Source organism: Chitinophaga varians, assembly GCF_014529945.1.
In the GTDB taxonomy this organism is placed as follows: Bacteria; Bacteroidota; Bacteroidia; order Chitinophagales; family Chitinophagaceae; genus Chitinophaga; species Chitinophaga varians.
Genome location: NZ_JACVFB010000010.1, coordinates 115,344 through 230,686, shown reverse-complemented (window position 1 = coordinate 230,686; position 115,343 = coordinate 115,344). Strand labels below are relative to the sequence as shown.

Annotated in this window: 44 protein-coding genes and 1 tRNA gene (2 of these 45 cut by a window edge); 12 read left to right on the top strand and 33 right to left on the bottom strand. The window is 49.2% G+C overall.

Going from position 1 to position 115,343, the window contains the following annotated elements:
* The 19 genes from ICL55_RS34750 to ICL55_RS34660 form a co-directional block, all read right to left on the bottom strand.
* On the bottom strand, positions 1 to 5,662 hold the beginning of the coding sequence (locus ICL55_RS34750; RefSeq protein WP_188106644.1) for an SDR family NAD(P)-dependent oxidoreductase. It extends 14,243 nt beyond the left edge of the window; 5,662 of the gene's 19,905 nt are visible here — the first part of the coding sequence; the start codon lies at positions 5,660 to 5,662; its stop codon lies off the left edge, out of view.
* Between the two features lie 97 nt (positions 5,663 to 5,759).
* Positions 5,760 to 6,578 (bottom strand): SRPBCC family protein, encoded by an 819-nt coding sequence (locus ICL55_RS34745; RefSeq protein WP_188106642.1) that lies wholly within the window; start codon positions 6,576 to 6,578, stop codon positions 5,760 to 5,762.
* Between the two features lie 64 nt (positions 6,579 to 6,642).
* Entirely contained in the window at positions 6,643 to 7,899 is a 1,257-nt protein-coding gene (locus ICL55_RS34740; protein WP_188106640.1) for an FAD-dependent oxidoreductase, read from the bottom strand.
* A 73-nt stretch (positions 7,900 to 7,972) separates the two neighbouring features.
* Positions 7,973 to 8,860, bottom strand: a complete 888-nt coding sequence (locus ICL55_RS34735) for an outer membrane lipoprotein-sorting protein (RefSeq protein ID WP_188106638.1) — start codon at positions 8,858 to 8,860, stop codon at positions 7,973 to 7,975.
* Positions 8,861 to 8,918: 58 nt separating this feature from the next.
* A complete protein-coding gene (locus ICL55_RS34730) occupies positions 8,919 to 9,647 on the bottom strand; it encodes a DUF4386 domain-containing protein (RefSeq protein ID WP_188106636.1) in 729 nt (242 codons plus the stop codon).
* Positions 9,648 to 9,698: 51 nt separating this feature from the next.
* The gene (locus ICL55_RS34725; protein ID WP_188106634.1) at positions 9,699 to 12,158 is read right to left on the bottom strand and encodes an efflux RND transporter permease subunit; all 2,460 of its coding nucleotides are present in this window, start codon (positions 12,156 to 12,158) and stop codon (positions 9,699 to 9,701) included.
* A 189-nt stretch (positions 12,159 to 12,347) separates the two neighbouring features.
* Complete coding sequence (locus ICL55_RS34720; protein WP_188106632.1) at positions 12,348 to 16,055, bottom strand: beta-ketoacyl synthase N-terminal-like domain-containing protein; 3,708 nt, start codon at positions 16,053 to 16,055, stop codon at positions 12,348 to 12,350.
* Positions 16,052 to 17,815, bottom strand: coding sequence for an aminotransferase class III-fold pyridoxal phosphate-dependent enzyme (locus ICL55_RS34715; protein WP_188106630.1), 1,764 nt, complete (start codon positions 17,813 to 17,815; stop codon positions 16,052 to 16,054). The genes ICL55_RS34720 and ICL55_RS34715 overlap by 4 nt, the downstream gene beginning before the upstream one ends.
* Positions 17,816 to 17,825: 10 nt before the next feature.
* Positions 17,826 to 28,238 carry an SDR family NAD(P)-dependent oxidoreductase gene (locus ICL55_RS34710; protein ID WP_188106627.1) on the bottom strand — a complete coding sequence of 3,471 codons (10,413 nt, stop codon included), beginning with the start codon at positions 28,236 to 28,238 and terminating at the stop codon, positions 17,826 to 17,828.
* A 188-nt stretch (positions 28,239 to 28,426) separates the two neighbouring features.
* Positions 28,427 to 29,023 carry a UpxY family transcription antiterminator gene (locus ICL55_RS34705; protein ID WP_188106625.1) on the bottom strand — a complete coding sequence of 199 codons (597 nt, stop codon included), beginning with the start codon at positions 29,021 to 29,023 and terminating at the stop codon, positions 28,427 to 28,429.
* 1,350 nt (positions 29,024 to 30,373) lie between these two features.
* Positions 30,374 to 31,405, bottom strand: coding sequence for a TauD/TfdA family dioxygenase (locus tag ICL55_RS34700; RefSeq protein WP_188106623.1), 1,032 nt, complete (start codon positions 31,403 to 31,405; stop codon positions 30,374 to 30,376).
* Between the two features lie 41 nt (positions 31,406 to 31,446).
* A complete protein-coding gene (locus ICL55_RS34695; protein ID WP_188106621.1) occupies positions 31,447 to 45,222 on the bottom strand; it encodes a non-ribosomal peptide synthetase in 13,776 nt (4,591 codons plus the stop codon).
* 36 nt (positions 45,223 to 45,258) lie between these two features.
* A complete protein-coding gene (locus ICL55_RS34690) occupies positions 45,259 to 48,711 on the bottom strand; it encodes a non-ribosomal peptide synthetase (RefSeq protein ID WP_188106619.1) in 3,453 nt (1,150 codons plus the stop codon).
* Between the two features lie 30 nt (positions 48,712 to 48,741).
* Positions 48,742 to 78,342: a non-ribosomal peptide synthase/polyketide synthase gene (locus ICL55_RS34685; protein WP_188106617.1), complete on the bottom strand. Its 29,601-nt coding sequence runs from the start codon at positions 78,340 to 78,342 to the stop codon at positions 48,742 to 48,744.
* A gap of 17 nt (positions 78,343 to 78,359) precedes the next feature.
* Positions 78,360 to 79,139 (bottom strand): phenylalanine-4-hydroxylase, encoded by a 780-nt coding sequence (locus tag ICL55_RS34680; protein ID WP_188106614.1) that lies wholly within the window; start codon positions 79,137 to 79,139, stop codon positions 78,360 to 78,362.
* A 165-nt stretch (positions 79,140 to 79,304) separates the two neighbouring features.
* Positions 79,305 to 80,930, bottom strand: coding sequence for an MBL fold metallo-hydrolase (locus ICL55_RS34675; RefSeq protein ID WP_188106612.1), 1,626 nt, complete (start codon positions 80,928 to 80,930; stop codon positions 79,305 to 79,307).
* 609 nt (positions 80,931 to 81,539) lie between these two features.
* The gene (locus ICL55_RS34670; protein WP_188106610.1) at positions 81,540 to 82,847 is read right to left on the bottom strand and encodes an SAM-dependent methyltransferase; all 1,308 of its coding nucleotides are present in this window, start codon (positions 82,845 to 82,847) and stop codon (positions 81,540 to 81,542) included.
* Positions 82,848 to 83,626: 779 nt separating this feature from the next.
* Positions 83,627 to 84,769, bottom strand: coding sequence for a hypothetical protein (locus ICL55_RS34665; protein ID WP_188106608.1), 1,143 nt, complete (start codon positions 84,767 to 84,769; stop codon positions 83,627 to 83,629).
* Between the two features lie 208 nt (positions 84,770 to 84,977).
* Positions 84,978 to 85,871, bottom strand: a complete 894-nt coding sequence (locus ICL55_RS34660; RefSeq protein WP_188106605.1) for a helix-turn-helix domain-containing protein — start codon at positions 85,869 to 85,871, stop codon at positions 84,978 to 84,980.
* Positions 85,872 to 86,193: 322 nt separating this feature from the next.
* Between ICL55_RS34660 and ICL55_RS34655 the strand changes: the two genes are divergently transcribed.
* Both ICL55_RS34655 and ICL55_RS34650 read left to right on the top strand, forming a co-directional pair.
* Complete coding sequence (locus tag ICL55_RS34655; protein ID WP_188106603.1) at positions 86,194 to 87,510, top strand: serine hydrolase domain-containing protein; 1,317 nt, start codon at positions 86,194 to 86,196, stop codon at positions 87,508 to 87,510.
* Positions 87,511 to 87,762: 252 nt separating this feature from the next.
* On the top strand, positions 87,763 to 90,144 hold the full coding sequence (locus ICL55_RS34650) for an ABC transporter permease (RefSeq protein ID WP_188106602.1): 2,382 nt from the start codon (positions 87,763 to 87,765) through the stop codon (positions 90,142 to 90,144).
* 389 nt (positions 90,145 to 90,533) lie between these two features.
* Here the strand turns inward: ICL55_RS34650 and ICL55_RS34645 are convergent.
* Positions 90,534 to 90,617 (bottom strand) — tRNA-Leu (locus ICL55_RS34645).
* A gap of 159 nt (positions 90,618 to 90,776) precedes the next feature.
* Here ICL55_RS34645 and ICL55_RS34640 point away from each other — a divergent pair.
* Positions 90,777 to 92,048, top strand: coding sequence for a hemolysin family protein (locus ICL55_RS34640; RefSeq protein ID WP_188106600.1), 1,272 nt, complete (start codon positions 90,777 to 90,779; stop codon positions 92,046 to 92,048).
* On the opposite strand, the gene ICL55_RS34635 is transcribed toward ICL55_RS34640, so the two are convergent.
* From ICL55_RS34635 to ICL55_RS34610, 6 genes are all read right to left on the bottom strand, one after another.
* Positions 92,035 to 92,778, bottom strand: coding sequence for an ABC transporter permease (locus ICL55_RS34635; protein WP_188106598.1), 744 nt, complete (start codon positions 92,776 to 92,778; stop codon positions 92,035 to 92,037). The two genes, ICL55_RS34640 and ICL55_RS34635, sit on opposite strands and share 14 nt — an antisense overlap.
* Positions 92,779 to 92,793: 15 nt before the next feature.
* On the bottom strand, positions 92,794 to 93,573 hold the full coding sequence (locus ICL55_RS34630; RefSeq protein ID WP_188106596.1) for an ABC transporter ATP-binding protein: 780 nt from the start codon (positions 93,571 to 93,573) through the stop codon (positions 92,794 to 92,796).
* A gap of 129 nt (positions 93,574 to 93,702) precedes the next feature.
* Entirely contained in the window at positions 93,703 to 94,338 is a 636-nt protein-coding gene (locus ICL55_RS34625; RefSeq protein ID WP_188106594.1) for a response regulator transcription factor, read from the bottom strand.
* Positions 94,335 to 95,126: a sensor histidine kinase gene (locus ICL55_RS34620; RefSeq protein WP_188106592.1), complete on the bottom strand. Its 792-nt coding sequence runs from the start codon at positions 95,124 to 95,126 to the stop codon at positions 94,335 to 94,337. Before ICL55_RS34620 ends, ICL55_RS34625 begins: the two co-directional genes overlap by 4 nt.
* Complete coding sequence (locus ICL55_RS34615) at positions 95,096 to 95,734, bottom strand: hypothetical protein (protein ID WP_188106590.1); 639 nt, start codon at positions 95,732 to 95,734, stop codon at positions 95,096 to 95,098. The genes ICL55_RS34620 and ICL55_RS34615 overlap by 31 nt, the downstream gene beginning before the upstream one ends.
* A 19-nt stretch (positions 95,735 to 95,753) precedes the next feature.
* The gene (locus ICL55_RS34610; RefSeq protein ID WP_188106588.1) at positions 95,754 to 96,302 is read right to left on the bottom strand and encodes a hypothetical protein; all 549 of its coding nucleotides are present in this window, start codon (positions 96,300 to 96,302) and stop codon (positions 95,754 to 95,756) included.
* Between the two features lie 164 nt (positions 96,303 to 96,466).
* Between ICL55_RS34610 and ICL55_RS34605 the strand changes: the two genes are divergently transcribed.
* Positions 96,467 to 96,880: a VOC family protein gene (locus ICL55_RS34605; protein WP_188106586.1), complete on the top strand. Its 414-nt coding sequence runs from the start codon at positions 96,467 to 96,469 to the stop codon at positions 96,878 to 96,880.
* 33 nt (positions 96,881 to 96,913) lie between these two features.
* Positions 96,914 to 97,528: a YdeI/OmpD-associated family protein gene (locus ICL55_RS34600; RefSeq protein ID WP_188106583.1), complete on the top strand. Its 615-nt coding sequence runs from the start codon at positions 96,914 to 96,916 to the stop codon at positions 97,526 to 97,528.
* A 146-nt stretch (positions 97,529 to 97,674) separates the two neighbouring features.
* On the opposite strand, the gene ICL55_RS34595 is transcribed toward ICL55_RS34600, so the two are convergent.
* The 4 genes from ICL55_RS34595 to ICL55_RS34580 form a co-directional block, all read right to left on the bottom strand.
* Complete coding sequence (locus tag ICL55_RS34595; protein WP_188106581.1) at positions 97,675 to 98,253, bottom strand: YdeI/OmpD-associated family protein; 579 nt, start codon at positions 98,251 to 98,253, stop codon at positions 97,675 to 97,677.
* 94 nt (positions 98,254 to 98,347) lie between these two features.
* Positions 98,348 to 98,740, bottom strand: coding sequence for a RidA family protein (locus ICL55_RS34590; RefSeq protein ID WP_188106579.1), 393 nt, complete (start codon positions 98,738 to 98,740; stop codon positions 98,348 to 98,350).
* Positions 98,741 to 98,820: 80 nt separating this feature from the next.
* Positions 98,821 to 99,510, bottom strand: coding sequence for a helix-turn-helix transcriptional regulator (locus tag ICL55_RS34585; RefSeq protein WP_188106658.1), 690 nt, complete (start codon positions 99,508 to 99,510; stop codon positions 98,821 to 98,823).
* A gap of 308 nt (positions 99,511 to 99,818) precedes the next feature.
* Entirely contained in the window at positions 99,819 to 102,071 is a 2,253-nt protein-coding gene (locus tag ICL55_RS34580) for a toxin-antitoxin system YwqK family antitoxin (protein ID WP_188106577.1), read from the bottom strand.
* Positions 102,072 to 102,329: 258 nt separating this feature from the next.
* On the opposite strand from ICL55_RS34580, the gene ICL55_RS34575 reads away from it, so the two are divergent.
* Complete coding sequence (locus tag ICL55_RS34575; protein WP_188106575.1) at positions 102,330 to 103,265, top strand: FimB/Mfa2 family fimbrial subunit; 936 nt, start codon at positions 102,330 to 102,332, stop codon at positions 103,263 to 103,265.
* 141 nt (positions 103,266 to 103,406) lie between these two features.
* Here ICL55_RS34575 and ICL55_RS34570 read toward each other — a convergent pair whose 3' ends face one another.
* A complete protein-coding gene (locus tag ICL55_RS34570; protein ID WP_188106573.1) occupies positions 103,407 to 105,608 on the bottom strand; it encodes a B12-binding domain-containing radical SAM protein in 2,202 nt (733 codons plus the stop codon).
* 641 nt (positions 105,609 to 106,249) lie between these two features.
* Between ICL55_RS34570 and ICL55_RS34565 the strand changes: the two genes are divergently transcribed.
* From ICL55_RS34565 to ICL55_RS34540, 6 genes are all read left to right on the top strand, one after another.
* Positions 106,250 to 107,503, top strand: a complete 1,254-nt coding sequence (locus ICL55_RS34565) for a peroxiredoxin family protein (protein WP_188106571.1) — start codon at positions 106,250 to 106,252, stop codon at positions 107,501 to 107,503.
* Between the two features lie 82 nt (positions 107,504 to 107,585).
* On the top strand, positions 107,586 to 108,230 hold the full coding sequence (locus ICL55_RS34560) for a YceI family protein (RefSeq protein WP_246496858.1): 645 nt from the start codon (positions 107,586 to 107,588) through the stop codon (positions 108,228 to 108,230).
* A gap of 217 nt (positions 108,231 to 108,447) precedes the next feature.
* The gene (locus ICL55_RS34555; RefSeq protein ID WP_188106567.1) at positions 108,448 to 109,095 is read left to right on the top strand and encodes a YceI family protein; all 648 of its coding nucleotides are present in this window, start codon (positions 108,448 to 108,450) and stop codon (positions 109,093 to 109,095) included.
* A 308-nt stretch (positions 109,096 to 109,403) separates the two neighbouring features.
* The gene (locus ICL55_RS34550) at positions 109,404 to 110,336 is read left to right on the top strand and encodes a cytochrome-c peroxidase (protein ID WP_246496856.1); all 933 of its coding nucleotides are present in this window, start codon (positions 109,404 to 109,406) and stop codon (positions 110,334 to 110,336) included.
* A 17-nt stretch (positions 110,337 to 110,353) separates the two neighbouring features.
* A complete protein-coding gene (locus ICL55_RS34545; RefSeq protein ID WP_188106562.1) occupies positions 110,354 to 112,903 on the top strand; it encodes a TonB-dependent receptor plug domain-containing protein in 2,550 nt (849 codons plus the stop codon).
* Positions 112,904 to 112,926: 23 nt separating this feature from the next.
* A complete protein-coding gene (locus ICL55_RS34540) occupies positions 112,927 to 113,694 on the top strand; it encodes a DUF4397 domain-containing protein (protein ID WP_188106560.1) in 768 nt (255 codons plus the stop codon).
* A gap of 6 nt (positions 113,695 to 113,700) precedes the next feature.
* Here the strand turns inward: ICL55_RS34540 and ICL55_RS34535 are convergent, their stop codons facing one another.
* On the bottom strand, positions 113,701 to 114,276 hold the full coding sequence (locus ICL55_RS34535) for an ester cyclase (RefSeq protein ID WP_188106558.1): 576 nt from the start codon (positions 114,274 to 114,276) through the stop codon (positions 113,701 to 113,703).
* A gap of 90 nt (positions 114,277 to 114,366) precedes the next feature.
* Positions 114,367 to 115,343, bottom strand: the 3' portion of a protein-coding gene (locus ICL55_RS34530; protein WP_188106556.1) for a TonB-dependent receptor plug domain-containing protein. 910 nt of this gene lie beyond the right edge of the window; 977 of the gene's 1,887 nt are visible here — the last part of the coding sequence; its start codon lies off the right edge, out of view; its stop codon occupies positions 114,367 to 114,369.

The following is a 115,343-nucleotide window of genomic DNA, read 5'->3' as shown; positions in this document are numbered from 1 at the left end:
CTGCGAGGGCCTTAGCTTTGGCCAGCACGTCCCCTTTTCCGGCGATGGCCGCCGCGGGTGCCAGCTGCTGCAATTCTCTACCGGTGTAAGTTTTACCGGTCATTAATATTTCCTGGCTGGTATAACGCCCCAGTGTATACGAAAATATGGCCGCAGCCGATTGCGCCAGCTGTGGAATTTGCAATAAACCGGATAAAGTATAGACAGCGGTTTCGTTGTAGATGCAGGCATCGCTGTACTGGCTGATCAGCCAGCCGATACCGCCGGCGCCGGCTTCCAGTGCGGTCACCACCGGAACGGCGGAGGAGAGCAACAAGTCCGTCAGCGCCCGTACTTCTGCCGCAGTAGTCGCCGTGGCGGATACCGGTATAAATTCAGCCTCGTTGCTGTAAAGCACGATCGCTTTGCAGGATGTTCCCTGGTTCACTTGTGTGATCACCTCTTTCAGGCCGGCAACAAGGTTTTTCAGGGTAAATTTCTTCGTGTTGAAATGTAGGTCAATGGTCAGTATGCCTGCCGGAGCACTGCTGAGCTTCAGCAGATGGGAGCCGGAAGTAATAGGGTCAATGCTGCCTGTCGGCGCGCTTTCGTTTTTCCATGCTTCAACGATCGTCAGTTTTTCTGTCAACGCAGCGATATGACGGCCCAGGTGTTTTTTCAGCAAATGCAGCGACGCTGCCGGCCTGGATGCCAGATCTGACGCTAACTGGTGTGCACAGGAGATCACCTCCGCTGCCGGCACCATGGGACAGCTCCAGCCTTTACGCTGCAGTTCCTTCCCTGTGGATGCAGTGGCATGGTATAAAAAATCACCCGCCGCCGCCTGCCCGAAACGTTCCCTGAACAGTAACTCCTCCTGTATGGTAGGGAACAGTCCCCCTGCGGTATCTGTATAGCTGTATGTCCCTTCCAGGCTGCATATCATAAAATCGCACAGCGCCCCTGCCAGGAAGCCTGCACCCGCAGCGTCTCCCTCCATGGCGGCAATAACGGGGTGCGGGAAAGCCACGATGGCCTGATACAGCTGTTGTTTGACAGCTTCATTACAGGAACCTCTTCCTCCCTGCAGGAAGCTGTTGCGGCCTCCCTGCAGCATCAGCACTTTCACGGCCGGGAGCTGTTGCACAAAAGTAAGCGCATGGCGCAATTGTGCTACCAGTTCTCCGGACAGCACAGGACCGGAGATACTGATCACATAGACACCGTTACCATGATCAAACAGTTGTATGGCCGTAGTATCTTCTTCCGGAGTACCGGTTGCCAGGGCCGTATCAGGAAGGATAACTGCTACCCTGTTCCCGGAGCGCTGCTGCATGGCTGCGATATTCAGCGCTCCGGGCGTCATCAAAGATATTTTGGTTGGTTTTTGAATTTCCGGTAGCTGAAAGACGAATCCGGCGCCAACGGCGTCGGGTATACGTACTTGTTTAGGGGTGGCCGGTCCCTTGTCAGTGGCTGGCAGCAGCGAAGATGCCACTGTCGCAACGGCTGTTGGCGCTTTGGGGGCAACAGGTATCCAGTGCCGTTCTTTGGAAAAGGGATAAACAGGCAGACTGATTAAGCGGGGAATACCTGTTGTATACAGTTCAGACCAGGCAACCTCATGACCGGTCACCCACTGTAGGGCCATCTTCGCAAGGGGGCTGCCGGAGAGCGGCAGCGTATCTGCTGCCGGTTGACCTGCGGTGCCGGTCCATATGTCTATGGCAGGAGCGCCAGTCAGCCATTGCTGCAGCTGCTGTTGCAAATCCTGCCAGTCACTCACCCTGATGGCCAAACGATGTTTCATAGCTGTACGGCCGGTCTGCCAGCTATAGAGCGCAGCGGTAAAGTCCGTACTGCCGGCGCCGTTAGCCATCCATTCCAACACCTTCGCAGCGTAATCCTGTAGCCTTTCCTTGCTGAAGGCCGACAGGACAAATAAGTTCTCCCGCAGGGAAATATTTTCGGGTGCTGCTTCCAGCAATTCCTGCACCACCACATGCGCGTTGGCGCCACCGGAGCCAAAACTACTCACCCCGGCCAGCAGCGGATAGGGTGTCTTCCATGGTGCCGGTTGGTGCTGTATATGAAAACCGGTATCCTGAAGATGGATTTTCGGATTCAGTGTCTGATAGTTGATAGACGCAGGCAACTGCCGATGCTGCATGGCCAGTACCACTTTCAGCAGGCCGGTGATGCCTGCGGCAGATTCCAGGTGCCCTAAGTTGCTTTTAACAGAACCTATGGCGCAGGCGCCAGCCCAATCTGCGGGCACAGATTTATAGTAGGCTGTTTTGATGCCCTGTATTTCAATGGGGTCTCCCAGCGAAGTGCCGGTGCCGTGGGCTTCTATGTAGCTGAGCTGCTGCGGCCGGATACCCGCATTTTTCCAGGCAGCTGTATAGAGTTCACTTTGTTTTTGCGGGTTGGGGACCGTTAACCCACCACCAAGGCCGCCATGGTTAACGGCACTGCCTTTAATGACAGCGTGGATATGATTCCCGTCTGCCATCGCCTGCCGCAAAGGTTTCAGCAATAACATCACGGCGCCTTCGGCCCTTACGTACCCGTTGGCCGTGGCATCAAACACTTTGCAACGGGCGTCCGGTGCTAACATGCCCGCCTGTTGATAGGCGATGGACAGTTCGGGATGGCAGATGAAGTTCACCCCGCCAACCAATGCGGTGCTACATTCCGCGGCGTGCAGTGACCTGAGCGCCGTATGCAGTGCTACCAGAGAGGCAGAGCAAGCGGTGTCGATCGTCAGACTGGGACCATTAAAATCAAAGAAGTAAGAAAGCCTGTTGGCCAGTACCGCCAGCGAGCCGCCAATGGCGTGATGCGCCTGCGGCGCCATGCCGGCAGCCTGCATTAAACGGGAATAGTCGCAGTTGCTGGCGCCGATAAATACGCCCGTATCCGTACCTTTCAACGTGGCAGGCACGATAGCAGCATCCTCGAGGCATCCCCAGGCCAGCTGCAGTAACATACGTTGCTGCGGATCGGTGATCTGCGCTTCTTTGGGAGACATCCGGAAAAAAGCGGCATCAAAGGCATCCGCGTGATGCAGGAAACCGCCCTGCCCTATCCCGGGATAGTCGGCCTCGGCAGGCCATTCCCCTCTTTCCTGCGGATAGCGGCTGATCATGCATTCGCCGGAGGCCAGTACACGCCACAGGTCATCTGCCGACTCAATGCCGCCGGGCAACTTACAGGAGATTCCTATAATGGCAATATCTGTATCGGGTATATCATCAGCGGTGGCAGCAGCTGCCGGCAGGCGATCTGTTACAGCATCTCCGGCAGCGGTATCATTGGCGGCTGCCAGCTCAGCAGACAGATAAGCCATCACCTTGTCCAGGTTATTATACTCAAAGAAAAAACCCGGCTGCAATTCCAGCTGGTATTTTCTTTCTATCTGTTTCTGCAACGCCATCAGGTCAACGGAGTTCAGTCCCATCTCCATCACCGGCCGGTCAAACTCCGCACTGACATCGATATCCAGCAAGGCAGCAACCTTCTCCTGCAAAAACTGCCGGAGATCAGCCTGGCTGAACATCGTCTTTTCTTTGGCAGGGGGCGTTACGGTGTGGCTTCTCCCGCTCTGTCCCACCCTGTTGAGGATATCATACATGACCAGTACGCCATACCCCTGATTCGCATAATCGAGCGGACGGTAATTGGCCATCGGTTTAACGATGCTGGCGCCATGTGCATCATGGAAAGCCAGGATGGGGTCCTGCCGGTTGTCTTTCAGGCGGATGTACTGTTCCATGGACAATCCTGCGGCAGCGTCGTATTTCTTACACAGACTTACCGCCACCACACGAACGATGCCCGGCACCAGGCTGCATCGTTGCAGCATAAACTCCAGCAGCTGATCACCGTAACCAAACTGTTGTGAATCCGGATGGATGTTTACCGCGATCAGCTGTATGATCGCCCCGCCGGGGTCGTGCAATTCATGCACGTTGCCGGCGTGATAGTTTTCCAGTGCCGCGTCGTTGGCGATGCGCTGGCTGTAGATCACACCCAGCACCTGTCCTTCTTTTTCCAGTACAAACTGCCCCTGCGGATACTGTTGCACACGGGCCAGCAACTGTGCACGTGACGTTCTTAGCTGCTCCGCCCAACATAATGATTCCAGTTGTATCAGACTCTCCACATCATGTTCCGTGGCAAAACGTATCTGGTAATCGCGCTTTGCCAGGTGATGCAGGCTCTCCACACAAAAGGCTGACAGTCGCGGATAGCGCTTCACCTGGTATTGATTGAACAGTCCTGCGTTGGCTGCCAGTATCAGAAAAGCTTCTGCGCTGATCAGCTGTTGCTGCGTCAGGCCACGGATGGTATCGAGATAAAAACTTTCCGATCTGTCGAGATACTCCCCTGCTTTATGTACCGGCAGCGGATGTGATGCCAGTATCAGCAGCGGCGATTTGCCAATGCTGCCGGCCCAGTTCTGCAGGTGCTGCCGCCAGTAACTAAGTACCGTCCGGGCATGCAGTAGTTGACTATCGCGGCCAATATAATATTCCGGCTGACCTGCCACCAGCGGGGTTACCGCTTCATTCACCTCCTGTTTCACGTCAACCCCTACACGTCGATGGGAAAAAGCATGTATATAACATACGTCTCCGTCAGCGGCCAGTCCATAAGCATTCAGCGCTTCCCTGATCTCATGAGGTTGATGAATATCAGCAGATATCGTATGATAGTTCATACCATCCGGCAATGTGGTTGCATTGTCTCCATTGATGCAGATCAGCATCAACGGATGTGTGTTCAGTTGGCGGCCGCGCCATGTATCCAGATGAATAATATCAGCGATAACTGCCGGCGACACGCCATCCATTACGATAGCGCGTGGTTGTTTTTCTATCGGAAGCTGATTAAAAACAGTTGTTATCTCATGCCGGAAGTCAGGCAGCACGCCTTCTTCAGTCTTATCGGTATCAGCTTTGATGTCTCTGTTTATAAACTCAACAGCCTCTTTCAGCCCGGGAATCGGACTGCCGTCGCCAAACAGCATACCGCTCATATGGCGCAGCATTGTGTGGCATGCAGCGAGGCGCTCCCATGGCCCGGCTTGCAGCATATACCGCCCTTCGGGCGTCAGGCGGCTTTTATCCGGTGTAACCCAGCGTTCCTGTGTAAACAGTTTTCCCAGGGCCGTTACAAGCTTCTTATCTAACCCGCCGATCAGGGCAGCGAAACTATCTTCTTCTCCTTCCGGTGTATCCCTATATAGCAAAGCTGCCATCAACAGCGCTACCAGCGCGCCTTGCTGCAGTTCCTCCGTCATGGTGGGCGCGTCCTGTTTTTTTAACAGCAGCTTTTCAATTTTCTCCGCCAGCTGCCTGGCATACGGCTGCTGTTGCAGTAACGCCTTCGGCGGCACGGCATAGAAGGCTGTCAGGTCCTGATCAGACAGGTTTTTACCCACCCGGCTGGTGAGCCGGTAGGCATCCTTGTCATTTTTCTCCAGCCAGCCTAACGACTCCAGCGCCTGAAGCGCTACCGAAAAGTAACCTTCCTGTGCGTGCAGTTCCTTCATCAGCGCGGTACGCCTCGAGAATTTATTTTCATCTAACAGGGCAAACAGTCCTTGCTTAGCACAAGCTTCTATGATAGGTACAGCCACATAGCCATGACAGCAAAACTTCAGTAGTTTCAACATCTGATAATCCGAATAGTGTTAAAGAGAAGATGAGTTCATCCGGGAACTGAAAACCATTCGCCGGCGGGAGCATGTGATGACAGTCGGGGTGTTGACGTTAGGCTTCTACTCGTTGTGCGATTGCCTCTTCGGGCAGGTCAACTTCCTGAATATAATCTACGCTGGCATTCAGGTATTTTTCTTTGTACAGGATTTTGGGCATCTTGGTAAATGCCATGGGCAACATCGCGGGAATGAGCCAGTTGGCCAGTGCATAAGGGAAATTCCCTCCCGGATCTACCGCGTCGTAAATGAATTCATATTCCACCCCTCCGCTTTCCAGTGGCGTATAGCGCCATCTGTTATGCATTTTGGTGATACGGAAAACTTTTTTGTTGAGCGGCAGTTTATCCGGCGCCGCCACAAAGTTAAACCGCATCTCCCGGGTATCAGGGTCCTGGCTGAATTCAGATTTCACCACAAACTCCCGGTGTTTAAAAGGCGGAAAAAGTTTCTGCTTGAAGGTGTAATACACCAGCCTGGGATCTGATCCGTCTAAGTAATAAGAATCAAACATGCCTACGTCCTCTGCGGCGTCCGGGTTACGCATCAGGGTGAGGATGCTGGCCAGTCTGGCCCAGAGCTTACCGGTCACTTTGATCTTTAACCAGGTTTCACCGGGCACCTTTAAGGTATGTACCGTTATCCCCTTCTTGCTGGAATGGAGTTTCCATTCGCCGGTGCCGGAATGTTTCCAGAGCACATGGCTTACGCTGAGAATGACTGTCACTAAAAATACTTCTGCCACTATCAGGTACCATGTGGGACCTTCCATAAATCTACCCCAGACAAAAGGCATGGCAACAGCCGCTACAAGGCATAGCAGTCTGATAGCTACCAAAAAACCATTGGGTTTGTTTTTACCTGCTTTTTCCATTTTTTTTGGATTTCATTTATAAAAAATCAAAACAGTTGATATCAAAATCGTTGTGAGGTGAGTACTATAGCGCTGCAGACAGGTGCCTGGCCAGACATACCAGCGTGAGCGTAGGTGTAACGCGGTCGGTATCGGGCAACACAGAGCCATCGCACACGTAGAGGTTATGATACTCGGTCTCCAGTTTTTCATCTACATGCTGCCGGATTTTTATAGTGCCCAGGGCACCACCGGATATGAGGCTGGTTTTAAAAATCCTTTTGGCGCCGGCATTTTTTAAAATTTCGTTGGCAGCAGCCACGCCTTTGTTCAACTTCTGAAAATCAGCATCCGTCAGCTTTTTATGAAAACGTCCCCTTTCGGTGAGTTCGCCGCCCACGGGCTCCTTCACTTTTACCGTAATGCCGATATGTTTCGGATAAGACGCTATGCGTAACGGTTTGGCAGAAACCAGCATGCCTACGTTAAAGAGGAAACGATGGAAATTGGCATCCATCAGCTCTATATCATCATCCATTTTAGCGCCCATGCAACCACAGAAATTCTCCGCCGAAGAAAGTCCGGACACAGCGCCCAACAGGCCGATACTGGGATTGATATAGAACCCGTTGTTCATCACATTCCTGATACCGCTGTCCCGCAGGATCAGCGGTGTCACCAGAGAACCGGCAGCCAGGATAATCTTGTCGCCATAGGCTTTCTGTATATCTTTTTTCTTACCGATAGTGTATTCCACGCCAATGGCCTTTTTGCTTTCATGGATTACCTTTGACACAACAGCGCGGTTCACCAGGGTTACTCCGTTGGCTAATGCCTCTTCCACAAAGGTCCTCGCCTTCCATTTCACTTCGTAGTAGTTCTTACTGTTGAACTTAGACTGGTCTACCAGCATCAGCTTTTTCTTCCAGTCGTACCCCAGTTGCCGGGCACTTTCTCCCAGCTTCTTCGCCTGCGCTCCGATGAACTCATCTGCTATTTCGGTAATGGGCAATTCTTCGCGGACCTGTTCAAAAGCATGGGTAAGATCGATGCCTAACTTCCGGAAAGCTTCAATAGGCGGCAGGTCGGCCACTGCGAGGTACATGGCCGTGGTGCCGCCGGTGGTGAAGGCGCGCAGGTCTTTCAGCTTATCGGTGACATGTACTTCGTTGGAAACTTTGGCATATCCTAAAAGAGATTCTTTCAGGGGTGCGTTCTCACCCCGTTCCAGCAGCAGCACCTTCCTGCCCTTTCTGCTTAGTTCCCGGGCAATGGTGGCGCCGCAGGTCCCGGAACCAACGATGATAGCATCATAATGCGCCCCTGTGTCAGAGTATTTCATAGATGTTACGCTTTAAAGTTTTCTATAGGTTTGTGATGAAACGGTTGATAAACAGGCCGGCGGCCTGTATGGCCTATTTCAGGCTACTACGGAATCGGGTCAGGTTCTTTTCCCGGAAAGAGAAATCTTCCAGCGACCGGGTGGTTAAAAATTCGTCGGGCACCTCCTTATCAAATGCTACGGACACAATGCTCATACTGCTCATGCGATGCGTAGTCATATTGTTGATCGTCAGTTTACGGGCCAGCCATACGTTATCTACCTTCTCTATATTGGACACTGCCACCTGTTTGTAGAGTTTCCCCTGGCTGTACAGGTTTTTCTTCAGGCTGATAAACCTCTCTTTATCTACCCAGGAAGTGGTTTTACTGTACTTCGATTTCTTTGCGCGCTCAGCATTGGGTGTGTATTCTATTACCCATACATCGCGGCCCTTATAATTTTCTTCCCCGGTGATCTGAAAGGTATACTCGTTGATCTTCAGGTCTTCCATGTCTTCCAGGGAGAATTCTGACCCGAAAAAGCTGCCGCTCTCGTCGTTGCTGTCACCGCCTGACGCCAGCCGCTTTACCTTACCCAGGGCGGGCAGGAACATCCAGCTGTCGTTATCTTTCCCTGCTTTACCGTATTCATACGTGAGCAGCCCTACCCCTTCTTCTTTCTTGGGTTCTATAATGATGGACACCGCACGGCTGTCCTGGCGGTCGTTTCCATAATTCTTGACAATGCTTTCCAGCACTTTGTTTCTGGGTTCATCGCTGCATACCATCTTATTATCTGCCACCGAGTATTTACAGGTAGACAGCTTAATACGCTGAATAGAAGAGGTAAATGATTCTTTGGTCGCCTTCTGCACTTTAATCATAATGTCTTTTGCTGAGAGAGCCGATTGCGCCTGGATGGTAAAGGGTATCCATAAAACACACAACGTGATGATGATAGCAACCTGATTTTTTCTCATGATGTACTTATTTAGATTAAAACAATGGGTTTGTGATGCGATTCCATGCAGACGGCCATCAGGCCATTTCCACCTTCACGCGCGAGGAGTACTTTACCCCCCTGAAGAGGAGCCAGAAAGCGAAAGACAGTTCACCCAAAGAGGAAAACAGCAGGAAAACGGAAGTCACGGTGGCAAGCATCGTGTTTTCCGGCAGTAGAAAATGATTGAAGCTTTCCAGCAGATGCCCCAGGCTACCGACCATCATCAGGATGCCCGGAATGCGTGGAAAGATGCCGGATTTAAAAATCAGGTATCCCAGCACCAGCAAATGCAACGCAAAGAATATGCTCCAGATATACTCCCCGTACTTGTGCGCCTTGATAAAGAGCATCACCAGCCCATTCACCTGTTCGGTGGTGAATGCAGCCAGATAGGCGCCGCCGCTCAGCAGCATCAGCACGATCAGATAGTTCAGGAGATTAATGCTCATAATAAATGTCATCGTAAACCGGTAAGCCGATGCTACCATGGCAAGTTTCCGGTTAACATGCCGGAGCAGTTGGTACAGGAGCACTGACAACACGACTTCGCACAGGAGGACCACCACATCACAGAAGAGGCTAAGACGGAACACACCGCCATAGGTCGTGATATTGCTGACAGTGGTGGCGGCATTACCATCCACAAAAAGCCGGGACGGCATATACAGGATACTGTAAATACCGCCGATAACGATAGCCAGATACAGGAGTCCTGCTGTTCTGGTCGTGGAGCGGCCGGGTAACTGATCAGAATGATTCTTCATTGAATTTTGCTGTTTATTGTATTGTAATAGGATTAGCCGGAAACAAATGATCTAGTTCTGCATAGCCATTTCGCTGTGCGGTTTGGATTTGTTTTTCTTCTGGAATTTGGGTTTAAATACCAGTATCAGGGCGGGCAATAAAAACAGGTCGCATAACAGGCCGGCGAAAATGGCGATGGAGCCTAATTTGCCTACCGTAGCCGTTCCTTCCATGGCGGAAAAAGACAGGATACCGAAGCCCAGCCCCAGGATCAGACTGGTGAACGTGGCTGCCTGTCCGGCTTCCTTGATGGTATGCAGCAAGGCGCCTTTGATATCTCCGTCTACCTTCACCCGGTCGCGGTAATGACTGATAAAGTGTACGGTATCATCTACCGATATACCCACCACTACCGGCAGCAGCAGGAGAATATCCACGTCTACCGACTTCCCCGTCAGCCCCAGCAGGCCCAGTGTCAGCATCGAAGGGATCAGGTTGGGAATGATCGCGATCATTCCTCCCTGCAGGGAACCGAACACGAAAATCAGTACAATCGTTACCGTTATCATCACCATGATGATGTCCTGCAATCCGCTACTGGCTACCACCTGCACAAAGCGCATATTCATGGGCAGTGCGCCGGTAATAGACACTTTCGTATCCGGGTATTGCTGCTTCAGCGCATTGACTGTTCCGGTAATATCTTTCTGCATCGCCTCATATACGTCCAGGTATTTGCTGGAACCAACGTTGTAGAGCTGCACAGAGATATGGGATTTACTATAATCGTCCGAAACCTGTTTCCTTCGATCTTCCGGGCTGGCCTGATTAAAGAGGAAGAGCGTCTGCGCTAAAGCCTGCGGATCAGCGGGAATACTGTACATCTCGTCCCGGTCTTCATTCAGTACTTTATTCGCTTTCTTCGCCACTTCCACCAGGGAAGCTGTTCTCACCACCACATCACGGTAATCGGTTTCGAACTTGCGTTGCAGCGCATCGATTTTATTCAGCACAAAAGGATTTTCAAAAGCACCTTCTTTGCCGAGGTCCAGGTAGATCTCCATATTCAGGCTTCCCATCATTTTTTTATCGATCACCTCTGCGGATTCCCTGTACGGGTTGCCTTCCACAAACTGGTTGGCGATATTGGTATCTACCCGGAGCATCGTGACACCGTAGATAGTAGCGCCCAGGACCAGCAGGAAGAAACAAATGATAAAGGCGGGACTTTTCTGTACAATGGATAATATGCCATCTAATCTGCGTTGCAGGAAAAGGGAGAAGTCGGGAATTAATTTCTTTACGGAGAAACCTTTCTTCTGCTGTCTCGCTTCCATACGCATGCCCGGTGCCCATGCATCGAGCATCAGGGGCAGCAGGAAAACCGTCATGATACAGGCGAAAGCCACACCGGCGGCCGACATGACGCCGAACACCTGAATACGGGGAATAGGAATAAAAAAGCAGGCCAACATACCGATGATGTTGGTGATGGCCGTCAGTACGATCGCTTTGTTAGTGGTCTGAAACACTTTCAGCACGGCAGCCTTGCGTTCATAGCCTTCATTGCGGAAAAACAGAAAGCCCGAAAGTATATGCGCCGCATCACAGACGCCGACGGTCAGCGTCAGCATAATGGTGAGCATCAGGAACACCGTCACTTCCACGCCCAGCCAGCCGGCCAGGCCCACCGTCCAGGCCGAGCTTACGATCACGATGATGAGCGGCCACACCACGGCGCTGAAGGAGCGGATAAAGAACCATAACAAGGCAGAAATAATCAGCAGCAGCCCCAGGTATATCGGTGCGGCCTCTTTTTCAATAACGGTCTGCTGTTCATAAGCCAGTGGCGCGTTGCCTACCGCATAGTATTGCAGGTGCGCTTTATACTCCGGCTTATTCAGAATGGCGTTGATGTCTTTCATCAAAGGAACCAGTTCACTTAAATCAGCCCTTTTGAAACGTACCCTTTCTTTCACCGCTTTGGTTTTGCCAAAGTTCTCCATGCTGTTTTCGTCCATCTCGAGCGGTTCATCTGGTGTTGCTGATGTAGCAGTATCCGCTGTGGCAGCCGATGCAGGTGTGGTTTCGTCCAGGCGTTCTGTCCCGAAATCCGTTTCAATGAGCATACCGCCATATTGCATATCCTTAGAGAAGAAAAGCAACGGAAACGATTGCTGGGTCTGCGCCAGCCGCCGGAGCTGTTCCGTTTCTGCGGGCGTGGCAGGCATGTTCGCGCCTACCAGCTTTTTAGATACCAGCACATCGCCTTCCGCAAATAAAACCGTGGCTTTCACAATGGTATTTACTTTGACGATATGCTTCATGGCGGAAGAATCGCTATGCTGCTTAGCGTTCAGCAGATCCTCCTGTATCTGTTTGATTACCTGTAAAGACTTAGTGGAAAACACATCTCCGTCGGCCGGTTTGTAAGCAATATATACGCCCTCGTTGCTGCCAAACTGGGCTTTAAACTCGTCGATCGCCACCAATACCGGATCGTCTTCCGGGAACCACCCTTCGATGGTCATATCAAATTTTGTTTTGGGTATTCCCAAAAGCGCAAATACGGTGATAGCCAGAAAGATTAGCCAGACGAACGGTCTTCTTTTCCGGACCATGGTCGTGACATTTTCAAGAAACGTTGCAATGGAGTTGGAGTGTTTGCCCATCTTTAAGTGTTATTTCGGGTTCTGATAAACAGTAACGTGGTGTTGTTATTAGGAGGAAGTTTTGCTGAAGAAGGTATTTATCTTCTTAGCCAGCTTTTTACTATTGTCTTTATCGATGAGGGTAAAGTGATTCGCTTCTATGGCGACGATCTGCGCCGGTTTTGGCAGCAGTTCATTCCATCCGTAGTCGGCGGAAGCCTGCTGATAAGCTGCTATATAGCTTTCGGTAGCTTTAAAGAGCAGTACCTCGATGCCGGCAGGTAATTTCTCCGGTTTATAGGCGCGGCAATATTTTTCATTGGCGATGGTGGTATTGATACTGGTCGCCAGTTGCGCTTTCGGGAAATTAAAGCCCAGCGATTTAATATTGTCGTATAGGTAATCAGCGATTTCATTTTCCGGTACCTGCTTCAGTTGTTCCGCATCCAGCGCTATCTGACGACCGGAAGAGCTGATAAAGATGGCTTTTATGGCGGCCACCAGATCGTCGATCATAGCGCCACCGGGCGTGGCGGGCGACATACAGTCCACCAGTATGAGCGACTCCACTTTTTCCTGCTGCTCCAGCAGTAGCCGCGCCATTTCATAGGCGATCGTGCCTCCGTTGGAGAAGCCCAGCAGCCGGTAAGGGCCTGTGGCCTGTATTTCCCTGATGGCGTCGATATTTGCCTGAGCAATAGCGGTGACGCTGTTCAGCGGCATATCATCTCCTACCAGGCCAACGGATTCAAGACCATAAAAGGGTTGTTTGGTACCCAGCGCGGTAATAAGATGTTGCAACGTGATGGCGTTGCCATCAGCGCCGGGAACTGCGAAGACGGCACGTTTATCACCCTTCACCTGCATCGGGCACAGGATACGGGCAGCTACCGGCGTGGCCGTTGTTTCCTGCTGTCCACGCGCTTTGTCGGCCTCCGTTTTATCGCTGGTCACCATAACGTTTTTAACTTTATCCGCATAGTGCTCCAGCAAATAATCCTGCAGCGTTTTAATCTCCGGACAATTAAACAGTATAGCTGGTGAGATATTTATCTGTAACAACTCGTTGATACGCGCAATCAGGGCAATGAGGCCGATGGAATTCATTCCCAGTTCAGGGAAATTAACATCGGTGGGAATATCTTCCAGCGGACGGTCCAGCTGCAAGGCTATCTCCTGCTTCAGGAACAGTTCCAGCACTGCGGCGGGTAATGTGGAAATATTATCCGACGTTGCCGACATAAAAAAGAACCAGACGGCCTGTGCTCCGGTATCTTTCTTTGCCTGCTGCGCTATCGGCACAGCGGCCGCTATGGCAGGCATTTCCGCGTCGGCAATCTCTACCCAGTGTCTTTCTCTGGCAAACGGATAAGCGGGCAATGTCAGGGGTTTTACCGTCTTGTTTTTCCAGATGATGGCCCAGTCTACCGGCAAACCGGTAATCCACAGCTGGGCAATTTGTTGCCACTGCTGCGCCTGCAGGCTTTGTCTCACCATCATGCTGATCATGTCCTTTGTCAGGATATCGGCAATAGGGTTTCCTTTGCTGAGGTTTATATTTCCATGGAAGATGCCTTTCTTTTCCATACCGGCGCCTGTTCCTGCCTGCGCCACCATGGTCAGCTTCTCCAGCAGCTCCGCGCGCGAAGCGGCGATAATGGCCAGTCTTTCTTCCATTGCATCACGCCCTGTCTGTAACGTATAGATCAGGTCATGGAAAGACTGTTCCATAGGGGTATCGGATAAATAGGCCGTATAAATACGGACGTATTCCTGCAGGCGTTCACTATCTTTCGCAGAGAGCACAAACAGCTGCGGTATAGCCACAGCTGCCGTTTCCGGCGAGGGTACCTCATGAAGATATTCTTCCAGCACGATGTGCAGGTTAACCCCACTGTCGGCAAAGGAGTTGAGCCCGGCCCTGACAGGCATATCGTTCCTGCGCAAGGTATCGAAAGACAGCTCCTTACCAGCGATATACAGCGGATGCGAACGGCTGTCGATATCCAGGAAGGAGTTAATAGTTTTTCCGGAGATAGTAGCCGGAAACTTCTTATGATACAGTGACAACGACAGCTTGATAAAACTGGCCAGGCCACTGACAGATTCCAGGTTTCCGATATTTCCTTTTACACTGCCCAACGCACAGGTCTTCTCTTTGGAAGACTTTCCTTTGAAAACATTTTTCACTCCTTCGAACTCGAAAGAATCCCCCCATTTGGTGGCATATCCATCTACCTCAATATAACTGATGGAAGACAGGTCTATGTCCGCTTTTTCATAACAGTCGGTGATCACACCGGTAATAGATTCATGTTTAACTTCTGACAGGAACCTGGCATTCCCCCTGTTACGCTGATGGCTTGCCTTGATCACCCCATAGATCCTGTTATGATCTCTTTCTGCGTCTTCCAGTCTTTTTAGTACGACGGCCGCTACGCCCTCTCCTCTTGTAAAACCGTTGGCGTTGTCATCAAACACGCCACAGGTACCGTCAGGCGACAACATACCGTATTGTGACAGGGAAATATAATCGTCGGCAAACAGGTTAAGGGACACGCCACCCACTACCGCGAGGCTACTTTCCTGGTTCAGCAGCGCGTAATAAGCCCTGTGCAGCGCCACCGCAGAACCAGCGCAATTCACATTGATGGATTCGCTGGGACCATAAAAATCCAGCAGGAAAGACAGGCGGTTGGCCAGGTAATAAGTAGGACTGGAAGAAGTAAAGACAGGTCCGTACCTGCCGACAGGGATCTTACCGATATTTCTTCTCAGGTAATTTTCATATTCCGCATACTCATAGGCAACGTATACCCCGGTATCTGATCCTGCCAGACTGCCCGGCGCAATGCCGGCGTCCTGAAAGGCTTTGTATACTTCCTGTATCAGTAACCGCTCCTGTGGGTCCATCAGTCGCGCTTCTTCCGGGTCAACCTTAAAGAAGCCTGCATCAAAACAGTCTACGCTATTTAACAACGCGCCCCATTTGGAAATAGTTCCGCCCGGCGTGGGCGTGGTGACGTAGTAGTCTTCCGGCTTCCACCGGGTAGCGGGTATCTCGCGGATGCTGTTTTTTTCCTTCAGCAGATTATCCCAGAAGGTAGCCGCATCAGGCGCATCCGGGAAATTACAACTGATGCCTACAATTGCCATATCGCCGGTAGCGCGCGCTGCCGGAACTTCCGTAGCAGCCATGTGCTCCGCATTGCCGTTCATACCGTTTTCCTCCTGCAGCTGGCGGTCTTCATAGTAGTACATCAGATCGTCCGCGTAGTCTGTCAGCAGCGTATCCACAATTTCATCCACTGAGCTGAACGAGTGATGGGAAAGGTCGATATCGTACTTATTGCTGATGTAGCGCAACAATCCCTGGTAGGCATCGCTGGCCGGTCTCCTTTCGGGCCTGCGACTGGCAGGCACTTTCACGGGAGCGGCACGTTTCACGCCGGCAGGTCTTTCTTCCGGCTTGTTTTTAACAGGTGCTGCTGTTTTTATTTCCGCAGGAAGCGTTTCTTCTTCCTTGTTTTCGTTGATGATTTCCTCCAACAGGTCCGCCAGTTCCCTGATGTTCTTCACATTCACAAACTTCGAAGGCGGGAGTGTGATGTTGTATTTTTTAGATATTTTATTGATCAGCTCCATGGAGATGATCGAGTCAATCCCGAAGTCTTCGAAATTGGCGTGTACATCGAGTTTCCCGGCAGAAAGCCGCAAGGTGGTTTCAAAGATCGCGGTTATCTCCTGTAACACGCTCTGTGTAGCAGCTATTGTCATAGGGTACCTCCTTTTTCCTGGAAGCGTTTCAGATCAGCTACCAGTAAATTTCTAAGTTTTTCCATCTGATCGTTTTTCGTGGGTGCGTGACCGGTATTGCACTGCATGGTAACGCCCGCAGATATTTCCACAGTGGTGGTTACCTCCTCTTCCTCCTGTTCATCTGACTCATAGAAGAAGTTCTCCTGCAACAATGTTTCCACGCTCTTCTTCATTGTCTGTATTATAGTGGCGATATCTTCCGAGGAGTGTGCCAGCGTAAGGAAACAGTTGCCTGAAGGGCTGGTTTCCACGCCGTTCATTCTCATCAGCACCAACAGCAGTTCTTTTACGACGCCATTCGGGTCGTCCAGGAATCTGATTCTGAAAAGAGAGCTGAAATATTCAATGACGATGGGCACGTTTTTCATGGCGAAGAACGTATTCAGTTCATCGCACATGTGCCTGGTGGCGGTGTTTAACGCTTGCAGGAAGCAGGAAGAGGAATCGCATTTGTCATTTCCGGCAGCGAGGCATCTGTTCCTGAACTCTGTGAGCACGGCCAATGTGGCGGCCAGTTTGATGGGATTACGTGTATGTGTGCCTGCCATCAGTGCTTTCTTCACGCTGGGCATGGTATTATCATCATAGCGGAAGGCGCCGCCGTCCACGAAATTCATGTATTTGGCCAATCCGGCGATCATACCGGAAGGCATGCCTCCTGCCGGTATTTTGCCATAAGTGGCCAGGTCTCCTTTGATATTCCAGAGCCCCTGTATACCGTTGCAGCCCACTCTGAAGCCGGTGATCATCTCATCCATGATCAGCAGGATATCTTTCTCCAGGGTAAGTTTACGTACTTCGCGCAGGAACTCCACCGGCTGCAAAGACGGGTGCCTGGATTGTACCGGTTCTACCAGCACACCGGCAATTTCATCTGCTCTTGCTTCAATAATATCCAGGTGGTCCATATTGCCATAGTCCAGTACGATCAGCTCGTCGGCGAACTCCTGCAACATACCCAGGCCCATGGCGATGCTGTTGCCGAACTGGTCTTTCGCCGCCAGTACGGTATCAGAGAGGCCATGGAAAGCGCCGTCGAAGATGACTATTTTCTTTTTCTGGGTAGCGGCGCGGGCTATCCTGACGGCCCACATGACGGCTTCTGTGCCGGATTGTGTGAGCAACACCCGCTCGTGACCGGTCAGTTCACTGAAGAGCTGCGTCACCTGTGTCAGTTCTTCGGTATACCCTACCAATGGATAGCCTTTGTGTAAACGTTTGATGATGGCGTCTTTGACAAACTCCGGCTGATGTCCGAACAGGTTAACGCCGTTATCGCTGGCGATATCCACGTATTTGTTACCATCGATATCGTACAGGTAAGCGCCCTCGCCCCTGTCGTACGTCAGATGAAACTGCAGCGGCTTCAGGCTCTTTTTCAGACCGCCGGTTTTTCGCTGGTCCACGAAGTGCGTCTGATGCTTAGAGGCATTTTCTTTGGAAACAGGCGCCATCTTTTCCAGTTCCACAGCCAGTGTGCTGATAAACTGTTTGTGTTCATCCGTCAGCTGCAGCTCCGTTACGGCTTTGAGCGTACTGTTTCTTTTTTCGGAAGCATTGTTTCCAGCTGCATTAGCGCCGTTAGACAGGTGCAGCTTCAGTTTGGAAAGCATATATTTCTTTTCATTCTCCGGTAACTGTTCAAAGAGTTGCAGGGCTTCCGTCCTCTCCATCCTCTTTGAAACAATTTTTTCGAGCATGTTGTCAATAGCTATCATGGTATTAATTTTAGTATAGGTCCTGAAGTAATTTGTCGAAACTAGCCTCCGCATTATCCGCTTTGGCGTATGGTGTTCCGTTGGTATCATGTTCCTGTACAACATTCAGCAACATCTCAAAATCCTTGTCTGTGGTCATATCCGTCTGGCGATGCAGGCTATTGTCAAATGCCAGTCCTTTTATTTTCACACCTACTTTACCTGTGATGTCCGTCAGGTCTATGTCCACCCTGATGGTGCTGTCACCGGGTTTGCTGCCACGGGCATATCTCACCCAGGCATACATTTCCGCGTCGCAGCGGGCGAAGCGCTTCAGTGATGCTACTTCGAACGGCTGCAGCGGTGGCCCGGCCAGCGGCTGCATGGCTGTCAGGAGACCGACTACGGCCTGCATGGCGCCTTCCATCATTGCCGGATGAAGCGTATAGGCGTCATGGTTATCATCCTGTGATGGTGGTAACCTTAACCGCACCAGCAGCTGTTCATCTCCGCGGTAAACGGCTTGTATACTTCTGAGGGAAGGACCGTAGGCCATACCCATCTGGTCCAGGCACTGGTAGAGACTTTCAGGGCCCTGCGGTGTTTCTTCAAAATGCATTTTCAACTGCGCGATATCCAGTTTTGCCGAAGCGGGATGACCATAGGGCCATACGCGGCCGGAGCAATACATGATATCTTCTCCACCTGCCGGGCCATATATTTCAAAGTCTATTTCGCCCTGATCTGCTTCCAGGAGCGCTATGCTGAGTGGCTGGCTGTCTGCCACCACCAGGGGTTCTCTCCACGTGGTATTCCGCATTTCCAGGATGGTGGTCCCGTTGTAATCCGGCAGTGCATTTTCTACCGCCGCACATACCATTTCCAGGTAGGCAGTCAGTGGCAACACAGGCTGCGCGGCTATCTGATGGTCCGCGATGAAACACTCCTTACCGGTAAAGACAGAATGGTAAGACTGCTGCCCGATGACTGAAGCGTTAACATGCAACAGCGGATGCAGCTTCTCAAATTCTCCGGCAGCACCGGTTTTCTCTACCCCTTCTTCGCTGAACCAGTAACGTTCCCGTGCAAAGGGATAGGTCGGCAAACTGATACGTCTGGGATCCGCATTCCGATACAGTTCCTCCCAACCGATGCTGATACCGCTAACCCACGCTTCGGCGAGGCCGGTGTAATTTCCATCCGCCAGCCACGTGGCGGCAAGTGCCTCCGGTGACGCCGCATTCCCTGCTTTATTCAGGAAGGTGGTTTTGCTTTCCTGCGTCACTTTTCCGGAGAAGATGTCTTTTGACTGTTTTTCACCGGAGAGATAACGGGCCAGTTTCTCCTGCAGCTCTTCTCCGGAACCGGCCAGCAGTGCCAGGCGGAAGGTCATTTCATCGCGGCCCATTTGCAGCGTGAAAGCCAGGTCGGTCATATCTTCCTCCTGTTTTCCAACATGATCGTATAACAGTTGCGCATAAGCGTTGAGCCTTTCTTCATTTTTGGCAGACAGCACGATGATATGCGGAGCTGACGAGGATACAGCAGCGCGTTCTTTCGGTATGTATTCTTCCAGGATAACGTGCGCATTAGCGCCGCCAAAGCCGAAGGAGCTAACGCCGGCCCTTCTGGGGAGAGGGTTTCCCTGCTGATCTTTTACGGCCTGCCATGCCGTTGTTTTATCCACGATGTACAGCGGACTTCCCTTGAGGTTGATGTAAGGGTTCAGTTCATGGAAGTGCAACGTCGCCGGGATTTTTTTATACTTCAGGGACAGCAGTACCTTAAGCACCCCGGCAATACCGGCGGCGGTTTCCAGGTGACCGATGTTGGTTTTCACGGACGACAGCCCGCAATGCGGCGTGGCGGCCGCCACTTTATGGTGCTTTTTATATAGTTCGGAGAATGTTTTATTCAACGCCTGGACTTCAATCGGGTCACCCAGACTGGTACCCGTGCCGTGGCATTCGATATATCCCACGGTAGCCGGATCGATCTGCGCTTTCTCATAGGCTTCCACCAGCAGGTCCGTTTGTGCGACAGGGTTAGGGGCGGTCAGCATGGTTACGCGGCCGCCATGGTTCTCGGTGGTGGCCCTGATCACCGCATAGATATGGTTTTTATCAGCGATGGCCTTGTCGAGCGGCTTCAGGAGGATCGCGCCTGAGCCTTCCCCTCTAACGTATCCGTTAGCGCTCTTATCGAATGTTTTGCATTTGCCGTCGCCGCTCAGCATACCGGCCATCCCGAAGGAAATGTAAGCTGCCGGTGTGAGCATGAGCTGCACGCCTCCTACGATCGCCATATCGCTGCTGCCGGTATGAATAGATTCTATGGCGCGGTGAATAGCAATCAGCGAGCTGGAACAGGCAGTGTCCAGCGGGGCACTTGGACCGCGCAGGTTGAGCAGGAAAGATACCCGGTTGACCAGCACAGAATGTGAGTTACCGGAGGCGGAATAGCCATCCAGGGGAATCTTTTTATCTGCGAGTATATCTGCATAGTCTCTGGTGGCTACGCCCACAAACAGCCCTGTTTTGGTTCCGGAGAGATCGGACACTTTATGTCCCGCATCTTCGATGGTTTTCCAGACTGTTTCCAGGAAGATCCTTTGCTGCGGGTCCATCATCTCAGCTTCTCTCGGAGAGATACCGAAAAACAGGGGATCGAATTTATCCACGTCACCCATAAAACCGCCCCATTTGGAGTTAGTCTTATTCTTTTCCTTAAAGGGATCTCCGTCGTAGTCTTCCCAGCGCCAGCGATCAGGTGGAATAACGGTGATCAGGTTTTTCTCCTGCTCCAGGTGGTGCCAGAATTCTTCCAGATCTTTTGATCCCGGCATAACGCCGCTCATACCTACAATCGCGATCGGCTGATCAATAAAGCGGCTGCCTGTAGAAAGTGAACGGACAGCGGGTGTTGACGCCACGCTGGCCTGTACACCGGGCTCCCAGCCTTTGTTGATGCTGACGGTGAACGCGCTGTTGTCGGCAAGCGGCTCTTTTGCGGCCTGAGTCGACGGTGGTGCCACCACCGCGGCGGAAGCACCGGCTGTGCGGTGAACAGCCAGTATTTCATTTTTTTGTTCCTTCACCAGGTAGGATGCAATCTCCCTGATGGAGGGGTATTCGAAAAACAGTACCGGTGTTACTTCCAGCCGATATTTTTCGTTGATCCTGTTGGCATAGGTAGTTAAACCAATAGAGTCAAAACCCAGGTCCAGCAGGATCTTGTCGAAGGACATATCTTCTGCCTCCAGTTTCAGCAGTTCCATGACGATGTCTGACAAGGCATCCTGCACCATGCCGAACAGCTGCGTGTCTGCCTGCCCGTCTGCCGGAATGTTCCCGGTTGCGGCAACCGGCGCCGGCGCCGGCATTTCCTTTTCTTTAATCCCCCATGTTCGCTCTATTTTTTCCTGTACGCCCTCTACTACCACGAACTGCGTTTTACCGGCATGTAAGCCCTTTTCAAAGGCTTGTAGTCCTGTTTCCGTGTCCAGCGGTTTTATACCCAGGTTCTTTTTGAAGAAGAGTGTTGTTTGTTCATCCGGCCTCATGCCGCCCTCCGCCCACAGCGACCAGTTCAGGCTCACGGTGACGCCCGTACGTTCTCCCTGCTGCCGCAGGTATTCACGCCGGCCGGCAAAAGCGTCCATGAAGTGATTGGCAAAAGCATAATCGGACTGTCCCACATTACCGCCCACAGCGGCCAGCGAGGAGAAGGTCACAAAGAAGTCAAGCTGATCATCTTTGGTAGCTTCGTCCAGATGCCTGGTGCCGTATACCTTCGGCGCAAACACGGCCTCCATTTCTTCACGTGTCTTGTTCCGGATGTAGGCGTCCCGTATAACACCGGCGCTGTGAATAATACCATTAATTTCACCGAAAGCTTCCCGCGTGGTTTTCAGCAGTGCTTCCACCTCGCTGTACCGGGAAACATCTGCAGCGATATACATAACTTCCGCACCAGCTGCTCTCAGCTCTTCCAGCTCCGCTTTGCGCGCATCGGACAATGCCGAACGACCCGTCAGTACCAGCCTGGCCTTGTATTGCTCAGCGAGCCGCCGCGCGAAAATAAGTCCCAGGCCCCCTACGCCGCCGGTAATGATGTATACCCCTTTCTCCTTCAGGCCGGGCTGTCCGGCATGCGCTTCTGCCGCTGCCTGCAAGGCAAATGCTTTTACTTTCCTGACAGCACGTTTGCCATCATCATACCTGACGGTCATCGCCTGTTGCGCATCGGGATGATACTCCGCCATGAGCGCATCCAGTATTTTATCATAGGATACTGTGGACTGCCGTATCTCCAGGATCTTGCATTGCAGCTTAGGCTGTTCCAGCAGCAGCGTCTTTACGAATCCGTTAATAGCCTCATGATGCGGTTGTGTTATTCCCTTTTGTCCTGTATAGAGATAAAGCAACTGCACTTTATCCAGCTTATGTTCTATGAGCGACTGACAAAGTGTAAGGAACGCATACACCCCGTTATTCAGTGAATCGCTTAAAAATGTTTCGTCGTATGGCTGCTCCGCTTGCAGCGAAGCCGCTGCCGGCCATGCAAAACAGATGCGGCCAATATTCCGCTGCGCTTTATTCAGTGCGGTAAACAGCTGCCTGAAATCTTCCGGTTGCTGCGGATGAATCCTGTAGACATTGTCCATTGATTCATACGCTTCTCCGGGCAATACCAGGATTATTTCACCGGTATTCTTAAAACGTTCTTTATACAGCCGGTACAGCTGCTCGTCTGCCGCAAACAGCAGCAGCGGGCCATCAGCAGGAGGTGCAGCCTGTACTGTCAACGGCGCTTCCTGCCATTCATGCGCATAGTGCAACTGTTGATAGGTTTCTTCGTCCTTCGCCTGGTCTGGTTTTTCGTGTACGCTTACCAGTGGTACCCCTACCGACTCCCTGATCTTTACGAGCACCTTTCCGCTTTCATCCACAATGAAAACATTCACCCTGGATACTTTGGCGTTAGGTTCATTTACTTTTCTCACATAGCTGAAACACTTCTGCGTCAGCGGTTGCAGCACCTCCACCTCACCGATAGAGTAAGGCACAAACATCTCACCGGTACTGGCACCCAGCTGGGCCGCCATACCTGCCTGGAAGGAACCGTCCACCAATGAGGGATGGAGCAGGTAATCATGAAAATCACCCTGGCGGATGTCCGGGATACTGAGCGCTCCCAGTATTTCATCGTCATTCCGGAAGATATCCTGTAACACCTGGAAGCTGGGGCCTAAGGCCAGACCCAACGATTTAAACAACGGATAGGCCTCTTTCCCGTCCGTTACCTTCCGGCTTCTTTCGCGGATCTCATTGATATCAATATACTCGGGCGCTGCTGACAGCTCCTGATTGGTGGCGTATATCAGTTTTCCCTGGGAATATACCTGTTTACGGCCATCTGCTTCTTCACTGAACACTTCAAAGTTGACCGCCTCTCCGTTGGGCTTTAGTTCAATCAGCACTTCCCGGGGAACGGAGTTGACCACTGTCAGCGGACTTAACCAGATAATATTCCGGATCTTCTGTACTTTCCTGCCCGCGGCAAGTTCACCGGCTTTGCGTGCAAAGTCGAGATAGGCGACGCCGGGCAATGTGGGTATATCGGAAACAAGGTGATCGTAAATAAAGAAATCGCCTTCGTGGAACGTTTTTTTGAAGAGCTGTTGTCCAAAAGTAGATTCATTGGAATCTATCAGCGGATGTATGGCGCTCTTTCCCGATTGTATCACGGCAGCGCCGTGCTGTTTTCCGGATATCCAGTGGCGTTTATCCGCAAAGGGATATGTTGGCAAAGACACTTTCCTGCCGGATTCCGGCACGCCCATCCCCTGCCACCCTGAGAGCAGGCCTTCTATCCAGAGCTGCGCCAGTTTACGCAGGTCGCCGCTTCTGGCCAGTATTTTAATAAACTCCTCTTTCTCTTGCCGGCTTAACAGTTTGGTGATGCTCTCCCCGCCTTTTACCTGACCCATGAAAATGTTGTCATCACTCTTAGCATCGATATATGCAGCCAGTTTCTCCACCAGCTCGGCTTTTGTGCCGGCAATAATGGCGAGACGGTGATCAAAAGATTTTCTTCCCGTCTGCAACGTATGTGCGATGTCGTTGAGCGGCAGCTGCAGGAACGGTGTATCGCAGGCCATATCCTCCCGGATACACGTCATCAGGCGGATAGCGGCGGCACGCAGCTGTTCTTCATTTCTCGCGGAAAGCGGGAAGATGTGATCCGTCGTTGCTGTGGCGCCATTATGTTCCGGCATGGTGGCAGCGCAATATTGTTCAATGATAACATGCGCATTGGAGCCGCCGGCACCGAATGAGCTGATACCGCCGTACAGCGGCAGCTGCCTGCCATCCACCACTTTGGGCGTCCACGCTTCCACTGTCTGTCCTACATAGAAAGGAGAGTTCTCAAAATCGATAAACGGATTCAACTCAGCAGAATGCAGCGATGGTACCAGTGTACAGTGTTTCATCTGCAGCAGTACCTTCTGTAGTCCGACGATGCCCGCCGCAGCTTCCAGGTGGCCGATGTTCGTTTTAATAGTACCGACAGCGCAATTCTGCTTTCCTACCTGATATTGCTGAAACGCGGTGGTCAGGCCGCTGATTTCAACGGGGTCGCCCAATTCCGTTCCTGTGCCGTGTGCTTCGATGTAGGTAACATGGCTGGCATCTACTTTTGCATTCTCCAGCGCGGCCATCACCACCCTGGCCTGCGCATTGGGGCTGGGCACCATGAAGCCGCTTGTTTTCCCGCCATGATTTACGGCGGTCCCTCTGATAACGCCATAGATGTGATCTCCGTCGGCCACTGCGCGGGCCAGTGGTTTGAGGTAAACGGCGCCTACGCCTTCTCCGGCCACATAGCCGTTCGCCCCTTTGCCGAAAGCACGGCCTACGCCGTCGGGGGAGAGTGCGCCCCCGCTTCTGTTGATATCTATTTTACCCTGATGTACATCGAGATTAACACCGCCAACAATAGCACCGGAACACTCGCCTTTACAAATAGCCTCGCAGGCCAGGTGTATCGCCGTGAGACTGGAAGAACAGGCGGTGTCAACAGACATGCTCGGTCCGGACAAATTAAATGCATACGATACCCGGTTGGCAATCCCCCACAGGTGAGAGCTGGGATTCAGGTTATTTCCTTTTAGCTTCTCCTCTAGTCCCAGCACCTGATATAAAGTCCATACAGCGCCCACATACACGCCGATATTCCGGGACTCGCCCTCCCGTACCAACGTTTCCGGATAATAGCCCGCATCTTCAATCGTTTCCCAGGCCACTTCCAGGAACAAGCGCTCCTGGGGGTCCAGGTGTTCTGCTTCCCTTGGGGAAATATTAAAAAAGAGGGAATCAAATTTGTCGATGCTATCCAGGAAGCCACCGCGGTACTTTTGCGAAAATTTATTCTGCAGGCGTTGCTCGAAACGTTCATGCGGGATGGTTTCGATACAATCCATTCCCTGTACCAGATTTTTCCAGAGCTCTCCCACATTCTTTGCTTTCGGGTACCGGCCTGCCATGCCTACAATGGCTACCGCTGTGGCAGCGGTGTCGTTATGGCCATCATGCCGGGGCGTGGTGGCGATGTGCGGAACATTATCTTTCTCCGTTCCATGCTTACCTGCCGGCATAACAGGCGCAGTCACTTTCTCCCGGACCGTATTGCCGGTAACGTTATGATAAGTCAGTAATTTAAAGGCGCTGTGTATATCGCCGAAAGATGCCGTCAGTTCTCCTTCCGGCAGCAGTTCGGGAATATTATGCCTGCTTTCAAACTGGTGGATTAATTTCTCTGCGATAGCGGCGGCATCCTTTCTGTTGGTGCCCACGGGTATGGCCAGCCGTACCACGTGGCTGAAGGGTGTCTCTTTACGCATGCCCGCGCTATGTGCGCCGGCACGGATGCCGGTGTTCAGGAACATCCAGGCAATAAACGATGCCACCGGATATTTAAACGTACTGAAAGCCGGGATTTGTTTTACATCGATCAGGATGCAATGTCCGCCGGGCATTTGCAGTACCGGCACTCCCGCTTGTTGCAAGGCTTTGCCTATCAGCTGTACGGACTCCATCCGTTGTATGATCTGCGCCTCTATTTTATCACGGTGCTGTAGCGATAGCGCCAGTATTTTTTTATCTACCACGTCCAGGCCCGTTCCTTCCTCCCGGATGAGGTCCTGCACCCTATCCAGCAGCGCGGTATCGTTGGTGGCAATCATGCCGCCGTGACTTACGCAGAAATCCTTTGTTAAGCCGGCTATCACAGCATCGGCATAAGAAAGCATCTCTCGGACAACGTCCCAGGTATGGCTGCCGGCAAATTCTTTTTCGTTGGCGATAATAAAGCGGGCATTCTCCAGCATCCTGGTACCATCGAATACCAGCGGGATATGATGTGCAGAGAGCAATGCTTTTACCTCCCGAAGATGTTGCATGGAAACAGGCGCGCCACCGGCTGCATTATCTCCTATTTCTATCAGTACCATGGCGATGGAACCGGCGTCTTTCACGATGCGCTGCTGCAGCGCGTCGTAGTTAAGGTTCCCTCTGTATAATTCCCGGGAGTGCAGCTGGAATACTTCCGGATGCGGCCACTCTTCCGGCGTGAAACCGTTGTCAATCTGATTAAAGATAGTAGTCGGGAAAAGCAGGTTTTGGATAACGACACCTTTCTCTTTCCATGATTTAAAAAAGGTATGTTCCGCTGTACGTCCTGAAGTGGTGAACGCAAAACAGGAAAACGGGAAGATACTTCTCAGGCATTCTTCCAGGTTGGCCGGTTGTTGCAGCTGCGAATGCAGGAACCTCACCTGGTTGCGGATGGCAGGTGTGTCCAGCTGTGCCCAGGAATCGGTTTTCAGGTCTGTATCGATATGTTCGTCGGGTATATTAAACGGGTTATAACCGTGTGCGGCCAATATATCTGCCCGCTCCACCCCTGCTAATGTCAGTACCGGGGGGTCCTGCGGCTCCCGCGTACTTTCAGGCGATGTAACGGTAACGGCTATACTATCTGTTGGCGCGCCGGTCGTCTGCATTTTATCAGGGTCAGCGATCATCATGATGATGTCGGTTACATTATCCGGATTGCTGCCTACCGCGCGGCAAAGGAAGACAGGCGTATGATCCGGCCTGAATTTATTTTTGAATTGCAGGTTACCTTCATCATTAAATATTTTATTCTCCCGCAGGAAGTCCAGCATTTTATCCAATGCGGGGTCAGCATCGGGAGAGGCTTCCAGCTTGCAGCCATAGGTGCCGCCCAGACTCAACACGTCACACCCTTCTGCCGCCAGTATCCCCATCATATGCACGATAGCATATTCCAGTCCCCCGAGCGGCATTTCCTGCGGATAGAATTCCAGGTCCATCAGATAGCCGTTCTGCTCTCCGGAGAGTTTTGAGATCAGGATCACGTTTAACAGCACATCATCGAGATAGGTAAGGAAGAGCCGGTGTTCGGGGCTCAGGCGTCCTGCCAGGATTTCTTCCTTCACCGCAAAAATCAGCGGGTTCACCATGGTCCTGGGGGCGCACCATTTATCGATGATGGCGGCGATGCCGGCATCGGTGGCATTATCGGAGCCGTTCCTGTATTCTACTGTCCTGCATTGGCCTTCTTTGGCAAATTTGGTGACCTGGTAGCGTAAGCGGCGCATACTGCCTCCTTCCAGCGAAAACTCCCTGATATTGGATATCCGGGACAATACGCCGAAAGGTGTTGCTGTAAAGGGGGTATTTCCGATAGCTTTTATCTGTTCCGCCGAAAAGAGATTGAGTTCAAGCTGATGGCGGGTACAATGCTGATAGATTTCTGCTGACAAGGTTTCGTAGTAGTCCATCGGCCCGGTGTAGGCGTAGACCAGCACAATCTGTTTATACCGGCTATAGTTGAAATATCCTTTCTTTTCACTGCCGATAAAGAGATGGGGCGCTATATTCCGGGTGCCTCTGGATGCGGAACCTTCATTTTTGTAACGGGTAAAGAGATCCGCCACCAATGTGCTCCATTCGGGATGAGCGAGCGCTTCCTGCTCAGAAATCAGTATGGGAGCAGCCGAAGGCGCTTTCTGTGCCGGTATGGGAGTAACAGCGATGCTTTCCGGTTGTGGCGACGCTTTTACATGTTGGGATGTATGTTTCTCCAGCGCAAACTTCGCGGAGATCGTTTGTTCATGGTGCTTAACAAAATAATGGCTCAGGTCACCGATGTTGAAATTTTCAAAAAGCAGTGTTTTAGGTAAGGTGCCAAACTCTTCCTCCAGCTTTTTGATAATCTGTAAGACACGAAAGGAATCAATCCCTAATTCCTGGAACGGAAGGGATGTATCACTGTCTCCGATAGATATCTGAGCAACCTTGGATATCAGGGATCTTAGATAACCCTCTGTCGGCTCTAATAATAGTTCTTTCATTTCCTTATTGTGAATTGGTGAAGAAGCACTTTGTCCGGACAATAATGGCAACAAGGGTCTCATCTGAAATCAGCAGACTTCAGACAAGGGGTGCAATCAACGCGTAAATTGTCGGCAAATAAGAGAGAGCGGGATAACCAGACGTATGTTGTATGCGGTCTGGTTTTATGAGTTGGAATTAGGTTTTCTCAATTTAAAGTGGCAATTACATTTTCAACACAGGGCAGGAAGAACAGATAATACCACGAAGAGCACCGCTGGACAAGGCTCCAGGACACATCGATGGAAATCATCTGTTTGATTTCTTTCAACTGAATACCGAATCGCGTTTTGGAGTGTTGTTTCAGGAGCACGCCTTCGTGCCCTGCCAGCGGGCCGCTGATGATCCGTACGTTCTCACCTTCACTGAAACCGGGTTCAATAAAAACTTCCTGGTCCAAATTCAACATGCTTTTAATGCCCTCAATGCATTTGTAGTTGATTTTAGAGGGTTTGCCACCACAGTTAATGAACATGACGACTTTCGGGACCTGACAGATTTTATGCAGGCTGCTTTCTTCGGTATTGACAAATATATAGCTTGGAAACAGCACCTGTTCGACAATCTTTTTCTGGCGGTTATTCCAGAAGCGGAGTGTTTTTGTAAGGGGCAGGAAAACTTCATACCCTCTGTTGGACAGCTCCTTTTGTACGACTTTTTCAGCTCTTGGCGCAGTGTAAAATACATACCAGTTGGGTTCCGATCCCACATCCGGCTGGGACCGATCGTTGAATGGTTTCGACATTAGAGGAAATTTACAGGTTCGATGGAAAATTACAGGGTTCGGTATCTAACAATTTCGCTTGGTTATTTGAGTTAATCAACTTCAACTGATACGGGTCCATAGTATCGCAAAGCCTTTCTGGTTAGGAACCGGCCCGCAATGGCGGATTACATGCAATCGTTGTAGGTTTCGTTTTACTGTAAAGTTCATCCGGTAAACCCGTAAGTTTACCTGAGTCAGGGTGTCCTGCTGTTGTAGGTTTTGCTATCCGGTAAAATGATGCTATCAGCACAGTGACTTTACAGGTAACAGTAGTAAAAAGCAGCTTCAACTATGGTTAGTCGTCCTGCATGGCTTCGCTTGGTCAATTAGCATTGCTGCCTTGACTAAAGGTTCTTCAATATATGCTGTAACATTCAATCGGTACAGCTTCATGCAACAGGGAAAACACCTGTGGTGATCCGGAAACCGCAACCATTTATGTGCACCATTCTACCTGATGTAACGGGGAGTCTGTGACAGTAGAATAGCCGGCCCAGCGCCTAGCCTTTCGGCATCAGTGATCTCCAATGTTTAATCGTTCTGGCATGAAGAACTTTTTATGCTACACTACCACACTGGATGATCCAATCGATACTGAAGTTACTTATTTAATAAAGATATAAAAAAAATTCTATTGCCAAAAAATTTATCAGGAAAGATTTAAGAGTTAATAATTGCTTTACATAAAAGCCAATACTGTAGCGGTTTTCAGACCGCACTAATTATAACGCACAACATCTATTTTTAACAGATACATTTTCTCTATGCAGACAATAATAATAAACGTTTAACCACACAATACCCTGAAATGCTCACCCACAAATCATTTCAGCATCCATACACTTTTACTGTTACAAAGTGAGGAAACATGACTATCCGCTACACACCGATATTACCACTACTTCAACACACGTCAAAAAATGTCGGAAAGCATCCATAGCAAGGCTATTCACGCACCTTAGCAGACAACATAAAACGGCAACATAAACAAACTCACTGAAAAATAAGTTCAGAGATACATATATTTTGAAATTGTAAATAAAATAGTATCATCAAAAAGAGCAATAACAGGGATTATTTCATCATCTTCTTTTTTAATAACATTCGGCAGAGAACGATCCCATCAGCCAATACCGGTATAACTGTAAAGAATACACGTTTTATTTACCTCCCTGCTAAAAGAGATAAAAAATAAAAACGGCTTGTAGCTTCCTGCTTACAAGCCGTTTTACCAAAAACTAATTATCAATATTTTATATTCGAACTATATCCACTCCCGGCCCGATTGAACGGACCCTTATATTCATGCGCTATTCGCACTTTTTTGCCTTAGATATTCCGGATATTATCACTATCGTAGGCCGCCTCGATGATGGCCGTAGCAATGGTACGCTCTCCTTTGTAGGGATAACGGCCATGCGCAGTCAGCATGTTATCGAGAAAAATGATATCCCCTTTCTCATAGGGGAATGCGATGATATTCTTCTGATAGGCCTGCCTGATCTCCTTGTAGGCCGCAGAAGAAATTTCACTGCCATCTCCGAAAAACGTTTCCGAAGTGAGGAATTCGGCAGGAAAAAATTCATGATGTGGCAACCCCAGTTCTTCATAGCGGGAAAAACGATGAAAGAAAAAAACGTGGTTGAACCATGTTTCCTCCCCGGTAACCGGGTGTCTGCAAATGGCATCCTTTACCCATTCAATAATCAGGTGATCTTTTCCCACAAATTCATAATCGATGTTATACTTTTGGCAGGTAGCTTCCATTACCTTCACATCATTGGTCTGAAATACCTCCTGCCATGGCATGCCCAGATCGGGCAACAAATTCCGCCGGTATTTGACACCTTTTGCCCTGAATTCAGCTGTCAGGGCCGGGTCAATGTCTTTCAACACGCGCCTGGAATCTGCAATGGGCGTCTGTCCCCCTTCTGCCGCAGGCGTAATACAACAGAAAACAATCTTACGGCCCCATATCCGGCTGTAAGAAGTTTCATTATGCATATTGATGGTACGTTCACTCGGGTAAATAGTGGAAGTGTAAATATTTTTGAGATGATCATCCAATTCCTTCCGGGGAGACGACCTGAACATATATGGCAGTGGCGTTGTATTAAAACACTCCATAAAAGCATTGAAATCCTTTACAGCATCAACATTGAATCCACGCAATAAAATACCGCCATAATGCATCAAATCCCGCTCAAATTCTTCACGGTGGGCATTCATCCAGGAGATCAGATCCCCCCCGCTGTGAGCAGGAGTGATCAGTAGTGGTAAAACCTGGTCGCTGTTCTTATTAAAAGGTGTTTTCACAACGGTATGATCATTTACTATAGTGGAGGAGACTGTATTTTCCATATTACTGATGTATTGGTTTAGTGGTTTAATTGATGTGCCGGTTATGGTATCAGCGCCTTTAATTGTTGTTGTAACTGCCGGGATAATATTTCCGCATTTTCGTTTTCCAGCATCGAACCATGATCTCCCTCAATGGTGACCAGCTTTATCTCCGCCGCATGTTCGCTCCAGCCCAGCGCGTCATCATTCTCCTCCCTTATATTTTCTGTGGCCCTCACTACTGTCAAGGTGGCATTTACTTTACCGGTAATAGTTGTATAATGCATAAACATGTTGTTCAGCCGCAATTCAAACAATCTGAACATGGAGGCAACATGTTTCTTTTCTATCTTATCTTTTATAAAATCAAGGATAAAATGTAATACACCTTTCAATGCTATTGATTCATTAGCTTTTAGCTGTTCCGCCATGGCCCTTAGCTCAGCCACCCATTCGGGGTGCGGTTGCGGGATGATATTATAATGCCCGAGTATCCCCAGTACATATTCCAGCACCTCAATACCTTCTATATCCCTTTGCATGGACCTGATAGCTTCATCCACATCTTCTATCGCAGCACTGGAATCGAGCAACACCACCAAATCGGCCACTTCTCCCCTTGCTTCGAGCAGCTTTACCATTTCATATACCACCCGCACGCCAAAGGAATGCCCTATTAAGCGGTAAGGTCCCTGCGGCTGCACCTGTTTCATCCAGGTGATGTTCTGATCTGCCACCGCTTCCAGGTTGTCCAGCGGCTTTTCTCCTTCCAGCACGCCCTGCATTAATAGTCCATACACCGCACCGGTGTCGTTTAAAGCGGCAGCCAGTTCCTCATAAGCATCCACTACGCCTACTGCTCCCGGCACCAGGAATATCGATGTTTCTTTGGCGCCCTTGTTCAACAGCCGTACGTGCCCGTTTTCCTGTTGTGCCGCAGCTTCAGCATCGCTGTCTTTTTGTGCTGCAAGTTCCGCCATCCGCTGCCGGAGTACCACGGACAATGATGCAATGGTGGGATAATTGAATATATCTTTAAATGATATTTCCATCGTCAGTCCTATCCTGATATCCGATACCAGTCGCATCACCAGCAATGAATGACCGCCCAGTGTAAAGAAATTATCGGACACGCCTATACGTTCCACCCCCAGCAGTACCTGCCAGATATCCGCCAGCAGTTGCTCTGTTTCATTACGGGGCGGTATATACTCATGGATTAATCCGGTAATATCCGGCTCGGGCAACTTCTTTCTGTCTACTTTTCCATTACTGGTGAGCGGCAGCGCGTCCAGTGCTACGATCAGAGAGGGGACCATATATTCCGGCAGTCTCGCATGCAGGAACTCCGATATAGCCTGCTGGTCAAACGCCTGCTCCATTACCACATAACCTATCAAACGTTTATGACCATTTGCATCTTCCCTGGCCACTAATGCGCACTGCGTCACACCTGCGACTGTTGACATCGCAGCTGCTATTTCGCCTAACTCTATGCGATATCCGCGTATCTTCACCTGGTCATCCAGGCGGCCCAGATATTCCAGATTTCCATCCGGTAACCATCTGGCGAGATCACCCGTTTTATATAGCCTTGCACCAACGTTCCCGCTGAAAGGGTCTGCAATGAATCTGTCCTTTGTTAATTGCTCCCTGTTCAGGTATCCGCGGGACAACCCGGCCCCTCCTACATACAACTCTCCTGCTATTCCCGCCGGCAGCAGGTTTCCGTGCGCGTCCAATATATAGCAGCTAAGTGTGGGTATAGGCTTACCAATATTGCTGGCCTCACCATTCAGGGTATCCGCGCCCATTTCCTTATACGTTACGTGGACGGTTGTTTCCGTAATACCATACATGTTGATCAGCTTACCGTCAGGGTATGTTTCTTTCCAGACTTTGAGTTTGCCGGGTATCAATGCTTCTCCCCCAAATATTACATACCTTATTTGCAAAGGCATGGCTGAACGGAGCAAACTTTCCTGTAACGTATAGAAGGCACCGGGCGTCTGATTTAAAACGGTCACTTTTTCCTTTAGAAGTATAGCGCCAAAGGCCACCGGGTCTCTGGCCACTTCCTTACTGATCACAACAAGCTTCCCCCCATACAATAAAGCACCATACATTTCCCATACTGAGAAGTCAAAGCAAAATGAATGGAACATGGTCCAGACATCGTTATTGTTAAAGTCGTATAACGGCGTGTCTGTTTCAAACAACCTCACCACATTATAATGCTCAATAAGTACGCCTTTCGGTTTTCCGGTAGAACCGGAAGTATAGATCACATAAGCAAGATGGCGGGGAAGAATCACATGGGAAGGATTATCTCCGGAAAACTGACTGATCTCCGGCCAGTCTTCATCCAGCAATATCAGCTCCGCTGATCCCACATTATCCAGCACGTGTGCACATTCCCGGGAGCTGACGGTCCATTTGGCAGCGGTATCTTCCAGCATAAAGCTGATGCGCTCCGCAGGATAATCAGGATCTATGGGGACGTAGGCCCCACCCGCTTTCAGGATACCGAGTATGCCCACTATCATTTCAACGGACCGTTCTATACATATCGGCACCAGGGTATCTGCCTGCACGCCTTGGCTCCTTAAATAATGCGCCAGCTGATTGGCACGTGTATTCAGCTCCCGATAGGTCAGTGAATCCTCACCGGCCACCACTGCGGTCGCTTCGGGCGTAAGTGCCACCTGCGCCGCAAAAAAGTCTGTAATGGTTTTATCTTTTGGATAGCCTGCTGAAGTATTATTAAACTCCACCAGCAACTGATGTTCTTCTGCGGATGTTAGCATAGGCAATGCTCCGATGTGTGATGCCGGCGATTTCACCACTGCCCGCAGCAATTGCTCAAAATGCGCTATCATACGATCTATGGTGGCCGCGCTGAAAAGATCCGCACAATAGATCATGTTTCCGCTTAAACCTGCTGCACTTTCTTCCATGGAAACAGTGAGATCAAATTGTGCCGTAACATGCCCGGTATTCAACGGCGATAATTGTAAGTTCCCCAGCTCAAGCTCCTGTTCATCGGGCGTGTTCTGCATCACAAACATTACCTGAAACAAAGGACTCCGGCTCAGGTCCCGCTCCTTCACTACTGCTTCCACTACTTTCTCAAAAGGTACTTCCTGATGTTCATAAGCGCTCAAAGTCGTGCGTTTCACCTGCTGCAACAGCGATACAAAAGACGGCTGGTCCCCAAGGTCAGTACGCAAAGCCAACGTATTGATAAAGAACCCGATCAGTTCCTCCAGTTCCTGTTGCGTTCTGCCTGCTGCAGGGGTGCCGATACAGATATCTTCCTGGCCACTGTACCGGTATAATAACACGTTGAAGGCAGCCAGCAACGTCATAAAAATGGTAACATCCTGTTGACGGGAGAGCGCCTGCAACTGTGCAGACAACTCCTTATCCAGCCGGAACCTTCTGGAAGCGCCGCGGGTGCTCTGCGTTGCCGGGCGCGCATAGTCTGCGGGCAATTGCAGCTGCGCCACGCCTGTCAGCTTGTCTTTCCAATATTGCAATTTTTTATCCAGCAGGTCGCCTGTCAAATATTCCCGCTGCCACATGGCATAATCAACATACTGGATATGCAGCGGCGCCAGCGGGACTGTGCGGCCTTCTTCATAAGCGAGGTATAGCGCTTTCAGCTCATTCACCATCATACCATTTGACCACCCATCGGAAGCGATATGATGCAACGTTACCAACAGTACATATTCCTCATCATCTGCCGAAAGCCGGATCAGATGGGCCCGCAGCATATGGTCGGCCCTCAGGTTAAAAGGAGCGGCCACCAGCGACTGCATATAAGATTGCAGGGTGGCCTCATCTTTAAACACAATACCTTCTATTACTGTCAGCTGCCAGCTATCTTTATCCATTACCTGCTGCCAGGGCATGCCATCCCGCTCCATCACCACCGTCCTCAGCACTTCATGGCGATTAACGATCGTCTGTAAGGCAAAAGAAAGCGCGTCCCTGTTCAGCTTCCCTTTCAGCTTCAATGCCACCGGTACGTGATATTGTATGCTGCCTTCCAGCTGATCTATAAACCACAATCTCTCCTGGCTGTAGGACAAAGGAATCAGTTCCGGCCGGTTACGGGTGATGATAGCCGGCACAACAGCAACGTCGCTGCGGTTTTCCAGCTGCGCCGACAGGAATGCGATCGTAGGATAATCAAATACGTCCCCGATAGACACTTCTACCTTCAGTTCTTTTCTGATCGCTGATACCAGGCGTATTGCCAGCAAAGAATGACCTCCCAATTCAAAAAAATCATCGTGTATGCCTACCCGTTCCACTTCCAGCAACCTGGACCAGATAGCTGCCAGCAGACATTCTGTTGCGCTGACCGGCGCCGTATACCCCACTGAAGCAAGGCCTTCCGGGTCCGGCAATGCTTTCTTGTCTATCTTCCCATTCGGCAGCATTGGAAATGCCTCCATCGCAACAAATACCGACGGTATCATATATTCCGGCAAATGCGCTTTCAGATAAGCAACGATGCTTTCGCTGTCAGGCACACTATTACCTATAACATACGCGGCTAAACGTTTATTGCCGTTATTATCTTCCACCGCCACCACCACGCACTGGTCCACCTGCTCATACTGCTGCAATACCCGTTCTACTTCTCCCGGCTCAACCCGGTAACCGCGGATCTTTACCTGGTCATCTGCCCGTCCTATAAACAGGATATTTCCATCCGGCAGCCATTTTACCATATCTCCCGTGCGGTATATGCTTGCGGCGGTTGCCGGCAAAAACGGGTCCGGTATAAAGCGGCTATCTGTTAACCCCGGATTATTCAGATATCCCAACGCCACACCGTCTCCCCCGATAAATAACTCACCGGGCACCCCTATCGGACATAATTGGCCAAGCGGGTCCAACACATAAATGCGGGTATTGGAAAATGGTTTCCCGACCGGTATGACCTGCCCGTATGCCCCATTATCCTGTACCTGGTGCAGCAGTTTTCCGATAGTCGTTTCCGTAGGGCCATAGTGATTGGCCACTATACAAGAGGAACCGGATGCCCGGATACTATTCACGACCTCCGTTGATAATGACTCGCCTCCAAAAATGAGTAGCTGTTGCGGTAGCAATAAGCTGCCGGATGCTGACAATGCTTTCCAGTGTGAAGGCACCACCTTGATACAGTCTATGGGATGAAGGGTGAAATATTCCTGTAATTTTTCACTATCGCTGGCTGTTTCCTTCGAAAACAGGTGGAGCGTCTTACCCATTGCCAAAGCGCCGTACAACACAGTATTCCCCAGATCAGTGGCTATACTTGACAACAAAGCGAATGATTGGCAGGCTGCCAGCGGAAGCGCTGCATATAAGCCATATAAGTAATCGGTAAGGTTCCTGTGAGTAACCATCACACCTTTGGGCATGCCTGTGCTGCCGGATGTATAAATCACGTACACCAGGTCGCCCGGAGCGGGAGTAATAGCCACCACCGGGACAGGTGCATGGCTGATCATTTCCCAATCAGCATCCAATGCCACTACTTTCATGCCTTCATTGACAGGCAAACCGGAGCGGCAGGCACGGCTACTTACCATCACCGTTGCCCTTGTATCTTCCAGCATGTAACGAACGCGGTCTCCTGACGAGAGATAATCCGGATCAATTGGTACATACGCCGCTCCCGCCTTCAGTATGCCCAATATCCCAATCATCATTTCCAGGGAGCGTTCCATGCAGAGCGGCACCAGCGCACCAGCGGTAACTCCCTGCTGTTGCAGGTAATGCGCCAGTTGATCAGAGCGCTCATCCAGCGTGGCATAAGTCATTTCCTTATCTTCCATCACCAGGGCAATAGCGGCGGGGGCAGCCACCACTTTCTCCCGGAATAGGTCTATGATAGTCTGGTGATGCGGATAGGCTATCTCACACATATTAAATCCTTCCTGTAACTGCTGTTGTTCTGCCGGGGTAAGTATAGACAAGGTCCCTACCGGCTTCTCCAAATCAGCCACAACGGCCGCCAGCAATTGTTGGTAGTGCTCACCCATTCTCAGCATGGTATCTTCCCGGAACAAATCAGTGCGATACACCACGTTTATACGCAGTTCATTATTTTCCTCAACAACAAAGAAAGTAATATCAAACTTGGCACTGACAGCATTCAATGATTCTCCGGATAATACTACCTCGCCTAAACGAAGTTCCGGTGCTTCAGGAGCCTGCTGCATGACAAACATTGCCTGGAACAGCGGGCTTCTGCCGGCATCTCTGTCCTTTACCACTGCCTCCACCACTTTCTCAAAAGGTACGTCCTGGTGCTCATAGGCGCCCAGTGTCGTCTCTTTCACCTGTTGTAAGAAAGATAAAAAAGAAGGGTTACCACTCAGGTCACTACGTAGCGCCAGTGTATTTACAAAGAAGCCAACCAGCCCTTCCACCTCCTGCTGCTGGCGCGCTGCCGTAGAACTGCCCACGCATATGTCCGTCTGATTACTGTAACGGTAAAGCAATACTTTAAAGGCCGCCAGCAATGTCATGAACAAGGTTGTACCCTGTTCCTGTGACAACTTCCTTACCTGCGCTGATACATCCGGGCGAAGGCTAAACGAAACACTTCCGCCCTGCATACTTTGCACAGCAGGCCGCACATAATCGGCAGGCAACCGGAGCGTTTCCGTTCCGGACAATTTATTTTTCCAGTAATCCAGTTTTTCTTCCAATACCGCCCCGGATAAATAGGTACGCTGCCAGATGGCATAGTCAGCATATTGAACCGGTAGCGCCGCCAACGGGGCAATAACGTTATCCGTATAAGCATTATATAATGCGATGAGCTCTTTCACAATAATACCGGCAGACCACTCGTCAGATGCGATATGATGCAAGGTAGCCACCAGTATGTGCTCGTCTGCCGACAGACGGACCAGCCGGGCACGCAGCATATGATCTGCCGACAAATCAAAGGGCGCTGCGATCAGTGAGCTGATGTAAGCCTGTAGTCCGGCCTCCTCCTCTTTATAAACCGGTGCTTCGGTAACTTCCAGCTGCCACTGGTCTTTATCCATTATCCACTGATAAGTAATCCCTCCTTCATCGTCTGACTGACGGATCACCGTACGCAACACTTCATGACGATTGACAATCGTCCTTAGCGCATATGCCAGGCCTTCCTCGCTTAACGCCCCCTTCATTCTTAATACCGCCGGTATATGATACTGCACACTGCCTTCCAGTTGATCGATGAACCATAAACGCTCCTGGCTGAATGATAACGGAATATAGACAGGCCGCGTAGCTGCTTCGATAGCAGGCAACTGCAACCCATCGGGTGTCCCCCTGAGATAGCCTGCCAATGAGGCAATGACAGGATGCAGGAATAATGATCTTATGGATACGGTTTCCTGTAGTTGCTGACGCATGGCAGCCAATAAACGCATCGCCAGCAGGGAATGCCCACCCAATTCAAAGAAATTATCGTATATGCCTATCCGTTCTATTCCCAATAGCGACTGCCAGATACCTGCAAGCGCCTGTTCCGTTTCATTACGTGGTGCAACATACTCACTCCGCAACAACGCTGCGCCGCCGGGGTCGGGTAAGGATTTTTTGTCCACCTTGCCATTGGCAGTCAGCGGCAGCTTATCCAACAGGACCAGTTGCGAGGGCACCATGTATACCGGAAGGCGGTCCTGTAACCACGATAGCAACCCTGATCTGTCTATACCTTCTTCCCCCACCACGTAGCACACCAGGTGACGGTAACCGCTGTTATCCGTTCTGGCTACTACGACCGCCTGTTTTACGCCAGGATATTGCGACACCACACTTTCTATTTCCCCGGGCTCTACGCGGTAGCCCCGGATTTTCACCTGGTCATCTACCCTGCCTAAGTATTCAATCGTGCCGTCCGGCAGCCAGCGTGCCTGGTCTCCCGTAAAATAAAGTCGCTCTCCGGGCTTGAATGGATTGGATATGAACTTCTCCTTTGTCAGCTCCGGCCTGTTCAGATAGCCACGGGCTACCTGCACACCGCCGATACACAGCTGGCCCGGAACCCCTACCGGCACCGGTCTCCCCGATCCATCCAGGATATAGGCGGCCGTATTGGACAAGGGCCGGCCGATAGTGATCTTCTCGTCCAGCTTTAATTCTTTAATAGTGGCCCATATCGTTGCTTCTGTAGGACCGTATACATTCCATACTTTCTGATCGCTTAATTGCACCAGCCTATCTTTCAATGCCACAGGGACGGCTTCTCCCCCTGCCAGTATCGTTACCCCTTCTCTATTTTCCCAGCCGGCTTCCAGCAACATTTGCCATGTGGCCGGAGTGGCCTGCATATGCGTGGGCCGGTGATGCGACAACGCTGACGCCAGCTTAAAACCATCTGCTGCGGCGGATTTTGAAGCGATAATAACTTTCCCTCCTGTCAGTAACGGCAGGTACAGCTCCAGGTAAGCGATGTCAAAACAGTAGGTGGTAACGGCCAGTAAACTGATAGCCGCCGGCAGGTCCAGCCGGTCTTTCATAGACAACAGGAAATTCAGCAGCGACTGATGTTCTATCATCACTCCCTTGGGCGTGCCGGTTGAACCTGAAGTATAGATCACATAAGCCAGATGGTCAGGCTTGGCTGTTAATGTCAAGGGAGTAACCGGCTGCTGGGCTATTTCATTTCCCACTTCATCCAATAACACCGGTGTGATGCCGGCAGCTTTTATTTTATGCTGGTGTGCCAGACTGCTGACAACGATACTGCTGCCACTGTCTTTCAACATATAGCTGATCCTTTCCCGGGGATAATCCGGGTCCAGCGGCACATACGCCCCGCCGGCCTTCATAATACCCAATAGCACCACCAGCATATCCGCCGAACGATCTATGCAAACCGGGACCAGGCTATCGGCTTTCACCCCAAGGTTGCTCAGGTAACGGGCCACCTGGTTGGAACGTTCATCCAGCTCCTGATAAGTCAAACTATGATCTTCGTACACTACTGCTATGGCGGCGGGATGCAGTGATGCCTGCGTGGCAAACAGGTCCGCAAAGATTTTATCTTCCGGGTAAGCCGCCGTGGTGGCATTAAAGGAGGTCAGCAGCTGCTGTTCTTCAGCGGAAGTAAGCATCGCTAAGGTATCTATTCTTGCTCCGGGCGTTCTCACAACAGATAATAACAACTGTTCGAAGTGACCTTTCATTCGCATGATGGTGTCTTCCCTGAACAGGTCCATACGATATACAATATTCACCCGTAAATGGCCTTTTTCCTCTACCACAGAAAAAGCCAGGTCATATTGTGCCGTGGTATTTTCAGCGAGAGCACCGGATATTATCACTTCTCCCAAATGGAGCTCCGGCACTTCGGGAGCATTTTCCACGGCGAACATCACCTGGAACAAAGGGCTTCTCCCAAGATCTCTTTCTTTTACCACCGCCTCCACTACTTTCTCAAAAGGTACTTCCTGATGATCATAAGCACCTAAAGTGGTTTGCTTCACCTGTTGCAATAAAGACACAAAGGACAGGTTAACCTTAATTTCACTACGCAACGCCAGGGTATTCACAAAACAGCCCACCAGTCCTTCCACTTCTTTCTGTGTTCTGCCGGCTATAGGACTTCCCACACAAATATCCTCCTGGCCGCTATAGCGGTATAATAACAACTTAAAGGCGGCCAGTAATGTCATAAACAAGGTAGTACCCTGCTGTTGCGATAATTTTCTTATCTGTTCAGACAACTCACTGTCAAGATTAAACGAAACAGTCCCCCCATGGACACCAGCAGCTACCGGCCGTGCAAAATCAACCGGTAATGCCAAAGTAGCAACGCCGGTAAGTTTATCTTTCCAATAGGACAGCTTATCTGCCAATACCGCTTCGGACAGCTGTTTCCGCTGCCAGATCGCATAGTCTGCATACTGAATAGGCAAAGGCAACAGCTGTGCCGCGCGATTTCCTATGTAGGCGTCATACAGCTCCATCAGCTCTTTTACGATAATGCCGGTAGACCAGCCGTCTGATGCAATATGATGCATGGTCACCACCAGGATATGCGCTGCCTCTCCCAGTACAATCAGCTGCGCGCGCAGCATATGGTCGCGCGACAGATCAAAAGGAACAGCGATCAGGGATTGCACATAGGATTCCAATGACGTGCCATTTTCCAGATACGCCCTTTCCGATATTATTTCCAATTGCCAGCCATCCTGGTCCCGCACCTGCTGATAAGCGATACCCGCCTCCTCTATGATCTGCGTTCTGAGTACTTCATGACGATTTACAATGGTTTTGAGTGCGTATGCCAATCCTTCCGGGTGGAGATGCCCATTCAACTTCAACACTGCCGGAATATGATACTGCACGCTTCCCTCCAGGTGATCAATGAACCACAAACGTTCCTGACTATACGACAAAGGGATCTTTGCAGGTCTTTCAGCCGCTTCAACCGGCGGGAGCTGCCACTGCTTGTTATATCCGTGAAGATGTTCCGCCAGGGCAGCTATCGTAGGAAAATTGAATATCGCCCTGATAGATAGTTCCACCTGCAGCGATTGACGTAAGGCAAATATTAAACGCATCGCCAGCAAGGAATGCCCGCCCAATGAAAAGAAATCGTCGTGTATGCCTACCCGTTCTACTCCTAATAACGCCTGCCATCTGTCTGCCAGCATTTGCTCCATATCGTTGCGCGGCGCCGTATAATTGTCTGTTAAAGGCAATCCGGCAGCTGTGCCGGACAATGCCTTCAGATCAACTTTCCCGTTGGCCAGCATAGGGAAACTTTCCTGGCTTGTGAGTGAGGCAGGTAGCATATACACAGGCAGGTGCGCTTTCAGGTACGCATAAATACCGTTTCTGTCAGGCACTCCTGCCGGAATCACATAGGCAGCTAACTGGCTTTGACCGAAACTGTCTTCCTTTACAATTATTATTCCGTGACGTACAAGGCTGCACTGATTGAGCACACGTTCAATCTCCCCTGGCTCCACGCGATAGCCGTTAATCTTTACCTGACTATCGCCACGGCCTATAAAAACGATATTTCCATCCGGCAGATATTTCACGATGTCCCCGGTACGATAGAGTTTTCCCTGAGTACCTGTTATAAAAGGGTTTGCCATGAACCGTTCCCGGGTCAATTCCTCCTTGTTCAGATAGCCAGCGGCAACGCCACTTCCTCCTATATACAATTCTCCGGGGATACCCACAGGACACAGCTGTCCGTTCCGGTCCAATACATAGACGCAGGTGTCGGAGAATGGCTTTCCGATCGGAATGGTCTGCTGGTAATCTGCGGCCGGCCGAATGATGTGCAACAATTTCCCTATAGTCGTTTCCGTTGGGCCATAGTGATTCACCACCATACAGCCGGCGCCGGACGACCGGATGCTATTGGTTACGGCCGTTGTCAATGCCTCTCCACCGAATATCAGTATTTTTACAGGCAGCAATAATTTGCCTGTAGCAGACAATGCCTTCCAATGAGAAGGTACAATCTTGATACAATCGATTTGTTGCTGCGCAAAATAATCATGCAACAGATCACCATCACTGGCGGCCGCTTTGGAGAACAGATGCAGGCACCCACCTGTCAGCAGGGAACCATATAATACCGTATTACCCAGATCGGTGGCAATACTGGATAGCAGCGCAAATGAACGGCAATCTTTCAGTGGAAGGGCTTCTTTTAAGCCAGACAGATAATCGGCCAGGTTGCCATGTGTGATCATCACCCCTTTAGGGTTGCCGGTGCTTCCGGATGTATAGATCACATACACCAGATGCTCCGGCGCCGCTACTGCTGACGACCTTGTTTTCGGGAATTCGGCTATTTTGTCCGGACCACCATCCAGCGATAAAACAGCTGCAGTAGCCGGAATTTTATCCCGACAGGCATTACTGCTTACTACCGTTGTCGCCTGCGTATCGGCCAGCATATAAGCTATCCTGTCAGCAGGGAAATCCGGGTCGATGGGAACATATGCGCCTCCTGCCTTTAATACCCCCAGTATGCCAACGATCATATCCAATGAACTCTCCACACAAACCGGCACCGGCGTGTCCACTGTCACGCCCTGACCGCGCAGGTAATGAGCCAGCTGATTAGCCCGGTCGTCCAGTTCCCTGTAAGTCATTGAGTCGTTTTCAAACCTCAGGGCAACGGCTTCGGGCGTGGCGTCTGTCTGTGCTTCAAACAAATCGACTATTGTTTTTTCCCGTATGGACACCGCTTTCCCATTTCCAGCGACACCGGGCATTGTAAGTTCCCGTACTTCACCGGGAGTCAGCATCTGCAACGATCCAATCTGCTGTAAAGGATTATTGACAACAGACAGCAACAACTGCTCAAAGTGAGCGATCATACGTCTTATCGTCGCTTCGCTGTATAAATCCCTGCTATATTCCACCACTACACGTAAATCATTCGTTTGTTCAATTACCAGAAAGACCATATCAAACCGCGTGGTGTTGCTTTCCAGTGGTTCTTCGGACAACAGGACGTCACCCAAAGGGAATTCCGGATCATCAGGCTCCTGTTGCAACACAAACATGATATCAAACAACGGGTTCCTGCTTCCTTCCCGGTCTTTTGCTACTGCTTCCACTACTTTCTCAAAAGAAACATCCTGGTGTTCGTAGGCCCCCAGTGTAGTTTCTTTTACCTGCTGCAACAAGGACACAAAAGAAGGATTATTGCTCAGATCACTACGCAGGGCAAGCATATTTACAAAGAAACCGATCAGCTCTTCCACCTCCTTTTGCAGGCGCTCCGCGGTAGAACATCCCACGCAAATATCATCCTGACCACTGTAACGGTACAACAACACTTTGAATGCAGTAAGCAGGGTCATAAACAAGGTAGTATCCTGCTGTTGTGAGAGCTGCTTTATGCGTACAGACAAATCAGCATCGAGGTTCAGCGCCACGCTTCCTCCATTAGTACCTGGCGTTGCGGGCCGCATATAATCTGCCGGTAGCTGCAAGGTGGCTGTCCCTGATAACTTCCGCTTCCAGTAATCCAGTTTCCGTTCCAATATATCGCCTGATAAATAGGTCCGTTGCCAGATCGCATAATCTGCATACTGAATACGCAACGGGGGCAATTCAGGTGTTCGGCCCTCCACGAAGGCGCGATATAACGATGTCAGTTCCCGCACAATGATGCCGAATGACCAGGCATCCGAAGCAATATGATGCAATGTTACCACCAGTATATACTCATCCGTCGACAGGCAGATCAAATGTGCACGCAGCATATGGTCGCCGGATAAATTAAAAGGAGCCGAGATCACTGATTCCAGATAAGCTCGTAACGCCGTTGCATCTTCTTTATACGCCGGCTCATCTATCACGGCCAACTGCCAGCCATCCCTGTCCAGTACCCGCTGATAAGCCACACCGTCCTTCTCTGCGATCACCGTGCGAAGCACATCATGACGGTTAATGATTGCCTGAAACGACCGGGCAAGTGCAGCAATATGGAGCTGCCCTTTCAATCTTAATACCCGCGGTATATGATACTGCACACTGCCTTCCAGCTGATCAACAAACCACAAACGTTGCTGACTATACGATAAGGGGACGTCTGTGGTTATTCTTTCCGCAGAAGAAAGAATACTCTCTTTTATTGATATTCCCGAATCATGCTGTATATGCTCTTTAAAATAGGATATCAGGTGATCTTTATTTTCCTTCAGCTCCCTCAACAGCGATGCATCAATTTTCTTTCCTACGGGCGCTTGTGTTACCAGTTTATTGTCAACAAAGGATATCCTGATCCCGTTATCATTGGCTCTTTCCAATAAATCTATTACATCCAGTAACTTAACAACTGTCATATATATTTTTTTAACAGGCGTGAATTCAAAGGCTGATTATAATTCTATCATTTCCAGATCCTCATAGGAGGCATCTACCGTATGCTGATTTAAATTTATTCTGGTATACCTCGCCAAAGCCTCAATTGTGGAAAGCTGAAAGAAGGTCCTGACAGGAATTCTCAGCCCGGTGGCGACATGTATAGATGAAATTAACCTGATGGCCATCAGTGAGTTTCCTCCCAACCTGAAGAAATTATCACGTATACTTACCCGTTCTACCCCCAACAGCTCCTGCCAGATGTTTGCCAGTAGTTGCTCCGTTTCATTACCCGGGCCAACGTGTTCATGTTCCGGCAGTCCGTCTGCTTCCGCCGGATCGGGTAATGCCTGCTTGTCAATTTTGCCGTTGGCCGTCAGGGGAAGTTTATCCAACGCCACCAGCACATACGGTATCATGTATTCGGGCAGTTTCTCCTTCAGCCAGGCGAGGATGCCGGTTCTGTTAAAATCGCCATGGGGGACTATGTAGCCTGTTAACGTAGCGCTATCACTGCCGTTATCACCAGGAGCACCTTTTCTGACGGTGACGATGGCCTCCTTCACCAGGTCACATGCCTGCAACGCATTTTCTATCTCCCCCAGCTCTATTCTCAGTCCACGGATTTTCACCTGATCGTCTGTCCTTCCCAGGTATTCAATGTTTCCATCCGGCAGCCAGCGACCGACATCACCGGTCCGGTACATGCGTGCAGCTGCTGCTTTGCTGAAAGGGTCCTTTATAAACTTCTCCGCACTTAACTGCTCCAGATTCAGGTAGCCACGCGCTACCCCTGCCCCTGATACGAAGATCTCGCCGGGCACACCTACAGGGCATAACTGCTGCTCATTGTTCAAGACATAGATACGCATGTTTTGTATCGGTTTGCCCACCGGTATGTTCGTATAGTCCGGTACATCGTTCATCAGATAATGGGTGATATCATCGGATGCCTCCGTAGGGCCATAAGCATTCACCACGGGGATGGTCCCGTAGTCCTTATGCCCGAACCACTTCGTCAGCAGATGCCGGCTGACGGCTTCTCCGGTCACCACCAGGAAGCGGAGCTGCCTCAATGCGGCACGGGTATTTTCCCCGAGCAGCGCATTGAGATAAGAAGGAACCAGCTCCAGGATAGTTACCCCGTCATTATCAATGGCGTTCACCAATTCCGCAGGTTGAAAAATGGTCTCCTCACTGTAGATAATGGTGCGCCCTCCACCAAGCAGGGCAGCAAACATCTGCCATACCGAAATATCAAAGGTATAGGGAGCTGTATAGGCCAGGACTGTTCCCTCAGTTATTTTAAGGTCATTTACTTTGGCGAACAAATGGTTCAACATGCCCAGATGTTCCACCATTACGCCTTTGGGCTTACCGGTCGAACCGGAAGTGTAAATAACGTAAGCCAGATGGCGCGGATCGGGTATTGTTTCCGGTAATGTCGCTGGTTGCTGACCAATTAGTTCCTTGTCAGTATCCAACGCAACGATATTGCTAAAGCCGGCCAATTCAATCTTTTGTTTACCAACGCTACTGCTTACAACAACGCTGGCGCTGCAATCCTCCAATATATAGCGGATCCGCTCCGCCGGATACTCCAGGTCTACCGGCACATATGCAGCCCCGGCTTTCATGATGCCCAATATACCTATGATCATATCCGGCGATCGCTCTATACATAAGGGCACGAGCGTATTTGCTTTCACCCCCAGTTGGCGGAGATGATGAGCCAGCTGATTGGCGCGCGCCGAGAGTGCTTTATATGTCAGCGACTCCGTCCCGAATGCCACGGCGACTGCTTCCGGTGAACGTTCCACCTGCTCGTCAAACAGTGTGATGAATGTTTTGCTTTGGGGATAATCTACCTGTGTATCATTAAACACATGAAGTAACTGATATTCTTCCGCTGCGTTGATCATGCGCAACTGGCTGATCTGCGCTAAAGGTGTTGCTATTGCTGCTGTCAACAGTTGCTCGTAATGCGCCATCATACGGTCAATGGTGGCTTCATTAAACAGATCTGCGCCGTATATTACCAGCACTTCCAAGCCGTCCGGGCTTTCCCGGATAGAGAAAGTAAGGTCAAATTGTGCGGTGGTATATTTTGTTTCCTCCTGGAATAAATGCAGCCCGCTTAATTCGAGCGTCGGCGCCTCTGGTACATTCTGCAATTCAAACATCACCTGGAACAAGGGTGTTCTGTTGAGATACCTTTCTTCCGCCACCGCTTCCACTACTTTCTCAAAAGGCACTTCCTGATGATCGTATGCGTCCAGGGTCGTCTGTTTCACCTGCTCAAGCAGCGATATAAACGAAGGATCACCATCCAGCTGATTGCGCAATACCAGCGTATTGATAAAAAAGCCGACCAGATCTTCTGTTTCCTGCCGTGTCCTTCCCGCAATCGGGCTCCCCACGCAGATATCCGGCTGACCACTGTAACGATGCAGTAAGACATTAAAAGTCGCCAGCAACGTCATGAACAAGGTATTCCCCTGCTGCAGGGAAAATGCCTGTAGCTGCGCTGACAATGCCGGCTGCAGCCGGTACCGCCGCGACGCGCCACGTGTACTTTGTATTATCGGACGTACATAATCCACCGGTAGCTCCAATGTACCGCTCCCCTTCAGTTTCCGCTTCCAATAATCCAGTTTTTCTTCCAATACGGATGCTGATAAATTTTCCCGCTGCCATATGGCGTAGTCTGCATACTGGATGGTAAGCGGCAACAGGTTGGCCGGGCGTCCTTCAACAAAAGACTGGTACAACGTTACCAGCTCCTGCACTATGATGCCGGTAGACCAGCCATCAGACGCGATATGATGCAGTGTAACCAACAATACATGTTCATCCGCAGACAGACAGATAAGATCCGCCCGGAGCATATGGTCCTGCTGCAAATCAAAAGGAGCTTCTATCAGCGACCGGAGATACGCTTCCAACGCCTGGTCATTTTGCTGATATATCGGGTCGTCCGTTACGCTGATATGCCATTTCCCTTTATCCAGCACCTGCTGATAAGGGATACCATCTTCTTCTCTCATGACCGTGCGAAGCACTTCATGCCGGTTGACGATTTCCTGCAATGCATACGCCAGTGCCGCCCTGTTAAGCGTTCCCGTCAACCGCAAAACATTGGGCAGATGATAGGAAATACTGCCTTCCAGCTGATCAATAAACCATAAACGTTCCTGGCTAAACGACAATGGCACCTGTTTTACCACCTCCCTGTCATACGGTTGTATGCCTTTATCAGCGGCAGACCTGTGCTCTACCGGTGTATGATTGCTGAAGTATGCTATCAGCTGCTCTTTATTCGCTCTCAGCTTGTTCAGGATACGTTCCTCTATTTCCTGTCCGTCAGGGGTATGAACACGTAGATGGTTATCTTCAAAAAACACTTTGATGCCGTAATCACCTGCTTCTTTTAATAACGCAATGATATCAGTAAGATTAACTCCGGCCATATTTAATAGTTTTAAGTATAAAAATTTGAATTACAAAGTGATCGTCTTACCCGTTTCAGGTGCAGCGGCGCCTGTATGCTGGTTAACAGCAACATAATTGGCCAGGGCTTCAATGCTGGTAAGCTCGAACAGGGTCCTGACAGCTACACGTATCCCGAATTCCTTATACATCGCCGATGCCAGACGTATCACCAGCAAAGACTGCATGCCTCGTTCAAACAGGTTATCGTGTACGCCTATACGTTCTACGTTCAATAACTTCTCACAGATCTCTGCCAAAGATGCTTCCATGTCATTCCGTGGCGCCACATACAAACTTGCAGACGACGTACCTGTTTCGGGATCGGGCAAGGCCTGCTTGTCAGTTTTACCATTCGCCGTCAGCGGAATTGATGCCAACAGGGTGAACGATGCCGGCACCATGTATTCCGGCAACCTGCTCTTTACATGCGCCAATACCCCCGCCCGGTCAAAAGTGCCCGATGGCACGATATATGCCGCCAGTCTTTTAACCTCATTTTTATCTGTTATGGTCGTTACCACTGCCTGGCTAACTGACTCGCATTCCTGCAGTACACTTTCTATCTCCCCTAACTCTATACGGTAACCATTGATCTTTACCTGTTCGTCTATACGGCCCAGATATTCAATAGTACCATTTGGCAACCACCGCCCCAGATCTCCTGTCCGGTACATTCTTGCACCCGACTGACGGGCAAACGGGTCAGCAATAAATTTCTCTGCTGTTAATTCCGGCCGTCCCAGGTAGCCACGTGCTACGCCAACACCGGATACGCATATCTCGCCGGCTACGCCTACCGGGCATAAGCGTAATCTGCTATCCAGAATATAGATACTGAGATTTTGTATGGGTGAGCCAAGGGGGACATTTGTTTCACCGGGGGTTTCATACATAATATAATGACAGATATCATCAGAGGCTTCTGTAGGACCATAGGCATTCACTACCGGAATGGCGCCGTAATCCTTATGTGTGAACCATTTTTCCAGTAAATGCCGGCTGACGGCTTCTCCTGTTACCAGTAAGAATTGTAACGATTTTAATGCAACGCCCGTATTTTCGTGAAGCACAGCCGCCAGATAGGAAGGTACAAATTCCAATATGGTTACACCGTCGGTGTCAATAGTATTGATCAGGTCCGCGGGCTGTAAAATAAGTTCAGCTGCGTAAACAATTGTCTTCCCGCCACGCAGCAGGGCTGCAAACATCTGCCAAACAGAAATATCAAAAGTATAGGAGGCGGTATAAGCGATGACGGACGTATGATTAATTTTCAGGTCATTTATTTTAGCCTGTAAATGATTCAACATACCATCGTGTTGCACCATCACCCCTTTCGGCTTACCTGTAGAACCGGAAGTATAGATCACATAAGCCAGGTCATGAGGCCCGGGGGAATCTGCCAGTGGAGCGGCAGACCGTTTGTTGATGACTTTCCAGTCACTGTCCAGGTCAATGATCGCAATTTCCGCAGATGCTTGTAGTATTTGTTTACCACTACCGTTGCCTACAGCTATTGCAGCCCCGATGTCCTGTAACATATAACGGACCCTTTCTACCGGATAGGACGGGTCAAGAGGTACATATGCGCCGCCGGCTTTCATGATGCCCAATATGGCAATCACCATATCCAATGACCGGTCTATACAAAGCGGGACCAGCGTATCTGTCTTCACGCCTTTACTCCTCAGGTAACGCGCCAGCTTGTTGGAGCGTATATCTACCTCCTCATACGTTAATTGATTGCCTTCAAATTCCAATGCAATCTCATCCGGCGTTTGGGCTACCTGAGCAGAAAACAGTTCGACAAAAGTCTTTCCGGACGGCACAGCACCTTCGCTTATAGCGGTATTATTAAAGGAGACCAACAACTGGTGTTGTTCTTCTTCGCTGAGCCATGCGATATCGCCTATTTTGTTTGCACTGCCGCTTGTTATTTGCAGCAACACCTGCTCAAAATGCCGCAGGATAGCCATTGCATAAGGCTTGTACAGCAAGGCTGTATTATACCGGCACCTTATCCTGGTTTCTCCCGATACTTCCACCAAAATTTCCAAAGGATAATTTGTCTGTTCCACTATCTGTACATGCTCCACCTGCAAAAGCCATGGCTGCGTGGCAACGGCTTTGCTCACAGGATAATTCTCAAATACCAGTAAACTGTCGAACAGCTCGCCGGGGAGGTCCATCCATCGTTGTACTTCTTTCAATGAAGTATATTGATGCTCCCGGCTCTGCAATTGTTGCGTCTGCAACTCCCGCAACCATCCGTTTATATCCTGTGATTCATCAACCGTTGTATACAGCGGCAACGTATTAACATACAAGCCTACACGCCGTTCCATGTCCGCCAGGTTTTCCGGACGTCCAGACACTGTTGCACCATAAACAATACCCGGACGTCCGGCATAACGATATAAAAGGTAAGCCCATACACCCTGCATCAGCGTATTGGGGGTAATGGATTGCAACTTTGCATACTGTGTGATCCGGGAAGTAATAGCAGCGTCCAGGTTTAATATTTCATCCGCGAAGCTGCCGGCGCCTTTTGTACGATCTGCCGCGGACGTTATAAATGGCAACAGCGTGCCCGTGCTCACACCAGCCAGATATTTACGCCAGTATGTTTCTTCTTTCTCTTTGTCCTGCTTATCGATGTAGCGGATATAATCTTCATAGCGGTCTTCCTTCAAAACAGGTAACGTTTTACCGGTTACCACCGCTTCGTATATGCGCAGCAGTTCCTCCACCAATACCGGCACCGACCATCCGTCGAGCACAATATGATGGTAAGTCCACAGCAGGTAGTAGCGGTCTTCCGACAGCCGTATCAGGCAGATACGCATCAGCGGCGCCACTGTGAAGTCAAAGCCGTTGCGACGGTCCGCCGCTTTATACTCCTGTAAAGCGGAGGCCTGCTCTTCTTTATTCATCCGGCGAAAATCCAGCCTGCTAACCGGTATTTTTGCTTCTTTATATACACATTGCAGTGGGATGGCAAACTCGTTATAACAGAACCCGCTGCGTAATACACTGTGGTGTTGCTGCAACAGGCTCCAGCTATGCAGAAAAGCATCTTCCTGCAACGTCGTAAGTTCACAGCCAAACTGCTCTATATAGGCACCAGCCGCCACATCATACAAACCATGAAACAACATGCCTTCCTGCAGGGCGCTCAGATGATACAGGCTTTCCACCTGGTGACGACGGGGTTCACTTCCATAGGGAGCATCCAAAAAACGGTCCAGCTCTTCATGACTCATCACCCTGCTCAAACCATAATCAGCCGGCGTAAAGAAGGAAGCACCCAACGCCGTACAATGGGCTATTATCTGCTCCAGATACGACAGGTAAGCATCTGCCAGATCCGCAATACGGGAGATATCATAATGCCTGCTACTGTAGCTCCATTGCAATATCAGCTCCCCTCCCTGCACAAAACTATTGACCCACATTTTATCGCGGATGGCGTATCCCTCTCCGATACCTGTACCGGAAGATTCCGGCGCCATGCCCAGATAGCCTTCTGCGTTAAATACATTATCGAGCTGCCCCAGGTAATTGAATACAAAGTCCCACGGATCTTTAACGGCTGAGAAAGATGCTTTGCTGAGGTACTTCAGCACGCCATACCCCATCCCTTTATCAGGGACCCGGCGCAATTGTTCCTTGATATCTTTCAGTAAGGTGCCGATTGATTTGTTGCTATCAACTTTCAACAGCACCGGATACAGGTTGGTGAACCAACCTACCGTACGGCTGATATCTGCACCGGAGGCAATATCCTCACGTCCATGGCCTTCCATACCGATGGATACGGCCGTAGTACCGGTCCATCCGGACAACGTCAGCGCCAGCGCTGCCAGCAGGATATCATTGATCTCGGTATGGTAAGCCGGTGATGCTTCCTGTATTAAACGTTGCGTTTGTACACTGCTCAGTCTTACCTCATGCTGCCTGACATCGGCAAGGGCAACCTTGCCGTTATACTTTTTGTCTACCGGTAACGGATGATGGCTTTCTACGATATGCTGCCAGTACGCCTGCTGATGTAATACATGCGACCGCTGTCCGTATTCAGATAACGCCTGATGCCATTGACGATAGGAAGTGCTCTTGCGGCCCAATATTTCTGCCGCCGTTCCGGATTGTTGATTTTTTAGCAACAGCTCCAGATCTTCCAGCAGAATACGCCAGGAAACACCATCTACGGCAAGGTGATGGACAACAAACAGCAGTCGGTTGTAGGTCTCGCCCGCCGGCGTTAATAACAATACTGCCTGTATTAATACCCCACTGCCAATATCCAGCCTACGCTGATAATCATCGCCATATTTCCCGATAGCTGCGGTTAAATCTTCAGCTGATAAGGCGCCCAGGTCAACAACCGCCAGGTCAACTTCGTGCGTACCATATGCCTGCTGCCAACCATGTACCCCATTGGCATATACAAAACGTAATGCATCATGATAATGGACCAGTTTCGTGATAGCGGAGGCTAATCTGTCAGCATCTATCCTTTTATCAATGGTCAACAGCACGCTCTGATTAAAATGCGACACCGTGCTGTTCGCCGCTTCCAGATACCATTGCTGAATAGGAAGCAACCCGCAATCACCGGACAGCTGCCCCTGTTCCGCGGCTACCGCGATACTTTTTTGCGCCGCCAAAAACGAGGCAATACCGGCTATGGTCTGATGCGCAAACAGATCGCGGGGTTGTAGTTCATACCCCAAGCGTCTGGCCCTGCTTACCACCTGAATGGTAATAATGGAATCCCCTCCCAGGGAGAAGAAATTATCGTATATCCCTACCCGTTCTATACCCAGTAAATCCAGCCAGAGATCGGCCAACGCTTTTTCCGTTTCATTTCGGGGAGCCACAAAGTCATTGGTCAACCCCTCCCTTGCGTCCATTTGAAGCAATGCTTTCTTGTCGATTTTACCATTTGACGTTAGCGGAAACTCGTGCAGTAAAATGATCTGTGCCGGGACCATATAGGAGGGCAATACCCTGCTGATGTCATCCCTCACCTGCTTCACAAATTCCAGCGGGTGTTTCCATTCGGAGACACGGGGAGCGTAGTCCACCGGCGTTTGTGCGCCTTCATTTCTGATGGCAAACAGATTATACAATATATCATCCTTTAAGGAGGCCTCTTTTTCGAGATAGATGTGATAGCCTTTATTGCGCAGCATTTCAGTGATACGGTCCAGGCGATTGTCCACATTATGCACTTCAATGATCAGGCTTTTCACTTTATCCCAGTCGCTTTCCAGCATACCGTCCAGCACGAGGTGCTCCGAATTTTCGACATCTATTTTAAGCAAATCCACCTGCGTTATTCCCTCTTCCCTGATAATCTGAGAAAGCGTTTTGGCCGGCACGGTTACTTTTTTATTTTCTAATTTCACCTCCAGCAAAGTATCTATCTCTTCACGGGATAGCTGCTCGTTTTCCGTACTTTCAATATAGGAACGGACCACCGCTTTTACCTGCTCTTTATCTTCACTGATACCGGACAATATGCTCACCTGGGGATAGTACGTAAATGATATTTCCTGTTCTTTATCCAGCAAGGCAAGTTGATATGCTTTACCACCAACATTATACAGTTTTCTGTTTTTACTGAGATAATCAAACACTTCCGGTATCGGCTCAAAGGAATATACTTTGATGTTTTTATGTAACGCATGCAGGAAGACTGTAAAGAAACCTATATTGGCGCCCACATCTATCACGCAGCTATTGTCAGACAATGCAATGCCATGCTTCAGATAGTTCTGCTCTTCAAATATTTCCTTATATAGAAATCTTATCTCATTAATATTAGATCCCAGCATGGGTAGTCCATTCGGAAGCAGGTGCAGGTCTGACTCCCGGACCTGTTTCGTATGCAGCAACTGCTGATAGCTGTTTAATAAAGGGAATGTTTCAGCATCCACCTGTATATAAGCCTGTAGTTTCCTGCTGTGTCCATCTTCGTGCGTTGTTGCCAATACCACCGCATCTTTTACAGCTGCCACTGCTGACATAGCAGCTGCTATTTCGCCTAACTCTATGCGATATCCGCGTATCTTCACCTGGTCATCCAGGCGGCCCAGATACTCCAGGCTTCCATCCGGTAGCCATCTGGCGAGATCGCCCGTTTTATACAGCCTTGCACCAACATCCCCGCTGAAGGGGTCTGCAATGAATCTGTCTTTTGTTAATTGCTCCCTGTTGAGGTATCCGCGGGACAAACCGGCCCCTCCTACATACAACTCTCCTGCAATTCCTGCCGGCAGCAGGTTTCCGTGCGCGTCCAGTATATAACAGCTAAGTGTGGGTATAGGCTTACCAATATTGCTGGCCTCTCCGTTCAGGGTATCCGCGTCCATTTCCTTATACGTTACGTGGACGGTTGTTTCCGTAATGCCATACATGTTGATCAGCTTACAATCCGGGTATCTTTCTTTCCAGACTTTGAGTTTGCCGGGTGTCAGTGCTTCTCCGCCGAATATTACATACCTCGTTTGTAAAGGGACTGCTGAACGGAGCAGACTTTCCTGCAACGCGTAGAACGCAGTAGGCGTCTGATTTAAAACCGTCACTTTTTCCTTTAGAAGTATAGCACCAAAGGCCACCGGGTCTCTGGCCGCCTCCTTGCTGATGACAATAAGCTTCCCTCCATACAGTAAAGCGCCATACATTTCCCATACCGAGAAGTCAAAGCAAAATGAATGGAACATGGTCCAGACATCGTTATTATTAAAGTCATATAACGGCGTGTCTGTTTCGAACAGCCTTACTACGTTATAATGCTCAATAAGCACGCCTTTCGGTTTACCGGTAGAACCGGAAGTATAGATCACATAAGCAAGATGACGGGGGAGAATCCCATAAGAAGGATCATCTGCGGAAAACTGGCTGATCTCCGGCCAGTCCTCATCCAGCAATATCAGCTCCGCAGACGCCACATTCTCCAGTACATGCGCGCATTCCCGGGAACTGACGATCCATTTGGCGGCAGTATCTTCCAGCATAAAGCTGATGCGGTCTTCAGGGTAATCAGGATCGATGGGAACGTAGGCCCCACCTGCTTTCAGGATACCGAGTATACCCACTATCATTTCAACGGACCGCTCTATGCATATCGGCACCAGGGTATCTGCCTGCACGCCTTTGTTCCGTAAATAATGCGCCAGCTGATTGGCACGTATATTCAACTCCCGGTAGGTCAATGAAACGTCACCGGCCACTACTGCGGTCGCTTCGGGCGTAAGGGCTACCTGCGCCGCAAAAAAGTCTGTAATGGTTTTATCCTTTGGATAGCCTGCTGAAGTATTATTAAATTCCACCAGCAACTGATGTTCTTCCGCGGATGTCAGCATGGGCAATGCCCCTATGCGTGATGCCGGTGATTGTACCACAGACCACAGCAACTGTTCAAAATGCGCTATCATACGCGCTATCGTGGCGGGCCTGAAAAGGTCGGCGCAATACACCACGTTTCCATATAGCCCGTCCGCGCTTTCCTGGATAAAAACAGTCAGATCAAACGGAGATGCTTCCTGTTCAACAAACTCGCGGGACAACTGTACCGTTCCCAAACGAAGCTCCGGTACTTCCGGTGTATTTTCCATGGCAAACATTACCTGGAATAAGGGACTCCGGCTCAGACTCCGCTCTTCCACAACCGCTTCCACCACTTTTTCAAAAGGCACGCCCTCATGTTCATAAGCGCCTAACGTCGTTTGTTTTACCTGTTGCAGCAAGGTGGTAAAAACAGGATCATCTGCCAGATTACTGCGCAATGCCAGTGAGTTGATGAAGAGACCGACCAGCCCTTCTACTTCCTGCTGCGTTCTGCCGGCGATGGCACTACCCACGCAGATGTCGTCCTGACCACTGTACCGATGCAACAACACTTTAAAAGCGGCCAGCAAGGTCATATACAGGGTAGTATCGTGCATGCGCGACAATGCCTGCAACTGGTCCGATAATTCCCGGCTGAAGCGGAACCCGCTGGCGGCCCCTTTGGTACTTTGTATCAACGGCCGCTTATAATCGCACGGGAGCTGTAGCGTGGCCACGCCTTTGAGTTTTTCTTTCCAATATTGCAGCTTGTCTGCCAATATATCACCTGATAAATACTTCCGCTGCCAGATGGCATAATCCGCATACTGAAGCGGAAGCGGCGCCAATTGCGCAGCGCGGTTATCGATACCGGCATTGTACAATGCAATCAGTTCATTTACAATGATACCATTGGACCAGCCATCAGAGGCAATGTGATGCAAGGTGACTACCAATACATGCTCCCTGCCGTCTGCTGACAAACGGACCAGGTGCGCGCGTAACATATGATCTGCGGACAAATCAAACGGCGCAGTGATCAGCGACTGAACATAGGCTTGTAATGCAGCCGTATCTTCGCTATATAGGGTACCGTCAATCATATTCAACTGCCAGCGATCTTTATCCTGTACATATTGATAGGCTACCCCTGCCTTTTCTGTCTGCTGACGAATCACTGTTCTCAGCACTTCATGACGATTAACGATTGCCTGCAACGCCTGCGACAGCGCATCACTATTCAGGTCCCCTTTCAATCTTAATACCGTGGGTATATGATAGTGGGTACTGCCTTCCAGCTGGTCAATAAACCACAAACGCTCCTGGCTATACGATAAGGGAATGTATGCAGGTCTTTCCTCACGGAGGATGGGCGGCGCCACCGGCGCACCTCCACATTCCTTTAGATGAACAGACAGTAATGCAATAGTGGGATAGTCAAAAATATCACCAATGGTCACCTCCACCACCAGTCTTTTCCTGATAGCTGACACCAGACGTATCGCCAGCAAGGAATGCCCGCCCAGCTCAAAGAAATTATCGTGTATCCCTACCCGTTCTACTTCCAGCAAAGCGGACCAGATGGCAGCCAGCGCCTCCTCTGTGGCAGTTGCAGGAGCCACATAAGCCACTGTGGAAACCGTTTCGTCAGGATCTGGTAATGCTTTCTTATTTATCTTGCCGTTTGGCAGTAGCGGGAATGCATCCAACGCCACCAATACCGGTGGGATCATATATTCCGGCAAATGCTCCTGTAGATAGGCATTGATGCCCGCCCTGTCAAATACGCCGTTGGCAATCACATAACCTATCAGTTGTTTATGACCGTGCTGATCGTCCCTCGCTATTACCACACCCTGGCTCACCTGCTCACATTGTGATAACACACGTGTTACTTCTCCCGGTTCTACCCGGTAGCCACGAATCTTTACCTGCTCATCCGCACGCCCCAGAAATAATATATTACCATCCGGTAAATATTTCACAAGATCACCGGTACGGTATAACCGTTGTTTGCCCTGTGCATTGGCCCTGAACGGATCTGCTATAAACCGTTGTGCTGTCAACTCCTGATGATGGAGGTAACCTTGCGCCACACCGTCCCCTCCGATGTACAATTCACCGGAGATGCCGACCGGGCATAGCTGTCCTTCCGGGCTCAGCACATGCACATAAGTATTTGAAAATGGTTTTCCTATGGGAACGCCCTGTTCATACCGCGCTTCTTTATTCACCACATGCAGTAATTTCCCTATAGTCGTTTCCGTGGGCCCGTAATGATTCACCACGGTGCAGGATGCGCCGGATAACCGGATACTATCAATGACTGTTGCATCCAATGCTTCACCGCCAAAAATCAGCAGCTTTTCCGGCAATAGTAATTGCCCCGGCGCAGACAATGCTTTCCAGTGCGACGGTACAATCTTAATGCAATCTATCTGGTGCGAGGAAAAATAACGCCGCAGCCGTTCACTATCGCTGGCCGCAGCCTTTGAAAAGAGATGCAGGCTGCCGCCGGTACCCAGGGCTCCGTATAAAACCGTATTCCCCAGGTCGGTAGCAATGCTGGACAGCAAAGCAAAAGAAGCACAATTGTTTATGGGAAGCGCCCGCCGCAAACCGTCCAGATAATCCATCAGGTTACCATGTGTTACCATCACTCCTTTTGGATGACCGGTACTTCCGGATGTATAGATCACATACACCAGTTGCCCGGCAACCGGGAGGTCCGACAGCGCTGATTCCGGATACCTGCTGATGATATCCCTATCACCGTCGAGCGTGACGATGCGGAGCGCGTCACCCATCTCCAACATAGACCTGGCGGCTACCGTACTGACCACCACCGTAGCTGCTGTCTCTTCCAGCATATAGCTGATCCTGTCTGACAGCGGCAGATAATCAGGATCAACCGGCACGTACGCGCCCCCTGCTTTCAGGATGCCCAGTATGCCCACTATCATTTCCGGTGAACGTTCGATGCAAAGGGGCACTAATGTCCCTGCTGCCACGCCCAGGCTCCGCAGATAGTGCGCCAGTTGATTTGATTGCTTATCCAGTGCGGCATATGTCAATGCCTTCTCTTCAAATAACAGCGCTATTGCCTCCGGATGACGTTTCACCTGCGAGGTGAATTCATCTATGATCGTTGTTTGCTGCTCCTGTGATGTGCCCAATAGTTGATGTTCTTCCACAGCAGCCAGCATGGGTAACAGCCCTACAGGTCGCAGGGGATCCGATACGATAGATAATAATAACTGCCGATAATGACTGCCCATACGAACAATGGTATCCTCCCGGAACAAATCATTACGATACACTACATTTACCAGCAGCTCACTTCCCTGTGCTGTTATAAAGAAGGTGATATCAAACTTTGACATCGTAAACTCAACAGCTTCCGTCGTTAATACCACTTCTCCCAAACGAAGCTCCGGAGCGGCAGGCGCCTGCTGCATCACGAGCATTACCCGGAACAGCTCTCTGTCTGCGTTTCCGTCTTTCGTTACGGCTTCCACCACTTTCTCGAAAGGCACATCCTGATGTTCATACGCGCCCAGTGTGGTTTCACTTACCTGTTTCAGGAAAGATAAAAAAGAAGGATTATCACTCAGGTCGCTGCGGAATACCAGCGTATTTACAAAGAACCCGATCAGGTCTTCTGTCTCCTGTGGCTGACGTACCGCTGTAGAGCTGCCTACGGCGATATCGGTCTGACTGGTGTATCGGTACAACAATACCTTAAAGGCTGCCAGTAAGGTCATGTATAAAGAAACACCCTGTTGTTGGGAGAATCTCCTGATCTGATCTGACAATTCACCGGGAACACTAAACGAGATGCTCCTGCCCTGCACATCTGGTGTAGCCGGCCGGGCGTAATCTGTGGGCAATTCCAATGTCGTGATTCCCGACAGCTTATCTTTCCAGTAAGCCAGTTTCCGGTCCAGCACTGCGCCGGATAAATAAGTCCGTTGCCAGATGGCATAGTCGGCATACTGAACAGGCAACGGTGCTAATTGAGCAGAACGATTTTCTATATATGCATTATATAACGCTAGCAGCTCTTTTACGATAATACCGGCAGACCATTCGTCGGATGCGATATGATGTATGGTTACCACCAGTATATGCTCATCTGCCGACAGGCGGACCACCTGTGCGCGCAACGGATGATCGCGCGACAGGTCGAAAGGAGCAACCATCAGGGCTTTCAGATAGGCTTGTAAAGCCTGGGCATCCTGCTGATAACGTTCCGCCGCTGTTTCCGTTAACTGCCAGCTATCCTTTTCCAGTATCCATTGGTAAGGCGTACCGGTGTCCGACTGGCGGAATACCGTACGTAATACTTCATGGCGATTGATGATGGTCTGAAAGGCATACGACAGTCCTTCCCTGTTTAATTTCCCTTTCAGTCTTAATACTGCCGGCAAATGATACTGTATGCTGCCTTCCAGCTGGTCAATAAACCACAAACGCTCCTGGCTAAACGATAAAGGAATATGGGCTGGCCTTTCATAGCTCGCCAGCGCCGGAGCAGCAGATACATCAGCATACCGGGTTAATTGCGCCGATAAAGCGGCGATAGTAGGATAATCGAAAATATCCCTTACGCCCGCTTCGGTGCGCAGTTTCTTCTTAATAGCGGCCAGTACGCGAATGGCCAGCAGGGAGTGTCCTCCCAATTCAAAGAAATTATCGTATATGCCTATCCGTTCTATTCCCAGCAGCGACTGCCAGATGCCTGCAAGCGCCTGTTCCGTTTCATGACGTGGTGCGGCGTACTCACTCCGCAACAACGCTGCGCCGCCGGGATCGGGTAAGGATTTTTTGTCCACCTTGCCATTGGCAGTCAGCGGCAGCTTATCCAACAGGACCAGTTGCGAGGGCACCATGTACACCGGAAGGCGGTCTTGCAGCCACAATAGCAACCCTGGCCTGTCTATACTTTCATCCCCTACCACGTAGCACACCAGGTGACGGTAACCGCTGTTATCCGTTCTGGCTACTACGACCGCCTGTTTTACGCCAGCATATTGCGACACCACACTTTCTATTTCCCCGGGCTCTACGCGGTAGCCCCGGATTTTCACCTGGTCGTCTACCCTGCCTAAGTATTCAATCGTGCCGTCCGGCAGCCAGCGTGCCTGGTCTCCCGTAAAATACAGTCGCTCTCCAGGCTTGAATGGATTGGATATGAACTTCTCCTTTGTCAGCTCCGGCCGGTTCAGATAACCACGGGCTACCTGCACACCGCCAATACACAGCTGGCCCGGAACGCCTACCGGCACCGGTCTCCCCGATCCATCCAGGATATAGGCGGCCGTATTGGACAAGGGCCGGCCGATAGTGATCTTCTCGTCCAGCTTTAATTCTTTAATAGTGGCCCATATCGTTGCTTCTGTAGGACCGTATACATTCCACACTTTCTGATCGCTTAATTGCACCAGCCTATCTTTCAATGCCACAGGGATGGCTTCTCCCCCTGCCAGTATCGTTACCCCTTCTTTATTTTCCCAGCCGGCTTCCAGCAACATTTGCCATGTGGCCGGAGTGGCCTGCATATGCGTGGGCCGGTGATGCGACAGTGCTGACGCCAGCTTAAAGCCATCTGCTGCTGTGGATTTTGAAGCGATAATGACTTTGCCTCCTGTCAGTAAAGGCAGGTACAGTTCCAGGTAAGCGATGTCAAAACAGTAGGTGGTAACGGCCAGTAAACTGATGGCCGCCGCCGGGTCCAGCCTGTCTTTCATAGACAACAGGAAATTCAGCAGCGACTGATGTTCTATCATCACTCCCTTGGGCGTGCCCGTTGAACCTGAAGTATAGATCACATAAGCCAGATGGTCAGGCTTGGCTGTTAATCTCAAGGGAGTAACCGGCTGCTGGGCTATTTCATCTCCTACGCCATCTAATAACACCGGTGTGATACCCGCGGCATTTATTTTATGCTCATGGGCCCGACTGCTGACAACGATATTGCTACCGCTGTCTTTCAACATGTAGTGGATCCTTTCCAGGGGATAATCCGGGTCCAGCGGCACATACGCCCCGCCGGCCTTCATAATACCTAACAGGGCCACCAGCATATCCGCCGAACGGTCTATACAAACCGGGACCAGACTATCGGCTTTCACCCCAAGGTTGCTCAGGTAATGGGCCACCTGGTTGGAGCGCTCATCCAGCTCCTGATAAGTCAAACTATGCTCCTCGTATACCACGGCTACCGCGCCAGGATGCAACGATACCTGCGTGGCAAACAGGTCCGCAAAGGTTTTATCTTCCGGGTAAGCCGTTGTGGTGGCGTTAAAGGAGGTCAGTAACTGTTCGCGTTCTCCTGTTGTCAACAACGCTATGTCTTTAAACCGGGCAACATTTTTTGTTATCTGTAACAGTACCTGTTTGAAATGGTCTGCTATCCGCTGCACATAAGCCGTTTCCAGCAATGCTGTATTATAGGAGAAACGGACACTGATTTCTTCACCGGCTTCTATCATAATACTCAGCGGATAATTGTTATGCTCTTCCGCTCTTACCTTATCTATCTGTAATTGCCAGGATTGGGCCGTTAATACTTTGCTTACCGGGTAGTTCTCAAATATCATCAGGCTGTCAAACAAATCGCCACCAACGCCTGTCCAGCGCTGTATATCCTTCAACGCGGTATACTGGTACTCCAGGCTTTGCAATTGCACCGACTGCAGTTCCTGCAACCATTCAGTTATATTGTGCGACTCATCCAATGTCGCATGCAACGGCAGCACATTTATATACAGCCCCACCCGTTGTGCTATGTCCGGCAAGCTATCGGGGCGGCCTGACACCATCACCCCAAAAGTGATATCATTACCACCTGAATACCGACATAACAGATACGACCATACGCCCTGCATCAGGGTATTCTGTGTCACCTGGTTGCGTTGCGCATATTGCACGATCTTTTCGGTGGTAGCGGCATCCAGCAGCAGCGCCACTTCCTGATAAGTGCCAATCCCTTTGGTGCGTTCTTCCGTGGTATCTATGAACGGCAACAGGCAACCCGCCTCTGTTCCTTTCATATAGTTGCGCCAGTATTGCTCATCCCTTTCTTTATCACGACGGTCCACATAACGGATATAATCACTGTAGTGGTCCGTGGCACCTGCTGATATTGCCTTTCCTGTTAACAGGCCTTCGTAAATATGCAGCAACTCTTCCAGCAATACGGGTAACGACCACCCGTCCAGCAAAATATGATGGAAGGTCCAGAGCAACCAATAGCGGTCATTTTCCAATCGTGCGAGGCTGATACGCATCAATGGCGGCTCGCTGAAGTCAAATCCTTTATTGCGATCAGCCAGGGCATATTCCCTGCATGCTTCTTCCTGTGCAGCTTCACTGCTACCACGATAATCCAGTACCGATACCGGCAGTGCTACTTCATGGTATACCCCTTGCACGGGAACTGAAAATTCGTCGTGATAAAATCCGCTGCGTAAAATACTATGACGCTGCAGCAGGTACTCCCAGCTTTGCAGGAACAGGCCTTCTTCCAGACCCTTTATCTCACAGGAGAACTGATTGGTATATCCACCTGCACGTTTGTCATACAGCCCGTGAAACAGTAATCCCTCCTGTAAGCTACTCAACCGGTATAGACCCGCCACCTGGCTACGGCGCGGCATTCCCCGGTATTCGGCGTCCAAAAAGGCGTCTAAGGTTGCATTGTCTGTTACAGCACTCAATCCATAGTCTGAAGGCGTGTATACAGACGGCAACATTTTGCGTGATACACAATGCGTGATCAATAATTCCAGTTGTGTTATATAAGCAGCGGCCAGCTGCTCTATCGTAGCAGGTTCATAATGTTTAACACTGTACTCCCATTCCAGTACCAGTTCTCCACGCTGCACAATACTATTAACAGATATCTTCTGTGTTAACGGATGCCGCTCTCCTACCGTTGCTCCCGGTGATTCAGGCGCCAGCTCCAGGTATCCTTTTCCGTTTGCAATATTGTCTAACTGACCAAGGTAATTAAACACGATGTCCCACGGTTCCTTACCCTGCAAGGCATCCATTTTGCTGATATACTTCAGCACCCCGTATCCTATTCCCTTGTCCGGCACCTGGCGCAGCTGTTCTTTTATGTCTTTTAATAAAGCACCCGCAGCCTTTGTTGCCGGAACTTCCAGCACAACAGGATAGGTATTGGTGAACCAGCCTATTGTGTGATGGGTGTTTGTTCCAAGGATAGCATCTTCACGGCCGTGGCCTTCCAGGCCGATGGATACCGTTGAATGCCCGTTCCATGCTGACAGGGAAATTGCCAGCGCACTCAGTAACACGTCGTTTATCTCTGTGTGATAGGCATGAGGAGCTTCCTGTAACAAGCGGTGTGTTTGCAGCGCGCTTAATTTCACAGTATGCTTGCCCATGTCCGATACCGTCACCTTGTCGTCATACGCATGATCTGTCCGCAACGGTACATATGCCTGTACTACCCGCTCCCAGTAAAGCCGTTGGTCAGACAAGCGGCGACGCTGACTGTAATTCTCCAATGCGTCATAAAACGCGCTGTATGCATCGCTCTTTTTACCCAGTACGTTGTCGTTATCCGATGTGTCATTCTGCAATAACAATGACAGATCTTCCAGCAAAATGCGCCAGGACACGCCGTCTACAGCCAAATGATGAATCACTAATAACAATCGGTTATGGGAGGTTTCCTGTGGTGTCAACAACAGCACCGCACGTATCAGCAGGCCTTTGCTGATGTCCAGACTTTGCTGATACTGATTGCCATGCTGTGTGATGGCTTCTTCCAGTTTGTCAGCCGGCACCCCCTGTAGGTCTACTGTTTCCAGCGCTCCTTCATAACTGCCGTATACCTGCTCCCAGCCGTTTTCTCCCCTGTTGTACACGAACCGGAGCGCATCATGGTAATGCATCAGCGTGGTTATCGCAGCGGATAACCTGGACGGCACTACGCTTTTCTCTACCGTCAATAAAACACTCTGGTTATAATGTACCTCCAAAGGATTGCTAGTGTCCAGGTACCATTGTTGAATTGGTAAAAGGCCACTGTTACTTATCACAGCCTGTTCTCCGGATACAGTTTCCTGCTCCGGCACCAGGAGGTGAGCAGACAGTTGTGCGATCGTTTGATACTCAAACAGGTCACCCACCTGTACTTCATACCCCAATTGCCGCGCACGGCTTACTACCTGAATAGTGATGATAGAGTCTCCCCCCAGTGTAAAGAAATTATCGTGTATGCCTATCCGTTCTATCCCCAGTAAATCCTCCCATATTTCCGTCATCGCTTGTTCTATCTCATTACGATAACCGATATAGGTGCTCTCTTCTTCTGCCGTTTCCACAGCATCCATATCAGGCAAAGCTTTTCTATCGACCTTACCGTTTGCCGTACGCGGAAACTCCTGCAAGGCAATCAGTGTGGCCGGTATCATATAGTCCGGTAATCTGTTTTTGAGATAAGCGAGGATGCCTTCTCTGTCGAAAGTACCAGCGGGTACTACATACCCCACCAGCTTCCGGGGCCTGTGTTGTTCCTGTTCCCCGTCATTGCCGGCATGATCGGCGCTTGCCAGCACCACCGCCTGGCTAACCAGGCCGCATTCCTGCAACACGCTCTCTATCTCACCCAGTTCTATGCGATAACCGCGGATCTTTACCTGGTCATCCACCCGTCCCAGGTATTCAATATTTCCGTCCGGCAGCCATTTGCCAAGGTCGCCCGACTTATACAACCTGGCGCCGGCTGTTTCACTGAACGGGTCGGCCACAAATTTTTCCGCTGTCAGATCGGGGCGGTTCAGATATCCGCGTGATAAACCAACACCGCCTATGCAGATCTCTCCTGCCACTCCTATCGGGCATAACTGCATTTCACTGTTCAATATAAATACCCGTTTATTAGACCTTGACTTCCCAATGGGAATGTTCCTGTTATTTGCCGTGGTATTACTTACTTTAAATAAAGTAGCATTCACCGTTATCTCTGATGGCCCATATCCATTGTAGAAATTCTTAAAGCCTGCATAATAAAGCGCATCTTCTGCTATGGCTGCTTCACCGGCAGAAACAATGGTCCGTACGCCCGGCAGATCCGCCTTATTAAGAATAGACAGGAAAGAAGGCGTGATCGTAAACAGGGTCACCTGATGTTTTGCAACAAATGCTATAAAGCTCTCGCTATCTTTCAATACAGCTTTACCTGGTAATATTAACGATGCCCCACTCAACAAAGTGCTGAATATGTCCAGTATAGCGCCATCAAAAGCCGGCGACATAAATTGCAGATAGCGGTCGGCCGCTGTCATGGAGAACTCCCGGATATGGTCCAGGGATACATTTACCAAACCGGCATGCGCTATCATGACGCCTTTGGGCTTGCCGGTGGAGCCGGAGGTATATATGACATACGCCAGGTGGCCCGGATGAAGTGAGCGCTGCGGCGCTGTCACAGGTTCCTGCTGAATGCTTTCCAGGTCATTGTCAAGCTCAATAATAATATCCTGTTCTTTTAATGGTAGTCCATAGCGGTGTATGCTGTTACTCACCATTACCTGCGCAGCTGTGTTCTCTACCATATATGCCTTCCGGTCATCAGGATAGGCCGGATCTATCGGAACAAATGCTCCGCCGGCTTTCATGATGCCCAATATACCGATGATCAGGTCCGCACTTCTCTCCAGACAGATGGGTATCAGCGTTTCTTCCTGTACCCCTTTATGTTTTAAGTAGTGTGCCAGCTGATTGGCTCGCTCATCCAGTTTCCGATAGGTGTAAACCTCGTCTTCAAATACAACTGCCACCGCGTCCGGTGTTTTTAACACCTGCGCCTCCCATATATCCGCTACTGTTTTATTCGCCGGAAGTGTGTCAGCTGTTGCTGTATTATTAAAGGAGATCAACAGCTGTTGCTCCTCTGCGGCAGTCAGTATGTTTAACGATCCGATCGCTGCATCCGGTGTAACCACAACGGCGCGCAATAACTGGTCAAAATGCCCCAGCATGCGTTCCATCCTTTCTTTGTTGAATAAGTCCGAGCAATATTCAATGTTAGCCACCAGCGAGCCGTCCGGACGTTCCACTACAGAAAAATTAATATCAACCGTAGCGGTGGTATGTTCAAATGCTTCTCTTATCAGTTGCACCTCCCCTAAGCGATAAGCAGATACGTCTGCGGCATTCTGTACAGAGAAAACCACATCGCACAAAGGATGACGGCTCAGGTCCCTGTTTGTCAACACCTGATCGACTATCTTATCAAAAGGTACTTCCTGATGATCATATGCCTCGAGTGTGGTTTGTTTTACCTGCTGCAACAGCTGCGCAAATGAAGGCTTATTACCAAGGTCACTGCGCAGGACCAGCGTATTGACAAAAAAGCCGATCAGTCCTTCCAATTCCTGCTGCATTCTGCCATCTATCGGTGTACCGATGCAGATATCTTCCTGCCCGCTGTAGCGATATAACAACACATTGAAAGCAGACAATAATGTCATAAAAAGCGTTACCCCTTGCTGCTGGCTCAGTTGCTGTAATTGTGCCGTCAGTGTACGGTCAATGATAAACCCTTCTATCCGGGCGCCCCTGTTACTTTGAATAACGGGCCGCGCATAATCCGATGGCATATTCAATGGCACCACGCCCTGTAATCTATCTTTCCAGTAACCCAGTTGTTGAGCTAACTTTTCTCCTGACAGATGCGCACGTTGCCATATGGCATAATCAGCGTATTGTACCGGGAGAGCGTTCATCTGCGGAACGCGGTCTTCAGCGTAGGCACTGTATAATGCTACTAATTCCCCGACGATAATACCGGACGACCAGGCATCTACCGCAATATGATGCATGGTCACGATCAACAGATGTTCCTGCTCCCGGAGGGGGATTAGGTGTGCGCGCAGCATATGATCTACTGACAGATCAAACGGTAAAAGGATCAGCTCCTGTATATAGGCTTGCAAGGCGGCCTGGTCGTATTGGTATAAAGGGTCCTCTGTTACATTCAGCTGCCATTGATCTTTGTCCAGCACAAACTGGTAAGCGCCTTCTCCTGCATCCTGGCGGATCACGGTGCGGACCACCTCATGGCGGTTCACGATTTGCCGGAAAGCGTCTTCCAGCGCGCTGCGGTTAAGCTGCCCCTTCAGCCGGATCACCTCCGGCATATGAAATTGCGTGCTGCCCCGTAGCTGGTCCATAAACCACAGATTCTCCTGGTTAAAGGAAAGCGGGATACGGGAAGGACGCTCATGCACTTCAATAGACGGCGACAAGGTGTTGGTTTGGCCCTGCTGTTGTATATAAGCGGCCAGGTCTGCGATCGTCACGTACCGGAACAGCTCTTTTACAGACAACTCTACCCCTATTTTTTTGCGTAGTGCCACTTTCAGGCGCATCGATAACAAAGAATGTCCCCCCTGTTCAAAAAAGTTATCGTATACCCCTATCCGTTGTACTCCCAGCAGCTCCTGCCATATTTCGGCCAAGGTTTGTTCCATTTCATTCCGCGGCGCTACCCGTTCACTCGTTAACAGTGCCTCTCCCGATGGCTGCGGCAGGGCTTTCTTATCTACCTTGCCGTTAGCCGTTAGCGGCAACTGCTCCAGTTCCACGATTACCGGCGGCACCATGTAGTCGGGCAGTTTACTTTTCAGATAAGCATACACGTTATCCCTGTCAAAAACACCATCCGGCACCACATAGCCTATCAGCCGTTTATTACCCTGATCATCTGCTCCGGCCACTACCACCGACGCTTTTACGGAGGCGCATTGCTGTAGTACATTTTCTATCTCGCCCAGCTCTATCCGGTAACCACGGATCTTTACCTGTTCATCCATTCTGCCCAGGTAGCCGATAGTGCCGTCCTGCAGCCACTTTCCCAGGTCACCGGTACGATACATGCGCACCTGCTCACCTGTGCGGAACGGGTCACTGACAAATTTCTCCGCTGTCAATGCCGGAAGATTCAGGTAGCCACGACCCACCCCAATACCTGACACACATATCTCACCCGGTACTCCCGGAGGACATAATCTCCCTTCACGGTCTAATATATAAATAGCAAGATTTTGCACAGGTCTCCCTAAGGGAACACTACTGCCTTCCGGCAAATGATACATCAGGTGATGACAGATATCATCCGATGCCTCCGTTGGACCATAGGCATTTACCACCGGGATGGCGCCATAGCAGGGATGACCAAACCACCGGGCCAGTAAGTTCTGACTGACCACTTCCCCGGTCAGGAGTAAGAATTTCAAATGCTGTAAAGTCACTTCCGGCTCTTCCTGTAGTAGCGATAACAGGTAAGAAGGTACCAGTTCCAAAATGGTCACCCGGTGATCATCAACGGCTTTAATAAGTGCAGTAGGATGATAGATCAGCTCATCACGATAGATAATCGTCTGCCCTCCGCATAACAAGGCGGCAAACATCTGCCATACTGAAATATCGAAGGTAAAAGAGGCTGTTTGAGCGATGATCGAATGTTGATCTATTTTCAGGTCATGTATTTTGGCAAACAGGTGATTCAGCATACCTCCATGTTCTATCATCACGCCTTTCGGAGTGCCCGTTGAGCCAGACGTATAGATCACGTAACACAGGTCACCTGGTGCAGGCCTGGCAACCGGTGCTTCAGTAGGCTGTTGTGCGATGATGTCCCGGATACTGTCTGTCACAATAAGATCCACTACCGCATCAGCAGGGATTTTGTGCCGGCAGGCGGTACTGCTGATAACAATCTGTGCGTTACAATCTTTCAGTATATAGGAGATCCGCGCCGCCGGATACTCCGGATCAACAGGCACATATGCCCCACCGGCCTTCATGATGCCTAATATGGCCACCAGCATGTCCGTCGACCGGTCCATGCAAACAGGTACCAGCATGTCCCTGCCCACTCCTTTGCTTTTCAGGTAATGGGCTAATTGACCGGAGCGGTCATCCAGCTCCAGGTAAGATAATTGGTGCTGTCCGTCACTTACTGCGATAGCCGTTGGCGTTAGTAACGCCTGCTCAGCAAACAGGGCCGGCATGGTTTTATGCTGAGGCCACTCAGCTTTGGTATCATTGAACGTTATCAGCAATTCGCGCTCTTCTGCCGCACTCAACAGAGATAATGTACCTATACGGGCAGCAGGTGTTTGCACCACAGATCGCAACAGTTGTTCAAAGTGGTCCGCCATACGGTTGATGGTAGCTTCACTGAACAGGTCTGCCGCATATTCTATAAACCCGTTCAATCCGTCCGCGCCTTTATCAATTGAAAAAGTTAAATCAAAAGCAGTGGTGCTGTGTTTAATTTCCTCCTGGGATATGGCCAGATTTTTCAGGCTGATATCCGGTGTTTCAGGGGTATTCTGGAATACAAACATCACCTGAAACAAAGGCGTTCCGCTCAGGGCTCTTTCTTTCACCACCGCTTCCAGTACTTTCTCAAATGGTGTTTCCTGATGGCGATAAGCATCCAGCGTGGTATTTTTCACCTGCTGCAAAAGCGAAGTGAAAGCCGGGTCATCTGCCAGGTTGTTGCGCAAGGCGATCGTATTGATAAAATAACCGACCAGTGTAGCTGTTTCTTCCCGCATCCTTCCGGACACGAGGCTTCCTACACAAATATCTTCCTGCCCGGAATAACGATATAACAACACTTTAAAAACAGACAGCAACGTCATGAAAAGTGTGGCGCCATGCTGCCGGGAAAGTGCCTCTAATTGCTGTGTCAACTCCTCGTCCAGCCATATTTTCCGCTTGGCGCCACGCGCGCCCTGAACGGCCGGACGTATATAATCTGTTGGCAGGTTCAACGTTGCTGTTCCTGCCAGTTTCTCTTTCCAGTAACGCAATGCGTCAGCGAATACCACATCGGATAAATATTTCCGCTGCCAGATGGCATAATCCGCATACTGTACCTCCATTGGCGTCAAGGGAGAGGAATGGCCCTCCAGGTAAGTATCATATAAAGTCTGCAATTCATCGAATAAGATATAGGCAGACGTTCCGTCAAATGCAATATGATGGATGGTTATCACCAGGATATGCTCGTTTCCCCCGGCTGACAAACGGATCAGCTGCGCGCGCAGCATATGGTCTTTCGACAGGTCGAAAGGCGCATGGACCAGAGAAACAATCAATTCCTCCAATGCTGCCGGGTCTGTACGATAGGCCTCTCCGGCAATCGTTACCAGCTCCCATTTATCTTTGTCCAGCACCTGCTGATAAGTATCCCCGCTTTCGTCTTCCTGCTGCCGGATAACGGTGCGCAGTACTTCATGGCGATTTACAATATGCTGCAATGCATATACCAACGCTTCCTGATTAAGTTTCCCTTTTAGCCTTAAAATTGCCGGTATGTGATAAGGTACACTTCCTCCCAGCTGGTCGATGAACCACAAACGTTCCTGGCTATACGACAATGGGATATGAGATGGTCTTGACAATACTGCCTCAATGGGCGGCAACACTGAATAATGCTGCTTCTCTGCCGATGAAAGTGATATTTGCGCCGGCAACGCATTAGCAACAGGCGCTACTAAAAATCCTGCGCCCTGCAAATCCCGGATACTCTCTTTAATAGCCCTTGCTATAAAATTGATATCTTCCTCCGTATGTGCAGTAGATAAAAAACAGGTCCTGCCTTCCCATATATACACCCCTTTTTCCAGCAGATGATAAAAGAAGAGGTCCATATTAACATGACTGGCAAAATGGAACAGCGACCCGAAATGATGTACCTGCATAGGCACCTCATGCTGCCGGAAGAAAGCCGCTATGTCATTCACCAAACGGGCAGTACGTGCGTTCAACTGTTCCTGCAGGGCAGGTCCCTGCTGTTTTAATTCGGTCAACAAAGCCAAAGCGGCCGCCATACTTAACGGATGCTTACAAAAGGTGCCGGCGAAATAGGTCGTATCTGCCTGTGGATAAGACTCATCTCCATATTGCCATACGCCACCGTCCAGTACATCCATGAACCGGCGTTTACCGGACACGATTCCTATTGGCAAGCCGCCCCCGGCTATTTTTCCGTAAGTGGCCATATCCGCTGATATGCCAAAATAAGCCTGTGCGCCTCCGGGGTGAACGCGGAAGCCCGTGATCATCTCATCAAATATCAGTACAATATTTTCAGCTTCGGTCATGGCCCGCAGCTCCTGCAACAATACTTTGGGCTGATAACCGGGGTTTCTGCTCTGCACAGGCTCCACCACTACTGCCGCCAGCTCATGCGCATAGGCCTGTATCTGTTTTACCACCTGCGGATGGGTATAATCAAACATCAACACATCCGCTATCATGTTGTCTAAAATGCCCAGCGTTAGCGGCACCCCATGATGACCATTCTCTATATCTTCCAGAACGGCCAGGGTACCATCAAAATGCCCGTGATAGGCGCCTTTGAAAATTGCGATCTTGTTCTTCCCGGTAACAGCCCTTGCTGCTCTGACAGCCGTCATCACGGCTTCTGTGCCGGAATTATGAAAACTCACCCTTTCCATGCCCGTAAATGCCGCAATGAGTTTAGCCACTTCGCCCGTTAATGGTGATTGCGGCCCCAACTGCAAACCTTTATGCAATTGTCGTTCTACCGCTGCCGTTATCACGGCAGGACGATGCCCCAACAGGTTAACCCCAAATCCCATGGCCAGGTCAATGTATTCATTTCCATCTACGTCCGTTATTTTTGATCCGAAAGAAGACTCCACCTGCAACGGATAATGCATTTCTTTGGTAGAAAAGCGGAAGCCCATGGCTACACGGTTATCTGCCAATACCGGCCGGTAATGCTGCGTCAGCGCTTTGGAGGTTTTGGTTTTTTGATTGTACCGGCGTATAAAAGCGTCCAGGTAGTCCTGTTGTTGTTTTGAAAAAGCAGCCTGTCCATTTTGCTTTTCTATCTTAGGAAAAATGGAGGCGTGTTTTTTTGGCGGATATACCTTACCATTACCATTTTTTAATGCAGGTGAATGATCATGCCCGTTATTATTTGCCGGCTGATTTACTATGGCATGTTCCGCTATGCCGCCATTCAGCCCCTGCACAGTAGTTGTTTTCCGGGCCAACAATTGCATCTGTTGCTCGATGATATCCAGATGACGCTGCATCAGCAGATGATCATCGGCAGATACCGCGGCTGATGGTGCGCCATTACTCCTGACAGGCGCCACCACCGTGGCCGATGGGGCCACCACCTCCGGAACGTCGGGTGCTGCAAAGGATTCCACTGCTGCAACCGGCACCTCCGCTGCAATATAGCCGGCCATCAGCTCCAGTGATGATATTTCTTCAAATAATTGCCGCACAGATAGCTTCAGTCCATAATGTTTCTCCACCCTTCGCATCATACTGACCAGTATGGCTGAATCAGCGCCCAGCTCCAGAAAACGGGTATGTATATTAATATCGGCCGGAGACAACTTCAGGAGATCACCCAAAATGCCGGACAGGTATGCCAGTATCTCGTTATAACTATTCGCTTTCATATCTGCTGATTTATTTCCATTCATACTTTTTGAATGTGTTGATACTACGGTTGTCTGCTTCTTTTCAACGTCATCCAGCCAATACCGCTGTCGCTGGAACGGATAGAAAGGCAACTGCACCCGCTGATAACCCGGACCAGCATACAACCGGTCCCACTTAACAGGCCATCCTTTGGTGTATAGCGCCAGTAAACTGTGTAAAAAGACGTCCCAGGAAGATTGCCCCTGCTGCATGCTGGCCAGCAAATTGTTCTCTTCACAGGGTAATGTTAATTGTAGCAGCGTAAGCAGGCTGGGCTGAGGACCCAGCTCCAACATGACTTCCCCGCCCAATACCTTTATGGTTTCAACACTTTTTGAGAAAAGCACAGGAGAGAGAATATGTTTGCACCAATAAGCTGCGTGCGTGATTTCATCGGTCACCACTTCCCCTGTTACATTGGAAATCAACGGAATGACCGGCAGGTGATAACGGATATCAGCCGCTACATTCCGGAACGCCGCTATCATCGGTTCCAGCAGGGGAGAATGAAATGCCTGAGAAACCGGAAGCATCCTGGTATTGATACCGGCCTGCTTCATGGCAGCCAGTATGATGGATACAACTTCCACCTTCCCGGATATCACTGTTAATGCAGGGCCATTAATCGCCGCGATAGCGATGTCCCTTCCATACGGGCGGATCATTTCCGCGACGGTTGCTTCCGCTGCAAATACCAATGCCATACTGCCTTTCTCTTCGAGGGAATGCATCAGGCGGGCCCGCTCTGTAACCAATAACAGGCCGTCATCCAGGCTAAATACCCCGGCAACATACGCCGCCGCATATTCCCCCACACTATGGCCGGTAACAATATCCGGAGATACGCCCAACGATTTCCAAACTTCCGCCAGCGCACATTGCACCGCAAATAATGCCGGCTGTGTATATAACGTTTGCCGCAACAATGCCTCTCCCGCCTCCTGGTCCCCGTCGTACAGCAGGGATACCAGCGAGCTATTCCACCTCGTTTTCAGGAAGGCATCACAATGGTCTATTACTTTTTTAAATACCTTATTGTGTTCGTAGAGCGCTTTCCCCATTTGCCAATACTGCGATCCCTGCCCCGTAAACAGCCCAACCAGCTTCCCTGCCGGAACGGTGGCATTTCCCTGCTGCAGCTCCCTGTGTGCGGTCCCCTGGATATAAGCCCTGAGATAATTCAGGGCGTCAGCGGTCGTACTACCTGCAAAGGCTACACGATGTGGGAAAACGTCCCTGGTAACAGCGCTGCTATAGGCAATAGCACTTAATGGTCCGGATGACTGCTCCAGCAATGTGATATATTGCTCTGCCAGCGCCTGCAATGCCGCAGGTGTTTTGGCAGACAGCAATAAAGGATAGGATGGTAATGTAGGCGCCTGTTGTGTTGTATCAGTTTTCTCTCCCTCCTCCAGTATCACATGCACATTGGTGCCACTCAGGCCGAAAGCGCTGACAGCAGCCCTTCTTTTTCCGGTGGTCACCTCCCAGGGCAGCAGGCGATCGGCCACTTTCACCGCCATGTCCTTCCAGGGAATGAACCTGTTAGGCACTTGAAAATGAAGACTTGCCGGAATCTGTTGATGTTGCAGGCACAGCACTGTTTTTATGAGCCCCGCTATACCGGCGGCGGCTTCCAGGTGCGCTATATTGGTTTTTACGGCTCCTGCTATCAAAGGCTGCGCTGCGGAACGGGAACGACCGTATACCGCCTGTAGCGCCCGCACTTCTATAGGATCGCCCAGGCGTGTGCCTGTGCCATGTGTTTCTACATATTGTACCGTATCTGCAGCGACGCCGGCATTCCGTAAGGCCTGTTCCATCAATTGCTGCTGCGCCACGCCATTGGGTGCCGTCAGCCCATTGCTTAAACCATCATGATTAACCGCTGAGCCTTTAATCACCGCCAGGATATTATCGCCATCCGCTACGGCATCACTTAACCGCTTTAATACCACGACGCCCGCCCCTTCTCCTCTCACATAACCATCTGCGCTATCATCAAAAGTTTTGCAGGCGCCCGTTGGCGATAGCGCCTTCATCCTGCATAATCTAATCGTCGTATCCGGCGTTAGCATGAGGTTTACCCCACCGGCCAATGCCAGGGAGCATTCCCCTTGCATGAGGCTCATGCATGCCTGATGCACACTTAACAAAGAAGAAGAACAGGCAGTGTCCAACTGCATCACCGGACCATGAAAGTCAAGCGCATAGGCAATCCTGCCTGCCGCAATACTTCTCTCTACACCCAGGCCTCTGAAGGTGTCTTCAAAATACCCCACATCCATCCGGTCAAGAATGAGATGCTGATAATCATCGGTGGCCATGCCCACAAATACGCCGCTATTGCTTCCCCTTAGTTCCGATGCCCTGATCCCTGCATGTTCCAGCGCCTCCCAGCAGACTTCCAGCAATAATCGTTGCTGTGGGTCCATGGCAGCCGCCTCCTTCGGAGAGATACCGAAAAACACAGGATCAAACTGATCTACCTGTTTTAAAAAACCGCCTTCACGTGTATACATTTTACCTTGCGCGTCCTCATCAGCATCAAAATATGCTGCTGCATTCCAGCGATCGGCGGGAATAGCGGAAATACCATTCCCCTGGTCACACAGGAACTTCCAGAATGCGGAAGCGGTATGGATATCTCCCGGAAACCGGCACCCCATCCCTATTACAGCGATCGGCTCTCTCTCCTGCCGCTTCTTGTTGCGCACGGTTTCGTTTTCCTGCCTTTTTTCGCGGAGGAAACCCGCCAGCTGTTTCGCCAGACTATCTACTGTTGGGAAATTATAAACAATGGTATTGTCTACCGTTACCTGTAGAAAGGCCTCCAGGTCAGCAGCCAGCTTCACGCCCTGCATAGAGGTCAGGCCGTGCGCCGCAAAAGGTTTTTCAGTGGCCAGGTCCTGTCCGGTCAGATGCAGGTGCTGCCGCAGCCATTGCTGCAACCATTCACGCATCTCTCCATAGTAGGCATCATCTACGGAAGCAGCAGCAGTCACCGGTACTGCTTCCGCCGCGGCCATCTTACCTTCCTGTTCTAATTCCCTTATTACCTCATCGTATATACCACGCTGATATTCTTCAGAAAATAAATACCGCTTTACTTTTCCACTGGTCGTTTTATGAATTTTCCTCACCGGCAGCACATGCTTTATCTGCAGCCCCAGCATAGCGGCAGCAAACTTTTTCACGGCGGTGGCAAGGGGTAAAAATTTCCGGACCGAAGATTTATATACCACAAAAACGATGACAGCTTCCGACCCTGTGTCCTCATCAGCGACCCCACAGGCCACCACTTTTCCGGTTTCTATTCCTTCCAGCTGTTCCAGCGTTTGCTCTATGTCATGTGGATATACATTTACCCCATTGACAAAAATGATATCCTTCACCCTTCCTATTACAAACAAACAACCTTTCCATAAAAAGCCGGTATCCCCTGTGTTCAGCCAGCCTTCATCATTGATCACTGCGCTGGTTGCTGCTTCATTGTTGTAATATTGCCGGGTAACAGCGGCGCCGCCGATCCGGATAATCCCTAAATGCCCTTCAGGCAGGTCCACATCCTGCTCATCGGTTATCCTCACAGCCACCCCGCCGATAGTCGGTCCCAGGTTTACCACCTCTGCCAGGTCATTGCTGCCTTCCTGTTCTGCCAGGTCATTTTCTATTACATACTGCCCTATCATTAAGGCACTCCGGCGCACATACACACTTTCAATGGTAGTAACGATATGCGGGAATGTTACTGCCAGCGTGGCTTCCGCCAGGCCGTATCCCGGCCGCATGGACTGTGAGCGTAAACCGAATGCTCCCAGGGTAGTCATAAAATGCCGGCATAAGGCTGCCGACACCGGCTCTGCGCCATTTAAAATGATCCGTACAGAAGAAAGGTCGAGCCCATTCGCTTTATCCGGCGTAAACTGGTTCAGGTAATATTTATAACCGAAATTAGGTGAACAAATGATCGTAGCCCGGTGCTCCGACACTTTTTGCATCCACAGCAACGGATTCCTGATAAACAGGTCGGTGGGTATCAGATAATGTTGCAAACCCAACCCCAGCGGATACAGGTGAAACCCGATCAGCCCCATATCATGGGTAAGCGGCATCCAGCTTAAATAACGATCATTCTCCGTACAGCCATGCGCCGATAAAGCCGCCTGAATATTACTCAGCAGATTACTGTGCGTAAGCACCACGCCCTTCGGATTCCCGGTAGAACCTGATGAAAACTGAATAAACGCAACGGAATCGGGCGTAACAGGATGTAACTTCCCAACAGCACTTGTTTCATGGCTGTCTTCTAAAAACAATACCCGATCAAAACGCAGTACCTGACCGGTTTCATCTGTATAGTCGTGCGCACATAATTTCTCATAATGCGCTTGGCTCGTAAACAGATAAGGCCGCTTCAAAAACGCTTTTATCTTAAATAATTTCTGTGCATTTTCGCTGTAATGCGTTACCGAAACAGGGACAGGAAGAATACCCCCTAAGATACAGGCCCAGAAAAGCTGAAGGAATGTTTTACTATCTTCTGCCTGCAATACCAGCTCATCACCAGGTGCCATACCACTGTCCTGCAAATAGCCTAACCATGATAAAGCAGCGGTATACAACTGATAATAAGACATGAAATCTTCCTTATTCCCCGCCCCGATAAAGGTGATGCCCTTCTCCTTTTCTTCTTTTCGCCTTATTAACAATTCCGATAGCGTGGAAGATATCAGTGAATTTTTCATAGATAAAACTGTAGTTTCTATAAAGTATTTAATGAATAGTCACTCTTTGTATGATCTTTCTCTGCCAGCATCAAATGCTCATTAAGCCTCAGCTCCAGATGCTGGATACTATCAAACAGATCGTCAAAGGAGTCGATAATAAAATATTCCTTCTGCAGTTTGAAAGGATTATAAGGTGTGCGGAATATATGATCCAGATCAAAGACATATTTTGGAATGGCATCATTGTAAACATTGGCTATTTCATCTTTTGAAGTGATAATAGCGGCCCCATAAGGTTTATTTTCTCCCTGCTCATTGATAATGCCCATTTCATAGGTAAACCAGTACAATTGACCCAGAAAATCAATGGCCTTTTCATGATGCACATATTTTAGTGCAATGGTGCTGTAGGCGGTAAGAAACCGGGTAAACTTCTCATTTGTCAGCAATGGTAAATGCCCGAACGCATCATGGAATATATCCGGTTGCTCGCTAAAGTCCATCTCCCATGGCTTCCTCATAGAGATGTTAACAGGATATTTCTTGTTGATAATCATATAAAAAAAGTCTCTCGTTGGTATCAGTCCCGTTACCGGTGTGATCGTCCATCCGGCTATTTTATGCAGCCGCTCACTCATCTCATCCATTTTTATAATCCGGTATTCATCAAGCTGTATTTTTTCATACCCGTCCAGATAGGCTTTTGATATCCTTCCGTTGTGCAACGCTATTTGTCTTTTAGCCAGCGCGGCCCAGGTTTCATGATCTTCCGGCAGGTAAGCATCATAATGCTGAGAAATAGTTATTAATCCCATAAATATTTTTTTAGTGAATCTTTTTCGTTATCAAATGAAATGTATATGGCCAGTAGAATGCAGAGATCAGTAACCACGCAGGTTTCAGACCTCACATTCAGTTTTAAAATTGTCAGAATATTTTAAAGAGATGGATAAGGGTCGGGAGTGATATGTAGGATAGGTTTATGACAACTCCTTCACAGGTTCTTCCTTCTTTTCATACAACAACTCTTTTTCTCCATATAACCGTTCTGCCAAGATTCCTTTATCCTTTGAAAGTTGTATCAGTCTATTGGATTGAATGATAGGATTAGATTCGTCTGTGTATTTAATGCTGCTGATGAATTCCAGCCAGGGCTCCATTCCCATAGCATATACATATAGTTCCCCGGGATTGAATATCTCTACCAGCTTTTCACCCTTTGCGCAATCGGAACCGGCCAAACGCCGGCTGGCGTCCTGTTCCCGGGTTGGCTTTTTGGTCATCAATGGCCCATAGATCCAGGTTAAAGGCGCGCCGTCGCATTCCATCCCCAGAAATAATACATCCACATCTCCTATCTTCCGATGTATATGTTTATAGAGTGCTGACTCCAATATCCTGGAATCGGCCAGAAACAACAATTTAAAGCCACTGATCTCCACCAGGTAACAAGACTTGGTCAAAATATTCAGATCACTGTGCTCGCCGGTAAATGGTATGCCGGTAATAGCTGTATCCCCCAATGCAATGGTTTCCATTTCCTCTATGGCGACAACATTCTTGAACCCAATCTGCTTAAACATCAACGCCAGGTTATGATCTTCCAGCTGGCCAGTGCTGCTACGCGGCACAATCAGTTTTTTCACCTTATGCCTTAAAGGCAGTAACGTCTCAAACAGCACATGGTCCTGATGATTGTGTGTGATCAGTACGTAATCAATCACATCCGGCAGGTCTGCGTCTGAAAAGTGTGCCACATCTGACTCATAGCCATAGTAGCTGATCAATGGATCAACGAGTATAGACACGTCTTTTGTTTCAATCAGGATACAGGCATGTCCGAAATATCTCATGCGGATTTTATCGCCTGTATATTTTTTATATACCGGAGGCGGAGTGGTAGTGAAGAACGTTTCAAAAAGCGCGGCATCGGATTCGGCTATCCCCAGTAACTGACTGATATAACTTACATCCTGCGGCACTCTCTTCATGCGCGCCAGTTCATCAATACCGGGATGATTAAATGGTATTTCCAGGTGAAGCACATTTGGTTCATCCAGCCGGGGAGTACTCAAACAAAAAGGCCGGTGATCATTGTCTGTGATCCATAACGCCATGCTTTGCGCGCTATCATTATAGTATTCACTCTGGTATAAGAGCGATTCAAAAAAACGAAAATCTGCATTATTGTTACGATCATAAAAGAGCTCTACATACCCCTTCAGCATTTCAGGCACTTTCTGATACAATTCTTCCAGCCCGAATCCTTTGGCCTCTGTGGCCAGCATCAGGTCCAGTTCTTTGATAGCCTTTGCAAAACGGATCAAATGGTCCTGTGTTGTCACTATCTTTTCCCTTAGCGCTTTTACTTCTTCTACCCTTCCACCACCCAGGTCCATGAAAGGCCCGCCTTTCATTTTAGGATTACGTACAGCTTCGGCATGAATAGCAGGTGCAGCCAGATAAGAATCAATGATCACCAGGTGTCTTCCGACCGTGTTCATGGCGGCAGTAGCCGGAAAAATCAAATGACTCCACGCATACCATCTGTCGTACAACGGCTCAAATACCACATTGGGTTTAAGATATACTTTAGTTCCACTCATCGGTTTAAAATTTTTGAATAAATAATTCTCCGCTCCGCGATGGATACACGGCAGCAGTATTTAGCAATAAAAAGCAGGTGGGTGAAAATGAATACTAATATGGGGCCGGGGCAAAGCTGTCGCTCACCTAAGCTACAAGCATAGTAGAAAACATAAAAAATAAACTAAAAGGAATCAATTTGAATGGCTTCGAGGACAAAGCTGTCGCTCTTCTAAGCTACAAGCATAGTAGAAACCATCAAAAATAAATTAAAGGGAATCAATCTGTATGGCTCCGGGAGCAAAGCTGTCGCTTTGCTAAGCCACAAGCGTAGTAGAAAACAGCAAAAAATAAAATACGGAATTCAAATTTGTCCTGGTTCAACAAATCAGATAGAAAAGCCTGTGTGACAGGAACAATCACCAGTCTTCATCACATTTCTTTACGAGACAGTTTTTCTGGATATTAGCCTGGTTAGATTCATCAAAAATGTTGCGACCATGTGTTTTTCCTAAACTCCAATAAAGCGGTTTACGTTATAAAAATACTCAAATATCATCTCTCTCCATGTTAAAAATATCATAAAATAACTAATATGCCTATACGAAATATACAAGCATGAAGGCAGCTTATCTTTTATCAACACGCACATGCCGCAGCAGCTGCTGTTTATCTATTTCTCCGTTGGCGTTCAAAGGCCATTGCTCTACCCTTATCATTTTGTAGGAAGCCGTATTGCCTGGCAACTTTGATTTTACGTAATCTTTCAGCGTCTTTTCAGTAATATATTCATATGTCTTAAGCGGTGTGCCCTGCTTCCTATTATCTGTTGTAAGTGGCCCCTGGTGGCCGCTGTCGTGTTCAAAATTTAGGCGTTCTCCATTTTCAAATTCCACCCATCCTTTTACATGATAATCCGGATGATAACCATCCCGGCCGGTAGATCTGGAAAAGGTCAAACAGAGATGATCTCCTTTTTTTACCTCCATACCATTTTCGAACAACGGAAAATATACCGGTAAATGGTGCGTATGCTGTAAACTGTCAATCATCATGAATGCATCTGTGTACGCATTCAACCAAAATACAACACCATGTATCATCCCATCTCTGACAAAAGACAACGTTGTTTGCTGCTCAGCCGATTCACATAATGTTGATTCATAAGCAATATCCTCTACCGTGCCTGTATCTGATATAAGTAACGAAGATGAAAAATAACGCAGACACATCCTTACATCAAAAGTATGCCCGTATTTTTTATGGACCTCGCTGATATAATAGGCCGACATAGGGCTCAACCCTTTCTCATAAATCGTTGCGGGCAACTCTACTGCCGCCACCTGTGTCAGGTAACGGTTGGGAATAAATTTCACATCGCGCCCAAAGTTGCCTTTCAGTTCATTGATTAATGGAATACAGCCATCTGAACTGGCAATGTTACCGGCCAACGCGGAAACAATATAATCTATCTTCTCCGGTAGCGTTACATGACGGGCATCGCCCAGGATCAACGTTATTTTATCCTCCAGTCCAAGTGCGGTGACCTTTTCCCGCGCCTGTTTGTATGCATGCTCCAGCGCTTCCACAGCATATACTTTTTTTGCCCCGGCATGAATACAATGTCTTGCCAGAATCAGTTCCGTTCCCGTACCAGGGTCCAGTACCACTTTATCTTTCACCTTATCAGCCAATGCTTCCCGATATCCCTTCACTCTCATATCATCACTGGCCATGGAATTATAAATAAAGACATCATAGATATCGTGTTCACCTAACGATGGCACAAACTCTACGTTTTGTACTAATTTGTAAAATAAAAAAAATGAACTTTCGGGGGAAGCTACTACCACACACGATTCCACTTCTCCATGGGTCCGCAAAACCCCTTCTATATCCAGCAGTTCCTGATGGTGAGTTTGGTTAAGGTTTATCATAAACATAAGTTCTCCGCAATAAAATATCGGAACTATTTCTCAGATAAATAACAAATGTCAGCGAATACCAGCTATATATTTTTGGGAGGCTTATCCTTCACAAGCTGGCATCAGGTGTTTTCAATTATCAATTCTAAAAGTTAATCAGGAAATTCTCAACGAGCAAAAAACGTAAACAATTATTATGAGGGTTTATAAGTTTGTTTCCGAAAACTAAAGTAGTAAAAAAATAATAATAATTCCAAATAAATTCTTCACACTTCTTCAGACAATTGATTTAGTACACTTTACTATTTCAAATTTAATTATCGAGTGCATTACACGTTGCAACATCAAGTTGATCTCGTTTCCACGATCAACAGATAACCGCTGTCAGAAAGCAGTTGAGCGCATCTCCATTTGGTCACCACTGCTTACCTTATCAGCAATGCTCATTGTACGTAGTTGGATAATTGTAAAAAAAATGAAAACCGGATGTAGTAAATAATATGCACACTGCATTTATATTTCTTCGTCAAAAGGAAGTTCTCCTGATTTACAAAAGCAAGCGGCAATTGACTACATAAAAAAAGGCTCGTAAGTATCAACTTACAAGCCTTTTCTTAACGTGCCCGGAACCGGATTCTTATCTAGTTTCGGAAGAATGAGTTGTGAGGTATTTGTATCAAACCTATATTTCAAAAGATGCGCCGGACAATGTGGTGGTGACTGGTATGTCGGCGAAAATTATTAAGACGATTATACCTGACAGTGACAACAACGATGAGCGTTGATTTAGATTAAAAATTCATAAAAACAGTACCGAAATCAACAGAGGGGTAGCTGAACAGACTACCTCCAATTATTTGGGCACTAATTGTAGGAACACCAAATGCAGCAGAACTGATACTCTCCCAATAGCCGTCGTTCTTTAGAAAACTATCATCTACCTGGGCAATACCACTATTAGTGAATTGAATGTAACCGTTTTGGGGCAAAGCACTGGAAGGATTAGCCACCAGGGTTTTAGACGCTGCTATTACAAACTCTTTACTCCCTTCATCAACAGAACCCGGTGCTGTTGAAATTTGTACATTTGTGTACATCGGTGAATTATTGCCACCATAGATCACTCCAATGTTAAGGTTTCCTCCGGCTGATAATAAATATCTTACATTTCTCCATGTACCAAAAATATTTTTATGTTGCGCATTACACTCATAGGTGGCGTATGCTGCATAGCCATTCGCACTGTTATGCATATTATATAGTTTCGCTCTGACACCCAGCTGAGCTCTGCCTGAATTTCCCGTGAAAATATTAAACGCAGAACTTACGACGCTAAACGAATTCGGGTTGGAACGGACACCCACCAACTCTGTTGATGGCATTTGTCCGTTTGAAAGCTTTGTCTTTAATTCAGTATATGATATATTTTTAAACGTCTGTATCGATTTTTCATTAAAATATAAAAAGTCATTCCCGACGCTTACAATTCCCTCACTATTGGCTAATGAAGCCTCCACCATTCCGGAACATTTCAAATAATAGGAATCCCTGGAAAAACCTATCTGCTTAGCATACTTTTCTTTTAAAAGTTCGAATCCCCTGAAATATTCGTCTTTACCCAGCGTCTCTAATTTGTCCAGCTCCTTATTAAATCCGACATAAACTGTCTTTAAAGATAAAAAACCTAACTTTTTTTCTTTTTGCATCCTTGTTTCCTCATTAACATTGTACATGCTGATCACTGCATCAAAAAAATCAGTGTAGCTGGCAAAATGTAAATAACCATTTTCTACGGTGGCTTTGTTATATACTTCAGTTCTGTTGAAAACTTCTTTTTCAGGAGAAACGTCTTTTTTGCAAGCTGCTGCTATCAGTACAATCATAACAAATATGGTCATGACCTTTACATTTGTCTTTTCAATGAGTGTTTTCATACTTTTTGGTTTATGTTATCAGATAAAATGGTTAACAGCTACAGGCTCAAACAAGCGGGCAATGCTACAAACATGTTCAGCTACTTATCGTGGAATTGATCTTAGCACACCAGGTTTTAACCGTCACTTTAGAATGATACAAACCTATCAGATATGAATTGAATAATATAGGAGGAAGACGACATTCCTATTTTTGATTATCAATCAGTTATACTCTATAGAACTGCTCTCCCATGGAATACAGGTCGATGGGCTCATGATACAAATGAATACCAGGGTCAGTTTCCAGCAAATAGATCAGCTTCAGCGAATGAGCGGTATCCATTGAACTGGGAGTCATACCGGTAAACGCCTTAAAATCGCTGATCAGATGCATCTGATCATAATATCCGCACTCATAGGCAAGGCTTGTCCAGCTACGTTTTTGCTGTTGTTCAGCCAAAGCATATGCTTTTGAAAAGCGAACCAGCCGGGCAAACAGTTTGGGAGTAATTCCCAGGCGCTCATGGCACTTCCGTTCAAACTGCCGTATACTTAAACAGGCGTCCCTGGCAATGTCGCTGACAGGAATATTACCGCTATAGTCTGTCCATTGTGCAATAGCTTTATCAAATGGCTGTAATACAGTCTCCTTCAGTTGTATCTTTTTGAGAAAAAAGGTCTCAATGATTTGTTTCATCTGTTCCGGCCCTGTTGCTGTCTGCAGCTCCTTTGCCACCTGCAATACTCCCCTGCCCATCAGAGAACCGGCATCCAGGTCCTTATTGATCATTTCATGTACAGGGATACCGGTTAAACGATGAAACCCGCCGGGATGGAAACAGATACATATGACGACACTTTTCGGGTCAAAACAGATCATATTCCTGCACAGCTGCGGGCCAATAAGAGAGCAGTCCGGCAAAGGCGTAAGCAGCGCTTCATTTTCCTTTCTGATATGCAGCGGAAGTCCATGCACCGTGAAGTTGAGGCGAATATGCGGAGACCAGGGAAACTCATAGGTAGTAGAGATACCATATTCTTCAAAATCAGCATACATCATACCGGCGTTACTGATCAATCCCTGCAAAGCAGGGTGCAGCATAAAATTCACAAATCGCATACGAATGGGTTAAGGGTGAACATTGTATTACCAGTGTGGGTGGATTAAACGGTTGACAGTTCCCGGAATCTATATCTGCGGCAATTTCATGGCGATAGGATTTTAGGACAATGTTCTAAAATAATATATTTCTCCGAAGAGACGTATTTCTCTCATAAATTTCGAATAACAGCTATTAATTGAGAATCCCAACAATAAAATTTGTCATTTTTTCAGTTCGAAGACTTTCCGTCCCGGGACGGTAAATAACCTGCTTTATGATTGCCAAAAACCTCCTTTTTATTTTATCTTCAGGACATTTTTTGGTGTATATCTCAGGATTATGAAAATCAGCCACGCGCTCTTCCTTATCACCCTGGTCCTCAGCAGCCCTGCTTCTGCGCAGCAGGATACCGTCATTACTTCCCTGGTCCGTGACATCCCCATTTGGATGGCCCAAAACCATGTTCCATGTACAGGTGTCGGCATTATAGAAGATGGGCGTGTTAAATGGGTAAAAACATTCGGTTATTTAAAAGAAGGTCATCCTGCACCTCTACATACATTGTTTAATATCGCATCGCAAACCAAGCCGGTAGCGGCTATGCTGACGATGAAACTGGTCCGGGAAGGCTTGTGGGACCTGGATGAACCGCTTTCACATTATTGGACAGATCCTGATGTTGTCAATAATCCCTGGCTGAATAAACTTACTACCCGCACGGTGCTGAGTCATCAGACCGGTTTCCCGAACTGGCGTACAGACAATGGTAACACGAAGTTGCGTTTCGATTTTGAGCCAGGTACCAAATTTCGCTATTCCGGAGAAGGCTTTGAATATTTGCGCCGTGCGCTGGAAAGCAAGTTTCATCAACCGTTAAATGTACTCATGCAAAAGTACCTGTTTAAGCCATTGCGGATGCATCAAACGCAATACTGGAGCAAAACACTGGATACCAGCCGCTTTGCGATGTGGCACAATGGACAGGGCAATCGCTATGCGGTGTCGATTCAAACCTCCGTCAGTGCTGCGGATGACTTAATCACCACGGTAGAGGATTACTGCAAATTCGGTCTCGCTACCATGATGGGTTTAGGCCTTTCGGATACGCTATTTGCTCAAATGGTCCGCCCACAGGTGCAAGTAAAAGAAAACTACTACCGGTGCCTGGGGTGGGGATTGGTAACGGGGCTGCCTGACGGCGAATATGCGCTGGAACACGGTGGCTCTGATGTAGGGGTACGTACCATGGCGGTTTTCCTGCCAAAATCTAAACGGGGGGTGGTGATGATGACCAACGCAGACAACGGCATGTTTGTGACAGATCAGGTAATAAAGCGCGTGCTGGCTGTTGGCAACCAGGTGCTGGCAACCATGAACAAAGGCGTCGTTAGCCATGAAAGAATCGCGATAGCAGAGGAAGTGATCAAAAGATATACAGGTACCTATGTACAAAACAATGGTAAACTGATGAAGGTGGAGCAGCAGGGAAACGCCATCAAAGTATCTGGTGACGGGGTACCTACAGCATTGTTATATCCGGAATCAACGAATAAATTTTTCCTCGAAGGGTATGATGTGCAGATCGAATTTCCGGATACACATTCACTGATCATCTATGAAAATGGTAAACAGGTGATGAAGATCAACCGCGAGTGAGCAGTTGTCTGTTATCTTTCGGGTTCAAAACAATCTTTCTTTTCTCCAGTCGCTGTATTGATTCCCTGGGTGGCATGCCACAGGGCGCCTGGGCCTGCATTACTTATTGTTGTCTTGCTCTAACTGTTCGTATCTGAACACTACTTGTTCAGATACGAACAGACAGGCGGACGCATAACATGTACAACAGTTGCTATCAGGTACTTCCGGCAGATGGCAGTATTATTGTTGATCCTGGCAAACGGTATCTCCATGTTAAAAAACTATATCAAGACGGGCTGGCGGATGATGGCCCGTAACAAGGTACTTTCTGCTATCAATGTTCTCGGGCTTGCGCTGGGCATGGCCTGTTGTCTTGTTATCATGTTATGGATACAGCATGAACGCAGTATAGACCGGTACCATCAAAACGGGCCGTTTCTTTATAGTGTACTGGAAAGGCAGATCCACAATGGCAACATTGAAGTTGGCCGTGGTGGTCCGGGCCTGCTGGCAGAGGAGCTGAAACGGAAGTTCCCTGAAATTGTTTACGCTGCCGCTTCCACTACCTGGGACGATATGCGTATGACATTTGCCATTGGTAATAATGTAAATAAGGAGACCGGCAATTTTGCCGGTGCCGACTGGTTCAGGATGTTCAGCGTGCCGCTGCTGGCAGGAGCACCAGCTACTGCGTTAAGTACGCCTGGCAGTCTTGCTATCTCCAGGAAGCTGGCAGTAAAGTATTTCGGTTCGCCGGAGGCGGCAATGGGAAAAACTATCAGGATAGATACAAAAAAAGATTACCTGGTAACAGCCGTATTTGAAGACCTGCCAGGTATCTCCTCAAAAAAATATGATTTTCTGCTCAGCTGGCAGGACTGCCTGGAACGTAATGGCTGGATGAAGGATTGGAATAACAATGGCCCACTGACCTATATCCAGGTGCGGCCAGACACGGATATGGAAAAGCTTCAGACCAAGATGAAACATTTCCTGAAAGAGTATAACAAGGCCCTTGATGCGAACGTTTTTGATATTGAGTTGTTTTTGCAGTCTTACGGAGATGGTTATCTCTACTCCAATTTTAAGGGCGGGCAGCAAAGTGGTGGCAGGATAGAATATATCAGGTTGTTCACCATTGTGGCTATATTTTTATTACTGATTGCGTGTATCAACTTCATGAACCTGGCTACAGCGCGTTCTGCAAAAAGGGCAAGGGAAATAGGCGTACGTAAGGTAATGGGCGCTATGCGGGGCTCACTTGCGGTGCAGTTCATATGGGAAGCGTTGTTATATGCCTTCCTGGCACTGATCTTTGCCCTCGTGACGGTATTGCTGGTCCTGCCAGGGTTCAATGCCCTTACGGGAAAAGACATACAGCTTCCGCTGAATAATGGGCTCTTCTGGCTGACAGTGGCCGGCATTGCCGTAATAACAGGCCTCCTGGCGGGCAGTTATCCTGCTTTGCACCTCTCCGCTTTAGCTCCGGTACGTGTGCTGAAGGGCAGCCTTAAAACCGGTTCAGATGCAAAATTATTCAGACAGGGGCTGGTCATCTTCCAGTTTATATTATCTATGTTATTGATATCCGGTACACTGGTGGTATACCAGCAAATGGCCTATGTACAGAAAAAGAACCTGGGGTACAACCGCGAAAACCTGATCTACCTGAGAGCTGAAGGTGCAGTGGCTACCCACAGGTATGATGCATTCAGGGAAACCCTGCTCCGCACCCCGGGCATACAGGCGGTATGTGGTATTGCCAATAACTTTACCGATGCAGCCGCCAGCACCAACTCCGTTAACTGGACAGGTAAAGACCCTAACAGTTCCGTTGAATTTACACAGCTCTCCGTATCCTATGATTTTACTAAAACCGCTGGTATCGATCTTTTATCCGGCAGGGATTTTTCACCTGCCTATGGTACAGACTCCGGCAGCTATATGATCAATGAAGCCGCAGCGCGGACAATGGGGCTTAAAAATCCGGAAAACGAAAAATTAAGTTTGTGGGGTAAAGAAGGAAAGATCATCGGAGTGGTAAAAGACTTTCATATAAAATCGTTGCATACTGCTATCCAGCCTATGATCATCTGGCTTGGAGCGGCTTCCGGCCATGATAATATACTGGTACGTTTCAAAGCAGGAGAAACAAAGCAGGCCATAGCTGGTATGGAAGACGCGTGGAATGCCTTTAACCCCGGCATTCCCATCACCTATAGCTTTGTAGACGCCGAATATGGAAAACTTTATGAAGGTGAAATTATGGTAGGTAAACTGTCCAACTACTTCGCCATTATTGCCATTTTTATTTCCTGTCTTGGTTTACTGGCGCTTTCTTCTTTCATGGCGGAACAGCGGACCAAAGAAATAGGCGTTCGTAAGGTATTGGGCGCCAGTGTCCAGCATGTAGTGATGTTGCTGTCGAAAGACTTTCTGAAACTGGTGATCATTGCTATTATCTTATCTACTCCATTAGCGTGGTATGTAATGAGCCAATGGCTGCATAATTTTGCCTACGCTGTTCATGTGGAATGGTGGATATTTATTGTTGCCGGTATGCTGGCACTCACCATTGCATTGCTTACCATCAGCTACCAGTCAATAAAAGCGGCATTAATGAACCCTGTGAAGTCGCTGAGAGCAGAATAACGGCTTAATATTTATGTAATAAATGCCTTATGCAAATTCACTGCGTAAGGCATTTATATTTTGCAGGGATAAGAAATGATACCACCTCAAAACGACTTACCATGTCAACAGAAAAACCGAAGAAAAGTGGAGAAATCTTTTTTCAGAATAATAGTTTTGAGCGGTGATATTTTGCCGGATGCCTTTACCAGTGCAGTAAAGCAGGAAAAACTGACATTTTTCGCTGGATGAAATGGGGGATGCGTGCTGGTGCTGGCACGTGAATTTAGTGTGTCATTTAGTGTGTCAATGATGTGTCGCCAATAGTGGGCAGAAGCGGAGAAAAGCGTACAAAAAAGACATTGACACAAAAAAATAGGTTGTAAGTAAGATACTTACAACCTATTACGTGCCCAGAACTGGATTCGAACCAGCACACCCTTGCAGGCGCTGCGACCTGAACACAGTGCGTCTACCAATTTCGCCATCTGGGCAACTGATATTGTGATCAGGGAGCGCAAAGATAAGCACTCATTTCAATTCTCCAAATTTTTTGTTGAAATATTTTTGCAGTCAATAGCTACAAACGAGCTGAAAACCAGCGCTATAAACAATTGCAGCGGAGAGTTGTTATCCTGTAAAGCGGCTGACTTATGCTCTCTATCATCATTATCATCATCCTCATTGCATTCAATTTCTACTTCTCCTTAGCGGAAATAGGTCTGATATCGGTAGATAAAACAGCGCTGAAAATCCAGGCTGACGGCGGCAATGCACGGGCGGCCAGCACACTCCGGCTGGTAAGCGACCCCGACGAATTCCTCAGCGCGGTACAGGTGGGCATCACTTTAGTAGGCATACTGGAAGGGCTATACGGCGGCGACATGATGGCGGCACTGCTGGAACCGGTATTCCGCTCCTGGCAGCTGGGCAACTATGGCGCACACCTGCTGGCACTATTCATCGGCGTAGGCTCCATCACCTACCTCACCATTATCTTCGGTGAACTCATCCCTAAAACCCTGGCTCTCCTGAATCCGGAAAAAATTTCATTTCTCATCACGCCGTCGATGGTCATCTTTTCCAAAATCACCTACCCTTTCATCAAATTGCTGACCAGCAGTACCAAGTATATCCTCGGACTGTTCCATATCAATACCATCCGGGAAGAGAAGCTCACCGACAACGACCTGCGCGGCATGCTCATCATGGCTTACAAACAGGGACTAATAGAAAAAGGGGAATTTATGCTGCATAAAAACATCTCCGCGGCCTACGACCTGCCGGCGGAAAATATCATGACACCGGCCAGCATCGTGACGGTTCTCCATCAAGACATGTCGCGCGATGAGATAACTGAAACGATTAAACGAAGTATACACCGCACCTTCCCCGTGATGAGTAAAAGCAACGAGATACCCGGCGCCCTGATGATCAAGGACTTTTTCCTGCAGCCCGACAAGTCACTGCTGGAGCTGGTCAGCCCTGTCTCCTACCTGTCGCTCAACCAGGGCATCTTCGACATGTTTCAGCTATTGCGCCGCGAAAGCACGATCATGGGGGTGGTATTAAATGAATATGGGGAGTTTGAAGGGATTGTTACTTTCCACGATATTGTGTCCGGCTTATTGGGCAATCTGCCGGGGTATAATACAAAGGAGCGTTTTTTAGAACAGCAGCCGGACAAAAGCTGGCTGACCAACGGTGTTACCCGGTTGTCTTTTATCAGGGAAACCCTCAATATCGAATGGCTCCGTCCTTACGAAGAAGAAGATATTACAGTGGCCGGCCTGCTGATCGGCAAACTAAAACACATTCCTCAACCCGGCGAAAAAGTGACGCTCAACCAGTTCACTTTTGAAATCAAACGTATGGACAAACACCGGATTGAGGAAGTGATCATCAGGCAGGTCAGTTCCACTTAAAGAAACGAATGCCGAGTATGCCAAATATAGCCGTATAACCCAGTGTGGCCAGCAAGGCGTAGGTCGCCTGCAGGTTCCAGGTTTCAGGCTGCAGCGCTGTGCCGATCATGCGGTTCACCACACCATAGGGCGACCACTGCACCATCTCTTTCACGACATCGCCCAACACACCGAAGTTGCCCAGCATACCCACCATAATGAAAATAAAGTATACCAGCCGTGTGGTGGAATTCACCGTCTCCGGATTTTTAATCAGCCCCACAATCAGCTGGCCGAGGCTGAGGTACAGCGCCCCGCCCAACACCGCGGCGAAGAAACCGGTCAGATAACCCAGCGGCGACAGTACAATTTTGTCTACCAGATTGCCTACGGCAAAGATGGCGATGGTCATGGCCATGATCGTGGCTATCTGTACCATGATGCGGCTGCACATGATGGTCCACGCGGCTACCGGGCCTACGCGCAGGCGTTGGAACACGCCCTTATCACGGTCACGTGCAATGGAATTGGTATAGCCCAGCAGGCCGATACTAATCAGGCCAATGGTGATGCCACCGGCGATCACATAAGGGCCGCCCATCATTTTCACCATCCCTTTCCAGGAGATGACGATCACCACAGGCACCAGCAGCACGAGGCGTAAAGAGCGGCGGTTGCGCCACAGGGTGGTAAAATCAGCCCGTAACAAAGCGGACATCACGGCAGCAGTCTGAGGTATTTTGGTTTGCATAAAGTAGGTATTGAGTTATGAACGGACAGCCCGGCCGGTGAGGCCGATAAATACATCTTCCAGGGTTATTTTTCCTTTGCGGCACACGGCAATAACGTCGGGGTCGTTGCGATGGGCCGCTATCAGGGCTTCGGGCGTATCGATGGCGATGACCCGGCCATGATCGATGATGGCGATGCGATCGCAGACCGCCTCGGCTTCTTCCATGGAATGGGTGGTGAGCAACACGGCATGACCCTTTGCCTTGATGGCCTCGATGCGGTCCCACAGCTGCCTTCTGGACTGCGGGTCGAGGCCCGTAGTGGGCTCGTCCAGCAGCACCAGCTGCGGATCATGAATAGTGGAGATGACCAGCGATACCCGCTGCTGCTGCCCACCGGAGAGCTGACCGAAACGTTTGGTAGCTGAATCCTGCAGGTTGATTTCAACCAGCTTCTCTTCTACTTCGGCAGGACTTAATTCCCTGCCATAGATGCCGGAAAACAGCCGGATGATTTCGGCCACGTTTAATTCTGCCTGAAAACTGGTGGATTGTAATTGTACGCCCATGTTGGCTTTGGCGTAAAGGGGCTGATCGAGGATACTGAAGCCGGCTACGTTGATTTGTCCGCCCTGCGGCCGCAACAATCCTTCGATAGCGCTCAGGGTACTGGTTTTGCCGGCGCCGTTAGGTCCCAGCAAACCAAAAATTTCGCCCGACTCCACGGTGAAGGATACACGTTGTACCGCCTGAAAAGAGCCATAGGAGACACTCAGCTGGTCTACCTCCAGGATAGCCCTTTGTTGATTACTCATGTGCTGATTCGATTTTGGATGAATGAACAGGATACAATGATACAAAAACCAACAAAGGGCACAGGGGAAATAAGGTAAATGACCAGTACAGGTCGGTAAAGAGCGGCTTTTAACCGGTAAATCAGGCTGCTACAGGGAAACCAGCTGCCGGCGCAGGGCTTCAAGCACCATACCGGTACGGCTTTGTACGTTGAGTTTGTGGAAAAGGATTTCACGATAGCCATCTACCGTACGCTCGGAGACGTTCATTTTCTGGGCGATCGCTTTATAGGTGAGATCACTGCAGGCGAGACTCAGAAACTCTTTCTCCCTTTCGGTGATCGTCTCCTGCTGCTCCGATTGCAGGATCAGCCGGCGATAGTTGACATTGGAAGCATCATTGTGATAATAGCCTGATTCATGTATCTCACGCAGCGCTTTTTCCAGTTCCACCGGATGGATATCTTTCAACAGATAAGCACAGCAACCGGCTTTGAGCATAGTGATGATGGTATTGTCATTTTCTTTCATGGACAATGCCGCTATCCGGATGCCCGGATGCTGTTTCTGTAACAGGGCCGTAGCTTTGGGCCCGTCCATAACGGGCATGTTCACGTCGAGCAGTACGATGTCCGGCGGGGCAGGCAGCGCTGCTATTTTCTCCAGCAGCTCTTTCCCGTTGACAGCTTCTGCTACAATGCTAAAACCGGTAAAACCTGCTACGAGCAGGCTGAGTGATTTGAGGAATAACTGATGGTCGTCTGCGATGGCAATTTTGATGTTCATAACTGATTTGGTTCAACGGGTAATTTTATCAACACAGCAGTACCTCCTGCATCCGTCACTTCCCAGTCGATCGTTCCACCCAGCAGCCGGGTACGGTGTTGCATGTTCCGGATACCCAGTCCGGTGGCCGACATACCAGCTTTATCAAAGCCGGCGCCGTCATCTGCAATGATCAACAACAACGCCTTTTCGGCTATACGCATGCTGATATCAATCACTTGAGGACGGGCATGTTTCAGGCAGTTTTGCATGGCTTCCTGTATGATACGAAACAGAATGATCTGTGGCTCGGCCTGTAGCGGAAGCTCGGCCAGTTCGTGGGTAAACTTCACCTTGATGGTACGACTGGCATTGATACGGGCTACTTCACTCTTCAGGTTGTCCACCAGGCTGAATTGGTCCAGCCACTGACGGCTGAACGATTTGGACAGCGCGCGCAGGTGATGAATGGCCGTACTGAGGGTTTCCTCCGCGGTCTTTAACGTCTCCGGTGCATCGGTCAGGTTACGCTGGGTAACATTGATCAATAGTTTGGTGCTGGTTAACAATTGCCCGATATCGTCGTGAAGCTCCTGCCCCAGATGAGCAAAGGTTTCTTCCTGTATTTCGATCTGAGACCACATCAATTGTTTATCATACTCTTCTTTCATTAATTTTAGCTGATGCAGGTAAGCTTGTTGTTTTTTCTTGTAATTGATGATCGCCACAATCACTATCAATCCCATGATGATAAACAACAGGGTGAGTAAGATGACTGCTACGAAGAAATCCTGTTTGACCGGAAGCATATGATGCTTTTTATCAGCATAATATACAACAGGTAATTGGATAATGAGTTCAAAATCGTAAAAAGATGCCTGGCAGACCGTGCATCACCGGCCAATAACAGATTGTAAAAGCCGTTTACACACATAGACCCGGCGAAATAAAAGAAAAACGCGAGGGTCAGCCAGAAATCAGGGTGCCGGAATATAGACGCTTCACTATTGGGGGTAATCGAAAAAAAGGACAAAAGGCACCAGCAAATGACCAGGAAGCTCTCAATGGTAATATTAATGCCCGGAAAATAACGCCAGCCGCCATATACAAAGCTGTACACGAGTGATACCGCGCCAAACACAAATATCGAAATCCACATCAGCAACCGCCAACGTTCATCCTTGATTCCTGATCGTAAAATGATTGTTATCAGACTATATTCCAGCACCACAAAAAAGTGGTATACAATAAAGAAATGGGAACCACGCTTCCCGATCAATTCCACCATCACCTCCGATAATATGGAGAAACCTAATAACACCGCCAGCTGCTTTACCTGCTTGTATTGCAGATTAAACAGGCTAATGGCAAAACATGTCACCAGCATCACATAGTATCCATAGATCCATCCGTTCATTCAGCGTAGCAATTTTTTTTTAACAGTTGTGCTCCAGGTCAATGGGCGTTACGGCACCAAACGGATGTCCGCTGGCTTTCAGCGCAGCAAACAGCTTGGCCATCAATGGCTCGTCTTCTCCGCCATTGCCTCTTTCTTCAATACCCGGGTCGGCTGGAGTAGGGTCCAGCACACCGGACTTAGCTTTTTCCAGTAACACCGGGAACGCGATGTTAACATGATTGGCATCCAGGCCCTCGGCCATCAGACTAATTTTTTCGTTATTTTCCGGAATAACAAAATGAAAGCGTACAAACTCGCACCCAGGCTGGCCCAGCAACCGGAAAAGGGAAGCCTTGCTGAACTCAATGGAGTACCGACCCTGGAAAAATTCCTTCACCTCCGGATGTTTGGAGAGATAGTTGTAAAAATGGAACAGCATTCCGAAATAAGCACTCACGGTAACGGGCATCCCGTAGGTAGCGGGATCACCGGTGAAAGGCATGTGTGAGTCAATAGGGATGGTGGTATTTTCAAGATACCCCTGGTTATTGGCGGTATAACCGCTAACCATCATTTTGTCGCTCATGTTGTTGTGTTTAGTGGAAGCAAATATTCAACATTTTTTTTATGCTTACACCGGGGTTTTCCCCGGGTAGTCCCCCGGGATAATTCCTGCTCCTACTAAAATATATAACTTAGCCAGAATAATAAAATAACATCACCTAAGGATTTTTCGTCATTTACATATCGATGAAACAACATATCGCACATATCGCCCTCGTAGTAAAAGATTACGATGAAGCCATCCGGTTCTATACAGAGCAACTGGGCTTTACCCTCCTGGAAGACACCCGGTTGAGCGAAGAGAAACGATGGGTTGTCATAGCGCCGCCGGGCGCCCGGGAATGTACACTTCTGCTGGCCAGGGCGGCCAACGAAGAACAGATGGCTGCCATCGGCCACCAGGCAGGTGGCCGGGTGTTGTTGTTTCTTTTCACCGATGATTTTCAGCGGGACTATCAACGCATGACGGAAAAGGGAGTCCGGTTCATCCGGCCACCACAGGAAGAAGACTATGGGACAGTAGCGGTTTTTGAGGATTTATACGGTAACAAATGGGACCTGCTGCAACCCACGGCCCAAAACAAAGCAACACTCACATGATCTATTTATATAAATTGCGCTAAACTAACTGTCATGAGTCAACAGGATGCCCGTATCGATGCCTATATCCTTAAATCGGCCGGCTTTGCCCAGCCTATCCTGGAACATATGCGGGCCCTGGTCCACAAGGCCTGCCCGGAAGCAGAAGAGACCATCAAGTGGGGCATGCCCTACTTCACCTACGAAGGTCAGCTGCTCTGCTGCTTCGCCGCTTTTAAAGCACACTGCTCTTTTATCTTCTGGAAAGGCGCACTGATGGACGACCCGGACAATATCTTTCAGCAACGCGGCGAAAACGGCATGGGCCAACTGGGGAAAATCGCCAGCCTGAAAGACCTGCCCTCCGATAAAATCTTTATTAAATACCTAAAGGCCGCGGCTAAAATCAGTACCAGCGACCTCCCTCCTGCCGTTAAAAAAGCCGCTCCGGCTAAAAAAGAACTGGAAGTGCCGGACTGGCTCCTGACTGCCATTAAAAAGAATAAAAAAGCATGGGCCACTTTCGAGGCATTCAGTTATAGCCACCAAAAAGAGTACGTGGAGTGGATCACCAGCGCTAAAACAGAGGCCACCCGCAACAGCCGCCTCGCCGACGCCCTCACCTGGATGGCAGAAGGCAAAATCCGCAACTGGAAATACGTGAAATAATACCGGGTACAGGTTCGATTCCTGTTCCGGGCACGCAAAATCCCTGCAAAAAATTAGTTTACAAAGAATTCTACCTGAAAGCGTCCTGTTTTATACATTACTGAGATGAGTAATTATTATCAGCGCTATTGAATTAAAATAATCCGTTATTGTTTATTTTTTTTTATTCCTTTGTCGCCGGCCAGGATTGAATCTACTATTTGATCAATACGTTTTTGCCGTGTTTCAGGGCGCCTGGCAAGTACCAATGATTGCAACATCATTTTCCTGACACTTTGACTTAAGCTTTGGAAATATTCATTTGCCCCTTTTTCTTTCTTCAAAGCAACACCCAGGTCATCAGGAATGATTAATGCTTCTGTATCATCTAAGATGGTCCAGGAACCATTTTGTTTTGCTATGTCAATTGCGTCAAGCCCTTTTGGGGTCATTAGTCCATCATCAGTGAGTTGTTGTATTTTTATTTTGTTTATTCTACTCCAGGTACTCTTCGGCTTTCGTTTACTGAAAAACTGATGGGTAGTGTCCTGATCAATTTTAATTTTTTTGCTGTCTATCCAACCAAAACAAAGTGCTACATCCACCGCCTCACTCCAGGTAATGGAATCTTTTTTCGATGATTTATTGTAAAAAACAAGCCAAACAGAACATTTTGTCTGGTGATTTTCCTCCAGCCAGGACCGCCATTCTGCTTGGTTTGCCGGCCAAAAAATTGCTACGCTCATCTGGTTATTACCTGTCAATATTGTTCATGATCATTTCACCGTAACGTATGATCCGCATTAAAAACGGCAGGATATTAATCCTGCCGCCCGGGTTTTACTTTACGACTGTAGCCTCTAATTCTATCGTTAAAGGGCCATAAAGGCCTTTAATTTCAATACAGCTAGTAGCTTGTTTGATACCGTACTTTTGTAGAAATGGTACATAGACGTCCATACAAGTTAAAAAAAACTCTTGCATAGATGTTGTAAAAACATTTAATCTAACAATATTTTTCGGCTCATAACCGGACGCTTTGATGAGCGTTTCAACGTTATCAATAGTCTGGATTAATTGTGTGCGCATGTCAGCGTTGCTCGGAACACCGTTAGCGTCCATTGCCACCTGTCCTGAACAGTACAATGTACCTGACACATTCGTTACTTCTACTGCTTGTGCAGAGTTTGTTAGTTCACCCCATTTCCAGGGGTCAATTGTTCTCTTTTGCATTGTAATATGTTTGAATTATTAACCTGATGCAAAAGTAAAAGGGGTGGTTTGACAGCCTTATGTCAGGGGTCTAAAAAAAATTAATGATATCTTTCAAAATACTCCTGTAAGGTCATTTTGTGGGGCTCAAATTTTTCGGCAAGAAGTGTCAGATTTTTAATTCTATCTAAACGAAAAAAGCGAAATTCTTTACGCAAACGGCAGAATGCTACCAATAACCAGTTATCTGTACTCAACAGTGCAAAAGGTTCAATTAACCGGGTACTGATTTTATTTTGTTCATTAGCGTATTCAATTTTTGTAACACAGAAATTTGTTAGCGCAAATTGCAGATTCGACAAGTTATTGCTGCTTCTTTCTCTATTTGTATTTTGGTCGTATCGCGTTCTTTCAGAAAGTAAATCGGCCATATCTTTCTGGCCATACCTTAAAACGGCTTTTATTTTTTCAATAGCTTCTGTATAATCTTTAATGAATGACGAATCTTTATTTTTAAGTACCAGCTGTTCAGCCAGTATTAAAGCGGAGGCCTGGGCCTCTGTAAACATCACCGGAGGCACACTATAACCTTCCATGAGCGTATAGCCTTTCCCTTCATCTGTGAGGACAGGCACTCCTGCCTCTTCCAATGCTCTGATATCTCTGTAAATAGTGCGCACACTAACCGCAAATTTGTCAGCGAGCTGGGTAGCTGTTATTAACCGTTTAGTTTGTAACTGTAACAGAATCGCTGTTAGCCGCGAAATCCGTTTTGTTTCTTTGTCATTCATCATTAACGCATATATGGTGACACCAGGCAAAAATACAAATTCAACATTTCATAAATTTATTTGGGATGGTATAAATAAGGTCTGTTTTATAACGGCTCCTTCAACAGCATGATAAAAGGTCAAAGAAAGGCAAAGAGGGAGGAAACGGAATTGCCATGCAACCCGCATACAATTTAAAAACCTTGGCCACGTTGCGGCAAATAACGGCGAGCATCCGTTGGTTATCGCAGAAACGCTGCGACAGTTCTTTTTAAATACACCGGCAGCATAAATAAAACGGCCGGAGGTGATCTCCGGCCGTTTTATTTTTACGCTTCCGCTAATTGCCGCAAAGCATACGCATCATGTGGCAGGTCGTATGCCCGGAATACTTCCAGCAGGTTGATAAACCCGGGGTCCTTCGCCACCACGTCTGCCGCCGTCAGCAATGCTTTCTTTCTGAGCGGCGTAATATCGTCCAGTGCCGTTTCATCGTCAAACAACACCGCGAATATTGTCTGCAGGTAGCTGACCTGTTTCAGGGAGTGCATAGCAGGTAGCGCCTCGATGATGGGCTCCATATTCTTTTCCAGTACATCGGGCCTGGATTGACGCAGTACTGCTAAAATATATTCCTGTACGTTATTGATGTCACCGATGAAAGGCATCATATTGCCGTAATCGTCATCAAGTGCTTCGTAGTGGGCCAGAGCATGCAATAGCTCCGTCAGCCAGGCATCCTCCGCCTCTGCGCCGGTGAGCAGCACCAGCTGTGACGCCAGCACAAACCGTACAAATGCATCTGCTTCGGTGCCCAATACCGGCGCATAGGTTGTCCGCAGTTTATCACGCTGGTCTCTGCTGACATAAAAACCTGACAGGGAATAAACGGCGTACCCTCTTTGGGTACTGCTGTGGTCCGTATTTCGCCATTCCTCCAGCAGGAACCGCTCCGTGGCTTCCTTGCCGGCATACATCAGGATGTATTGCGCCATACGCGCCGTACTAACGTCATCGCCTATGGCCCATTGCAGCAGCAGCGGCTCCAGCGGCGCAATAGCGCCTAACATCTCCTGATACAAATCATGCTGTTCGGTGATATACCGTAAATCGAGGATATCATACAGGAATTTCGCCAGTCGCTGTTGCGCGACCGGCAGGTGCGGGTAGTGCGGCAGCATGCGTGCCAGTATAGTGGTTACTTTGTAGGTCGATTCATATACGGCCCCCTGCTGTTCAATCTCCGGCCAGAGCATGTCCTCAGCCACTTTCGCTACCTGCTCATCTTCCGACAGCAGACCATTGATAGCAATGGGCAGTTCGGCGCCACCATCGCTATGATAAGCACCGATGGTCTTCCAGTCAACGGCGTCCAGTTCTATTTGCAGGTATGCCGGCACTTCCAGCGCATACAGTTTATCTTTGGCATGCAGCTTATCATAGTACTGGTTGAACCACAACACCACCGCTTCCTGGTCGGTGTGGGTGGTATTTACTTCATAGCTCCCCCATGAGGATAGAAAGGCATCCCATCTAATCAAACGGAAATGATCGTCCAGATCTTCGGTGACGGTAAGCTGCCGTAATACCTGCCCGGAGGCATCATACAGGTGCCAGGTACCAGTACCATCGCCGTTATTGGTAAAGTCAATGAGCGTACCGCCTCCGGAAGCATAGTAGACAACACTTTCCGGGAAGCGGTAGGCTTCATTGGAAAGATGCCCTTCACAAACCAGTTCGCCGTTAAAATATCTTCGTTTATGGACGGGAGACAATTCTTCTCTTCTAACGGAATAAAGCTCCTTACCCGTTTTATCAAAGTACGTGTTGGTCACGTCTTTTCCCTTGTTGCGGTAAACGATCCGGGTTTTCACTACCGGCGTGGCGGTACCGCTGTAATAATAACATGTCTCGGAGTCTTTTGGTACGTCTTTATCGTACACATTGGAGATCTTTAATACCCCATTGGTATAGGTGTACTCTTCCCATACACTGCCGGAAGGGCTGTAAAGTCTTTTTACGACCGGGTTGCCGTTCAGGTCCCATTCAAAATATTCTCCTATGTAATTAGCGGTGCGGGTATCCACGGTTCCCATGACCCAGTTGGTAGCTGAATACGCCGCTCTGATGAAATGCGCGCGGGCAGGCACATTTTGGGGCCTTACAGGTAGCGGGTCTCCATCTGAACTTATCTCGTTATTGTCTCTGTCGAAATAACGCTGGGCATCGTAACTGAATTCATCTACATAGTCAAATTCCGCGATCCATACACTATCGGCATTGCCGGGAGGAAAATATTCAGGGGTGGGGTGATTGCTTTTTATCAGGCGCAGCGGGCCAAGGTATTTATCGCCGCCATACCATTCGCCATCCTGAGATACCGTGCCATCGGGGTGAAAACGTTGGGTAGGGTAAGGGGGAATACCATCCCGGTAGTCGATAGTTTCCCAGAGGTAGCCGTCTGTATGCCATTTTTTCCAGGGGCCAATACGTTGGTTGTTTTCATCGGTGGCGCCAAGCAGCCATTCTTTATCGACGTCGTTATAGACGGCAGCTTCAGGGACAGTATTAGGTCTGTTCATTGCTTTGAGGTGTGGATTTTTGCTTCCACAAGATAGGTTGTTTTTTTTCAGTAGATCATCATTTATATAACATGATGATCTACTCATATTTTCCTGCTACTCCAGCCCCCGGATGTTTTCCCTCACCTGTAACGGTAACGGTCAGGTATGTACGATAAACTTCAAAAAAATTTATTCTTTTTTATAATTGGAGCGGATTTTTATTTCTAATTTACACACCTGAGTTTCTTAACCTAATTAAACCCTCCTATGTTCATTATGAAAAAAGCTTTAATAATCCCCCTGCTGTCATCTATTTTTTTCTCCTGTTCAAAAGACGCCACAGACAAGAAGGTAATATCCCAGGGAGAAAAACAACCTGTAAAATTTAGCGTTGCCAATTTTAGCCAATCACAGGAAAATTTACGAACTGCGGGAAACAATCAACTATTGGAAGGTCAAACCAGTCGGGTGAACTGGCTTCCCCGCATTTCTGATCTGTACTATATTGTCTATTCCAGCGATGGTAACAAAATAAACTTTGTTCATCAGGACACGTTGAACCAAAAAGCCAATTTCGGCATCATTAACGATTCATTGGCTCCCGGAACTTATACAGCTGTTCTGATAGCATCGCAAACGCCACTATATACACAGCCCATCACCTCTTCCAACAACATCTCTGGTCATTATTTCTCCCCTCAATTAATGGGGATGGGCGTTTTTCCCATGGGTGATGCGTTCCTGAAAAAAACGGTTTTTTCTGTAAGCGCTAATGCGCCAACCGAGATTCCGATTACACTGGAGCGTGTGGTTGGAAAACTGGAAGTTAAATTGCAGGATGCACTACCTTCCAGTGACCCCAATGGATATATCCGTGTACAGGTGAGTCCTTTGTCAGTCGCATACAACCTGTCAGATGGCTCTGTCAGAGCGCCGGAAGCCGTTTGGCAATGGTATGGTACAAGAAAAGATCAGTATACGTTCTCTGATTTTCTGTTGGGTTCAGAATATGAATTTAATGTAGACATTAATTATAAAGACAGGACGACTGGCGCAGATCTTAAAAAAACGATTCAACATGTTAAATGCCAAACGAATAAGGTAACGGTTATCAAAGGTTATCTGTATGGCGCTCCTCCTGATGGTAGCCGCAGCTATAGTATCACCATCAATGATACATGGTCAACTGACTCAACGCTTATTAATTTATAATGTAGTGGTTCTCTCCAACTTTATTTTCATGAAATGCCCCCAAAAAGATCAACACTTTCCGGGGGCATTTTTTATGGAATTTTGACTTGTTCCTTATTTTATTTCCGGGTATTTGCAGCGTCCTTGCTCCGGTCACACCGCCTACAACTTCAGCAGCCCCGATCTATAAAGCGTATTCACCGGTTTATTATCCCAGAAAAGCTCAAAGTCTTCCAGGCCGGCTGCTTCATAGCTGTCTTTCAGCTCCTGCAACGTATAGGTCTTGGGGTTAGCCACGGCTATTTGTTCCAGCACACCGGCCAGCCATTGGCCCTGCGGTGGCGGAACGCTGATATTCATCTTTTCCTTTTTATTCTGAAATGTGAAGGAGGCTACTTCCCAGGTGCTGCCTTTTTTGGATTTGGTGATCACCTCCATCGATGGCTGTTTGCCCAGGAATACTACTTTACTGGTGGGTTTGATGGTGCCCGCCTCTTCCTCCAACAGGGCTTTGGTGATGAAATCCGGCGCTACGCTGGTTTTAGGTACTTTGAACTCAAACCACTTCTGCAATGGATAATCCAGGCAGGTGCCATGCATAAAGTTGAGCAACGATTTTTTCAGGCCGAAACTAAAGCTTTCATGGTCGGCGCCGGTAGGGTCGATATGCATAATATCATTGTTGGCGAAGGCGCCCATGGCTTCTGTTTCTTTTTGCACCAGGTATTTGGCAGGGTCCAGTCCTACAGGGCTATGGGCTGTCATGGTAAACTGATGCCAGAAGGCGGATTGTAATATGCCGGCGGCAAACATCTGCCGTACCATTTCCAGTGAATCGATGGTCTCCTGCGCCGTCTGCGTTGGGAAACCATACATCAGATAGGCGTGCACCATAATGCCTGCTTCGGTAAAATGGCGGTTCACCCTGGCCACCTGAGCGACGGTAATACCTTTCTGAATAAGCCCCAGTAAACGGTCAGACGCCACCTCCAGGCCACCGGACACGGCGATACAGCCGGACGCTTTGAGCAACAGGCAGAGATCGCGGGTGAAACTTTTCTCAAAACGGATGTTGGTCCACCAGGTAACGGTGAGCTTACGCCGGATGATCTCCAGCGCCAAAGCACGCATCAGCGCGGGTGGCGCGGCCTCGTCCACAAAGTGGAAACCGTTCTGGCCGGTCTGTGCAATGATGGTTTCCATACGATCACACAGCATGGAAGCGGCTATCGGCTCATATACCCGTATATAATCCAGTGAGATATCGCAGAAAGTACATTTTCCCCAGTAACAGCCATGGGCCATGGTGAGCTTGTTCCAACGCCCGTCGCTCCAGAGGCTGTGCATGGGATTCACGACTTCAATGGCCGATATGTACTGGTCCAACAGCAGATCGCTGTAATCGGGCGTTCCTACCTGGCTTTGTTTGTAGTCGTGGCAGGACGCGTTATTAATATAAGTGACCGCGCCCTCCTGCAGCAGGAAGGTACGTTTCAGTTCTTCGGAGGATTTCTGCCCGTTGAGGAACTGGAACAGGTTCTCCATAGGGGCTTCGCCGTCGTCCAGGGTGATGAAGTCGATGAATTCAAACACTCTGGGATCACTGAGCGAACGCAGTTCTGTATTCGGGAAACCGCCACCCATCGCTATTTTCACCTGCGGATAATGCTGTTTGATCCACTGTCCGCAGCGGAAAGCGGCGTACAGGTTCCCCGGAAAAGGCACCGAAATGGCTACCAGTGTGGGTTGTACCGTCTCCATCCGGGCAGCCAGCAGGTCTGTCAGGATGTGGTCTATATAGGTATACCCTTCATGCAGGGCATCGTACAGTTCATCGAAACTATTGGCGGAGCGGCTCAGGCGCTCTGCATAGCGGCTGAAGCCAAAATGCGGGTCCACACATTCCATGATCAGGTCCGACAGGTCTTCCAGGTACATGGTGGCCAGGTGTTTGGCCCTGTCCTGTGTGCCCATGGAACCAAACGCCCAGTGGAGATCGTCCAGCTGCGCGAAGCGGGACGCTTCCGGCAGAAAGTCCCTTTTACTGATCTGATGGGCCAGCGTGGGATTTCTACCCTGTAAAAACAAAATAACCGCGTCGATGGTGTTCACATAGTCATCCTGCAGGGCTATCATGCGGGCCACATTCTCAGAAAGCTCCGCCGGCGGTGCTGCCGCAATGTTGTCAAACAACTGCTGTAAGCCCTGTTTTGAAAATAAAGCCAGCGTTACTTCGATACCCAGGTCAGCCTGGAAAGCGCTGATCCCTTTGGTGTTCAGGAACCCTTTCAGATAGGCTGTGGCCGGATAGGGCGTGTTCAGCTGCGTAAATGGCGGTGTTATTAAAAAAACAGAATGACTCAAAACCGGTTATTTTAAACCGCAAAGGTAGGTGATATTAATGAAAGATAGCAGGGCCGCGGTTGTCCGCATAAAAACCGTAATAGTCTACAAAATTTATAGACTTTTATTTGGAAATATTAGCAGCCCCTCCTATCTTTGTTTTATCACACCTAATTAAGCCCACCGTTAATTAGTTTATACCACCAACCATCTATTTGCGGAGCTATAAAATAATTAGCATGAAACAGCCAGTTTACTTCTTTCGATGTTGTCCTCACAACATATTGAAATTTTAAAATTTTGATATTTTGATATTTGCTGATTTCGTTTTCAGCAACAGCAGCCTAATATCGGGATTGGGGAATTTTGATATTGCTGGTATCCTCATCAGCACCTCCTTTGGTACGTTTTCTTTTTCATTGTTTTTCTTTTTCATTTTTTGCCCTTCGGGCGATGACTGCGCGGCTCCTGTACCGTGTAGGCGTTACAGTGATGCCGCATAGTCGTCGTGCGCAGGCTCTCTGCTGCCTGTCATCGGCAGCTACAAACGCCCGATTTAACTTTATCATTCACCCCTCTCAAAGGCTATACGGAACAAATCCGGTGCAAAACACCTTCGTGCTTTGCTCCCTTTGCGTCCTTTGCGAGAAAAAATAAAACCCATGAAAACACATAAGTCACGCTTACTCACCGGCCTTTTGTCCGTTTCCCTGCTGGGCAACGCCGTTGCCACTCCCGACAAACCATTTGTCCGCGAAGGCATCTGGCGGGGCGTCTTCACCCTCAACGAGGCACAGGTACCTTTTAACTTTGAACTGAAAGGCAAAGACCCTGAACATGCGGTGTTTACGCTGCTCAACGGTACCCGTCGTGATGACTTCCATGTACAACGCATTGGCGCCGACTCCCTTTTCATTAAAATGAACACTTACGACGCCGCGCTGGTGGCCAAAATAGAAGACGACGGCAAAATCACCGGCGAATATCGCAGCCTGGTACCCAATTTCCGGGGCAATGCACTCCCCTTCTCTGCCGAATACGGCCAGCACTACCGCTTTGCGCCGCCCGGCACCGAAGCGGCGCCACAACACGATATCAGCGGCAAATGGGACCTGACCATCTACAGCAAAGAACCCACGCCCAACCGCGTAGGCCTGCTAAAACAACAGGGCAACAAACTTACCGGTGTCATCATGTCGGTAGTAGGCGACAGCCGCGAACTGGAAGGCACGGTACACGGCGATGAATTTGAACTGTCCGGCTTCACCGGCCCCAGCCCCATCTACATTAAAGGGAAAATCAATGATGACAAATCCCTGACAGGAGAACTCAGTCTCGGTATCTACAACAACATCAAATTTGATGGCAGCAAAAACGCGGGAGCGGAATTACCAGACCCGTACAAACTCACTTTCCTCAAAGAAGGCTATAAAAAACTGGACTTCACCCTCCCCGATCTGAACGGGAAAAACGTCTCCCTCAGCGATGAAAAATATAAAGGCAAAGTGGTGATCGTGGAAATCATTGGCACCTGGTGTCCCAACTGTACCGACCAGACCTCCTTCCTCTCCCCCTGGTACAATAAAAACAAAGACAGGGGCGTAGAAGCGATCGCTATTGGTTTTGAACAGAAAGATGACCTCGAATACGCCCGCTATACGCTGGGTAAACTCAAAGAAAAATACAACATACAATATGATATTCTTTTTGGTGGCATTGCTGATAAGAAAGTGGCGTCAGAGAAATTACCGGCGCTCAACCGCATGATGGCCTTCCCCACCACCATCCTCATTGACCGTAAAGGAGAAGTAAGACAGATCCATACCGGCTACACCGGAGAAATTACCGGGCAATATTATCAGGATTACGTGGCCAAATGGAACAAAGACCTGGAGGAGCTGATAGCCGAAAAATAATTTAACAAATCTTTGCCACATGGTGTCGATGCATCTCCCTAATTCAATTTATCTTCCGACAACACTTAACTCACACATGCATATGCAACGATTACTATCCCTGGTATTCGTAGGAAGTGCCGTCATACTGATGTCATTTACCAACGCTGCCACCACTGGCAAAGAGAAACCTGCCAAGGCTGTCACCCGTACCAAAAAGGCCACTACTTTTCAGGTCGACAAAAACCTGAGTAAACTGAACTGGGCAGGAAAAAACCTCACCGGTCAACGCACTGGCACCATCGGCGTATCCGAGGGCAAACTGGACCTGGAAAATAATGTCCTGAAAGGCGGCAACTTTTCCCTTGATATCCACAGCATCGCGGTAACCGACATCAAAGATGCAGCCATGAACGCTAAACTGGTCACCCATCTGAAAAGTGATGACTTTTTCGATGCGGAAAAATTTCCGACAGCCAGGTTCGTGATCACCAAAGTAGATGCTAAAGGCAACGATACCTATGATGTCACCGGCAACCTGACGATCAAAGGTATTACCCACCCGATCACCTTCCCGGCTACGGTAGCAGTGAGCAACAACAAACTGACGGCCAAAGCGGATATCGTTGTGGACCGCAGCAAATTCAATGTGCGTTTCGGTTCCAAAAGCTTTTTCGCCGGCATCGGTGACAAAGCCATCTACGACGATTTTGACCTCGCCGTAGAACTGGTGGCCAACGCCCGCTAGTTCATGACCACTTACATCATCACTCCCGGGGAAAGCAGGACTGTAGCCGGCTCCCCGGGAAATCAACAACAACAGATCATTGACCGGAGGCCGCTGACGCTGTATCTACAACAACATTCAGCGGAGAGCAGAAAAATAATTTAACTATTTTTTTCCGCTTTGCGCAAATGCTTCTCCGTAAATCAACCTACTTTGCAGCAAATTTAAACACACACATATGCAACGATTAGTATCCTTGGTATTCATGGGAAGCGCCATCATACTGATGTCTTTAACCACTCCTGCAACTGCCGGCAACAACAAACCTGCAAAAGCTGTTACCAGCACGACTAAAAAAGCTACTGCCTTCCAGGTAGACAAATCTCAGAGCAAACTGTTTTGGGTGGGCAAAAAAGTAACCGGTCAACACAGCGGCACCATCAACGTGGCCGACGGCAAACTGGACGTAGAGAACAACGTATTGAAAGGCGGTAATTTTTCTCTGGACACCCGCAGCATCGCGGTTACCGACATCAAAGATGCAGACGGTAACGCTAAACTGGTGGGTCACCTGAAAAGCGAAGACTTTTTCGGCGTAGAGAAATTCCCTGCCGCCAACTTCGTGATCACTAAAGTAGCGTCTAAAGGCGCCGGTAAATATGACATTACCGGTAACCTGACTATCAAAGGCATTACCAACCCGATCACTTTCCCTGCCACCGTGGCTGTTGCAGGCAACAAACTGACTGCCAAAGCAGACATTAAGGTAGACCGTACCAAATACAACATCCGTTACGGTTCCAAAAGCTTCTTTGAAGGTATAGGCGACAAAGCCATCTACGATGATTTTGATCTCACCGTAGAACTGGTAGCGAACGCGCAGTAATTACCCTCCTCCGTCCATTACTACTTACCCCCATTATAATTCCTGGGGAGAGCAGGCACTATCGCCCGCTCTCCCGGGAATGCCAAAAAACATTTTTTATTTGGCTATTTTTTTATTTTGATTATCAGCTTACTATCCAATAGCCCAATAAATTAGCCAACATATCATCAACCATTCTGTGGCCACCAACTAAACAGCCAGGGTAAATATTTAAATATCTAAATAACAAAATATTTACAGCCCACCAACTAAACAACCCAACGTAAATATCTAAATATCCAAATAACAAAATGATAAAATTCATTTTAATGGGTGTGTTATGTCTTTGCGTTATCCTCGCCGGTTTCCGCAACGACCTACCTACCAGTGATCCTCCTACTAAAGCGCAACTGGGGGAACAATTGTTTTTTGAGCCTCTGTTATCGAAAGACAAAACCATCAGCTGCGCCTCCTGTCATCAGCCACAGCACGGCTTTGCAGATACCGCCGCTTTCAGTCTGGGTATACACCGTACCCCTACCAAAAGAAATACGCCCGGTATCACCAATCTCTCCGGACGGCCCAACTATTTCTGGGACGGCCGCGCTGCCACCCTCGAAGCACAGGCACTGCAGCCGATCATCAATCCGGATGAAATGGGACTGCCCATCGAAGAAGCCGTTCAACGGCTCAATGCCAGTCAACGGTACCAGCAACTGTTTCAACAGGTGTTCGGCGGTCCCGCTACCGCTGTCAATATCACACAGGCGCTGGCGGCCTATGAGAAAACGCTCGAAACGGCCAACAGCCCATACGATCGTTTCATCGCCGGCGATGACAACGCCCTCACAGGACCGGCTAAACGCGGCAGGATATTGTTCATCGGAAAAGCCAACTGCAACAACTGCCACTCCGGAGAAGACTTTACGGCCGACCGCTTCAAAAACATAGGGCTATACAACGGTACCACCCTCAACGACGCGGGCCGCTATGATATCACGAAAGACGAACATTACAAAGGTTTCTTCAAAGTGCCGGGCCTGCGTAACGTGGCCGTCACCGCTCCGTATATGCATAATGGTATGTTCCGTACCCTGCGCGAAGTGATCACCTATTATAATAATCCCAATGCCGTAGTGCCGGATGGCATCGGCAGAGACCTGTCACTGAGCAAACCACTGAACCTGAGCGAACAGGAGATACAAGACCTGGAAGCCTTTCTGGTAGCGCTGACAGACGACCGCTTTACACATCGACCTTAACTATCATCAACCAACGCATGAAAAAAATTATACTCACTGTCACCGCCCCTTTGCTGTTTCACAGCCTGTCGGCCCAGGACAAACACCTGACCGACACCACCCGGCAGCTGGGAGAAATACAGATCGTCGGCTCCCGTAGCGCCGACCGCACCAAGCTGAACTCCCCCGTACCGGTAGATATCATCGATATTAAGTCGCTACAGGAAACGGCCCCTCAAACCAGTATCACTCAACTACTGCAGTACATCTCTCCTTCTTTTCACTCCGTTAACGGCAGCAATGCCGGCGATGCCGGCTCCGCCCTCAATCTGGCACAGCTGCGGGGACTGGGCGTAGATCAGCTGCTGGTGCTGGTCAACGGCAAACGCCGGCATAAAAGCGCTAACGTCAACTGGGGCGGCCTCGGCAACGGCGCCACCGGTTATGACCTCAACGCCATCCCCGTCAGCGCCGTCGACCGCATCGAAATCCTGCGCGACGGCGCCGCCGCCCAGTACGGCTCAGATGCCATCGCCGGCGTGATTAATATCGTACTGAAAAAACAAACAGACCATATCCTGGTGAACACCTCGGCCAGCACCCGGCGTAGAGGCGATGGCGTTACCACCCGCACCGGTATCAACTACGGCACGCGGGTAGGGCAACAAGGCGGCTTCTTTAACATTACCGCCGAATTTGCCACACAGACCATCGCCCTGCAGCCCGGCCGCGATGACGCCGGGCTGTACAACGGCCCCATCTATGGCGGCGGCGCCAATACCAGAGGCTACGACGCCATCTACACCAAAGAAATAGATGACGCCATCCTGAAAAGCCGGGGCATCGACCGCCACCATTTCGACCAACGCGGCCCCGGTTCCAACAAAGCCAAAGAAGCACTGCTCTTTTTTAATACAGCCATCCCCGTTAGAGAGCAGACAGAGATATATGCTTTCGGCGGTATCAGTCGCCGCAACTCCCAGTTCACAGCGGTATACCGCCTTCCCGGCTGGACAGAACGCAACAACACCACCTTGTACCCCGACGGCTTTCTTCCTGCCATGGACAACGGTATCACCGATAAATCCATCGCCATCGGCGTAAAAACGACGGTCAACCAGTGGAAAATCGACCTGTCCAATGTATACGGCAGAAACGATTTCAGCAACGTGATCAGCAACTCATTGAATGCAAGTCTGGGCGCCAAAAGCCCCACCACCTTCGATGCCGGCAAATACAACGGTACACAAAACACGGCCAGCCTGGATATCAGCCGTTACTTCAAACAGGCGCTGCACGGACTTAACATCGCTTTCGGCGCACAATACCGCACCGAAACGTATCAGATCATTGCCGGCGAAGAAGCCTCCTACGTCAAAGGAGACCTCCGCCCTGTTTACCGGGTAGATACCAGCGCCGCCGGTGTTCCCTATCTCTCCGATGCAGGCTGGCTGGCACTCAACGGCCTCTCCCCCGGATCGCAGATACATGCCGGCTTCCGGCCCGTCAATGAAGTAAATGTCAGTCGCGCTATTGTAGCTGCCTATGTCGACATAGAAGCAAAAATCACCCCTCAGTGGCTGGTGTCCGCTGCCGTACGTGCAGAGAACTTCTCCGACTTCGGTAATGTGACCACCGGAAAAGTAGCCTCCCGCTATAGCTTTGCCCCCTGGCTGAGCCTGCGCGCCTCCGCCAATACCGGTTTCCGCGCACCCGATCTGGCGCAGTTTTACTACACGGAAACCTCCACTACCTTCCAGCAGGGCCGCGCCATCGACCTCGTCACCGCGTCCAATAAAAGCGCCGCCACCCGGGCACTCGGCATCCCTTCCCTCACCCCCGAACGGTCTACCGGATACACAGCCGGCATCACATCCCAACCGGCGCCGAATGCGGAGATCACCGCCGACGCCTACTATGTGGACATCAACAATCGTGTAGGCAATACCGGTAATTTCTCCGCCAGCGATACCCACCTGCCGGCAGACGTACGCGCACTGCTGCTGCAAACAGGCACCACGCAGGCGAAGTTCTTCTACAACGCCTTCAGTACCCGCACCAAAGGCGTGGAAATAACCGCCAGCTACCGCATACCATTGGACCACGGCCAGTTGCAGCTGCTCGCCGGCGGCAACTTCGTACACAATGAAGTGACACGTATCAACACCCCTAAAGGACTGGAGGAATATCAATATGTGATCTTCAGCGAAGCAGAAAGAGCCAGGGTCACCACCAATATCCCCGGTCAGAAAATAACCTTACAAGGTACGTGGAACACGCCACGCTGGTCACTGCTGCTGCGCACGGTGTACTTCGGACCAGTAACCACCGCCACAGCGCAAAATGCCACCTTCCCGAAACCAGACTATTATTTTCAGGAGCTGAAACCCATCTGGGTCACAGACCTGTCTGCAGGATACCATATCAGCAAAGCGATCCAGGTGACAGTAGGTGTCAACAATGTGTTCAATGTGCTGGGAGACTACACCGATGCGGCCATCTCGGGCCTGCGCAACCCCACTATCGTAGGCATACAAAACGGCAGCGCAGGTATCCAGCCATTCGTCAGACTCTTTGGCAAATTCTGATCATCGTCCTAAAACAACATCATATGAAAAGATATACTCCTCTTATATTATTGGCGTTGACCGCATGCTCCAAAAGCGATTACCTCGACGTAAACGCGGCAGAACGCCCACCGCTCAATGCTTACATCAGTTTCGTCAATGCCCGCGCAGTGACAACCGGTATTCAGTTCTGGACTTTTACCCAACAGATCACTACCACGGCAGTTGGAGTAAACCAGGCGTCCCCCTATCTGCCTACTACTTACGGCAATGTGCAGATCAACTTCACAGAAGGAAACGGCGCCAGCTACAAGGCTTCTCGCCAGTTTGGCAACAGTGCCGCCTATACGGAAACAGGCGGACCTAACGGCCCTATCGCCGGCTATTACCACACCGTGGTGGCCGCCGCTAAAAAGTATGACCGCAACAAAGACACGCTGGTATTATTTTATGATGATCTGAGCCAGGCACCTGCCGGCAAAGCTAAGCTACGCTTCCTGCACTTCGCTGTTGGTACCGGCGATGTTCAGGTAAAGCTGCAACAGCAGAACAATGAGAAAGTCTGGTTTGAAAAGGTGGGTTATGGCAGCGCCGGCGGGAGCAACCTGTCAGGCGCTGCTTATGACTTAGGGCCGTTCACTAACGTAGACGCAGGTACGATTTCATTGACCGTCAGCGCAAATGGACAAACACTCAACATATCATCGCTCTCCGGCCTGCAACTGGAGGCCGGTAAAGCTTATACGGTATTGCTGTACGGCGGCGTAAATGAAAAAGATATTCCGGGCGCACGGCTTATCGCGCACCCGTAAAAGCTGTTATGGCGCAATCTGTTTCATCAGTGCTGCGTTGTCCCAGAAAAGTGTTTCAGCCACCATCTTTCCGTCTTTCCATTCTCCTACGGTACACATCTGGAGTTTGAATTTTTTGCCGGTGGGTGACATGGTCTTGCCACCGCCCATAGGCATCGGCTGAGAGAAAGTGCCCTGCATTTCCCCCACCACGCAGGAATATTTTCCGGAACCGAATTTAATGGGATGACTGGTGATCTTCGTATCAGGGGCAAATACAAACATAGGCTTCAGTTCTTCGATGTGGGTGGGGATGCCCGTTGTCTGGTGCCCGTCGGGATAGGTGACCACAATGTTATTGGCGTGGCTGATCTGTAAACTGTCCCACAATTGATGACTGTAAAAGTTGAAGTCCAGCGAATCGAAGCGGGTCAGGTAGATATTCATTTGCTGCTGGTCTTTTTCATACTGGTCCAGCTTAGCCTGCAGCGAATCGGCTTTGGCTTTCCAGTCGCCACCCTGACCGGGATTGGGGCTGGCGCAGGAAATCCATAACAACGGGGCTAAAGCCCCGATACTTAAAAAGAAGGTGAACTTTTTCATGTCTGGAAGGCTTTAAGTGCGACTTAAATTACATTCCGGACATCGAAAAAGTTCACCTTTGTATTGTTAAACAGGTAAGGCTGTTTTCTGTTAAAACTTCACGATACCGCCCAGTGTCACCCATCTGCCGGGCATCGGCACGGCGCCGGCTTCCACGTAGGTCACGTCCAGCAGGTTATTGGCATCGGCATACACCTGGAAGCGACGCTGCTGGTAGGCAATACGGGCATCTACCACCGTATAGTCCTTATAGTTGATACGCATATTGTAACGGCCGGTGGCAGACACCATCCAGTGTTGCAGCAGCGAGGCCCTCACACCGGCGGTGAACTGATGACGCAGGCTCTCGATCACGTAGCGGGATATTTTTTTGCTGTTGTCATCTCCTTTAAAAGAAGGCGACAGGTAGTTATAACCGGCATTGGCGGCAAAACTATTGAACACGCCGGAAGCAAAGGTGGTTGCATAACCGGTTTGCAGCGAGAACCCTTTGGTGTCTGCCCGTTGGAAGTTCTGTGGCTGCCATGGCTGCGGCAGGCTGTCTTTCACGTAGTCAATAAAATCGGATATCTGACGATAGAACACACTACCGGAATAAGAGAATTTGCCGCTGTATTTCCGGAGACCCGCTTCCATGTAGGTCGCTTTCTCCACGCCCAGATTGGCATTTCCGCGAATGGCCGGGCTCTTGTAATACAGATCGGTGTAGGTAGGCAGGCGTTGCGCCGTTCCGATATTAGCATACAGTTTCAGATCGGAGGTGATGTTGAAACCTGCATCTGCGCCGGGAAAGAACTGCCATCCATAAGCGGAGTTGTAGTTCAGGTAACCACCTACCGAGAAGCTGAAACGCTTATCGGCTTTGCTTTTATACTCTCCGTAGATACCGATGTTGGTGCGTTCATGGTTGCCCAGATTGTTACTGTTGATGGCTTCATAACGCGCTTCAGCACCTGCACCGAATGAACCGATCGGAGTCTCAAAACGGTTGTTGAGCTCTACGTCCACCATGTTATTGTCGTGCAGATTGGCGCCTGCCTTATTTTGTTTTACGTAGAGATAGTTGT

Coding starts and splice junctions, on each gene's coding strand:
- ICL55_RS34635 (WP_188106598.1), bottom strand. CDS start 92,778: ATGCAAACCAAAATACCTCAGACTGCTGCCGTGATGTCCGCTTTGTTA.
- ICL55_RS34535 (WP_188106558.1), bottom strand. CDS start 114,276: ATGAAAAAGTTCACCTTCTTTTTAAGTATCGGGGCTTTAGCCCCGTTG.
- ICL55_RS34695 (WP_188106621.1), bottom strand. CDS start 45,222: ATGACAGTTGTTAAGTTACTGGATGTAATAGATTTATTGGAAAGAGCC.
- ICL55_RS34590 (WP_188106579.1), bottom strand. CDS start 98,740: ATGCAAAAGAGAACAATTGACCCCTGGAAATGGGGTGAACTAACAAAC.
- ICL55_RS34615 (WP_188106590.1), bottom strand. CDS start 95,734: ATGAACGGATGGATCTATGGATACTATGTGATGCTGGTGACATGTTTT.
- ICL55_RS34720 (WP_188106632.1), bottom strand. CDS start 16,055: ATGACAATAGCTGCTACACAGAGCGTGTTACAGGAGATAACCGCGATC.
- ICL55_RS34605 (WP_188106586.1), top strand. CDS start 96,467: ATGAAACAACATATCGCACATATCGCCCTCGTAGTAAAAGATTACGAT.
- ICL55_RS34625 (WP_188106594.1), bottom strand. CDS start 94,338: ATGAACATCAAAATTGCCATCGCAGACGACCATCAGTTATTCCTCAAA.
- ICL55_RS34670 (WP_188106610.1), bottom strand. CDS start 82,847: ATGATAAACCTTAACCAAACTCACCATCAGGAACTGCTGGATATAGAA.
- ICL55_RS34660 (WP_188106605.1), bottom strand. CDS start 85,871: ATGCGATTTGTGAATTTTATGCTGCACCCTGCTTTGCAGGGATTGATC.
- ICL55_RS34715 (WP_188106630.1), bottom strand. CDS start 17,815: ATGATAGCTATTGACAACATGCTCGAAAAAATTGTTTCAAAGAGGATG.
- ICL55_RS34655 (WP_188106603.1), top strand. CDS start 86,194: ATGAAAATCAGCCACGCGCTCTTCCTTATCACCCTGGTCCTCAGCAGC.
- ICL55_RS34620 (WP_188106592.1), bottom strand. CDS start 95,126: ATGCTTCCGGTCAAACAGGATTTCTTCGTAGCAGTCATCTTACTCACC.
- ICL55_RS34725 (WP_188106634.1), bottom strand. CDS start 12,158: ATGACCATCGAAGGGTGGTTCCCGGAAGACGATCCGGTATTGGTGGCG.
- ICL55_RS34585 (WP_188106658.1), bottom strand. CDS start 99,510: ATGAATGACAAAGAAACAAAACGGATTTCGCGGCTAACAGCGATTCTG.
- ICL55_RS34705 (WP_188106625.1), bottom strand. CDS start 29,023: ATGTCGAAACCATTCAACGATCGGTCCCAGCCGGATGTGGGATCGGAA.
- ICL55_RS34700 (WP_188106623.1), bottom strand. CDS start 31,405: ATGGAAAATACAGTCTCCTCCACTATAGTAAATGATCATACCGTTGTG.
- ICL55_RS34560 (WP_246496858.1), top strand. CDS start 107,586: ATGCAACGATTACTATCCCTGGTATTCGTAGGAAGTGCCGTCATACTG.
- ICL55_RS34690 (WP_188106619.1), bottom strand. CDS start 48,711: ATGGCCGGAGTTAATCTTACTGATATCATTGCGTTATTAAAAGAAGCA.
- ICL55_RS34565 (WP_188106571.1), top strand. CDS start 106,250: ATGAAAACACATAAGTCACGCTTACTCACCGGCCTTTTGTCCGTTTCC.
- ICL55_RS34540 (WP_188106560.1), top strand. CDS start 112,927: ATGAAAAGATATACTCCTCTTATATTATTGGCGTTGACCGCATGCTCC.
- ICL55_RS34680 (WP_188106614.1), bottom strand. CDS start 79,139: ATGGGATTAATAACTATTTCTCAGCATTATGATGCTTACCTGCCGGAA.
- ICL55_RS34675 (WP_188106612.1), bottom strand. CDS start 80,930: ATGAGTGGAACTAAAGTATATCTTAAACCCAATGTGGTATTTGAGCCG.
- ICL55_RS34630 (WP_188106596.1), bottom strand. CDS start 93,573: ATGAGTAATCAACAAAGGGCTATCCTGGAGGTAGACCAGCTGAGTGTC.
- ICL55_RS34650 (WP_188106602.1), top strand. CDS start 87,763: ATGTTAAAAAACTATATCAAGACGGGCTGGCGGATGATGGCCCGTAAC.
- ICL55_RS34550 (WP_246496856.1), top strand. CDS start 109,404: ATGGGTGTGTTATGTCTTTGCGTTATCCTCGCCGGTTTCCGCAACGAC.
- ICL55_RS34735 (WP_188106638.1), bottom strand. CDS start 8,860: ATGAGAAAAAATCAGGTTGCTATCATCATCACGTTGTGTGTTTTATGG.
- ICL55_RS34730 (WP_188106636.1), bottom strand. CDS start 9,647: ATGAAGAATCATTCTGATCAGTTACCCGGCCGCTCCACGACCAGAACA.
- ICL55_RS34640 (WP_188106600.1), top strand. CDS start 90,777: ATGCTCTCTATCATCATTATCATCATCCTCATTGCATTCAATTTCTAC.
- ICL55_RS34545 (WP_188106562.1), top strand. CDS start 110,354: ATGAAAAAAATTATACTCACTGTCACCGCCCCTTTGCTGTTTCACAGC.
- ICL55_RS34710 (WP_188106627.1), bottom strand. CDS start 28,238: ATGAAAGAACTATTATTAGAGCCGACAGAGGGTTATCTAAGATCCCTG.
- ICL55_RS34745 (WP_188106642.1), bottom strand. CDS start 6,578: ATGGAAAAAGCAGGTAAAAACAAACCCAATGGTTTTTTGGTAGCTATC.
- ICL55_RS34665 (WP_188106608.1), bottom strand. CDS start 84,769: ATGAAAACACTCATTGAAAAGACAAATGTAAAGGTCATGACCATATTT.
- ICL55_RS34580 (WP_188106577.1), bottom strand. CDS start 102,071: ATGAACAGACCTAATACTGTCCCTGAAGCTGCCGTCTATAACGACGTC.
- ICL55_RS34575 (WP_188106575.1), top strand. CDS start 102,330: ATGAAAAAAGCTTTAATAATCCCCCTGCTGTCATCTATTTTTTTCTCC.
- ICL55_RS34740 (WP_188106640.1), bottom strand. CDS start 7,899: ATGAAATACTCTGACACAGGGGCGCATTATGATGCTATCATCGTTGGT.
- ICL55_RS34610 (WP_188106588.1), bottom strand. CDS start 96,302: ATGAGCGACAAAATGATGGTTAGCGGTTATACCGCCAATAACCAGGGG.
- ICL55_RS34600 (WP_188106583.1), top strand. CDS start 96,914: ATGAGTCAACAGGATGCCCGTATCGATGCCTATATCCTTAAATCGGCC.
- ICL55_RS34595 (WP_188106581.1), bottom strand. CDS start 98,253: ATGAGCGTAGCAATTTTTTGGCCGGCAAACCAAGCAGAATGGCGGTCC.
- ICL55_RS34685 (WP_188106617.1), bottom strand. CDS start 78,342: ATGAAAAATTCACTGATATCTTCCACGCTATCGGAATTGTTAATAAGG.
- ICL55_RS34555 (WP_188106567.1), top strand. CDS start 108,448: ATGCAACGATTAGTATCCTTGGTATTCATGGGAAGCGCCATCATACTG.